Below are 114760 nucleotides of genomic sequence, written 5' to 3' on the forward strand. Positions count from 1 at the left end.
ACCGGCGAGGACGTGCTGAAAGTGATGCACGCCTACGGCACCAACGGCATCATCACCGAAGTCGAGATGCCGCTAACCGCCAGTTATGACTGGATCGACGTCATCGTCGGCTTCGACGATTTCATGGATGCGGCCGGCTTCGGCAACGATCTCGCCATCCAGGACGGCATCCTGGCGAAGCTGATCACGCCGATAGCAGCACCCATCCCCTACGATTACTTCAAGCGCCACCAGCGGTTTTTCCGGCGCGGCCAAAGCATCGTCGTCCTGATGATCGCGCCGCATGCGATGGATGCCTTCCTCGCCTTCACTGCGCGCAGTAAGGGCGAGATCGTCTTTCGCGCCGATAAGGAGGCCGATCTCAAGGGGCTGCCGCCGGCCTATGAGCTGACCTGGAACCACACCACGCTGCGCGCCATCCGGGTCGACCCGACGATCACCTATCTGCAGACCCGCTACCCGTCGCCGGACCACCTCGGCCACGTCAAGGCAATGGTCGAACGCTTCGGCGACGAGGTGCCGGCGCATCTCGAATTCATCCGCTTCGACGGCGCCATCGGCATCGCAGGGCTGCCGCTGGTGCGCTTCACCACGGCGGAGCGGCTGGACGAGATCATCCGCATCCACGAGGACAATGGCTGCTGGATCTTCAACCCGCACCGCTACACGCTGGAAGAAGGCGGCATGAAGCGGACGGATGAAGTGCAACTGGCTTTCAAGCGTGAGACCGACCCGCAAGGGCTACTCAATCCGGGCAAGATGATCGCCTGGGAAAACCCGGACTATGATTATCGCTCAGGCAAGTCGTTCCTGTTCAAGGGGCTGGAGAAGGCGGGTTGAACGTCCTCGTCCTCTACGCTCATCCGGTCGAGACCAGCTTCAATGCCGGCCTGCACCGGACCATCGTCGAGCGCCTGAAGGCCGCCGGCCATGTCGTGGACGACTGCGATCTCTATGCCGAGGGTTTCGATCCCAGGCTGACGCGGGCCGAACGGCTGTCCTATCACGACGAACGCAGCGACGGCGATCCGGCGTCGCCTTATGTCGAGCGCTTGCTGTGGGCCGAGGCGCTGGTGCTGTCATTTCCGGTGTGGAACTTCGGCTATCCGGCCATTCTGAAAGGCTTTTTCGATCGCGTCTTCCTGCCCGGCGTGTCGTTCAAATTGGTTGACGGCAAGGTGCAGCCGTCGCTGCACAACATTCGCAAGGTCGCCGCGGTCGCCACCTATGGCGGCAGTCGGTTCCGCGCCATGCTGATGGGCGACCCGCCGCGCAAGCTGGTCAAGCGGGTGCTGCGTGCGACCATCAAGCCTGGCGGCTCGGTTTCCTACCTCGCGCAGTACTCGATGAACCTATCGACCGACGAGAGGCGGACGAGGTTCGTGGCGAAGGTCGCGGCCGAGATGGATGCGTTCTGAGCTACATCCGCACTCGCTCGGCCTTCGGATCGTACATCGGCTTGAGCGAGGCCTCGGCGGCAAAGCGCTCGCCGGCGATCTCGATCTCGTAGGACGACGACAGCACATCCGCCTCGCTCTCACCCTTGCAAGGCACGTAGCCAAGCCCGATTGCGCCGCCGAGATGATGGCCGTAATTGCCCGAGGTGATCGGACCGACGATCTTGCCGTCGCGCAGGATCGCCTCGTTGTGGAAGAGCAGCGGCTCGGGGTCGTTCAGGCGGAACTGCACCAGCCGGCGTGACAGGCCGGTTTCTTTCTTCTTCAGCACCGCATCGCGGCCGAGGAAATAGCTCTTGGCCGTCTTCACGGCGAAGCCAAGGCCGGCCTCCAGCACATTGTCTTCGTCGGTGATGTCGTGGCCGAAATGCCGGAACGCCTTTTCGATGCGGCAGGAGTCCAGCGTGTGCAGGCCGCATAGCTTCAGACCGACATCGGCGCCGGCCTCTTCTATCGCCTCGAAGACGTGGGCGGCCTGATCGGTCGAGACATAAAGCTCCCAGCCGAGCTCGCCGACATAGGTGACGCGGTGGGCGCGGGCCAGGCCCATGCCGATCTCGATCTCCTGAAACGTTCCGAACGGATTGTTGTCATTGGAGAAATCATTCGGGCTGACCTTTTGGATCAGCTTCCTCGAATCCGGGCCCATCAGGCAAAGCACCGCTTCGGCAGCGGTCACCTCGGTAATGACGACGAACTCGTCGGCAAGATGTTTTTTCAGCCAGGCCAGATCGCGCTGCAGCGTGGCGCCCGGCACGACGAGGAAGAAGGCTGTTTCGGACAATCGCGAGACGGTCAGATCGCTCTCGATACCGCCGCGCTGGTTGAGCATCTGGGTGTAGACGATCTTGCCCGGCGCCACGTCCATGTCGTTGGCGCAGAGCCTTTGCAGGAAGGCGCAGGCGTCGCGGCCTTCGACGCGGATCTTGCCGAACGAGGTCATGTCGAACAGGCCGACGCCGTTCCGGACCGCCAGATGCTCCTCGCGCTGGTTGTCGAACCAGTTCTGCCGTTTCCACGAATAGCGGTATTCGCGCTCCTGGCCGGGCCTAGCGAACCAGTTGGCGCGCTCCCAGCCGGCGACCTCGCCGAACACCGCGCCGCGCGTCTTCAGGTGCTCGTGCAGCGGCGAACGCCTCACGTTCCGCGAGGTTGCCATCTGCCGGTAAGGAAAATGATCGGCGTAGAGCAGGCCGAGCGTTTCGGAGACGCGCTCCTTGAGATAGCGGCGGTTCTTCTGGAACGGCTGGGCGCGGCGGATGTCGACCTCCCAGAGATCGAACGGCGCCTCGCCGTCATTGATCCATTGCGCCAGCGCCATGCCGGCGCCGCCGGAGGAGACGATGCCGATCGAATTGTAGCCGGTCGCCATCCAGTAGCCGGAAAGCTCCGGCGCCTCGCCGAGATAATAACGGTCGTCGGGGGTAAAACTCTCTGGGCCGTTGAAGAAGGTGTGGATGCCGGCGGTGGCCAGCATCGGCATGCGGTTGACGCCCATTTCGAGGATCGGCTCGAAATGGTCCATGTCCTGCGGCAACTGGTCGAAGCAGAACTCCTCGCTTATGCCGTTCATGCCCCACGGCTTGGCCACCGGCTCGAAAGCGCCGAGCATCATCTTGCCGGCATCTTCCTTGTAGTAGGCGCATTCGTCCGGCACGCGCAGCACCGGCAGGCGGGAGAGCCCCGGGATCGGCTCGGTGACGAGATAGAAATGCTCGCAGGCGTGCAGCGGGATGGTGACGCCGTTCTGGGCGCCAAGTTCGCGTGCCCACATGCCGGCACAGTTGACGACGATATCGGCTTCGATCGTGCCTTGCTCGTCGCCTTGCGCCCAGGAGACGCCGGTGACGCGGCCGGCCCTGGTATGAACCTTGGTGACCTTCACGTTCTCCAGGATGGTCGCACCGCGCTGACGTGCGCCCTTGGCCAAGGCCATGGCGATGTTGGCCGGATCGCACTGGCCGTCGAGCGGCAGATGCACGGCGCCGACAACATCCGAAACATTGAGATGCGGGTACATCTCCTTGACTTCACCTGGCGAAATCTCGCGCACGTCGACATCGAAGGCGCGGGCGAGAGACGCCTGCCGATAGATCTCGTGCTTGCGCTCCTCGGTAAGCGCCACCGTGATCGAGCCAACCTGGCGCATGCCGGTGCCGACATCGGTCTCGGCCTCGAGCTTGACGTAGAGATCGGCCGAATACTTCGCCAGCCGGGTCATGTTCTGCGAGCCGCGCAGCTGGCCGATCAGGCCGGCAGCGTGCCATGTCGTGCCCGATGTCAGCTGCTTGCGCTCGAGCAGAACGATGTCGGTCCAGCCGAGCTTGGCCAGATGATAGGCGACCGAGCAGCCGGAGACGCCGCCACCGATGATGACCGCCCTTGCTTTGGGAGGAATGGCCTTGGTCGGTATGGTTTTGGCGGGCGGCGAGTTCATGCGGCTTCGCGGCGGTAGCTGGAGGCGAAGCGGCGCAGGCGCGTGGCAGCCTCCATCAGCACCGGCTCAGGCTGGCAGAGGCTGAAGCGGATGTGGCCGGCTGCAGCTTCGCCGAAGCTCGAGCCGGGCATGACGCCGACCTTCTCCTGGTCGAGGAACGCCCAGGCGAATTTCTCATCGTCCGGCTCGATCGCCGATATGTCGAGCATCACGTACATGCCGCCCTCGGAGCCGCGCACGGTGATGTTGTTCATGCCGCGCATGGCATCGAGAACGACGGCGCGCCTTGCGGCATAGCGCTCGGCGATCTCCTTGACGCCGTAGCCGTTTTCGAGCGCCTCGGCGCAGGCGAGGCTGATGAAGGCCGGCAGGCCGTAGGTCATCACCAGATTGAGGTCGGTCAGCAGCGAGACCATTGGTTCGGGCCCGGTCAGCCAGCCCATGCGCCAGCCGGTCATGCCGTGGCTCTTGGACATCGAATTGATGACCAGCGTACGTTCGGCCATGCCGGGCAGCGAGCGTGGTGAGACGTGCTCGCCGCCACCCAGCGTCCAGTAGACCTCGTCCGACAGCAGCCATAGGTCATGCTCGCGGCAGATCTGCGCCAGCTCTTCCAGGCGCTCGCGCAAATAGACGGCACCGGTCGGGTTGTTCGGCGTGTTGATCAGAATGGCGCGGGTGTTCGGCCGTAGGGCGGCGCGGATCTCGGCGGCGCGCGGCTGAAAGCCATCCTCGGCGGGTGTCTCGACGACGCTGAACGCGGCGCCCGCCGCGCTGAAGGTATTGGGATAGGTGGCGTAATAGGGCGCGACGACGATGGCATGGTCGCCCTGGTCGAGAACAGCTTGAATAGCTGCGTAAAGCGCGGCCTGCCCGCCCGGCGTGGCGATGACCTGGTCGGGGCTGGTCGCAACACCGGTGCAGAGCGTCGAGGCCGCCGCCATCGCCTTGCGCAGCCGCGGAACGCCGGCAAGTGGGGTGTAGTGGTGATTGCTGGCGCGGACCGCCGTCACGCAGGCTTCGATCGTCTCGCTCGGCGTGTCGAAATCATGGTCGCCGACCGACAGCATGATGATGTCCTCGCCGGCCTGCTTGCGCGCCCAGGCAGCGGAATGAACCTCCCAGCCATCCTTGCCCGAAGGCACGATGCCGGAAATGCGCGATGATGGCCTGGGCATTATGCTACTCCCGAAATTTCGTAGCCGGCCTGTTCGAGCCGGTCGCGCAAGGCGGCGATGTGGGCCGGTCCGACTTCGCAGCAGCCGCCGACGATGCCGGCGCCGGCCTCGACCCAGCCGATCGCCTGGCCGGCATAGGCGTCCGGATCGAGGTCGTGGCGGGCGTGCAGCACTTCGACGGTGCCGCCATGCTTGAGCGCCTCGACCGAGGTGAAGCCATTGGCATAGGCGCCGACCGCACCGCCGAGAGCCATCAGTCCGGGCAGCGCTGCAGCGATCGCTTCGGGCCGACAGCAATTGATCAGCCGGGCCGCGACGGGTAGGCCGTCAAGAGCGCCCGACGCCGCCGCAATGGCTTCGCCGCTGCGCAGGCGCGGCATGCCGTGATCCGCGAGCGTCCACGACACCCAGACAGGCTTGCCGCTTTCCGATGCCGCGGTGACGGCGGCGCGCGCCTCTTCGGCCGACGCCATGGTTTCGCACAGAAACAGATCGACGCCGTCCGCCTGCTCGGCAACTATACGGCGATAGATGTCGAGCGTATCCTGGAAGGATATCGTCAGCGCCGGCGCATAGCTGCCGAACAGCGGCGACAGGCAGCCGGCGATCGCCGCGTCGCCGGTCTGGTCGCGTGCTTGCCTTGCCAGTTCGATGCTGCGCTTCTGCAAAGGCTTGAACAGCTCTTCCGCGCCCTCGCGCGCCAGCCGCTCCGGCGTTGCGGAATAAGTGTTGATGGTGATGACTTGGGCTCCGGCGCGGATGAATTCCGCATGCAGGTCGCGCACCAGATCCGGTTCGTCGATCAGCACCCTGGCCGACCAGAGCGGCGTCGGCTCGGAGCTGCTGCGGCGGACCAGCTCCTGGCCCATGCCGCCATCGGTGAGGATGACTTTCTTCATGCTTTGAGCCTCTCGTTCTTCGGATCCCATAACGGCTCATCCTTCTGCACGATCGCCCGAAAACGTTCGCCGAAGATCTCGACCTCGACCGCGGTTCCCGGCTCGGTGAGGTCGGCGCGCAGCATGCCGAGCGCGATCGACTTGTCGATGCGATGACCCCAGCCGCCGGATGTCGTCTCGCCGACGATCCGGCCGTCATGCCAAAGCGTCGACATGTAAGGTGTGTCGCAGTCGCCGGGATTTTCGACGACCAGCGTGACGAAGCGTTTCTTGACGCCTTGCTGCTTTTCGCTCTGCAACGCCGCCTTACCGCGGAAGTCGGGCTTGTCCCATCTGACGAAGCGCTCCAGCCCGCCCTGCAGGATCGAGTAGTCGGTCGACAGATCGCCCTTCCACGTACGGTAGCCTTTTTCGAGCCGCAGCGAATCCAGCGCGTACATGCCGAATGGTTTCAGGCCGTGCCTCTGGCCGGCCGCCCAGACAGCGTCGAAGATGACTGCGGTATCGTCGACCTTGCTGTGGATTTCCCAGCCGAGCTCGCCAGCGAAGGATACGCGCACCAGCTTGGCCCAGCGCCCGGCGATCGATGTTTCCTGATGCGTCAGCCAGGGCAGGGTGAGGTCGGCCGCGCAGAGTTCGGCGAGGATGTTTCGCGAGTTGGGTCCGGCGAGGATCTGGGTCGAATACTCTTCTGTCCGGTCAGTCAACTTGAACGTCGCGTCCTTCGGCATGCGCGATTTCAGCCATTCGAAATCGTGCCACTGCGCCACCGCGGCGGTGATCAGCGTCATGTGATCTTCGTCGTGACGCACCACCGACATCTCGGTGACGACGCGGCCCTTGTCGTCGGCAAAGTAGACGAGGCCGATGCGGCCGGGTTTCGGCACCAGGCCTGTCACCTGGAGGCTCAGCCATTCGGCGGCACCCGGACCGTCTAGATTGAACCGGGAAAATCCCGGCAGGTCCAGAGTGCCGGCGGCATCGCGGACGGCGAGGCATTCCTCGCGCACACGATGCTGCCAGGGGCCGTCACGGCGGAAGGTCAGCGTGGATTGTTCGGAGATGTCGTCGCCTGGCTTCGCATACCAGGTGGCGCGTTCCCAGCCATTATAGGCGTCGAACTGGGCGCCGAGCGCCTTGATGCGGCCGTGGAGCGGCGACAGCTTGCGGTCGCGCCCAGCCGGCCAGGCGTGGCGCGGGAATTGGATGGCATACTCGTTGCCGTAGATCTCCATGCCCTTGGCGACGCAGTAATCCGGCGCCGACGCAAAGGCGGTGAAACGGCGTGGATCGCAGGACCACATGTCCCATTCGGTCTGGCCCTCGGTCACCCACTCGGCCAGCACTTTGCCGGCGCCGCCGCCCTGGGCGATGCCGAAGGTGAAGACGCAGGCCTCGAAGGCGTTGGGCACGCCAGGCATCGGGCCGATCAGCGGGTTGCCGTCCGGCGCATAGGGGATCGGCCCGTTGATGACCTTGGACAGCCCGGCGGTGCCGAGGATCGGCACGCGGGCGACGGCATCGGCCAGGTAATGTTCCAGCCGGTCGAGGTCGTCGGGAAACAGCTGGAACGAAAAGTCGTCCGGCATCGGGTCGTTGTGGCCGACCCAATGGGCGCGGCAATTGCGCTCATAGGGGCCGAGGTTCATGCCGTTCTTTTCCTGGCGCAGATAATAGGACGTATCGACGTCGCGCAGCAGCGGCAGCTTCTTGCCTTGTTCCTTCGACCACGCCGCCAGTTCGGGGATTTCCTCAAACAGGATGTATTGATGGCTCATCACCATCATCGGCACCTCGCGGCCGAACATCCTGCCGACTTCGGCGGCGCGGTAGCCGGCGGCGTTGACGACAATCTCGCAGCGAATCTCGCCTTGCGGCGTCTCGACCACCCACTCGTCGTTCTCGCGGCGCACGCCGGTGACCGGGCAGAAGCGGATGATCTTCGCACCCATGTCGCGCGCGCCCTTGGCCAGCGCCTGGGTCAATTGCGCCGGGTCGATGTCGCCGTCGCTCGGATCGTAGAGCGCGCCCTTCAGCTCATGCGTTTCGATGAAGGGGTAGCGGCGCTTGATCTCGTCGGGGCCGACGACATTGATGTCCATGCCCTGATAGCGGCCCATGCCCTTGGCGCGCTGGAATTCCTGCATACGCTCGATCGTATGGGCGAGCCTGAGCGAGCCGGTGACATGATAGTTCATGGGATAGCCGACCTCGTCGGCCAACCGGCGATAGAGCTCGGTCGAATAGCGCTGCATGTTCATCAGCGACCATGACGAGGAGAACGTCGGCACGTTGCCGGCGGCATGCCAGGTCGAGCCGGAAGTCAGCTCGTTCTTCTCCAGAAGCACGCAGTCGGTCCAGCCCGCCTTGGCGAGATGATAGAGCGAGGAGGCGCCGACGGCACCGCCTCCGATGATCACCACGCGTGCCGTGGTCGGCAAACTGGCCATGTTCTTCTCCAGATCAATAGACGGGCGGCGAAACCACCCAGATCACCACAGCCGGTTCCGCTCCAGGATTGCGCCAGCGGAACGGCTTGCCGTCAAAGCGGAAGGAGTCGCCTGCTCCAAGCCGGTGCCAGACGCCGGCAATTTCGATGTCGAAGCTGCCGGACGCGACGTAGCCGGCTTCCTCGGTCGGCCGGCGGGCCTCGGTCTTCAGCTCGGCACCGGGGGCGAAGACCGAACGCAGCATCTCGAAGCTACCGCCGAGATCCGGCGACAGAAGCTCCTCCACCAGGCCGGAATCGCTTGTGCCAAGGGTGCGCCGGTTGCCGGCGCGCACGACCACGCCGCGTTCGGTCTCGACAGGCACGTCATGGCTGAAGAACAGGCTGACCGGCACGCCGAACAATTCGGCGAAGGCCCTGAGATCGCCGAGCGACGGGATCGACAGGCCGCGCTCGACCTGACTGACCCAGCCGACGGAACGGCCGAGCTTCAGCCCGATTTCGGCAAGCGTCAGGCCGCGCGCCTTGCGCAACGCGCGAATGTCGCCGGCCAGCAGCCGTTCGCCGTTATCTTGTTCCGGTGTTGCGGCGGTTGAGGGCAAAGCCATCCCTGTCTCGATGAAAAATTCCCAGCAAATTTCATGTGACCGCAGGTCTGTGAAAAAATCAAGATGATTTTCATGAACCCACAAGATTTACTTGCGCCATTTTGACGGTTCAGGCAAAGGCTCGGCACACGAGCGGCGAGTGGGGCGTCCGGTCGAGGCGGATAGGGCGTCGAGCGTTCATAGAAACTCGCAAGGATGCTCCATCACTTCTAGTCGGCGCATGATCCTTTCCGGAAAAGCCGGGTTCCAGGATTATGCGCAAAGGGACGGCCCATGCTGGAAAACAACTCCCGGATTGCGGCGGCGATCGTCGATGACGCGATCACCTCGCGCCGGTCCGTACGCGCCTTCTTGCCTGACATGGTCGATGACGACACCATCCGCGATATTCTCGCCGTTGCCGCGCGCGCGCCTTCAGGCACCAACATGCAACCCTGGAAGGTCTATGTGACCAAGGGCGAGGTCAAGCAGCGCATCACCGACGCCATTCTCAGTTCGGGCATCCGCGCCGAAAAGGCGGAGTGGGACGAGTACCGCTACTATCCTGACCAGTTCTTCGAACCCTATCTGACGCGACGGCGGGCCAACGGCTTCGGCCTCTACGGCGTGCTCGGCATCGGCCGGCGCGAGGTCGACAGGATGCGCGCCCAGCACGACCGCAATTTCGTCTTCTTCGATGCGCCGGTCGGCATGATCTTCACCGTCGACCGGCGGCTGAACAAAGGGTCGTGGATCGATTACGGCATGTTCCTGCAGAACATCATGGTCGCGGCGCGGGGCAGGGGCCTACACACCTGCCCGCAGGCCGCCTTCGCGCCCTATCACCGGCAGATCAGGCCGGTGCTCGACATCCCCGACGAGGAGATCGTCGTCTGCGGCATGGCGCTCGGCCATGAGGATACGTCCAAGCCCGAAAATGCCTTCCGCACCGACCGCGCGCCGCTGGAAGAGTGGGTTACGTTCGCGGAGTAGGGTGACGACGCGCCGTCTAGCTACTGCACTTCGTAACCGACTTCCTCGCTGGCGTGGCAGAGCGCCTTCCAGAACGAGCGTGCGAACGAGCGGAACACATAAATGTCGAATTGATCGGCGCCGGTGCGCTGGATCTGCGCGAAGACGTCGTGATGCATGGTCGAGCGGCCGGCGCCGATCGGGAAGGCCGGCAGCGCGAAGTCGATGGCGAAGAATTTTGCCAGGACCCACTCGGCCTTCGGCCCGGCGATACGGATCGCGGTGCGGCCGTGCGAAAGGTCGGTCACCGTACCGATAGCCGGAGTGACGACGTCGGCAAAGGCCGACGCCAATCCCTCGGCCTCATCGACCATTGTGAACTTTCCCGGCGCAAAGCCGAACACCGATCTGACGCCGTCCGTGACGCCGCCGCCGGCGCCGTCGGGCAGAGCCAGGCCGGTGACCGCATGGATGCCGGCCATCAACGCCTTCTCCTGGCCGGGCCAGGCGGCGAGCTGCAGGATCGAACCCGGCCTGGTTTCGGAGAGGATGATTTCGACACCGTGCTCGAAATTGCCATGCGAGCCTGGATGCAGCACCGGCTCAAGCGGTGATTGGCGCTCAACCATGCATGCGGCTCCCGTCCGGATCGAAGAAATGGTTGGAGACGATCTCGACCGGCCCGAACCGGTTGCGCAACGGGTCGGAGACATAAGCGCGCGTGCCGCGCCGCGCCTTGCCGCCCTTGACCAAGGCAAGCGCTATATATTTGCCGAGCGCCGGCGAATAGCAGCAAGCGGTGATGTGACCGAGCGAGCCGTGCGGATTGGCTTCGTCAAGCTCCTCGACGATGTGTGCGCCGCCGTTTAGCGGCTGGTTGTCGAGCGAAACAATACCGACGAGTTCCAGGCGGTCGGGCGCGATCAGCCCCTCGCGATCCATCATCGCCGAACCGATAAACGGCTTCTTCTTCGACAGTATCCAGTCGAGATGCAGGTCGCGCCCCGTGGTACGACCGTCGATCTCGGCGCCGGTGACGTGGCCCTTCTCGATGCGCAGGGTGCCCAGCGCCTCCAGTCCGTAGGTCACCAGCCCGAACGGCTTGCCGGCTTCGATCAGCGCCTCCCAGACATGGGTGCCGTAACCGGTGCCGGAATAGACCTCGAAGGCCATTTCGCCGGAGAAGGACAGCCGGCAGATCATCACCGGCACGCCGGCGATTTCGCCGTGGACGATGCCCATGAAGGGCAGGGCGGCATTGTCGACAGCGGTGCCGCTGACGCAAGCAGCCAATATCTGCCTGGCGTTCGGCCCGCCGATGGCGGCACCGGCCCATTGGTCGGTGACCGAGGTGACGTGGACCTTCAGCTCCGGCCAGATCACGTCGAGAAAATACTCCAGATGCTGCATTACCTTGCCGGCATTGGCGGTGGTGGTGGTCATCAGGAAATCCTGCTCGCCAAGCCGCCAGGTGGTGCCGTCGTCGAAGGCGAGGCCGTCCTCGCGCAGCATTAGCCCATAACGCGCCTTGCCGACGGCCAGCGTCGAAAACATGTTGGTGTAGACGCGGTCGAGGAATTCCGCCGCGTCCGGGCCTTGCACCGCGATCTTGCCCAGTGTCGAGACGTCGACAATGCCGGCGCTCTCGCGCGTGGCTCTCGCCTCGCGCACATAGGCCTGCTCGATCGTTTCACCGGGATGGCCGTAGATCATCGGCCGGTACCAGAGGCCGGCCGAATACATGGTGGCGCCGTTGGCGACGTGCCAGTCATGCATCGGCGTCAGCCGCTCGGGCTTCAGATCGCCGAAGCGTTCGGCGGCAAGCGAGCCGATCGACACCGCCGAAAAAGGCGGACGAAAGCGCGTCGTGCCGACCTGCGGGATCGGCTTGCCCAGCGCCTCGGCCATGATGGCGAGGCCTGGTATGTTGGAGCTCTTGCCCTGGTCGGTCGCCATGCCGAGCGTGGTGTAGCGCTTCAGATGCTCGACCGAGACGAAGCCTTCGCGGTGTGCCAGACGCACGTCGTCGGCCGTCACGTCATGCTGGAAGTCGACGAAGCTTTTTCCTGCGGCCTTGATCTCGAACACCGGTGCCGGATCGGGATCGCCAGGTGCTGCCCCGACGGCAGGCAAGGCCGCCGGCGTGGCTGTTGCGCCCGCAGCGGAAAGGCCGGCGGCGCGACCTTCGGCGATCGCCTCGGCGGTGGAGAAACTGCCGGTGAAGGCGCCGGCGCCGATCCATTGCCGTGTTGTCGGTTTCGGCGGCAGGAACGCTTGTAACGCTTCGTTCCATTCCGCTTTGGCTCCGGCCTGGCTGGCCAGATGGATGGTCGGCGACCAGCCGCCCGACATCAGCAGGCAATCGGCGTGGATGCTGCGCGCATCGCCGGAAAGCGCACCACTGGCCATGTCGAAGCGCTGCACCTTGAAGCCGGAAAGCGCCTTGCCGCCCTCGGTGGCTATCACCGCGTGGCCAGAAAAGATCTCGGCTTCGGTCTCGCCGGCCAGCTTGCGCATTTCGCTCGAAAGCTCTGGGCGCGCGTCGACGATGGCGACGACCGCGGCACCGGCCTTCTTCAACGCCAGTGCTGCGCGATAGGCGCTGTCATTGTTGGTGAACAGCGCGACCCTGTGACCCGGCAGCACGCCATATTCATTGGCATAGCGCTCGGCCGCATGCGCCAGCATCACGCCTGGCCGATCATTGCCAGGAAAGACCAAGGGACGCTCCAGGGAGCCGGTGGCCAGCACCACCGATTTGGCGCGGATGGTCCAGTAGCGATGGCGCGGCTCGCCTTTGTCCGGCGTTTCCTTATGGTCGGTGACGCGTTCGATCGCGGCAAGCGTGTTGCCGTCGTAATAGCCCCAGACGGTGGTGCGCGGCAGCAGGCGAACATTGTCATGGCCTTCGAGCTGGCCGGCGGCGCGCGCCGCCCAGTCGGCGGCCGGCATGCCATCGATCGTCTCGCCCGACCAATTGGCCGAGCCGCCGAAATGCGGCTCGAGCTCGGCCAGGATGACGCGTGCACCCTGATCGGCGGCCGCCCTGGCGGCCATCAGCCCGGCCGGGCCGGAACCGACCACCAGCACGTCGCAAAACGCGTTCATGCGTTCGTAGCGCGCCGTATCGGGAGCCGTGCCTGCCTTGCCCAGGCCGGCGGCACGGCGGATGAAATGCTCGCAGAACATCCAGAAGCGCGTGCCCTTCAGCGGACCGACCACGGGTCCCATGAAGGTCTTGTAGTAGAAGCCGGCCGACAAAAGCTTGCCGCCGAGCTGGTTGATGGCATTGACGTCCCAGGCAAGCGAGGGGAAGCGGTTCTGGCTCATTGCGGCCAGCCCGTCATAGATCTCGACCATGGTGGCGGGAATGTTCGGCTCGCGAACCTCGCCCCTCAACACAGTCACGAGCGCGTTTGGCTCCTCGACGCCGGCAGTCAGCACGCCGCGCGGGCGGTGATATTTGAACGAACGCCCAAACAGGGTGACGCCGTTGGCCAGCAGCGCCGAAGCCAGCGTGTCGCCGGCATGGCCGGTATAAGGCGCGCCGTCGAAGGTGAAGCGGATGGTCCGCAGCCGGTCGATGCGGCCGCCGGTCTCGGTACGGCGCGGGCTCATGACTTGTCCTCGGCCCTGTGCCGCGCAACCGAGTTGTGGTCGCCGCGCGCGAAGGCAGTGCTGGAGATCTCGTGCGTCAGCGTGTTGCGCACCACCCTGAGATGGGCGCGGCAGCCGCCGGAATGCTGCCAGATCTCATTGTGGTCGCCGGCGGGGTTCAGCCGGTCGTAGACATAAGCGTTCCAGGCGTCGAGGTTTTGCGACGCGGGCTGTGGGCGCTGGCGATTGCCGTCGCCCTGATAGGTGAATTCGATAACGTCGCGCGGGCCGCAATAGGGGCAGGTGATGAGCATGGATCTCTTAAACTTCTCGTTTGACCATGATCTTGTCCGAAAACCGGTTTCCACTTTTCGCTGACGCGGACCTGCGGTTCGGGATCATGGCCTAATGCAGCCGGGGCGTGGCGCCCTGGCCCTTGTCGTCGATCACCATGCCACGGTAAAAGCGGTCGAGCGTGAAGGCCGCGTTGAGATCGTGCGGCTCGTCCTTGGCAATGGTCCAGGCAAAGCACCAGCCGGAAGCCGGCGTCGCCTTGAAGCCGCCATAGCACCAGCCGCAGTTGAGATACATGCCCGGCAGCGGACCGGTGGTGATGATTGGCGAGCCGTCCATCGACATGTCGCAGACGCCGCCCCATGAGCGCAGCATGCGGACGCGGGCGAGCCCCGGGAACAGCGCCAGCATCTCGCTCATCACCTCATCGACGATCGGCAGACTGCCGCGCTGGGCGTAGCTGTTGTAGCCGTCGAGGTCGCCGCCATAGACAAGGCCGCCCTTGTCCGATTGCGACATATAGAAATGGCCCATGCCGAAGGTCAGGACCGTATCGATAAACGGTTTCAGCGATTCCGTAACGAAGGCCTGCAGCACGTGGCTCTCGATCGGCATTGTCTCGATGCCGGCAAGCCGCATGACCCGCCCGGTGCTGCCGGCCACCGCGACCGCTACCTTTTTAGCGCGGATTTCGCCGCGGGTCGTCGTGACGCCGGTGATGCGGTCGCCGTCGCGCAGGAAGCCGGTGACCTCGCAGTTTTCGACGATGTCGACGCCGCGGCGATCTGCGCCACGCGCATATCCCCAGGCGACCGCATCGTGGCGGGCGGTGCCGGCGCGTCGCTGCATCAGGCCGCCGACGATCGGGAAACGCGCCGTGGCGGAGACGTCCAGCGCCGGCACCAGGCGGGCGATCTCCGCCGTGGTCATCAGTTCCGCGTGGACGCCGAGATGGCGCATGGCGTTGCCGCGCCGGGCATAGTCGTCGAGCTGAGCAGGTGTGTGGGCGAGGTTCAGGCAGCCGCGCTGCGAGAACATGACGTTATAGTTGAGGTCATGCGACAGGTTCTCCCACAGCTTCATCGAATGTTCGTAGAAGCGCGTGTTGGCGGGCAGCAGGTAGTTGGAGCGGACGGCCGTCGTGTTGCGGCCGACATTGCCGGAACCGAGCCAGCCCTTCTCCAGCACCGCGACATTGGTGATGCCGTGCTCCTTGGCGAGATAGTAAGCGGTCGACAGGCCATGGCCGCCGCCGCCGATGACGATGACATCGTAGGACGCCTTCGGGTCGGGCTTGCGCCAGGCCGGCCTCCAGTCCTTGTTTCCGGTCAGCGCGTTCTTGAGAAGCGAAAAGGCCGAATATTCCGCCATTCTTATTGTCATCCATTTCAGGCTTGGCGGCAGACTATAGAGCAGGCGGCCAACGCAAAGCCAAGATTGCGCCATCGCTTTTCGACTCCCCGACTTCGATTGGATATGGCCGACTTCGAAAGCTGGCCGTCAGGGACGGCTTGCCCCAAGATATGTCGGTCTTTATCAAGAGCGGGCCTTTAGAACGCCTTATCGCCCGTGAGTCGCCAGACAATCATGTTTTTCCGACTGCTCCGCTTCGTTCTGGTCCTGATGCTTGTCGCCTCGGCGCCGCTTTCGTTGCGAGCGGTGGCGCAAGGGCTTGGCCAGGCGCCCGCGGGACTGGTCAGTGATCAGCAGAAAATCCTCCAGGACCTGACGACGAAGACCGACAATCTCGAAACGAAGTTCCAGCAGGACGGCGACGATGACGCCAGCCTTGTCGATATTCGGCTGCAGCTGGAAGAAATGTCGCGTGCCTCGCTCAACAGCGCGCTCGCTTTCCGGCCGCGGCTGAGCGAGATCAACAGCCGGCTAGAGCAGCTAGGCCCGCCGCCGGCCGCGGGCCAGCCGGCCGAGCCCGATATCGTGACCGGCGAACGCCAGGCGCTGGCCTCCGAAAAAGCCGAGATCAATGCCGTCATCGCCACGGCGCAAAACCTGTCGATCCGCATCAGCGGGCTGATCGAGAAGATCGGCAATATGCGCAGCGAGCTTTTCCGCAACCAGCTCACCAAGCGCTACGTGCTGTCCGATGCATTGAGCCCGGAGGTCATTTCCGATGCCAACAACGAATTTACCAGTTTCTACAAGGCGGTGTCGTCCTGGCTGAGCTTTGCCTTCAAGTTCAAGTTCCAGGCCGTTCTTGCCGCGGCCTTGATGGCGCTTGCCTTGGCCGCCGTGCTTTTCGTCGGCGGGCGGCGCCTGTTCGGCCGTGTGTTCGAAGCGGACCCCTCGGTGGAGGATCCCTCCTATCTCAGCCGGCTGTCGGTGGCGTTCTGGTCGACATTGCTGCCGACGCTGGCAGTCGGCGTCTTCCTTGCCTCGACCATTTTCTTTTTCAATTATTACAACGTCTTGCGCGGCGATATCGGCATCTTCCTGAATGCGCTGGCTGCCGTTGTCGCGGGTGTGTTCTGCGTCAACCGGCTGACCAATGCGGCGCTTGAGCCGCGACTGCCGAACTGGCGTCTGATCCCTGTCGAAACCGGCCCGGCGCGCTGGCTGGTGCGGCTGACGACGGCCATGGCCGTCGCCATCGGCATCAATTATTTCCTGTCGGTCGTGAACGACAAGATGGGCTCGCCGCTGTCGCTGACCATCGCCAGAAGCTTTGTCGCCACCATCATCGTCGGCGTCATCCTGATCCTGATGGGCCTGCTGAAGCCGTTCAAGGCCGCCGACGGGATCTGGCGGCCGTGGCCGGCGTGGCTGCGTTACACCGCCGTGGCGCTGGGGCTGTTCACCATCGCGTCGGCGCTGTTCGGCTATATCGGCCTTGCCATGTTCGTCTCGGTGCAGGTCGTGATCACCGGCACCATCCTGGTCACCGCCTATATCGGCTTCCTGTCGGCGCGGGCGATCGGCGAGGAAGGCGGCTTCGCCAATAGCTCGATCGGCCGTTGGCTATCCGCCAATTCAAGCTATGAGCCGACCGCGCTCGACCAGCTCGGCCTGGTCGTCAGCGTCGCCATCAACGTGATGATCGTGCTGGTGTTCCTGCCGCTGATCCTGTTGACGTGGGGCTTCCAGCCCGGCGACATCCAGGCTTGGGCCTACAAGCTGGCAACGGGGCTGACCATCGGCTCGGTGACGATCTCGATCACCGGCATCCTCTCAGGCGTCGTTGTCTTCATCATCGGCTATTTCCTGACGCGCTGGTTCCAGGGATGGCTGGACGGCTCGGTGATGGCGCGCGGCCGCGTCGACACCGGCGTGCGCAATTCGATCCGGCTGGCGGTCGGCTATGCCGGCGTCGCCGTCGCGGCACTGGTCGGCATCTCGGCCGCCGGCATCGACCTCTCCAGCCTCGCGCTGGTCGCCGGTGCGCTGTCCCTCGGCATCGGCTTCGGCCTGCAGAATGTCGTCTCGAACTTCGTCTCGGGCCTGATCCTGTTGGCCGAGCGGCCGTTCAAGGTCGGCGACTGGATCGTCGCCGGCGACATCAGCGGCACTGTCAAGAAGATCAGCGTGCGCGCCACCGAGATCGAGACGTTCCAACGGCAATCGGTGATCCTGCCCAATTCAAACCTGATCAACAATGCGGTCGGCAACTGGACGCACCGCAACAAGCTCGGCCGCGTCGACATCAAGGTCGGCGTTGCCTATGGTAGCGACGTCAAGCACGTGCATGGCGTCCTTTTGGAGATCGCACGCAGCCATCCGCTGGTGCTGAAGAACCCGGAACCCTTTGTGCTGTTTTCCAATTTCGGCCCGGCCGCGCTCGAATTCGAGATTCGCGTGTTCCTGGCAGACGTTCTTAGTGGCAATATCGTCCAGAACGACATCCGCTTTGCAATCTTCGATGTGTTCGCCGACCAGCATATCGAAATTCCGTCGGCGCCGCGCGCCGTCGTCGAGACCAAAAAGCACGAGGCGTGGCCGATCGACGACGACAAGATCGAAGTCGAATTCGCCGAGCGAGAGCAAGCAAAAGCACTGGCAGTGGCGGAGGCGAAACGTCTCGCCAAGTCGGGACGCAAGGTGCGGAAGCCTGATCCTGACTAGCTGTTTGGAGCTTGCCTTCAAGCCTTCGGAAACCAATTGCGGCATGAATGCGGCATTCAGTTGCCGTTCAGCTTGCATTGCATATAAGCTCACCTGCAAACGGCGAGAATGCCTTGCAAAATGCAACAGAGGCGGTGGCAACACCGATACTGCAAAATGTGGAAGTCTCTCGTCGCCGCCATCGCTTTTCTGGCCGTGGGCGGTTCGGCCCATGCCGCCAGCGCGGTCAACAAGGACGCTGAGACCCGCACGCTGATCGTGACCGAAGGCGGCGGCAAGACCGAGCTGGCGCTGGCCGCCGGCGAAACCGTGGAATTTTGCCCGAGCGGCTGTTTTGTTACCTTGCCGAATGGCGACCTCGAGGCGCTGACCGGTTCGGAGACCATTGAGATCTCGGGCGGCGTCGCGCGCATCAAGTAAAGTCGACGCCATGATTTTTTGAAGGCCGGGCAAACGCCCGGCCTTTTATTTGCTTCCGGTAATCGGCGATGAAGGTATGCACTTTTCTTCGAAGCTGCGCAGGACGGGCTCTAGCAGCGCCTTCGTACTGAGCAGGGCGAAGGCGTAGGTCTAACTGCATTCGACGGGCTGGTGGCGCGGGCTTTTTTGGCGATGTCGCAAACAGGCTGCAAGCGCGGCGCGGCGCCGCCCTATAGTCTGGCGCAATAGCATCTTGGAGTCGCGGGCAATGGCAGGGTTTCCGGAAAAGGCGAAGGTCGTCATCGTCGGGCTTGGCGGCATCGTCGGCGCATCGGTCGCCCATCACCTGATCGGGCGCGGATGGGACGATATTGTCGGCATCGACAAATCAGGCATCCCGACGGATATCGGCTCGACGGCGCATGCCTCCGACTTCTGCTACACGACCAGCCACGATTTCCTGTCGTGCTGGACGACGCTCTATTCCATCGATTTCTACGAAAAGATGGGCCATTACGCGCGCATCGGCGGCCTCGAGGTCGCCCGCGTCGGCGACGACGCCCGCATGGCGGAGATCAAGCGCAAGATCGCCTCGGCGAAGGCCTTCGGCACACGCGCCCGCCTGATCGATCCCGCCGAGATCAAGGAAAAATTCCCGCTGATCGAAGAACAGATGGTACAGGGCGGCCTGTGGGATCCCGACGCCGGCCTCGTCATCCCGCGCTCGCAGACGGTCGCCGGCAAGCTGGTCGACCAGGCGGAAGCCTCCGGCAAAGTCAGGGCGTTTGCCAATACCTCCGCCAAGTCGCTCGTCATCGAGAACGGCCGCATCAAGGCCGTGGTGACCGACCGCGGCACTATCGAAGCCGACTATGTCGTGGTCTGCACCGGAATCTGGGGACGGCTTATTGCGGAAATGGCGGGCGAGGACCTGCCCGTGATGCCGATCGACCATCCGCTTACCTTCTTCGGGCCGTACACCGAGTTCGCCGGCACCGGCAAGGAGATCGGCTGGCCGCTGCTGCGCGACCAGGGCAACTCGGCTTACATGCGCGATACCGGCGATCCCAAGACGGCCGAAGGCGGGCAGATCGAGTGGGGCTACTACGAAGAGACCAATCCGCGCCTTTGCCATCCGCGCGACATTCTCGAGAAAAACGAGGCACGGCTTTCGCCGTCGCAGCGCGATCTCGACATGGAGCAGATCATGGCGCCGCTCGAGCGCGCCATGGAACTGACGCCGATCCTGGGCGAGTTGGGCTACAATGAGAGCCATTCCTTCAACGGCCTGCTGCAGGTGACGGCGGACGGCGGCCCGTCGATGGGCGAAAGCCAGAAGGTCAGGGGCCTCTGGTATGCCGTTGCCATCTGGGTCAAGGATGGCCCGGGCATGGGCAAGCTCATCGCCGACTGGATGACGGACGGCCGCACGGCGATCGACCACCACGCCATCGACTATTCGCGCTTCTATCCGCACCAGACGAAAGAGCAGTTCATCTGGGACCGCTGCACCGAAACGGCGATGAAGGTCTACAACCCGGCGGTGCATCCGCGCGAACCCTTCTCCAAGGCCCGCAATGTCCGCCGCTCGCCCTTCTGGGAGCGCGAGAAGGAACTCGGCGGCTATTTCATGGAGCTCGGCGGCTGGGAACGCGCCCATGGCTACGCCGCCAACGAGCATTTGCTCGAGAAATACGGCAACCGGGTGCCGATGCGTCAAAACGAGTGGGACAACCGCCATTTCTGGCGCGTCTCGAATGCCGAGCATCTCGCCATGAGCGAGGATTGCGGCATCGTCAACCTGTCGCATTTCGCCATGTACGACGTCGAAGGCCCCGATCACGTCGCGCTGATGGAATGGCTGTGCGCGGCAAAGATCGGCGGCGACGGCAATATCGGCAAGGGCATCTATACCCATTTCCTCGATGAGGAAGGCATGGTGCGCGCCGACCTGACCGTCATCCGCATGGCCGACCGCTGCCGCGTGATCGACGGCGCCGATGCCGGACCGCGCGACTTCCAGTACATGCGCCGGACGGCAGAAGACAAAGGCTTCGACGTTACCGTCACCGACGTGACCGAGAAGTACGTGACCGTCGGCATCTGGGGTCCGAATGCGCGGGCGGCATTGAGCAAGGTCGTGGAAAATCCCGACGGACTGACGCCGGAGAATTTTCCCTTTGCCGCCATCAAGCCTGTCAGGATCGCCGGCAAGGACGTGACCGCCTTCCGCATCTCCTATGTCGGCGAGCAAGGCTGGGAACTGCATATGCGCTACGAGGACGGCCTGGCCGTCTGGGACGCCCTGCGGTCGACCGGCGTAATGGCCTTTGGCGTCGAGACCTATGCCAACAGCCGCCGCATGGAGAAGAGCCTGCGCCTGCAGAACGCGGATCTCTTGACCGAGTACAATCTGCTGGAGGCTGATCTTGCCCGGCCGAAGGTCAAGGAGGCCGATTTCTGCGGCAAGGCAAAGCATCTGGAATATCGCGCCCGGGCGCATCAGCCGGCCATGCTTTGCACCCTTGTGATGACGGACAATACCGATTCCAACGGCGTTCCCCGCTATCCGGTCGGCACGATGCCGGTGATGGACCCGCAAACCGGTGAGACGCTGGTCGACGAGCTCGGCCGTCGGTCGTTCACGACCTCGGTGGCCTATGGTCCGACCCTCGGCAAGAATATCGCGCTCGCCTACCTGCCCTGGGCTTATTGCCAGGAGAGCCGCAAGTTGAGCGTCGAATATTTCGGCGAGAAATACCCGGTCGAAGTGGCCGCCGTCGGCTACAGGCCGCTCTACGACCCGGAGAACCTCAATCCGCGCAGCTGAACTTAGAGACGTGCTCGCAAAAACGTGACTGGAACAGCCGCGCTCTCGGCCGGGCTTTCCTCTTTGTCGGTCGTCGATTTTAGCTTACCGTGCGGCATGTCTGCTTTTGCCTGTGCAAGACATCTCGTCTCGGGTGCCGCCGCGCTGGCGTCGGTGCTATGGCCGGCGGCAATCTCCCGCGCCGCCGAGCCGGTTGACGTCGAACTGGTGCTGGCAGTCGACGTGTCCTTGTCCATGTCGCCCGACGAGCTCGAAATCCAGCGCCACGGCTATGCGGCGGCGCTGACGCACGACGACGTGCTGCAGGCAATCGGCGACGGCGCTCACGGCAAGATTGCCGTCACCTACGTCGAATGGGCAGGCGCGACCTGGCAGCAGGTCGTTGTGCCGTGGACGGTAATCGCCAACCGTGCCGACGCCGAGCGGCTGGCAGCGCAGCTTTCCGCTCATCCGCCGGCCAGTGCCAGGCGCACCTCCATCTCCGGCGCGCTGGAATTCGCCAGCGATCTGTTCGCCGAAAGCGGCTTCCAGGGCGTCAAGCGGGTGATCGACATTTCGGGCGACGGCCCCAACAACCAGGGCGCACCTGTCGACATCACCCGCGACGCCGTGATCAAGCAGGGCATCACTGTCAACGGCCTGCCGCTGATGACCAAGGGCGGCGGGTTCAGCAGCGCTTACGATGTCAACAATCTCGACCGTTACTACAGCGATTGCGTCATCGGTGGGCCGGGTTCCTTCATGATCCCGGTCAATGACTGGACGCAGTTTCCGGAGGCCATCCGCCGCAAGCTGGTGCTTGAGCTTGCCGGTCCGGCCTCGCCGCAGCGAGCGGCGGAAGAGGCGGCGCATCCGCCATTGGTCTTGGCACAGGACAGCCCCGTCACCGACTGCCTGGTCGGCGAAAAAATGTGGCGCGACCGCAGCTGGATGTACAACACGCGCTAATGGCGAAGTTTGCTGCCGGCGGTGAGATACCGCAGTGCAGCATCGGCTTCATTGACAAGCCTGCGGGCGTCTGTGACACAATTCCGATCCGAACAAAAAAGGGGAACCGACATGAACAGGATCGGAATTCTTGCCACAGGCTTGACGCTTGTCGCTGGGTTGTGCGCGCCGGCGATGGCCGCCACATCGGTCAGCATCGGCATCAGCGGATGGACGGGCTTTGCGCCGCTGACGCTCGCCAAGCAGGCCGGCATCTTCGAAAAGCATGGCCTCGACGTCACCTTGAAGAAGGTGCCGCAAGCCAGCCGGCCGCTCGCCATCGCCAGCGGCGACTTGCAATGCGCCGCCACCACGGTCGAGACCTGGCTGGTCTGGAACGCCAACGGCGTGACGACCAAGCAGATATTCCAGCTCGACAAATCCTACGGCGCCGACGGCATCGTCGCCCGCAACGACATCAAGACCGTTGCCGATCTCAAGGGTAAGTCGGTCGCGTCTTCGGCGCCGGGCACGTCACCCTATTTCATGCTGGCCTGGGTGCTCAACAAGAATGGCATGTCGACCAAGGACGTGACGGTCGTCAATCTGGAGCCGGATGCCGCGGCGCAGGCGTTTCTTGCCGGACAGAACGATGCGGCAGTCACCTATGAGCCGTTCATCTCGGCGGTGCGCGAAAAATCCGAGCAGGGGCATATCCTCGTGACCACTCTCGACTATCCGATGGTGCTCGACACCGTCGGCTGCACGCCGGAGTTCCTCAAGGCCAATCCGGATGCGGCCCAGGCGCTTGCCGACAGCTATTTCGAGGCGCTCGACCTGATCAAGAGCGATCCGGCGAAATCCTATGAGACGATGGGCGCCGACGTGAAGCAGTCGGCCAAGGAGTTCGAAGAGTCGGCCAAATACCTGAAATGGGCCGACAAGGCTGAAAACAAGCAGTTCTTCACCAAGGAGTTCCAGGACTTTTCCAAGACCGCCGGCGAGCTTCTGCTGCAGATGGGCCTGATCAAGGAAGCGCCCGACGTCTCGACATTGGCCGACACCAGCGCCGTCGCCGACTGACCGGCAGGATTGTCGCCCGGCGGCGGTGCCCTGCGCCGCCGCTTTTTCATTCAGATCAAAGGACGGTTGACGATGCCGCGCCCCTTGCATCCGGTCTCGCCCGGCATTCGAACCGTGCTCGGCATCTCGTTCTTCGTGCTGTTCGTGGCGTTCTGGGCGTGGATCACGCTTGGCGGCCACGTCAATCGCATCTTCCTTGCCGATCCGCTTTCGATGCTGAGAGACGGCTGGCGGCTGCTGGTCGAGGACCGCTTCTGGCTCGACATCCTCATCACCATCTGGCGCGTCTTCGGCGGGTTTCTGATGGCAGCCATCGTTGCCGTCCCGCTCGGCATCGTGATGGGCGCCTGGAAGCCCGTGGAGGCGTTCCTGGAGCCGTTCGTCTCCTTCGCCCGCTATCTGCCGGCATCGGCCTTCATCCCGCTGCTCATCCTGTGGGCGGGCGTCGGCGAACTCGAAAAACTGCTGGTGATCTTCGTCGGCTCGGTGTTCCAGATCATTCTGATCATCGCGGTCAAGGTCGGCGGCACACGGCGCGACCTGGTCGAGGCGGCCTACACGCTGGGCTCGTCCGACAACGGCATCGTGCGGCGCGTGATCATGCCGGCCAATGCGCCGGAGATTGCCGAGACCCTGCGCCTGGTGCTCGGCTGGGCCTGGACCTATGTCATCGTCGCCGAGCTGATCGGCTCGTCGTCGGGCATCGGTTACATGATCATCAACAGCCAATCGCGGCTGGCGACGGGGCAGATCATCTTCGGCATCATCGTCATCGGCCTGATTGGGCTGTTGTCCGATTTCGCCTTCAAGGCGCTCAACCGTTGGCTGTTTCCATGGAGCCTGGCGTGAGCAAGCTTCTTATTGAAGGCGTCTCGCGCACGTTTGCCGGTGTCGGCGGCGGGCAACCGGTCCAGGCGCTGATGCCGATCGATCTGGCGGTCGCCGCCAACGACTTCATCACCATCCTCGGGCCGTCCGGCTGTGGAAAATCGACGCTGCTCAGGATCGTCGCCGGCCTCGAAGCGCCGAGTGAGGGCCGCGTGTTGCTCGACGGCAAGGCGGTGGACCGGCCGGGTCCAGACCGTGGCATGGTTTTCCAGTCCTATACGCTGTTCCCGTGGCTGACGGTCGCCGAGAACATCGCCTTCGGCCTGCGCGAACGTGGAATGGCCGAGCGCGAGCGCAGCGACATCGTCGCGTCCTATGTCGATCTCGTCGGGCTGAGAGGTTTTGAGAACCATTGGCCGAAGCAGCTTTCCGGCGGCATGCAGCAACGCACGGCGATTGCCCGGGCACTGGCCAACGATCCGGAGATCCTGCTGCTCGACGAGCCGTTCGGCGCACTCGACAACCAGACCCGCGGGCTGATGCAGGAACTGCTTCTCGGCATCTGGGAGCGCCGGCAAAAGACGGTGCTGTTCGTCACCCACGACATCGAGGAGGCGATCTTCATGGCGTCGCGCGTGGTGGTGATGACGGCGCGGCCCGGCCGCATCAAGTCGGATGTTGCCGTCGACCTGCCGCATCCGCGCCACTATACGCTGAAGACCAGCCCGGAGTTTTCGGCACTGAAGGCGCGGCTGACGGAAGACATCCGCGTCGAGGCGATGCGCACGGCAGAAGCGCATTAACTCGGTGGACTTTCTTCAGCTGATGGCTCGGATCAAGCCGCCAGAAGCTGCTTGCGGTCGACGCGTTCTTGTTGCGGCGAGCGGGCATAGAGTTCGCGATAGCATTTGGAGAAATGCGAGGCGGAAACAAAGCCGCAGGCGACTGCCACTTCGACCACCGGCAACGACGACTGGATCAGCAGGTGCCGGGCGCGGTCGAGGCGGATTTCCAGATAGTAACGGGCAGGGGAGCGCCCCATCTCGGTGCGGAACAGGCGCTCGATCTGCCGACGCGACAGGTCGACATGGTCAGCGATCTCGATCAGCGAGAGCGGCTCGGAGAGATTGGCCTCCATCAGCTCGATAATGGTCAGAACCTTGGAATTCTGCACGCCGAGACGGGCGCGTAGCGGCAGGCGCTGGCGGTCGGTCGGGCTGCGCACGCGATCGGTCAGCACCTGCTCGCAGACGCGGTTGACGAGGCTCTCGTCGAAATCGTCGCCGATCAGCTTCAGCATCATGTCGAGCGCGGCGGTGCCGCCGGCGCAGGTGTAGATGTTCTGGTCGATCTCGAAGAGGTCGGCGAAGACATTGGCCTTGGGGAACGCCTCGGAAAAGCCCGGCAGGTTCTCCCAATGGATGGCGCAGCGCTTGTTGGACAGCAGGCCGGCGGCGGCCAGGATATGCGCGCCGGTGCACAGGCCACCGACGGCAACGCCGCGATTGTACTCCTCGCGCAGCCAGGCAAAGGCCGATTTGTTCTGGTAGCGCTCGACATTGATGCCGCTGCAGACGATGGCCATGTTCGGCCGGTCCGGTCCGGACATTTTCTTGCGCTCTTCCTCCAGCGAGGTGTTGACGGCGCATTCGACGCCATTCGAGGCGCGCACCGGCTTGCCGTCGATGCTGGCGAGCCGCCAGCGATAGGCTTCATAGCCGAGCATGCGGTTGGCCGAACGCAACGGATCAAGCGCCGTCGCGAAGGCGATCATGGTGAAATCGGGGATCAGGAAGAATACAAACGATCGCCGGATCGGGTGCTTTACGACGTTCACGGGTAGATCCTCACGCTGCAATGGCGCGAACAGGATGTCGCGATCAGCATAGCGACATCAGGAAAAACGTTTCCTGTCAATTGGCTAGATGGCAACGGAAAGACTTTATTTGCGACATGGGTCGCAAATGGGCAATCGCTATGCGGCGAAGGGCACAACGTGCCGCCGGATTGTCCAAACGAGCCGAACAGTCTGCGCACACGAAAACGCCGCCTCGGCAAAGCCGAAGCGGCGCTGGATCGACTTCGAAGCAGCGCTAGGCTGCTTCTGCCAAGATTTGCTGTTTCAGGCGACAAAGCCGAGGCGCGCGGCGGCCATGGCACCGGTCTGGCCAGGCATGGTGTTAGCCAGGCGCTGGCGCTCGAGCGCGGTCGTCAGGTTCATTTCGCGGCGGGCAAAGAGGCGGGCAAAAAGCTTCATGATCATCTCCATTCGGTTGCTCAGACGGGTCGCCTTCGCTTGATGGAGTGGGGCAGCTCGTGTGTTGATGATGATATAGGCTTAGGTGAGGGGAAACTAAATCGCAAAAGCGAAGCACTTGATATGAAAAGCGACACGGAATGCGACAAATTGGGGCATTCTGCCCAGGATTTACGATTATTTACAACGTGTTGATTGCCGGCGCGGGCTGCTATGCGACTTGCTCATATGCGTCATGCGGCGGCGACATGGCTCGGGGAAATCATTTGAATACAAACAAAAAGGCCTGCCGGGCTGATCTGCGCGGCAGGCCTTCAGCTGTTGATACACACGGTTACTTTGCTCCGGCCCAAGATCCCACACCATGGCGAGTGCCAGTCTTGGCATCGGCAGCTTCGGGCCAGCCGATATCCTTCTGCAGTTCAATCGGCAGCGCGCGGATGGCGCGTTCCGTCTGGTAGCGGGCACGGGCCTCGCTGAACTCGGTCGCGATCCGACCGATGGATGACAGGATAGACATCTCATTCTCCTTCGCGTTGGGCCGGGATTGTCCCGGCGCTTGCAGCGTCAGGCGGTACACCGGGTTTGTTTCAGCTTCATTTCGTGTCGATTGCAGGTCTGTGTCATGGTTGTTTCGGGACCACTTCTACGTGTCTTGCCTTCGATGGAGTTGACTATCCTCCCAAACTGATGTTCAATCAAACGAAATGGAATGATGGTTTGCATCAGAAAAATTGAAGGTCGCTTCCCATGAACGCCCCACTCAATCATCCACTGCCGCTGCTCGATCTCGATGTTCTGCGCACTTTCGTCGCAATCGCCGAGACCGGCAGTTTCACCACTGCGGCCAATGCGGTCTTCCGCACGCCGTCGGCCGTCTCCATGCAGATCAAGAAGCTGGAGGACATTCTCGGCCGCTCGGTGTTCGCGCGCGACGCCCGTTCGGTGACGCTGACCACCGATGGCGAGATGCTGCTCGGCTATGCGCGCCGGCTGCTGTCGATCAATCGCGAGGTGGTGTCGAAGTTCATCATTCCAGACATTGTCGGGGTGGTGCGGCTCGGCTCGCCGGACGATTACGGCGAACGTGTGCTGCCGCATGTGCTGAAGCGGTTCGCACAATCGCATCCATCGATCGCAGTCGACGTCACCATCGACCAGAGCGTCAATTTGCGCCGGCGCATGGACGACCGGGCGCTCGACATCACGCTGCTCACCAACTCCTACAAGACCAGCGCGATCGGCGCCGAAGTGCTGCTCACAGAGCCGATCGTCTGGGCCGGTGCCAAGGGCGGTTGCGCGCATCTGCGCGAGCCGCTGCCGGTCTCATTGTGGGAAGAGGGCTGTGCCTGGCGGGCAGGGGCATTGGAGGCGCTTGGCCGCGAGGGCCGCAACTACCGCATCGCCTATATGAGCGCACACACGGCCGGCCAGCGCGCCGCGATCATGGCGGATCTTGCAGTCGCGCCGCTGCCGAAATCGTTCCTCGGCAGTGACATGGTCGAGTTGTGCCCGAAGGACGGTATGCCTGACATCGGCACCTACAATCTCGCCATGGTGGTGACGCCAGACGCCAGCGCGCCGGTGAAGGCAGTCGCCGACCATATCCGCGCGACGTTTGAGATGTTCAGGGAAACTGGGAAGTTCTGACCCAAACTACGACCTGAGCGGCGCAACCAGATCGCGAGGGGTTCCGTCGCGGTCTGTCCTCTGCAGCGACAACACGCCTGCCGTGGCATGATAACTGTCAGTTTCGTTGGTCAAGAAGGCCACTATACTGTCCCGCGCGCGTCGCGCCTCCGGCATGTCGATCAACGGCCAGACATGGAACATGCCTTGCTCGTGGACGACCTCAATTTCGACGCCGGCCGCGCGTGCCTTTTCAGCGAAGATCAGATTGTCGGGGGTGAGCAGATCGCGTGAACCGGTCAGCAGCAACGTTTTGGGCAGCACCGACAGGTCGCCGTAAACCGGGCTGATGCGCCAGTCGGTGGGATCTATACCGGCGCTGTAAAGCCGGATCGCCTCGCGGCCGCCAGCAATGCCCAGCCACGGATCGTTGCGTTCAGCCTCATACATTTCTGGGTTGGCGAGCGACACGTCGAGGCCGGGCGAAATCAGCACGTGGCGTGATGGCAAGGGCAGGCCGTCTTGCGCAGCCATCATGGTCAGCACGACGGCCATGTTTCCGCCGGCGGAATCGCCCATGAAGATGATGTCATTCGCCCCGGTTTCGCCGAACATCTGGCGGTAGACGGCGCCGACCATGCCGAACATGGCGTGGAAATCGTGTTCGGGAGCAATGGGATAGATCGGCACAGTGATGCCGAACCCGAGACGGTCGGCCATGTCCGCGATCAGCCGCCAATGATAGGGTGTGATTTCAAAGACGTAAGCGCCGCCGTGCAGATAGAGAATCCGCCTCCGCTCGCCAGCCTTGGGCGCGATCTCGTAGACGGGGAAGCCGCTGATCGTGCGGGTTGTGATCTCCAGGCGCGACTGCAGCGACGCAGGCGGCTGATGGTTTTCAGTCTTGCGCGCATAGGCGATCCAGCGCTGCAGGTTCTCCGGGCTGGAAAACGCCTTCTTGCGGCTGTACCTGAGGACGAACGACACGACGTGGCTTTTGAGGCTGGGCATACAGATACACGGACTTCGGCTGAGCCGACTAAGAGAACCCCCGACTATTTCGAAGATTGTGTCGCCACCAAAAAAGTCAAGATTTATGCGATCTCAACACGGTGGTTTGATCCCGGCCGGCGACAAAGCGTCCGGCCTATGGAGTCCCTGGCCCAGCGGCGCAGCTCAACGCCGGGGCAGTAATGCGGCGCGCAGCCAATTGCTGGGTGCAGCCGGAGCCGCATTGCGGCCCCGGCGAATACCGAGCAGCTTGCATTTGTCGGTGAATTTCATCCGCGCTGCATGCCCCAGCCGACCGAAAGCTGCTTTTTGCTCGATCGCGGCGACACCGGCCAGCCAATGTCCTTCTGGATCTCAGGCGGCAGGCTGTTCAGGATGCGCAGTGACTTGCGCGCTTCGCGTGCTTTCTTGAAGGCCGCACCATAGCGGCCGAGGCTTTCGAACATCGACATCTTGATCTCCTTTGGAGCGTTGCGGTGGCCGGAAACTGGTTCTGCCTGCCGTTCGATGCCGGTTAAATGCACCGCCTATGTATCTGGCGGATTTCACGAAAACGCGATTTCGTTTCCAGATCGGCGCGATCTGGAAACATTTGCATACAAATGAAAATGGAAGGTATGACAGGCCTAGCGGGGGCGAGTCATCCCCGCCCGCGCCGCGCGGCGTGGCCTTCGCGCGAACGCCGCCGCGGGGCGGCGTCGCCGGCAATGCCGTCTTCGCTCACCGTCTTGCGCGGCGGCAGTTTGACCGCCGCCGAAAGCTTGGGGAACGGGTCGATCTTGTTCGGCAGCGCCATGGCGTAGACGAAATGCTCCTGGAATTTCGGCTCCAGGGCCGTCTCAATCTTCTCGATCCTGCTGACGGTTTCCTCGATCTCGCGGCGATAGCCGCGGTTCAACAGCGCCATGCGGGCACCGGCGCCGGCCGCATTGCCAACGGCCGAGACCTTGTCGAGGTCGCAATCCGGGATCAGGCCCAGCACCATTGCGTATTTCGGGTCGATGAACGAGCCGAATGCACCGGCGAAGTGGATGCGGTCGACATGATCAGTGTGCTGCTTTTCCATCAAAAGCTTGGTGCCGGCATAAAGGGCGGCCTTGGCAAGCTGGATAGCGCGCACGTCGGTCTGGGTGATGGTGATCTTGGGCCCGCCTTCCTTCAGCACATAGGAGAAGGTGCGGCCGTTGGCGACGACGCGCGGCGAGCGGGCGCTCAGCGATCCGTCGACGACACCGTCCTCGGAGATGACGCCGGCGAGATACATCTCGGCGACTACCTCGATGATGCCGGAGCCGCAGATGCCGGTGACGCCGGTCGCCTGCACGCTGTCGAGGAAGCCCGGCTCGTCGGACCAGAGTTCCGAGCCGATGACGCGATATTTGGGCTCCAGCGTTTCGGGATCGATACGGACGCGCTCGATGGCACCCGGTGCGGCGCGCTGGCCGCCGGAGATTTCCGCGCCCTCAAAGGCCGGGCCGGTCGGCGAGGATGCCGCCACGACCCGCTGGCGATTGCCGAGCACGATCTCGGCATTAGTGCCGACATCGACGATCAGCATCATTTCGTCCTGGCGGTGCGGCCCCTCCGACAGCGTCACCGCCGCCGCATCGGCGCCGACATGGCCGGCAATGCAAGGCAGCATATAAAGCCTGGCGCCCTGGTTGAGCTTCAGGCCGATATCCGATGCCTTGATGTGGACGGCGCCGGAGATCGCTAGCGCGAAGGGAGCGCCGCCGAGCTCGGTCGGATCGATGCCGAGGAACAGATGGTGCATGATCGGATTACCGACGAAAATGGAATCCAGTATGTCGTTGCGCTGGACGCTGCCTTCGGCGCAGACCTTGTCGACGAGGCCCGAAATGGCCTCGCGCACGGCGACTGTCATGCCTTCGCGGCCGTCCGGGTTCATCATCACGTAAGAGACGCGGCTCATCAGATCCTCGCCGAAGCGGATCTGCGGATTGGATGTACCCGACGAGGCGGCGACGCGGCCCGATAGCAACGACACCAGATGCATGGCGATCGTGGTCGAGCCGATATCGCAGGCAAGCCCGTACGCCTCGTTCTTGAGGCCTGGCCACAAGGCGATGACCCGTGCGGTCTCGCTGTCGGTGTCCTTGTGGATGGCGGCGGTCGCTGCCCAGTTGCCTTTGCGCAAAATGCCTTGCACCTGCGGCAACAGATGGAAATCGAAATCGAGGCTCTTGAGGCCCCAGTCCTTCATCAGCGCGATTTTCAGGCGGTCGAGGTCGCCGAGCGGCTTGTGCATGTCGGGTTCTTCGATCTCGACATAGCACATGCGGATTGCCGCATCGCGGGCGATGACCCTGGTGTCGGCGTCTTTGCGGATGGTTTGCGCGTTGATGACGGTGTCCTGCGGCACGTCGACGACGAGATCGCCGAGAATCTGCGCCGAGCAGGACAGGCGGCGGCGTTCGGGCAGCCCACGAACGCGCTCGTAGCGCTCTTCCTTTGCGCCCTTGGGCGAGATGTGGTCGTTGGAGGAAACGATCTTGTGCTTGGCGAAATTGCCTTCCTGCACCTCAATCTGGCAACGCCCACAAGTGGCACGCCCGCCGCACACGCTCTCGACATAGACACCGAGCTGGCGCGCGGCATCCAGCACCGGCGTGCCGACCGGAAACCGCCCCCGCTTGCCAGACGGCATGAACAGCACGAGCGGATCGGTGATGTTGACGGGAGAGTTCATACGTTCCAGACTTTACTTTCTACGCTGCTCAGGTCTTGGCCGCGGCAGCGATGCCGCAGTGTTTCGGTTCCTCCCCAGTCCTAAGCCCCATATCGTGTCGGCCAAGCCATGGCTCAACCCCGGGCCATCCGCGCTTCGCGGCCGCCGCGCCTGCGTCCGCCATTGCCATTGCCATCGCCCGGCGCGTTGACCTGCGTCCGGGCGGCAACGGCCTGGCCGCCTTCGGCAGGCTTGTAATCCTTGTAGGTCCTGATCCAGTTGGTGCAGTTCTCATCGGTGCCGTTCAGCACATTGGCGCCACGCACCGCTTCCATTTCCTGCGGCCGCACCGGGTTCATGATCGCCGAGGTCATGCCGGCGCCGATCACCATCGGAATGAAGGCGGCGTTGATGCCATGACGGTGCGGCAGGCCGAACGAGATGTTAGAGAGGCCGCAGGTGGTGTTGACCTTGAGCTCCTCGCGCAGGCGGCGTAGCAGTGCAAACACCTGGCGGCCGGCATCGCCCAACGCGCCGATCGGCATGACCAGCGGGTCGACGACCACGTCATGCGCCGGAATACCGAAGTCTGCGCAGCGCTGAACGATCTTCTTGGCGACGGCAAAGCGCACGTCGGGGTCCATCGAAATACCGGTCTCGTCGTTGGAAATGGCGACGACCGGAACGTTGTATTTCTTGACCAGAGGCAGGATGGCCTCGAGCTTTTCCTCCTCGCCAGTGACGGAGTTGACCAGCGGTCGGCCCTTGGCGACTTTCAGCGCCGCTTCGATCGCCGCGGTCACCGAGGAGTCGATCGACAGCGGCAGGTCGACCAGGCCCTGCACGATCTCCAGGGTCTGCACCAGCAGGCCGGGTTCGGTCTCGTTCGGGTTGACCGAGGTGACGCCGGCATTGACGTCGAGCATGGTTGCGCCGCAGGCGGCCTGTTCCAGCGCATCCCTGATGACGGTCTCAAAATTGCCCGCGATCATTTCGGCGGCCAGCTTTTTGCGGCCGGTCGGGTTGATGCGCTCGCCGATCACGCAGAAGGGCTGATCGAAGCCGATGATGATTTCTCGTGTCGCCGAGGCGACGATGGTCCGGGTCATGAAATCTCTCCATCGTGATATAAAGAGTTCTTTATATCGTTATCTGTTTCTGATCAAGCGAATGCTGACGATTCGCGCTGTCAATGCGCGGTCTTGACCATGTCGACCTGGGTTTCGGTGAGGTCGTCATGCAGTATGTGGTCGAGCCGGTCGGCAACGAGCTGGTCGTCGCGGCGGATTTCGCGCTTCCACGGCCGACGGCCCTTCAGCACGCCGGACTCGTCGACGATCTCGGCGACATACTCTTCCTGGCGATAGGCCATCACATGGACGCCGGACACACCTGGAATTTCCTTCACCTCATTGATGATGTCGATGCAGAGCTGCTTGCCTTCCTTCTTCTGATCCTGAGCGCCTTCCAGGCGCTTGACGATCTGATCGGGAATGTGAATGCCCGGCACGTTGGAGCGGACCCATCTGGCCGTCTTGGCCGAGGCCAGCGGCCCGACTCCGCACAGGATGAAGCATTTCTCGGTATAGCCGAGGTCGCGGACCTTCTTCATGTAGGTGCGGAACATCGGTACGTCGAAGCAGTACTGGCTCTGCACGAACTGCGCGCCGGCGGCGATCTTCTTGCCCAGCCGATACGGCCGGAAATCGATCGGCGGCGCGAACGGGTTGATGGCCGCGCCAAGGAAAAGCTGCGGCGGCGTGGTGAGTTTGCGGCCGGACAGGAATTTGCCGTTATCGCGCATGATGCGGCAGGTTTCGAGCAGCGACATGCAGTCGAGATCGAACACCGGCTTGGCGCCGGGCTGGTCGCCGGCCTGCACGCCGTCGCCAGTCAGGCACAGCATGTTGGCAACACCCATCGCGGCACCCCCCAGCACGTCGCCCTGGATGGCGATGCGGTTCCGGTCGCGGCAGGCGATTTGCATGATCGGGGCATAACCCATGCGGGTCAGCAGCGCGCAAATACCGACCGACGACATGTGGCAGTTGGCCCCGGAAGCGTCGACGGCATTGATGGCGTCGACCCAGCCGTCGAAAATCCTGGCGCGGTTGTAGACGTCTTCCGGATCGGCGCTGTCGGGCGGATTGAGCTCGGTCGTCACTGCGAACTCGCCGCGCCGCAGAACCCGCTCAAGCCGGCCGCGTGAGGTGTGGCCGGGTAGGGGATCGAGCGGCAAATGGATGCCGGCGGGATTCTCGTCTGGCTGGCGGCCGATCATGCCGACGCCCCGGTGTTGGTAGTATTCTGGACCCCATTGCGGGCGGCCGCGGCCTGCGCGGTCACCCGCAGCCAGGCGGAGGTTTCGCGCAAGGACTGATCCACCGGCTTCTGCACGTCCAAAATCTTGTCGCCATGCACCATGTTCTGCGAGCCTTCCCAGGCCTTGACCCAGACGCAAGGCATATCAGGCTCGACCTCGCAATTGCCGTTGGCGCGCACACCGCCGCAAGGGCCGTTGCGCAATTGCTTAGGGCAGTTCATCGGGCACGACATGCCGGTCGAGGAAAGAATGCACTGACCGCACATGCGGCAGTCGAACATGAAGCCCTTGACGCGCTTCTCGACGAATTTCACCGGCCCTTCGACACGGCTGTAGCCGATGCCCTTCCATAGCGGGTGGAGAGTCAGGAACATGTCGGCGAATTTGGCGTAGAACCATTCGAGCAGCCGCGAATGCCGCACCGACCAAAGCCGCACCGCAAACGAGCGCTGCACGCGCCGCTGCGGCGACACGTCAGCCGGCTTGTAGTCGGATTTCGGCGCCGCCTTCTTGACGATTGTCGCCTGGGTCACGCCGGCTTGAGCCGTCGTCGCCGGCATTGATTGGGGATCAGACATTTTCTTTGCCGCCCGCCTTGACCAGAGCGACCAGCCGCTCACGGTCGTATTTCGCATCGAGCTCCTGAAGAGCCTTCTCGGCCTCGACTTCAAGATCGTCACTGACTGGGACGGGCTCTGCCTTGCGCCATTCGGCAAGATAGTCGTCGGTGCCGCCGGCGCCGGTGCGCATGGCGCACATGTCGATCGCCTCGGTGAAGCGCAGCGGCAGTTCGCGCTTGGCGTTCTGCCGGCCCTTCTTGATGATGACCTGGGCGGGGATGTCGCGCCAGTAGACGACGATCAGATCGGCCATGAATTCCTGCTCCTGGAGAGCGCCGCGCGTCCAATCGAACGCACAAACGATGCTCTACCACCTAACTCCGTTGCATCGTGCCCTCCGAAGATCGATTCCGATCCTTTGGGCCGATGCAGTGGTTTCGAGCATTGCCGGAAGCGCTGTTGGGCTGCTTGTTATGGGACGACGCGGGGGCCTTCAAAAGCGACGCAATCGACGGCTGCGGCTGAAAGCGGAGTCTCTTCCAGCACTGGTCAGCCGGCGCGGCCATCGAAGCTGCCGACCAGTTTCCTGTGGAAGCGCACGTAACCTCGTTCGGTCGTGCGTAAATGCTCCGCGATGATCTCATGGAAGCGCGGCAGGCGATGGAAGGGAACGGCCGGATAGGAATGGTGCTCGGAATGGTACGGCATGTTCCAAGCCACGAAGCGCACCAGCCTTGTGGTGAAGGTGGTACGGGTGTTCTCGAGCATGTTGGCGACATGCGGGCACAATGCGTGCTCGGCCAGCAGGTAGGCCCGCAAAAACGGCTGTCCGACCAGCACCGGCACGATCCAGACCCACAACAGCAGCGCCGACTGTGCGGCGAGCGATCCGGCCAGCAACACCGCATAGCCGATCAGGAACAGCCGCGCTTCAATAACCACCTTGCCGCGGCCCTTTTCCGGCACAAAGCCGTCGCGGTTGCGGCCCCCCGCATTGGTTGCGAACACACGAGCCATGCCTATCCAATAGGGGCCGCCGGACAGATAGCGCAGATATTGGCCGATGGTCTCCGGCTTCGGGGCCATCAGTTCGGGGTCGTTGTCCGGGTCGTGGGTGTGGCGGTGATGGGCGAAATGGAAATAGCGGAACCATGCGGGCGGCAGCAGGATCAAGAAGCCGGCCACGGCGGCAACAGCGCGATTGAGCCACGCCGTTCTGAACGCCGTTTCATGGATGGTCTCGTGCAACAGCGTGAAGAAGAAGACGATCAGGATCCCCTGCGGCAAGACGAGAAGCGGCCAGAACGGGATGCGGGCGGCGATCAGTGCGCCCAGCACGACAACCAGCCCGCCATGGACGGCCAGCCGGACAATGCCTGGCCCGTCGACCCGGGCGGTGAGGTCGCGACGTTCCTCAACCGAAAGGCCGGCAATGATGGTGCGGTGGTCGATGTCGCTCATGATGCAATGTTAGCGGCGGGTGGCTGTCGGGTAAATCGGCGCGCGTGTCACCAGACGCCGTTTCTTATCCCGGTCCAGAGATAGAACCAGACCGTCGGATGATACCATTGTCTCGAAGGCAGACCGGGATCGACCGTGCCGAGCTTGCCGACCAGCGCATCCCTGACCGCCTCGACGCAGATGTCGCGCGAGAATGCCGCCTGCCGCAACGCGTAGCTTGAAATAGTGTCGCCAGGTTGGGGTTTGCCGCGTGCCTGCCGCAGCACCCCGCCAGTGTCGACGCGGGCGTCGACCAGATGCACGGTGGTGCCGAAGTTTTCCGCATCGCCTGAAGCCAGCGCCCAATAGCCGCCGTTCATGCCACGATATTTCGGGGCGATGCCGGCATGGTAGTTGAGGACCGGGCAAGGGATTTTCGCCAGCGTCTGCCGCGACAGCAAGCGGCAGCCGGCGAGCAGCACGACACCCGGCTGGATTTTCTCGATCGCCTGCAGGCACTCCGGCGCGTTGGCCGACGAGACCTGGACGATCTTTTGCCCAGGCTTCGGTTCGGTTTGCAGCTTTTGCTCGGCGGCGAGCCGTGCTGCGTGGCCGGCGAAGAAGCGCTTGCCGAGCCGGGTCAGCATCATCGTGCCGAGTTGACCGATGGCCGAGGTCCAGCCTTGCCGCCGCGCCCGCCCGAGAAGCAATTGTTTTTTGGATTCAGGGGTTTCGAGGATGACGCTGACAGGCGCGAGGTGGTCGGCGATGGCGTTGACGATCGCCCAGATATGCGGGCCGCCTTCGGTGACGACGACGATCGGCCGTTGGTTTGTTTTCGACCGTGCCATGCTTCGCGACCCCCGCAAAGAGCTGTTCTTTGTGCGCGAATGCTAGGTTGACCGGGTTAACCCTTGGTGATCGGGGGCGGGCTCAGCGCTTGAATTCGAGGATGTCGAGCTTCGATTCGTAGTGGGGCGCCGGGAACTCGATGCGCCATTCGCTGGCGCTGTGGCGGAAGGCATAGCCGACCTGATCGCTTTCCGGGCCGCTGCCGTAGGGCTTTGCCGGATCGTCGTTGACGTAGAAGGAACCTAGATAGATCGCGCGTTTCTCGCCATCGTCGAAGAAGCGGCCCTTGGTGCGCTGCGAACCGGTGATCTTTTCCAGTCTCCAGCCGGAACCGTCGTCGCTCACCTTGCATTTGAACCAGCCATAAATGACGAGCGGGCTCAATCCGCCGGCCTTGATGGTGCGGCATTGCCAATTGCCGGTCAGGTCCTCGTCGGAGAAGGAAACCAGCGGCTTTGCCAGCAAGGCGTCGAGCTGCTTGACCTCGGCGGGATCGCCGGCCTTCGCCTCGTCAAGCGCTGCCTTGCGCGTCTCGCCATATTTGTCGAGGCGCGCCTTGTCGGCAGCGGTGATCAGCTTCTGCACTTCGCCATCGGCGAACGCGGGCAACGTCAAGCAGAGGACAGCTGCTACGGCAAACATAAGGCGAGCGATCATTGGTGGCGTTTTCCCTTTTGATGACTGGAGCAGCCTGTTTTCTTGTCTGGCGCATACCTTAATGTTTCGCCGCGCTCTGTCATCCTTGCTTGAGCATCGACAGCAGAAACGAGGTGGAAAGAATGCGGATCTTGCTGACGGGATCGTCGGGTTGGCTGGGCAGGGCCTTGGCGCCACGCCTGCGGACTCTCGGCCATGACGTCACTGGCCTCGATCCCGTCCCATCCTCGGAAACGCGAATCGTCGGCTCAGTCGCCGATCGCGACCTGGTCATGAGGGCGGTCGAGGAGAACCGCATCGAGGCCATCATCCATAGTGGCGCGCTGCACAAGCCTGACATCGAACATCATCGCAACGAGAATTTCGTCGAGACGAATGTGCGCGGCACGCTCAACCTGCTCGATGCGGCGGCAACTTTCGGCGTTCAGCGCTTCATCTTCACGTCGACGACATCGCTGATGATTACCCAGGCCATCCGCGCCGGCTTGCCCGGCAGGGCGGCTTGGCTAACGGAAGACATGTCGCCTGAACCGCGCAACATCTACGGCGTGACAAAGCTTGCGGCGGAACATCTTTGTCGGCTCTACCATATCCAGTTCGGCCTGCCGGTGATCGTACTGCGCACCGCCCGCTTCTTTCCCGAAGCAGACGATATGGCGCATGTGATCGAACAGTCGGACGCCAACACCAAGGCCAATGAGCTGTTGTTTCGCCGGCTGACGGTGGAGGATGCTGCCGACGCCCACATCGCTGCCTTGGAGAAAGCGCCGCAATTGGGCTTCGACACCTTCATCATCTCGGCACCGACACCTTTCCAGCCCGACGATTGCGCGGCATTGATCGCCGACGCACCGTCGATCGTCGCGCGCTATTTTCCGGATTATCCGGCACTCTACTTGAAGAAAGGCTGGACGATGTTTTCGTCGATCAACCGGGTCTACGATGCGTCCCGGGCGAGGGACCGGCTGGATTTCGTCTGCAAGACGAGCTTTGCCGATGTGCTCGCTGGGCTCGAAGCTGAAGAAAACGGTGCCTAAAGTGTCAGGCCAGGGCTGAGGCCCCAGCCAGTTCCTTCGTCAGGTCGCCGTAGCCGGTCGAGCGGCGCTCATAGGCGAGGCCGAGCATTTTCGCCGCCTTTTCGGCGACCTTGTCGAGTTCCGGATCGTCGGTCTGGGCGATGTAGATCAGCTTCTCGTAATTGCCGAAATAGTCCTTGATCAGCTCCGGGTGCTTGTCGAGGCCGAGCGGCTTCATGAAGAAGGCATCGAATTGCCGGCAGAGGAAATCGGTCATGTAGAACGACATCATGTCGTCATCGGCAACCTTCGCATAGGCATCCATGCCTTGGTAGAAGGCAAAGCAATGCGGCCCGGCCATGCGCTCGACGCCATGCTTCTCGCAGATCCGGTCGAGCAGGCCACCCGTGCCGCAATCGGCATAGCCGACGAAGATGTGTTTGTAGCCGTCAGCCCTGGCCTTGGCGATTGCCTTGTCCATGGCCGGCGCAATGCGGTCCGGATAGAAATGGAACTCCGCCGGGAGGCAGGTCAGGTCGAGATGGTCGAGCCCGAGCTGCTCCTTGACCGCCAGAACTTCGCGCGCAATCATCCCGCAGGCGATGACGAGCAGCCTGTCGCCTTGATCGGATTGTTGTTTTCGCGCGGTAGTCATGGAACCAGTCTAATCCATCTTCGTTGCTGTCCAGCGAATTTATATTCTGAGGGAGACACCAATCATGAAATTGTTCCGCGTTGCGCCAATCGCTATTCTCGCCTGCGCCCTGGCTGTTTCGGCCTGCGCCAACACGGTGCGCGGCGTCGGTAAGGATATCAAATCCACTGCGAAGGCGGTTGACGATACCGTCAAGAAACCCTGATCTGCACGATTTCAAACATTTGGGAATAAAAAAGCCGCACTGCAAGGCGCGGCTTTTCTCGTCGGTGCCGAATTTATTGACTCAGGCCGAAGCGCGGACGTTGTGCTTGCGCTTCATGAAGTCCTTGGCGGTCTCGACCGCCACCGCGGCGTCGCGGCAATAGGCGTCGGCGCCGACGGCTTTGCCGAATTCCTCGTTGAGCGGCGCGCCGCCGACCAGCACGACATAATCATCGCGAATGCCTTTTTCCTTCATCGTATCGATGACGACCTTCATGTAAGGCATGGTCGTCGTCAGCAGGGCCGACATGCCGATGATGTCGGGCTGATGCTTTTCGATGGCATCGAGATATTTTTCGACCGCATTGTTGATGCCGAGGTCGATGACATCGAAGCCGGCGCCTTCCATCATCATGCCGACGAGGTTCTTGCCGATGTCGTGGATGTCGCCCTTAACGGTGCCGATCACCATCTTGCCCTGCTTCGGCGCGCCGGTGGCGACAAGCAACGGACGCAGGATGAACATGCCGGCCTTCATCGCGTTGGCCGACAGCAGCACTTCCGGAACGAACAGAATGCCGTCGCGAAAATCCTCGCCGACGATGCGCATGCCTTCGACCAGAGCCTCGGTCAGCACCTTGTAAGGCGCCCAGCCGCGCTCGAGAAGGATGTTGGTGCCTTCCTCGATTTCTTCCTTCAACCCATCATAAAGGTCGTCGTGCATCTGCTGCACCAACTCGTCGTCGGAGAGTTCCGAAAGGATGATCTCGTCGTCGGCCATTTTTTCTCAGGCTCCTTGCCGGCTACAACTATCGCGGCAGCTTAAAAATATCGCGCCATTACCTAACCCGCGCGGGCCGGTTGTCCATAGCTGATTTGCGACTTCCCGCAAAACGAAAGCGACCGTAAATCTCCTGGAATTCTTGTCGATTTTGCGACAGGCGTTGGCGCTGGCGGGCCGTTTCGAATAAGGTGCATGGCTACGATCCGGCCAGAGACCGCAATATGCGGCTGCAAATGGATTTCAGGCCGGAACAAGAGCCCGGCCAAAGCAAATCAGGCCAGAACGAAAGCCAGGGAAGAACGATTATGAGTGAGAACGCGCCGGTCGATCAGGAAGCGTCAAACGCACGGCGCGGGCGCGCTGCCAGCGGTGGCGCCGCAGCGCGCCGGGCTGCACGTTCGGGCGGCGGCCCCGGTACACAGCTCACCTATATCAAGCGCAAGATCAACGTCTATGAAGTGCTGGACGAGGAAGGCCTGGCGCTGATCGAAAAGAACACCGACACGGTGCTGGAAGAGATCGGCATCATCTTCCGCGACGACGCCGAGGCACTGCAGCTTTGGAAAGAGGCGGGCGCCGACGTCAAGGGCGAGCGGGTGCATTTCCCCAAGGGCCTCTGCCGCTCGCTGTTGAAGACCGCTCCGTCCGTCTATACCCAGCACGCCCGCAACGGCGAGCGCTCGGTGCAGATCGGCGGCAACGCGACCGTGTTCGCGCCGGTCTATGGACCGCCCTTCGTGCGCGATCTCGACGGCGTCAGGCGCTACGCGACGATCGAGGATTTCCGGAATTTCGTAAAACTTGCCTATATGGCGCCATCGATCCACCATTCGGGCGGCACGGTTTGCGAGCCGGTCGACGTGCCGGTCAACAAGCGCCATCTCGACATGGTCTACAGCCATATCAAATATTCGGACAAGCCGTTCATGGGCTCGGTGACCGCGCCCGAGCGCGCCGAAGATACGGTGGCGATGGCCAAGATCGTGTTTGGTGACGATTTCGTCGAGAACAACACGGTGTTGACCAGCCTGATCAACGCCAACTCGCCGATGGTCTTCGACGAGACCATGCTGGGAGCGCTGAAAGTTTACTCGCGCCATAACCAGGCGTGCATCGTCACGCCGTTCATCCTTGCCGGGGCGATGAGCCCGGTGACGGTCGCCGGCACACTGACCCAGGTTTTGGCCGAGGTTCTGGCCGGGGCGTCGTTCACACAGCTGATCCGGCCGGGTGCGCCGGTACTGTTCGGCACCTTCGCCTCGTCGATCTCAATGCAGTCGGGCGCGCCGACCTTCGGCACGCCGGAGCCGTCGCTGGTCTCCTATGGCGCCGCCCAGCTTGCTCGCAGGCTCGGGCTGCCGTTCCGCACCGGCGGCTCGCTTTGTGCTTCGAAAATCCCCGATGCGCAGGCGGCCTATGAGAGCGCCAACACGCTGAATTCGACGATCCTCGCCGGCACCAATTTCGTGCTGCATTCGGCCGGCTGGCTCGAGGGCGGGCTCGCCTCCTGCTACGAAAAGTTCATGATGGATATCGACCAACTCGGCATGACGCAGAAGTTCTCCGAGGGTGTCGACCTGTCGGAAAACGGTCAGGCGATGGATGCCATCCGCCAGGTGGGTCCGGGCAGCCATTACCTCGGCTGCGATCACACCCAGGCCAATTTCCAGACCGCGTTCTACCGCTCCAACATCGCCGATAACAATTCCTACGAGCAGTGGCTGGCCGAAGGCGAAAAAACCGCGCCGCAGCGCGCCAACGAGCTCGCCCGCCGCTGGCTGGAGAGCTACGAGGCGCCTTATCTCGACCAGGGCATCGACGACGGGCTGAAGGACTTCATCGCCAGGAAGAAGGCGTCGATGGCCGACGCCTTCACCTGAAAGGAGCCCGAATCAGGCGGGGCTAAAGTCGCCAACATCATCCACAAGGAAGTCTGGCGGAGCGCCTTCTCCGACCCGGACAAGAAGGGATGATTCTCGAGCGCGGCATGGTCGAAACCATCGCGGCCGCGCTTTCCGCCCACGGCCTCATCCTGCGCGGCGGCTTCAATTTTGCGGGCGGTGAGGGGACACCTTCCGGTCTCTCCGGCGCCGCCGCCAGATCCGTCCTGCTGGTGGGGCAGGCAGGCGCCGCACCTTGGCCGCACTTCCTGCGCTGGTTGGAGAAACAGTCACAGCCGATCGACGATTCGCTCGACAGATGGTCGCGCGGAGTGATCGGCGCTGTGGCCGAAAAATTCGGGGCACGCGCGGTGTCACCGTCCGACAGGCCTTATCTGCCGTTCCAGCAATGGGCGATGCAGGCGGAGGGGCTGAAGCCGTCGCCGCTCGGCATCCTCATGCATCCGCAATACGGGCTCTGGCATGCCTATCGCGGCGCGCTGTTGTTCGAGAACGAGATTGCGCTCCACGAACGTCGCGACGTGATTCACCTTTGCGACACATGTTTGGAAAAACCTTGCCTGAAATCCTGTCCGGTCGCGGCTTATTCTGCGGATGGTTTTGTGCATGAAACCTGTCTGGCGCATGTGCGTGGGCAAAACGGCGGACCTTGCCGGACCGGCGGCTGCCTTGATCGCAACGCCTGTCCTTACGGCATCGATTATCGCTATCCGGCCGAGGTTCAGGCCTTTCACATGGCAGCATTCGCGCGCTAGCCAGACAAGACCCCGCTGCACGCAAAGACGTCGACCGTTCCGATCTCAGGATTTTTGGCCGAAAGCCAGCCCCGCCGCGTGAAAGAGACCCATCAGCAGCACCCCGATGGCACCAGAGACCAACGAGACGATGGGATACTGTGCGAAGTTGGCCCCGTACGCGAAGAGGGCCACCACGAAGCTCGCCCAGCCGGCTATCAGATTGGGCACGGCGGAGTTACCGAAGACGCACGGGTAGGAACCCTTGGTTATCCCACTCACGAAATGTGGGACGCCATTGGCGCCAAAAACACCCGCGAAAAAAGCAAGGAATGCCGTCAGCCACATATGAGCTCCGTCCCTTGGCAAATTGAAGCGCGCCGTTCACTTCAGGCCGCCATAGCATGGCAGGCAGTCGGCGAAATTGTGCACAAAGCCAGCGTAAAGCAACCCCGATACGCATTTGTGAACGTGGCGGCTCCACATAGTGCCTTCGATGCAGCCGGCGCCGAACGCCACTGGGAGCGGCTGACGATGCTGTTTGCGGAGACGCTCGGCCAAGGCGCGCCAACCATTACGACGTGACTGCCCGCCAAAAAATTCTTCCCATCACCCAAGGAATCGCCATTAGCCTTCGTCCAACAGGCAAATGATGGCGATGATGCTGGACGAAAGCGAAGCCTCCGACGCCGAACTGATCGGGCGGGCGAAGGGCGGAGACAGGGGTGCTTTCGGCAAGTTGCTCGAAAGGCACTACGGTTTCGTCTATCGCGCCGCCTATCGGTGGTGTGGAAAAAAGGCCGACGCCGAGGATATCGCCCAGGAAGTGTGCGTCCGGCTCGGCCGGGCGATCCGCGACTATCACGGCAGCGGTGCCTTCACGACGTGGCTCTACACCATGACGCTGAATGCGGCGCGCGACATGATGCGCAAGACCGCCCGCGATACGGCCAAGACCGAGGCCTATGGCGCCTATGCGCTGATTTCGGGGGAAACCTCGTCCGAGGCGGAAGACCCGGTCGAGGCGCTCTGGGCAGCGGTGCGCAAGCTGCCGGACAAGCAGCGCGACGCTGTGCTGCTGGTCTATGGCGAAGGGCTGAGCCACGCAGCCGCCGCCGAGGCGATGGCGATCTCGGAGACGACGGTTTCCTGGCACATCCATGAGGCGAAGAAACGGTTGAAGACGCTGATGCGTTCAGCCGGGGAAGTGTGACCATGGTCGACGACAAGCAACTGAACAGGCTGCGCGATATCGCAGCACCGGCGCCTGACGCGGATGCAAAGGCGCGTGCCCTCCAGGCCGCGCTGCGCGCCTATGACATGGAAGAAAAAACTTTACCGGCCGCCCAAGGATCGGCAGGCGGGCTTCGTCTCACAGAGCGAGCACAAAGGCTCTGGAGCGAAATCATGCAAAAGAAACTCTTCGCCACGCCGGCCATTGCCGGGCTCGTTGCCCTGCCGATCGCCGGATACGCCACCATCTATATGCTTGGGGAATCCAAATTCGGCGGGCCCGAATTCGGCGGCGACGATAAGATCACCGAAACGCTGGCTGACAAGCCGGCGACCGTCAAACCGCCGGTTGTTGCCGAAGCAGATAAGCAGAAGAAGGCGGACGCCGACAGCGAAAGCCGCGACGCCGGCGAGGCGCTTGTGGCGCCGACATCGCCGCCGAAAGCGGAATCGACCGCGGTCGGCGGGTTGACGCAGCAGGATGTGCTCACCCGCAATGCACCCGAACCGGCGAAGAGCGGCGAGTTTGCGCTGGATGGCGGTGCAAACTCCGTGGCTCCGGCAGTCGATGGTGGCGCGCGGGTCGGACGCATGCCTGGCACGGTTGCCGAGTCCAAGCTGATGGCACAGCAGCCTGCCGCTGCGCCGGCCGACCAGATGCTGCCGCGAGAGGAAAACCGTGACCGGGTCGAGGATTTCAAGACCAATCCGGTGCATGCCGCACTCGAAGACCCGGTCTCGACGTTCTCTATCGATGTCGACACCGCTTCCTATTCCTTCGTCCGGCGCTCGCTGAAGGAAGGTTTTATCCCGCAGGCCGATACGGTGCGCGTCGAGGAGATGGTCAACTACTTCCCCTATGACTGGAAAGGCCCGGACTCCGCCTCGACGCCGTTCAACTCGACCGTCAGCGTCATGCCGACTCCGTGGAACGAGCACACCAGGCTGATGCATGTCGCCATCAAGGGTTTCGACGTGAAGCCGGCCGAGCAGCCCAAGGCCAATCTGGTCTTTCTGATCGATGTGTCGGGCTCGATGAACGAGCAGGACAAGCTGCCGCTCCTGCAGTCGGCCTTTCGGCTGCTGGTCAACAAGCTGAGACCCGACGATACCGTCTCGATCGTCACCTATGCGGGCGATGCCGGTACCGTGCTGGAGCCCACCAAGGCTTCGGAAAAGGACAAGATCCTCGCTGCCATCGACAACCTGACATCCGGCGGCTCGACGGCAGGCGAGGCGGGCATCAAGGAAGCCTACAGGCTGGCGCAGAAATCCTTCGTCAAGGACGGTATCAACCGGGTGATGCTCGCCACCGATGGTGATTTCAATGTCGGCCAGACCGACGACGACGACCTGAAGCGGCTGATCGAAAAGGAGCGCAAGACAGGCGTGTTACTGTCGGTGTTCGGCTTCGGCCGCGGCAACCTGAACGACCAGATGATGCAGACCATCGCCCAGAACGGCAACGGCACCGCCGCCTATATCGACACTTTGGCGGAGGCCGAGAAGGTGCTGGTCGAGGATGCCTCCTCGACACTGTTCACCATTGCCAAGGACGTGAAGATCCAGGTCGAGTTCAACCCGAACAAGGTCTCGGAATACCGGCTGATCGGCTACGAGACCCGCGCCTTGAACCGCGAGGATTTCAACAACGACCGCGTCGACGCCGGCGAGATCGGCTCAGGCCATTCGGTCACCGCGATCTACGAGATCACGCCTAAGGGCAGCGGCGGCGAACAGATCGATCAGCTGCGCTATGGCCAGGCCTCGGTGAACAATGGCGGTGTCGCCAATGCCGACGAATATGCCTTCGTCAAAATCCGCTACAAGCTGCCGAACGAGGACACTTCGAAGCTGATCACCACGCCGGTGACGTCAGCCAACGAGGTGGCGTCGTTCGACCAGGCCAGCACCGACCAGCGTTTCTCCGTTGCCGTCGCTGCCTTCGGCCAGAAGCTGCGCGACGAGGATGCGACCGCGAAGTTCGGCTACGACAAGATCATGGAGATTGCCACCGCCGCCAGAGGAGCCGACCCGTTTGGGTACCGGTCCGAGTTCCTCTCGCTTGTGCGCCTTGCCTCGGCGCTCGGCGGTAACCGGTAGTGGCAATGATGGCCGGTTTCTTTCAGATGGGATCGTTCTGACAGGGGGAACCGGCCTACGGGCGGGTGAGGCAGGCCGGCGAGGGAAACCTTGCCGGCCTTTTTTCGTGGCTGCACCGCTTCGCGGACCGCGTCGCAGCCGAAAGCGTCAGGCGCGTCCGCGGCGCCGTTCGCGGCGGGCTTCGCTGGTCTCGGCGACGTTGACCGTCGCCTGCTTGTTGCGCATCGGGCCGATGCGTTCGACGATCTGCTCGACGGTCGGGCGATCCGACCTGGTGTGCGCATCGAGCGCCTTGCGCATGGCGGCAAGGTGCTGGAACGAGGTACCGCAGCAGCCGCCGACGATCTTGGCGCCGGCATCGACGGCCAGGCGCACATAATCGGCCATCAGCTCGGGCGTGCCCGAATAGTAGATCTCGGCACCGCGAAATTCGGGGATGCCGCAATTGCCCTTGACGATCACCGTTGCCTCGGGCTTCGCCTCGGTCATGTCGAGCAGCGAAGCGAGAATATCGGAGGCGCCGACACCGCAATTTGCGCCGACACCGAGCGGCGTCTGCGACAGGCCGTCGACGACACCGTGGATGTCCTTCGGCAGCAGCCCCATCATGGTGCGGCCGGCGGTGTCGAAGGAGCCGGTATAGGTATAGGGCAAGCCGACGCGGATGGCGGCTTCGGCGGCGGCACGGATCTCGTCCGGCGCCGACATGGTTTCGATCCAGGCGACTTCGGCGCCGCCGGCCTTCAGGCCCTCGATCTGCTCGGCAAAGGCCTCGACCGCCTCGTCATAGGTCATGGCGCCGAGCGGCACCAGCAATTCGCCGGTCGGGCCGACTGAGCCGGCCACGATCACCTTGCGGCCGGCCTTGCCGGCGACGGCGCTTGCGATCTCGGCGGCGCGCTTGTTCAGTGCGTGGACGCGGTCCTGCGCATGGTGCAGCTTGAGCCGATGGCGGGTCCCGCCAAAAGAGTTGGTCAGGATGATGTCGGCGCCGGCATCGACAAAGTTCTGGTGCAGGCTGGTGATGGTGTCGGGCGCGGTCTCGTTCAAGAGCTCAGGAGCCTCTCCGGCCTCAAGGCCCATCGCGAACAGATTGGTGCCGGTGGCGCCATCGGCGAGCAGGACGCCCTTTTCGGCAAGCAGAGCGTCGATCGGATTGGTCATGTGAAATACGCCTTCCCGGAAGAATAACTGAGATAAGGATATAAAGAATTCTTTATGTGCCGTCAATGTCGACACGGAGAGCAACCGGTCAAAATCGCATCTCCGCCAGCTTTCGTGTGAAGCTGGCCGCTTCATGCGCGTTGACGTCCGCGGCACGGATCAGATTGTCGAAATGGCTGGTCAGGATGCGGATCGGCTGCGTGGCGTTCAGCACCAGATACATGTCGCCGACGTAAATGGCTGCGCGATAGGGCCCGAAGATGGTGTACGGGATCGAATAGCGCATCCGCCCGTCATAGAGAAACAGGCGGAAGGTGGGATAGAGGTCGTCGAGTAGCGTCGCCATGTGCAGGAGCTGCTGGTGGCGGTCGGCCTCCGGAAAGCGGTCCCACACGCCCAGCCCGCGCGCGAAGATCTCCAGCGTGTGGCGCGGCATACAGACTTCCATGTCGGTTTCGGGCCGTCGGTTGTAGTCGATGCGGTACTGCGTTTCGCCGGCCTGTGCCTCGCGGCTCTTGTTGGCGATGACGGCTTCATAGTCGACAAGCGCCTCGGTGCGCAGAAGATCGGGAATGCCGGCCGGGACGTAGCGGATTTTCGTTCCCGCCGCCTCGGCATGCCAGCGAGCCAGCAGCGTGCGGTCGAAGCCGTCCGGCGCCTCCTCGATCTCAAGGCTCTCGCGGATTTCACCGGTGACGCCCTCGTCCTGGCTGAGGCCGAGCAGCCAGTCGAGCGAGACTTTGAATTCGGCGGCGATGTTGAGCAGCGTTTCGGCGCGGGGAAGGCGGGTCGAGGCGCCGGAGAGCAGCTGCGACAGCGCCGAACGGTCGATGCCAACCGCGGCGGCGAAGGCCGACTGGTTCAGATCGGACCTTGTCAAGAGCATTTTCAGGCGCTCGCGAAAGATCGTCGACAGGTCGCGCTTGTCCAAATCGCCACCCCACCCGATAGGAGGAAAAATTTGCGCTGAAGCCGCGAACGCGGAGCTTCAGGCGTAAATGAATCCGGTGCGTTGTTTACAATGCATAACATATGCAGCTGAAAATGCGCAATCGCAACAGTTTGTGCGCTTTATCGCGTTGCAGCAATGCAACGCTCCTGACACAATGCTGTCAGGAATCAAACGGGTTCCGGCGACTGGAAGGCAGTGGTCGATAGCATGACGAGCATGGGCAACAGGCGACATGGCGCGGCGACCATCGAATGGCCGACGGTGTTTCTCGCACTTTTCTGCTACGGCGGCTGGCTCGCTACCGGCTTTCTGCTCTGGCCATCCTACCCGCTGTTGGCGCTCGCCCTTCTGGCCCTGATTGCGGCGCTGCAATCCTCGCTGATGCACGAGGCCCTGCACGGCCATCCAACCCGGAACGCGCGGCTCAACGAAGCCGTTGTGTTCCTGCCGATTGGCCTTGTCTGGCCGTTTCGCCGGTTCAAGACCATTCATCTGCGCCACCATGCAGACGAGCGCCTGACCGATCCGCTCGACGATCCCGAAAGCTATTACAAGGCGCTCTGGCAGCACGAAGAGCTGCCGTCGGCTATGAAGTTCCTGCTGAAGGTCAACAACACGATGCTCGGGCGTTTGGTGCTCGGTCCGTGGCTCTCCTGCATCGGCTTCTTCATCGACGACGCCAGGCAGGTTGCCGCGGGCGACAATTCCATCCGCAAGGCATGGCTGCTGCATGCGATCGGCCTCGCCGTAGTGTTGCCTGTCGTGCAGTTCGGCTTCGGCATGCCGTTGTGGCTCTACATACTGGTGCCGGTGTGGCTTGGGCAGTCGCTGATTTCGATCCGCACCTACGCCGAGCATCAATGGTCTGAACATCCGGAAGGCCGCACGATCATCGTCGAGCGCTCGCCGCTGTCCTTCCTGTTCCTCAACAACAATCTGCATTTCGTCCATCACAAGAGCCCGACGGTGGCCTGGTACAGGCTGCCGAAGCTGTTTCGCGACCGCCGCGACGAGTGGCTGCGGATGAACAATGGCTACGCCTATCCGAACTATTTCGCGCTGCTCAAGGCCTATGCCTTCAAGGCGAAGGAACCGATCGTCCATCCCGTGCTGCGGCGCATGCCGGAACCAGGACGCGCGTTCAAGCCGCGCGTCAGGGCACGCAGCCTCAATGGGCTTGGCAGCGCACCGGTACCCGCCGAGCCGCCGAAGGAATGATCCTCGCGGCATTGCAGGCGCTGCCGCGCGGGCAACGCTTTCCTGACCTTGTCAATTTCCCTGCATAACGGTCAAATCCCGGCATGAGCGAATTCATTGCGGCTTTGCCGATGTACGACTGGCCGGAAGCGCGGGACGAGGTCGACGCAGAATGGGCGCGGCTGCGCGATGCTTTCAGACAAAAAGGCATCGATGCGCCGGAGACGATTATCCGCCGCAATGGCGATTTGCCCCCGGTGCCTGGCGGTATTCGCGACGATAAGGGAAAACTCATCGCGCCCGATCCGGCGACATTGCCGCCGGACGAACTGGATTTTCACCGGCTCTGGCTGCACCCGGCGCTGCTCTTTGCGCAAACCTGCTGGGGACCGATGGAACTCGGCCTGTCGCAGCGTGTCCACCTCGTCGGCCAGCCGCGCTACGACGCCTTTGAGGGCGGACAGGGCGAACTCTATTCGAGCGCCATCGTCATGAGGGCGGGCGAGGCACCGCCGGCAAGGTCGCCGGCCGACGGCGGCGCCGTCATTCCGCTCGATCAGCTTCGCGGCAAACGTTTCACCTTCAACAGCCTCGATTCCATGTCGGGCATCATCGCGCCGACACGCGACCTGCAAGCACTGGGCGAGAGTTTGGATATCTTTTCCGCGCTGAGCGAAAGCTGGGGGCACCGCGCTTCGATTGTTGCTGTTGCCGAGGGCAGGGCCGACGTCGCGGCGATCGACTGCGAGAGCTGGGCGCTGGCGCAGCGTTTCGAGCCTGCGGCGCAGGAGATGACGGTCGTCGGCTGGACAAGGCGGCGCAAAGGCTTGCCTTTCATCACGGCCAGGACGACGCCGGAAACGATCGTCGCCGCGATGCGCAAGGCGATCGAGGCGCTCACATAAAGCGCGTCGCGTTCGGTCGGCCTCAGGCGACGCGCTTAAAATTCTTGTTTATGCATGTCGTTATCGCAAAACCGCTGCACAGTTTTGCGCGACATGCATTAGGTTCGCTCAGCCGCCAAGCAGCCGATTGTCGAGCGGGTAGGTCGAAAGCTTCTCGTTGCCGGTGTCGGTGATCAGGATCTGTTCCTCGATCTTGACGCCTTCGTAGCCGCCAAGCCGGCCGATATAGCTCTCGACGCACAGCACCATGCCAGGTTCGAGCACTCCGTCGGGTGTGTCCTCGGTCCAGTCGCCAGCATGCGGCAAAGTCGGGTATTCGTCGGCAAGGCCGACGCCGTGATAGAGCACCCCGTAACGGGCCGGGAAGCAGTCTCCCGGCGGCACTGACGAGCCCTCGACGAGGTCGCGGAACGATATGCCCGGCCGCATCAGCTCGGTGTTGTGGGCGATCTGGTCGGCTGCGATCCGGAACAGGCCGCGCTGCTCCTGCGACGGCGGCGCGTCACCGCAAAGCCAGGTTCGCGAAAGGTCGGCGCAGAAGCCGTAGGGACCGATCAGGTCGGTGTCGAAGGCGACGAGATCGCCGGCTTCGATCGTCCGCGACGAACACTCCTGGAACCACGGATTGGTGCGCGGACCCGACGACAGGAGCCGGGTTTCGATCCATTCGCCGCCGCGCGCGATGTTGCCGCGATGGAGTTCGGCCCACAATTCGTTCTCGGAGATGCCAGGCCTCAGCGCCTGCTCCATCTCGCCCATCGCCGCCTCGCAAGCGACGATCGCCCGGCGCATGGCAAGGATCTCGTCGGGCGATTTGATCAGCCGCGCATTTTCCATCACCGCCTCGCCATTGCCGGTCGAAATGCCGAGACGGGCGAGTTCCTCGATGCCCTCGGGATTGATGTGATCGACCGCGATACGGCGATTGCCGCCGCCATGTTCCAGTACCAGCTCGGCGATGCCGGCTGCCCAGCGGCGGACTTTTTGCCCGGTCAACTCGCCGCTGTAGAGATACGCCCACGACACCGCCGGCCGCACCTCGTCGACGACGCCGGAATGGTCGGAAAGGTGCTCACAGGAAAAATAGTCGAACAGTACCACCGGCCCATCGGTGGCGACGAAACAATGCCTGGTCGGATTGTGCGCGACCCAGAGCTGCATGTTGGTCGCATCGGTCGCGTAGCGGATGTTGACCGGATCGTAGAGCAGGGCTCCCGCATAGTCGCGGCGCTTCAGCTCGGCGCGGATGCGCTCGAGCCGGTATCGGCGCATGGCAGGCAAGTCAGGAGCGTCAATACCCGCCGCCTGCCACTCGGCTTCCGCCAGCGCACCATAGCCCAGCAGATGCTGGTTGAGTTCAGCGGCCTTCAGGCGCGATTTTTTGCGCAGCGCATCGATCGAGTCCTCCGGCTCGAACGGCATGATCTTGCGATGATGACGGGGCCGGTCAGTCGGATTCCTGTCCACCCTCGACTCCTTCGCCAGCGCCTTCCTTGGGCGCCATGGCTCCTTCCATTCTCTTCAGTCGGACGAATGCGCCGGGCCGGGCGGACTTGTCGGTGCCACGCAACAGCGGAACCATGATTTGCCGCGGTTGGCCGTCCGGCTCATAGCCGGCCGCTTTGAGCTGGTCCAAAATGACCGGCCGCGGATCGTCGTGATCAAGCCAGACGAGTACGGCCGGCCCCCGCATCAGCGTTTCGAAATTAGGCACTTCCTGGTCAAGTGCGACCAGTTTTTCGTCGACCAGCCGCAGGTTGCCGACCCATGCACCGTCGGATATTGCAGTTTTCACCGGTCCGTCCGCGGTCAGTTGGCGATAGAGGGCCGGGTAATCCAAGCGGATCATGCGGGAGAGGCCACTGGTCCCGTTTATCTGGACGTACCAAGTGGCGGGCGCGAGCAACACGGCGATGATCGCTCCAGCCGCGATCACCAGGAGCTGCGCATTCCTGCCGCGCGGCGCCAGCCGTTCCATAGTGGCGACGATGGCCAGCGGCAACATGAACAGGACCGGCAGCAGCCAGCGGTCCTTGACAACCGTCACGCCGGTAGCCAGCACAAGTATTGCCAGCATAGCCAAGCCGAGCGCCAAGCTACGCCACAACAGAATTTCCCTGGCCGGACGTTTCGGGTGCCGCTCGGAGAAACGGAACTTCGCCACCCCGAAGGCCAGCGCGGAAACGAGCACCGGCAAGACCGCGAAATTGAAGGTCCCCATGACAAACTTGCCGGCGCCGACAAAGGCCGCCGCGATGCGCCCTTGTTGCGGGTCTATTCCGAACTTCTCGCCTCTCGACAATAAATCGGCGGGATGCATGAGGCTCCAATAGGTGGTTGGTGCCAGCACCAATATCGCGACCGCTATGCTGATTGCGAACTTTGGATCAAGGATGGCGCTGCGCAATTCGCGCAGCGACAGCGCTGCCGCAACAAGGGCCACCACGAGGAAGACATCGTTATACTTGGCAAGAATTGCCGCCGCCGTGGCCAGGCCAAACGCCGCATAGGCAATCATGCTACGCCGCTCGAGAAGATAGGCCATGGTGAGCAGGAGCAGCGAGCAGAAGCCGACGACGGCGACGGAATGCGACAAAGCGCGCTGCGATTCCCAGACGACCTGCGGGATCGTAAACAGGCCGAACATGGCCGCCGCCGCTGTCGCCTTGGTGTAGCCGAACCGCCGCATGGCGGCGAACACGCTGCAGGCGGCGAGGAACAGCACTGAGTATTTGACGAGCTTCAGCGTGAAGATACTGGTGCCGAAAACATGCGCGGCCAGCCAATTGATCCAGGTGTAGAGAGGTGGTTGCGAGCCGCCATATCCAGCCCAGAGATACGGTACATAGATCAGCTGCTCCGCATCGTCGATGCCGACGCCGGTTCCCGCCCAAGAGCTCAACAGGGACAGTATGATGGTCTGCAAGGCAAAATAAGCCGCGACCATGACGATCGCCGCCGGGAAGGGGCCGATCCGTCCCTCGGCCAGCCACTCGGCCCATTTCATGTCGTACTTCAAGGAAGTCTCATCGCCCCTGCCGGCACAGTTGCCGGCTGGGCTAGCATGAAGAGCGTGCTCCGCACAATGCGACCGGCTGGCTGCACCTACGTTCGCATCTTTTCGCCACTCGGATCGAAGGGCGGCTCGACGTTGATGCGCGCCGACCGCCGGTGTCCAAGGATCTCGATCTCGAACAGCCCGGCGCTCTCGTTTTCGGCAAGCACTGCCGGTACGTAGCCTTGCGCCATCGACTTCTCGACATAATGCGCATAGCCGCCGGAGGTGACCCAGCCGACCACGCGCCAGTTGCCGTCGACAATACCGCGCACGGCAGACGCGCCTTCAGCGGCGTTCGAGCCGCGCACTTCCTTGCCGCCCGCGTCGAAGCGCGGCGCGCCATAGCCATGCGGCTTTTCTACCGTGCCGAAATCCTTGTCGCCGACCTTGGCCCAGATCGGCTCGTCGCCCATGACGTCGGCATCCGCAGCATCGACGATAAAGGAAACGCGGCGCAGCTTCGGCCCTGCCGCCTGTTCCTTGGCCGCTGCCTCGCGGCCGATGAAATCGTTCTTCTCCAGCTTGATAAAGCGGTCCATCGAACCTTCGAACGGTCCGTAGATCGGACGTAGCTCGCGGAACCAGGTCGGAAAGTTCTTTTCAAGCCGCATCGAGAGCAGGGCGCGCATGCCGAAATCAACAAGTCCGAACTCTTCGCCGGCCTCCTTGATCGCCTTGTAGGCCAGACGCTGATAGGCCGGCGCCATCCAGATCTCATAGCCGAGATCGCCGGTGTAGGTGATGCGGTTGACCATGCAGGGCGCGCCGCCGACCGCCATCTCGCGGAAATCCATGAAGCGGAAGGCCTTGGTCGAGATGTCGACGTCGACCAGTTTCTGCAGCAGGTCGCGCGATTTCGGCCCGGCGATGGAGAGGCCAACCAGCGTCTGGTCGAAGCGGTGGATGCGCACCTCCGACGCCCTTGGACCGTCCTTCGGCAGATGCTTCTCGAACCAGCGCATGTGATATTTTTGCGCGGCCGAAGAACCCCAGATCATGAAGCGTTCTTCGCCCGCCTTGGCGATGGTGAAGTCGCCGATCAGTCTGCCGAACTCGTTCAGCATCGGCGTCAGCACGATGCGGCCGGTCTTCGGCATGCGGTTGGTCATCAGCCGGTTGAGGAAATCCTCGGCCCCAGGTCCGGAGACTTCGTATTTGGCGAAGTTGGCGATCTCGGTGACGCCGACCCTCTCGCGGGTGGCGCACACTTCCTCGCCGATCGCGCCGAAATCATTCGAGCGGTGGAAGGACACGATGTCCTTCGGCTCCGAGCCTTTCGGCGCGAACCAGAGCGGGGTTTCGAGACCCCAGCTGTCGCCCATGACGGCGTTGTTGGCGAGCATGGTGTCGTAAAGCGGGGTCGTCTGCGCCGGTCTTGCCGCCGGCAATTCCTCGTTGGGAAAGCGGATGGAGAAACGGCGCGAATAATTTTCGCGCACCTTTGCGTTGGTATAGCGCAGCGTTGCCCATTCGCCGAAGCGCGCAACGTCCATGCCCCAGACGTCGAAGCCGGGGTCGCCATGGACCATCCAGTTCGACAGCGCCAAGCCGACGCCGCCGCCTTGGCTGAAGCCGGCCATGACGGCGCAGGCGCACCAGAAATTGGTCAGGCCCTGCACAGGGCCAACGAGCGGGTTGCCGTCGAGCGCGAAGGTGAAGGGGCCGTTGATGATCTGCTTGATGCCGGCTTTCTCGATGCCGGGAAAATGCTTGAAGCCGATCTCGAGCGACGGCGCGATGCGGTCGATGTCGGGCTGCAGCAGCTCGTGGCCGAAATCCCATGGCGTGTTGACCGGCGACCACGGCTTGCAGGCTTTTTCATAGGTGCCGAGCAGGATGCCGTTGCGTTCCTGGCGGGTGTAGATCTCGCCCTTGAAATCCAGCACGCCGATCATCTCGCGCCCAGTCGACTTGTTGAATTCCTCGACTTCCGGCATCGGCTCGGTCAGGAGATACATGTGCTCCATCGCCAGCACCGGCAGCTCGACGCCGACCATGCGACCGATCTCGCGCGCCCACAGGCCGCCGCAGTTGACGACATGCTCGGCTTTGATCGTGCCTTGCTCGGTGACGACGTTCCAGGTGCCGTCGACCTCCTGCGTCAGTTCGACGACGCGGTTGCGCAGCACGATCTCGGCGCCGAGCTTCCGGGCGGCTTTGGCATAGGCGTGGGTGGTGCCGGAAGGGTCGAGGTGGCCCTCGACTGGGTCCCACATAGCGCCGACGAAATTCGTCTCGTCCATCAGCGGGAACATCGCCTTGGCTTCGGACGGCGTGATCAGTTCGGTGTCCATGCCGAGATAGCGGCCCTTGGCATGGGCGAGGCGAAGGAAGTCCATGCGCTCGGGCGTGTCGGCCATCATGACGCCGCCGGTCAGGTGCAGCGAGCAGGATTGGCCGGAAATCTCCTCGATCTCCTTGTAAAGCTGCACCGTATAGGCCTGCAGCTTGGCGACATTGGGATCGCCGTTCAGCGTATGAAAGCCGCCCGCCGCATGCCAGGACGAGCCGGAGGTGAGCTCCGAACGCTCGATCAGCATGATGTCGGTCCAGCCGGCCTTGGCCAGATGATAGAGCACCGAGCAGCCAACGACGCCGCCGCCGATAACAACCGCTTTTGCATGAGATTTCATGAAGATAGTTCCGTTTTTGAAGAGATTGAATCGAGTGAGCGGGGCGCGAAAACAAAGCGGAGATCGAATACAGCGATGTTTTCGGCCAGCCTGCCATCAAGCGCGGCAAGAATGGTTTCACAGACGGAAGTACGATGTTTCAGGACGTCATGGCTCCAAAGACGCAGGATCGAGTAGTCTTGGGCGCGCATGAAATCATCGCGGCGGCGGTCATATGAACTGCCGGCGTGCTGTTGTCCGTCGACTTCAACAACAAGCCATTTTTCGCGGCAGACAAAGTCTGCAAAAAAGGCGCCGATGGAGAACTGACGCGTAAAGCGATAGCCGCCAAGCTTGCGCGCCTTTAGTTCAGGCCAAAGCAGTGCTTCGGCCTGATTGCCTGCTTGCCGCAGGCTACGCGCTCGCTGGGTTGTGCCTGTTTTGCGGCGGCTGCGCGTTTCATGAACGGCTTCCCCCACTCCGTCGCCGCTTCGCGGCGCCACCTCTCCCCCCTCCGGGGGGAAAGGAAGGGCGCCAACTGGAATCGTTTCGCGCCCTTCCTCTACCCCGTCGATCGGGGGAGAGGTGTCGAGCGAAGCTCGACGGAGTGGGGGTCGACTACTCATCAGATGATCAGAAATCGGTCGGGGCGCCGCCTTCGGCCCGGCGCTTGTCGACGAAAGCATTGAGCTCCTCGCGGATCGCCGGGTCCATATAAGGCTCTTCATAGGAGGCCAGCCGCTCCTTCCAGACGCGATTGGCTTTTTCGAGCGCGGTCGGTGACCCAGCCTCCGCCCAACTCTCGAAATTGCGCCAGTCCGAAATGATCGGCGCATAGAAGGCGGTCTTGTAGCGGTCCTGCGTGTGCTGGGTGCCGAAGAAATGGCCGCCGGGGCCGACCGACTGGATGGCGTCGAAACCGAGCGCCTCGTCGGAAAGATCGAGCGGCGTCAGGAACTCGGCGACCATCTGCAACAGGTCTATGTCGAGGATGGTCTTCTCATAGGAGCAGCGCAGGCCGCCTTCGAGCCAGCCGGCGGCATGCATCATCAGATTACCGCCGCCCTGGATGGCACCCCACAGCGAGAACACGCTTTCATAGGCGGCTTGCGCGTCGACGGTGTTGGCGGCGCAGGTGTTGGAGGTGCGGTAGGGGATGTTGTAGCGGCGGGCGAGCTGGCCGCCGACCAGCTGCGCCTTCATATATTCCGGCGTGCCGAAGGCCGGCGCGCCGGACTTCATGTCGACATTCGAGGTGAAGCCGCCGTAGCCGACAGGCGCGCCCTTGCGCACCATCTGTGCGAAGGCGATGCCGGACAGCGCCTCGGCATTCTGTTGCACCAGCGCGCCGGCAATCGTCACCGGCGCCATGGCGCCCGACAGGGTGAACGGCGTCACGATGACCACCTGGCCCTTGCTCGACATCTGGATGATGCCTTCCATCATCGGCACGTCGAGCTTGAGCGGCGAATTGGTGTTGATGATGGTGAACACCGACGGCTCCGCAAGCAACTGCTCGTGGCTGATGCCACGTGCGATTCTGGTGATCTCGATGCCGTCGACGTTGCGCTCTTTGCCGAGCGAATAGATGTGGAACATCTTGTCGGTCAGCGTGGCGAGGTCACGGATGCATTCGAGGTGGCGCACGGACGGATGGATGTCGATCGGCTCCACCGGATAACCGCCCGTGCAATTCAATATGTTGTGCATCTGCGCAAGCTTGAGAAAGTTGCGATAGTCCTGCTGGTTGCCCGGCCGGCGGCCGCGGTCGACGTCGGAGCAATTGGGTGCCGACGCCATCATCGAGATGATCAGATTATCGCCACCGAAGCGCACATTGTGCGCCGGGTTGCGGGCGTGGATGGTGAATTCCGGCGGGCAGTGCGCAACCAGTTCCAGGATCATGTCGCTGTCGAAGCGCACCCGCTCGCTGCCTTCGCGGACATCGGCGCCATGCGCCTTCATGATGCGCCGCGCTTCGTCATGCAGCACGTCGACGCCGATTTCCCGCAGCACGCGCAGAGAGGCGAGGTGGATGGATTCCAGCTCGTCCTCGGAAACCAGCCGGGTCGGCGTCAGCGGGTTCTTCAACTGGCGAAACGGCGGCTGGTCGAACGCCGCCGATCCGCCGGCACGCTTCCCCGCGCGGCCGCCGCGACGGGCGCGGTCGTTTGCCAGTGCCGGTTCGGCGGGCTGAAGGGCGGCGGTCATGATAGTCCTCGTACGCTGCGGCAATGCGGCGGCATAATGGACTGCCGGCCCTCCGGCCATTGCGGAGGCGGCGACCACTAGGACGAGGGAAGCGACATGCCCTGGGGGCAGCCGGCGGGATCGTCAGCCTCTTGATCGCGTTCCGGCTGGCGCAAGCGGTTTTCGTTGCCGGTGCTTACTGCGACGGAACCGAAACGCTAATCCTGCATCATGGACCGGGCGGAACAGAACAGCGGCGAGACAGTGCAATGGGCGGCCATCACCGGCGTGATCGCAACCGTCTCGGTGTTCGCCATTGCGCAAGGGCTGAGCTATCCGCTGTTGAGCTTCATCCTGCAGCGCCAGGGCGTCTCGCCGGCCATGATAGGCCTGTCGGCGGCAATGACGCCGATCGGCTTCATCGTCTCCTCGCCGCTGGTCCCGGCTCTGTCGCGCCGTTTCGGGGCCGGGCGCACCGCGCTTACTTGCGCGGCACTTTCCGCGCTGGTGCTGGCGCTGATCGGCTGGACGCAAAATGTCTATCTGTGGTTTCCGCTGCGCTTTTTGATCGGTGGGGTCACCAACCCGCTCTACGTGCTGAGCGAAGTCTGGGTGATCGCACTGGCGCCGCCAGCACGCCGCGGCCGCGTCATGGGCATCTATTCGACGATCATTTCGGCGGGCTTTGCGGCGGGGCCGCTGTGCCTGCTTGCGGTCGGCACCGTGGGATGGCCGCCGTTTCTGGTCGGCATCGGCGCATTCCTGTTTTGCGGCGCCTGCCTTGCCTCGGTGCTGGCACGGCTGCCGAGGGTCGACGAGAGCGGGCACCGGGTTTCGGTGCTGGGATTCGTGCCGCAGGCGTGGCTGCTGTTGTCGGCGGTCGTGGTGGCCGCTGGTTTCGAACAGGCAGTGCTCGCCTTGCTGCCGGTCTACGGAACGCATTACGGCATCGCCGAAGCGCGCATGTCGGCGCTGCTGTCGGTGATGATCGCCGGCAACATCGCTATGCAGGTGCCGCTCGGCCTGTTGGCGGAACGACTGACGGCGCGGCTGGTGCGGTTCATCTGTGTGGCGGTGACGGTGCTCGGATGCGTGCTGTTGCCGGTTCTCATCGAGACGCCGCTCATATGGCCATGCGTCTTCATCTGGGGTGCGGTTTCCTACGGCATCTACACGATGTCGATCATCGAGCTCGGCGAGCGGTTCACCGGCTCGGCGCTGGTCGCCGGCAACGCCGCCTTTTCGCTGATGTGGGGCGTCGGCGGCATCGCCGTGCCGCCGCTGGCGGGCGGCGCCATGGATGTTGTTGGCGCAGGCGGCCTGCCGCTCACGCTTGGCGCCATTTGCCTGGCGCTGGCGCTTGTAACGGTCATTCGAAGGCGGATGGTGTGAATGCCTGAAGTCGCCGTTCTGACGCAATGACTTGAATATTAGCGGCCCCGTGTCGATCTTGGCGATGCCGACGCCCGACTCAACCGGAGACCTCATGACCAAATTGAACAGCCAGGCCCAACCGGATCCGGCGGCCGAAGATCCCTTCCTCTGGCTGGAGGGCAGGACTGACCAGCGAGCGCTCGACTGGGTTCATCGCCAGAATGAAATCACTGTCGCCGAATTGCAGGGTGACCCGTCCTACCAGGCAACGTTCCAGACCGCGCTCGACCTGATGACGGCCGAGGATAACATCGCCGTCGGGGCCGCTATCAACGGCCATGTCTATAATTTCTGGCAGGACCGCACGAACGTACTCGGCCTCTGGCGGCGCACCACCGTCGCGTCCTACAAGACCGACAAGCCGGATTGGCAGACGATCATTGACTTCGACAGTCTGGCGGCGGAAGAGGGGGTGAAATGGGTGTTCAGCGGCGCCAGCCGGCTTTACCCCGATTTCAGCCGCTGCCTGCTCAGCCTGTCGCCGGATGGCGGCGATGCCAGCGAGATGCGCGAATTCGATATCGAAAGCAGGTCCTTCGTCGAGGGTGGCTTTCGTGCTCCCGCCTCGAAATCGAACTTCAGCTGGCTGGACGAGGACACGGTCATCGTTTCCGCCGCCTTCGAGGAGGACGACAAGACCCAGTCCGGCTATCCGCGCGTGGTCAAGCTCTGGCGGCGCGGCACGCCACTGGAAGCGGCGATGCCGATCTTCGAGGCGCTGAAGCAGGATCTCGCCGCCGGCGGATCCGTCGAATTCGACGGTGACAGGCGCCACGTCTTCCTGGCCCGGACGCTCGACTTCTTCGCCTCGCACAGTTTCCTGCGGCTGCCTTCTGGCGAGAACCGGCGCATCCCGTTGCCGGACGACGTCACCGATACGGCGCTGTTCAAGGGCCAGCTTGTCTTCGGCGTGCGTACCCCGTGGACGGCGCCGGACGGCACGCTGTGCAAGCCCGACGGGCTCTATTCACTCGATTTCGAGCGCTGGATCGAAACCGGTCTGTTCGGATCCATCGATATCGTGCTCGAGCCGGCGCACCGTGTCTCGATCGCCGGCATCGCCCGCACGCAGGCCCGGCTGTTCATCAATTTGATGGACAATGTGCGCGGCAAGGTCATCGCCGGCGAGCGCAGCGACAGCGGCTGGGAGTTCAAGCCCGTTGCATTGCCCGAAAACGGCAATGTCGGCATCAGCCATGCCGAGCATTTCGGCTCCAGCGTCTCCTTCTCCTTCACCGATTTCCTGACGCCGAGCTCGATCATCTGGTCGGACGATAATGCCGCGGCGCTGGCAACGGTGAAGTCGCAGCCGGCGCGCTTCGATGCGTCGTCCCTGGTCTCCGAACAGTTCGAGGCGCGCTCGAAGGACGGCACGATGATCCCGTACTTCGTCGTCAGGCGGCGCGACCAGGACGGGCCGGTGCCGACATTGCTTTACGGCTATGGCGGCTTCGAAGTGCCGCTGCTGCCCGGCTATGCCGGCGTGCGCGGCAGGCTGTGGCTGGAGAAGGGCAATGCCTATGTGCAGGCCAACATCCGCGGCGGCGGCGAGTTCGGCCCGAACTGGCACCAGGCGGCGCTCAAGGCCAATCGCCAGAATGCATTCGACGATTTCGCAGCGGTGGCGCAAGATCTGGTCAAACGCGGCATCGCCACACCGGCCACGCTGGGCATCCAGGGCGGTTCGAACGGGGGCTTGCTGACTGGCGTCTCGCTGACGCAACGCCCGGAATTGTTCGGCGCGGTGATCATCGACGTGCCGCTGCTCGACATGCTGCGTTACACCGAGCTGCCGCCCGGCGCGTCATGGATGGCCGAGTATGGCGATCCGGCGAAGCCGGAAGAGGCAGCTTGGCTCGCCTCCTATTCGCCCTACCAGCATGTAGACACGGATGCAGCCTATCCGCCGGTACTGCTGACGACCTCGACTGCCGACGACCGCGTCCATCCCGGCCATGCCCGCAAGATGGCGGCGCGGCTGCAGGCGGCGGGCCATGGCAAGACGCTGTTCTTCGAAGAGACCGAGGGCGGGCATGGCGGGCGCGGCGATCGGCGGCCGCAGGCCGCACAGGCGGCGATGAAGTACGTCTTCCTGCAGCGGGCCCTGACTGGCACCAATTGACCGACATCGCTTGACCGGTACGGCTTGAACTGAGGGCTGGAGGCAGCCTAAGGTACATGCATGGCTCGGCTGGCGAAATCGGGGTGCGCATTTGGGGTGGCGGTGACGCCGTCGCCGCGCACGCTTCGCGCCGAGCTGTTGCGGCTGTGCGCCCGTATCGGCTATTCGCCGCCCGCTGTCCTCTAACGAATCCGCCCCGGCGCGAAAGCTGCCGGATTGGTTCAAGAGGAAAGACCAGACATGACCTACCAGAATTATTCGCTGAAGCAGCTTCAGCAGATCGATGCCGCGCATCACCTTCATCCGTTCACCGACCACAAGGAGATGCGCGAGACCGGCTCGCGCATCATCACTCACGCCAACGGTCCGTTCATCTACGATGCCGAAGGGACGGAAATCCTCGACGGCATGGCCGGGCTATGGTGCGTCAATGTCGGCTACGGCCGCGACGAGCTTGCCGACGCCGCCTACGCCCAGATGAAGGAATTGCCCTACTACAACTCCTTCTTCAAATGCTCGACGCCGACGCCGGTTCTGCTGTCGAAAAAGCTGGCGGAGATCGCGCCAAGGCACATCAACCAGGTGTTCTACGGCTCATCCGGTTCGGAGGCCAACGACACGGCGCTGCGCCTCGTCCGCCACTATTGGGTGCTGGAAGGCAGCCCCGAGAAGAACCGCATCATCTCGCGCAAGATGGGCTACCACGGCTCGACCATAGCCGGTGCCTCGCTCGGCGGCATGGATTTGATGCACAACCAGCTCGGCGGCGCCGTGCCCAACATCGTCCACGTGATGATGCCCTATGCGTACGAGCTCGCACTGCCCGGCGAAAGCGACCATGATTTCGGCCTGCGCGCGGCAAAAGCGGTCGAGGACGCGATCCTCGAAGCTGGCGCCGATAAGGTCGCCGCCTTCATCGGCGAGCCGGTGATGGGGGCAGGCGGGGTGAAGATCCCGCCGATGAGCTACTGGCCGGAGGTGCAGCGCATTTGCCGCAAATACGATGTCCTGCTGATGCTGGACGAGGTTATCACCGGCTATGGCCGCACCGGCGAGTGGTTCGCCGCACAAGCCTTCGATGTCGAGCCCGACACCATCACCACGGCCAAGGCGCTGACCTCCGGCTATCAGCCGCTGTCGGCGCTGCTTGTCGGCGACCGCATCGCGGCGACGCTGGTCGAAAAGGGCGGCGAATTCTATCACGGCTACACCTATGCCGGGCATCCGGTGGCCTGCGCGGTGGCACTGAAGAACCTCGAGATCATCGAGCGCGAGGGCCTGGTCGAGCGCGTCAGGAACGACACCGGGCCTTACTTCGCCAGGGCGCTGCAGGAACGTTTCGGTGGGCATGATCTGGTTGGCGAGGTGCGCTCGTTCGGGCTGATGGGGGCGATCGAGATCGTCAAGGACAAGGTGACCAAGGAGCGCTTCCTGCCGGCCGGCAGCGCGGCGGTGATGGTTCGCGACCACGCCCTTGCCCAAGGCATGATGCTGCGCGCCACCGGCGACACGATGATCCTGTCGCCGCCGCTGATCTGGACGCGCGAGACGATCGACATGGCCTGCGACCGCATCGCCAGGGCGCTCGACCTGGCCGAAGCAGATTTGCGCAAGCGGTAAGATGGAACGATCGCCGGGCGTCCGGTAATCGGGCGCCCGGAGTTTGAATGCCGCTTTATGGCGAAGAGTTCGCCAGGCGAGGCTGTTGGCAGTATCGACGACCACGCGTGATCACTGGCCCGCCTTGACACCGATGACGTGCCCCTTCGCGTCAGTGACCAACATCCCTTTCGATTGGTCCAAGATCACAACAATGTTGCCGAAAGGATCGCGGACACGGGCGCACCGCCCGACCGCGATCTCGAATGGCGGTTGCACAGCCTCACCGCCGGCGGCCAAGAATTCCTCAAACGCGTCGTCCACGTTATCGACCAGGATGTCGGTCTCGGGACCGATATGAAGATGGACAACCAGCTCCGCATCGGTTTCAGGCAACGCAAAGCCGGCGGCTTCATCGTCCCGCCAAACGAGCGCATGACCGAGACGATCCCCATAGAACGATACGGCTGCATCGAGGTCGCTCACGCGCAATAGATGATTATCGAGCTTGCGGAATAATGGTCTTTTTCGAGGCTCGTGCGCCATTGCGGGACCTCAATATGTGAAGAGATTCGTGCGGCCGTATAGCCTCTAATGAAATAGTCTTCGCGACTATGTCTGCAACTGGGTTGCCTTCAAGCTTTCGAGCCCGCTCGGTGGAAATGGTAGCGAGCCGAAATTCATGTGGGGGTCGTGAGCGGAAATTCAAACTGAGACAGCACCGAAGGGCCGCATCAGCGACGCGGCAATCGGAATATAGCTCCGACGACATGGCGAAAACGCAAAAACCGCGCTCCATCGGAACGCGGCTTTGCCAGATACGCATGGTGCTTCGCCAACAATACACTTGCGAAACTTACGGCGAAACTTACGGGCTCCGGTACGCGAGACCTGATCCGGAGCGCCGGGCGGATGTCCGCCTCGCAATCCGTTTTAAACGCACATCGTTACTGCAGGGTTAGCAAGAGCTTAAGCAAACCTAAATTTGCCGACTTTCCGCTTTGGGCAGATCGAAAACTATGAAATTTGACCTTACGCAGGGTCACCGCGCAGGAAATTGATGATGCCGGAAAAATCCGCGCCGGCATTGCCTTGTGCGTTGAACAGCGCATAAAGCTGGGCTGCCTCGGCGCCGAGCGGCGTTGCCGCACCGACGCTCTGTGCGGCCTCCTGCGACAGTTTCAGGTCCTTCAGCATCAGTGCCGCTGCAAACCCGGGCTTATAGCCATTGTTGGCGGGCGATGTCGGCACAGGGCCGGGCACCGGGCAGTAAGTGGTCAGCGACCAGCACTGGCCGGACGAGGTCGAGGCGACGTCGAACAGCGCCTGGTGCGACAGGCCGAGCTTTTCCGCCAGCACGAAGGCCTCGGCAACGCCGATCATCGAAATGCCCAAAATCATGTTGTTGCAGATCTTCGCCGCCTGCCCGGCGCCGTCGTCGCCGCAATGAACGATGCGGCCGGCCATTGGCTTGAGGATCGGTTCGGCCTTGGCGAAGGCGTCCTTCGAACCGCCGGCCATGAAGGTCAGCGTGCCGGCCGCCGCACCGCCCGTCCCGCCGGAGACCGGCGCGTCGATCGTCAGCAATCCGTGCTTGGCCGCGGTGGCATGGGCCTTTCGCGCCGACTCGACGTCGATGGTCGAGGAATCGATGAACAACGCGCCTTTTTTCGCCTTGGCCGCGATGTCTGCGTAAACCGACAGCACATGCTTGCCGGCCGGCAGCATGGTGATGACCGCATCGGCATCCTTTACCGCCGCAACGGCATTGGCCATGATGACGACGCCGTGCTCCCTGGCGATGACGAGGTTTTCCGGCACCAGGTCGAAGCCGTGCACGGCATACCCGGCCTTGACCAGGTTGGCGGCCATCGGATTTCCCATATTGCCGAGGCCGATGAAGGCGATGGTGGTCATAATGGCACTCCGCGGTTTGGGTAAGGCAGGCAGTAGGCAGTAGGCAGTAGGCGACCTATTCGGGCGCAAGTTTGCTAATAAGTTGGCGAAGCATTTTTCCGATGCCCTCGGTCGCTAACAGTACGTGATAAGCTTGGTCATGCGTGGCAAGGCCAATGCGTTCAGCGATCTCAAGGTGTGTCTCGAACTCCTTCAACGATCCTTGGGCTATCCTGAGAAATTGCTGATAGGAGCCTCTGTTGTCTCGACCATGACCTTCCGCGATGTTTGCAGGAATAGAGGTTGCTGAGCGGCGAATTTGGCTGGTCAACCCATACAATTCTTCTTTTGGCCATGCCTTGGTCAAGGAGTAGGTGGTGACGGCCAGATCCATCGCCTGCTGCCATACGATAAGATCCTTGTACGAATTGATCTTGCCGGTCATCTTCCTGCCTACTGCCTACTGCCTACTGCCTACTGCCTACTGCCTACTGCCTACTGCCTACTGCCTACTGCCTACTGCCTTACCGTACGATCAGCGCGCGAGCGATGATGACGCGCATGATCTCGTTGGTGCCTTCGAGGATCTGGTGGACGCGCAGATCCCGTACCAGCTTCTCGATGCCGTAATCGTGCAGATAGCCATAGCCGCCATGCAACTGCAGGGCGTCATTGGCGACGTTGAAGCCGGTGTCGGTGACGAAGCGCTTGGCCATTGCCGACCATTTTCCGGCATCCGGCGCCTTGCGGTCGAGCTTCGAGGCGGCGGTGTAGAGGAAGATGCGCGCTGCCTGCAGTTCGGTCTCCATGTCGGCGAGTTTGAACTGCAGCGCCTGGAATTGGTTGATCTTCGAGCCGAAGGCCTTGCGCTCGGCGGTGTAGGCGAGAGCCTTGTCGAGTGCCGATTGCGCGCCGCCGAGCGAACAGGCGGCGATGTTCAAGCGGCCGCCGTCGAGCCCGGCCATGGCGATGCCGAAGCCGGCGCCTTCTGCCGACAAAAGGTTTTCCGCCGGCACCTTGCAGTCCTCGAAGACGACCTGGCGGGTCGACTGCATGTGCCAGCCCATCTTGTGTTCGTTGGCGCCGAAGGAAAGGCCGGGCGCATCGTTCGACACGACGAAGGTGGAAATGCCTTTCGGCCCGTCGGCGCCGGTGCGCGCCATGACGACATAGAGGTCGCTGTCGCCGGCACCGGAGATGAACTGCTTGGCGCCGTTCAGCACATAGTCACTGCCGCTTTTGACCGCGCGCGTCTTCAGCGCCGCCGCATCCGAGCCCGAGCCCGGCTCGGTCAGGCAGTAGCTTGCCAGCCATTCCATCGAGGTCAGTTTGGGCAGGAAGCGCCGGCGCTGCTCGTCGCTGCCGAAGCGGTCGATCATCGATGCTGCCATGTTGTGGATCGAGATGAAGGCGGAAAACGCCGGATCGGCACGCGAAAGCGCCTCGAAGATCAGCACGGCGTCGAGCCGGCCGAGCCCCGAGCCGCCGACATCGTCGCGGACATAGATGCCGCCAAGGCCGAGCGGGCCGGTCTCGCGGATCACGTCGGCGGGGAAATATTTGTTGCGATCCCAGTCGAGTGCGTTCGGCGCCACACGATCGGCGGCGAAGGCCTCGGCCATCTCTTGGATGGCGCGCTGGTCCTCGTTGAGTTCGAACTGGCTGGTGCCCGCATCGACAGCGGCGTCCATGGCGTGCTCCCTGATGTTTCCGGCCTGCTGGCCTGTCGTTTTTGGCTTTGCGCGCCGTCCAATCTAGACCAATGATGCCGCCGCGCAACCCGACCGTCTGCGCAGCCGCTGTGTGCGAATGCGCTTTGGAGCAAAGTGTGACGACAAATTTCGACGAACTGCTTGGACGCTTCCATGCCTATCTCCAGACGTTCGATGATGCGCTGGTGCGCGACGCCGTGGCCCGAATCGGCTGGGACATGCCAAGCCGGCCGCTCGAACCGCATGCACTGCCTTGTCTCGTCCTGCTCGACCGTATCGTCGAACTCGCTCCCGCTGCGGCCAAGCCGCTGGCGCGGCTGGTTGCGCAGCGTCGCGGCGATCTGCGCTGGGGCCAGACCTATGGCGAAGCGGATTTCGGCAAGATTTTCATCGACAATTACGGCTGGCTGGAGGTATTCGGCACGCGCGGTCATTTCGTCAATGAAGAGGTCGCGGCCGGCCTGCTGATCCTTGGGCCCGACATCGTCTACCCCGATCACCACCATGTCGCGGAGGAGATCTACGTCCCGCTTACCGGCGGCACCGAATGGCGCATGGGCGATGGCGGTTTTCGCCTTCGAGCGGCGGGCGAGGTGATCCACCATGCCTCTGACGTCAGCCACGCCATGCGCACCGGCAAGGAGCCACTGATGGCGCTCTATCTCTGGCGCGGCGGCCCGCTGGCAGCCAAGTCGACGATCACCGGAACCGTTGCGCAGGGCAGGGGCTGATATGGCCAAGGCAATCATGCTGCAGGGCACGGGTTCGGATGTCGGCAAGACGGTGCTCGTCGCCGGTCTTTGCCGCGCGGCGAAGAACCGCGGCTTGAAAGTGCGGCCGTTCAAGCCGCAGAACATGTCGAACAATGCCGCCGTCGCCGATATTCCCGGCGATTCAAGCGGCGGTGAGATCGGCCGCGCGCAATGGCTGCAGGCGATCGCCTGCGGCGTGCCGCCGACCATCCACATGAATCCGGTGCTGCTCAAGCCGCAGACCGATGTCGGCGCTCAAGTTGTCGTGCAGGGCAAGGTGTTCGGCGAGGCGCGGGCGCGCGACTACCAGGCGCTGAAGGGCCGGTTGATGGATGCGGTGCTGGACTCCTGGGCGAAGGTCGGCGAGGGCGCCGATCTGGTCATTGTCGAGGGCGCCGGCTCGCCGGCCGAGATCAATCTCAGGAGCCGAGACATTGCCAATATGGGCTTTGCGACGCGCGCCGGCGTGCCGGTGATCCTGGTCGGCGATATCGATCGCGGCGGTGTCATCGCCTCGGTCGCTGGCACCCATCTGATCCTGCCGGAGGAGGACCGGCGTATGATCGTCGGCTACCTCATCAACAAGTTCCGTGGCGATGTCTCGCTGTTCGATGACGGCATCGAGGCGATCGAAAAATTCACTGGCTGGCGCTGTTTTGGCATCGTGCCGTGGCTGAAGGCGGCGGCGCGGCTGCCGTCGGAGGATTCCGTCGTGCTCGAACGGCTGGCGTCCGGCCAGAGGCGCGCGCTGAAGATCGCCGTGCCGGTGCTCTCGCGCATCGCCAATTTCGACGACCTCGACCCGCTCAAGGCCGAACCGCAGGTCGAGGTGGTGTTCGTGCCGCCTGGCCAACGCCTGCCGCAGGATGCAGGGCTGGTGGTCATTCCCGGCTCAAAGTCGACGATCGGCGATCTCGTGAAATTCCGCGAGAATGGCTGGGACCGCGACCTTGCCGCGCACAGGAAACGCGGTGGCCATATCGTCGGTATTTGCGGCGGCTTCCAGATGCTCGGCCATAGCGTGCGCGATCCCGACGGCATCGAGGGCAGCGTTACCGAGACGCAAGGCCTCGGCCTGCTCGACGTCGAAACGGTTATGGAGCCGGAAAAGACGGTGCGCAATGTCAGCGCGCGCTCGGTGCCGTTCGATCTGCCGCTCGAGGGCTACGAAATCCATCTCGGCCGCACCACCGGTCCCGACACGCTGCGGCCATCCGCCGTTATCAACGGCGTCGATGACGGCGCCATCTCCGCCGACGGCAAGGTGTCAGGCACCTACATGCACGGGCTGTTTTCCGCCGACGCCTTCCGGGCGAAATTCCTCGAAAGCCTCGGCGTCAAGGGCGGCGGCATCGACTACCGCGCCGAGGTCGAACGGGCACTGGACGAGATCGCAGCCGAACTGGAAACCCACCTCGACTGCAACGCGATTTTCGGGCTGGCGCGTTAGCTGGCGGCTTCGTCAGCCTTCGGCCAGTAGGTGCCGAACGACCAGACATTGCCTTCCGGATCGCGGCAGATGAATTCGCGGCTGCCATAGTCGCGGTCGGTGAGCTCTTCCAGAATCTCGGCGCCGGCGGTTTTTGCCCGAGCGTATGCCGCGTCGGCGTCAGCGACCGCGACATAGATCGACTTGCCGCCGCCCGAGCCGGGCGCGCCGACCATCTTTCCATAGGCATCGTCGCGGGCCGTGCCGAGCATGATGATCGAGGAGCCGAATGCGAGTTCGGCATGGTGCACCACGTCGCCTTCGCCATAGCGGGTGCGGACGCTGAAGCCGAAGGCCTCGCACAACCAGTCGATCATTTTGCCGGCATTTCTGTAGCGCAGCGCCGGGTAAAGCCGCGGTGCTTCGGTGGTGTTCGGCATGGCTGATCTCCTTCGCTGTGTTGGTCGATCAACCCAGTCTGGGCGAAGGCCGGTCGCGCGTCTTGAAGAAATGTTACCTCACGGCGACAGTCGTCGGCGTGACGCCTGCGAGGTCGCGAAACTCGCGCACCAGATGCGCCTGGTCGGCATAGCCGCAGTCGGCGGCGATGTCGGCCCAATCGCTGTTGGCCTTTCTCGACAGGCAAAGCGCGTGGTTGAAGCGGACGATGCGCGAGAGCGTCTTGGGTCCAACGCCGACCGCGTCCGAAAATTTTCCGGCGAGATGCTTGCGGCTCCAGCCAAGCTTTTCGGCCAGCGTCGAGATGCGGGTCCGACCACTCGTCGAGACGATCGTCTCATAGGCCCAGACAATTTCGGCTTGAGTGCCGTCTGTGGTTGCCAACCGGTCGGCGACGAAGGCCTCGGCGATGGCAAAGCGTGAGCTCCAATCCGGCGCATTGCCAAGCCTTTCGCGAAGCGCGACGCCTCCAACGCCGAGCACGTCATCCAGGCCGACCATGCGATCGGTCAGTTCGCTCATCGGCCGGCCGAAGAAGCGACGAGCGCCGAGCGGGGTGAAATTGATCTGCACACAACAGGCGCCGCCGAAGGATTCGATCACCACCGGCCCGGCGTAGAGGCCGGCGGCAAAACTGGCGAAGCGGTCATTGTCGCCGGGGTCCCTGCCGAGCCCGATGGCAAAGGGTTCGGCAAAGCTGATGACCAGCGGCACGGTCAGCGAGGCATATTCGATGACGCGGAAATGGCCTGGCATGGTTTCGCGAAAGCCGCACATGTCGGTGACGGCGCCTTGAAGCCGATGACTGGGCGCGCGCCGCACCATCTCGAACCGATCGAGCCCTGGGCCGTCGTGGCGGCTGCCGTCTTCGCTGGCGGGCATGTGCTTCCCTCGTCCAGGAATTCTAACAGACCATCCTGCAGAATCAAAAGCGCCCCGCTTTTGGGCGGGCGCTCCGAGTTGCCTGAGATTCTGAATTGTCTGGACGTGTTTAAGCGCCGCGCATCAGGCAGCCGGCGGCCAGCACGATGTAGGCGATGACGACAATCCACGCGGCATTCAAAGGGATAAACGCAAGAACGCCAAGCGCGGCGAGAACGCCGATGATGGCGATGACAAGGGATATGATGAAAATAAGCTGGGTAGGCGCACTGAGATTCATGTCCGGTCCCTCCTCAACATGATTCGTACAGCCGCATAGTATCAGTCGCGCGGTCACACACCAATGAGCGCAGCGGGCTTGCCGGATTGGCCGGCAGTTTTATGGGAGTGGCCAGAACGGTGCCGCGAGTTCGATCACGAAGGGCAATCGCTTCAGACGAATGACAGTTTCCAAATTGTGGCGGAGACCACCAATTGTCGATGTCGCCGCCGCCCCTCATTGCCCTGCCGGGCATTTCTCCCCGTATAGTGACGGGGAGAAAGGGTTGGTCGCAACGTCGGCGCCTTTTCTTGCAGCGTCTGCGATTGGCGAAACCGGTGACGAGAGCGCCCTCTCCCCGTCACTAAACGGGGAGAGGATGCCGGCAGGCAGGTGAGGGGCAGCGCCAACGCCCTAAAGGGGTGAGGAGACGAATTCAAAACCTGAAGCGATTGCCCAGTTCCACCCTTCGCACCCCGTTTGCGCAAAGCCGATTCCGCGCTACCTTCCCGACGAATCGGAAGGGGCTCATGGCGATGGGATTGCTGGACCAGATACGCTCGATCTTCGACGGCGATCCCGGCGTGCGCAAGGTCGCAGACGATCCGGTGCTGTCGGCGGAACTGCTGATGCTGTTCCGCATGATCCTGGCCGACGGATCGGTCAGCGAAAGCGAAATGACAGCCTTCAGGCGTATCTGCCGGGAAGCCTTCGGCATTCCCGAAACCAGCATCGATAGCGTTATCGAATATCTCAACGAGTTCGGCTACGAGACCAACAGCTCGCAGGCCATCGCTCAGTTTCGCGACCTCGACATCGAACGGCGCAAGCTGCTCGCCCGCCATATGGCCGAGATCGCCAAGGCCGATTCGCAACTTGCCGGGAGCGAGATGCAGCTGTTACGCCGCACCCTCGACCTGCTCGAAATCAGCCCTGCCGATGTGGTAAAGCCGCAAGGCTGAGGCATCGGCTGACTACGATTGCCGACGTTCTGAACGTCATTTTGTCTGAGCCGATGGTTGCATCCTGCTGCCCACTCGCAGCATCGACGCCTATCTCCGTTTCAAGATTACCGGAAGGGACTGTCAGGAGTCTGTGCGCGGGGCCGGTTTCATCATTGGTTGACGAACCCTTCGCCGAAGAGGACAGTGAACAGGATAAAAGTGCACTGTCACTGCTATTCCGCTACTCCGTCATAGATATAGGACGAGGTGCCGAGGTCAGGATCGGGGGCCGACAGCCGGTATGCGCCCGCAATCTTTTGTTTTAAATTAAACTATCCACTATTCTGACACCGTCGGCGCCAATTAGTTAATCACCTTCTTCTATAGCATTGTCTACTATGATTATGTTGTCCGCGCCATCATAGACAAAGCTGTCCGGAGAAGGGCCGTGCTCAACTACTCTTGATATGCGAATCTCAGATCTGTCAGAGAATATAATGGAAACCCACTGGGAGTCGGTGACAACGTCAATAATATTGATAGACTCCATGTATGCTCGGATAGAGCATGAAATTTTGCTGTTTACTGCGATGGAACCTCTCTCAAATGCGATCATGATACTGCCGTTTTGGTACTTAATGGATCGAAATTCTTTTCCAATGAGATTTTCCTTTAGGTAGTCCATATGACGTTTATCCTATCGCGTTCAGTTTGGAATATGTGCGAATTGATGTTCCCTTGAACTCGCCCCCCGGGAGGTACCAAAAGTAGGCCCCGGTGTAAGGGTTCGAGATTGTCTGGCAGGACTTGAATTGCCCCATTCGGGTTTGTCGCGTTCATCATTCTCAGATTCGTCGTTTCCTTGGTCCGGCAGCTTTGCTCCGCGTTGCGTCAAGCGCTTCACTTCGTGCGGCATTCATGCAAGCCCGAATGCCAGGACAAGGAAGCCCATCGCTCCGAACCCGGCGTGGATGACGATCCCGGCCCATGTGCTGCGACGCCGCTGGACGATGTAGGGCAGCAGCAACGTGATCGGCACAAGGGTCAACAGGACTTGCCAGGGGAAGGCAGCGTGGAACAGCAACCACAGGATCCCGTTGACCAGCCAGGCCCGCCTGCCGAAAGCAATCTCTTGCCGCGGCAGCGCGAAACCCCGCCAGACAAACTCTTCCCCAACGATGTTCAGCACAAAGAACGGAAGCCACGCGCCGAGGATCCAGTAGCGGCCGGGACCGAGCGGCTCGAAAGCCATGAACGAGGGATTGAAGTTCGTCCCGCCTCGCAGCATCCGGAGCGCGCCGCCGATGCCGCCGGTCAGCACGCCGACGGCCGCCAGCCCTCCAACCGCCCAGAGCCAGTCGCCGCCATTCATCGGGCGAAGCCATAGCCGCGCGCCCAACGAACCCGGCAGACGCCGTTCCCGATACAACAGCAGGGCGGCCACGAGAAGCAGGGGGCCAAAAAGGATGATGCTTGCCGCCAAGAACCACATCACCACAGTCTCAGCCCCGCTAGCGGAGACAAACGCTGGGACGGCTACCCGCGTTACCAGGAACAGCAGCAGAGCACCCGCCCCGAACAGCGCAGCAGAGCCGCCCAGCCCCAGTGAAGGAGGCTCAGGCCCTTCGCGCGTTTCAGAACTGTTGGCTATCAATAGCCGTTCTCCCGCCCGTGCGCCCAACAAATTAGCCGTGCCACGAAGCTGCTCACCCCTGTTCCTGCAGCCTTTTCGCAATTGCCCGATGCAAATCGGGAGCGGCGGCGACCAGCGCCTTGGCGGCTTCGGATTGCGGGTGGTCGAGCACTTCGCTCGTCCTGCCGCGCTCGACGATCTTGCCGTCATGCATGACCATCACTTCGTCGGTGATGGCGCGGGCGACGGTCAGATCATGGGTGATGAACAGATAGGCGATGCCGAGTTTCTGGTTGAGTTCGGCGAACAAATCGAGGATCTGCGCGCGGATCGAGACGTCGAGCGCCGAGACCGGCTCGTCGGCGACGATCAGCTTCGGCCGGGTGATGATGGCGCGGGCGATCGACAGGCGCTGGCGCTGGCCGCCCGAAAACTCGTGCGGATATTTGTCCATGTCTTTAGGCGACAGGCCGACCTCGTGCAGCGCATGCGCCACCATCTCGCGCCGCGCGGCGGGCGCCGGCTTCTTCTCCAGCACATGCAGCGGCTCGGCCACCAATCTCTCGACCTTCTGGCGTGGGTCGAACGAACCATACGGGTCCTGGAACACGACCTGCATGTCGCGCCGCGCCGGCTTCAGCTCCGCCTCGCTCTTGCCGGTGAGGGTTTTGCCACGGAAGCGGATCGTACCGGCCGTCGGCTTGTCCAGCGCCAGGACCATGCGGGCGAGCGTCGACTTGCCGCAGCCGGAGCGCCCCACGAGCGCCACCGACTGGCCGGGCGCCATCGAGAAGGAGACATCGTCGACGGCGCGGATGGGAGCTGCCGGTTTCAACAGCGATATGCGCCGTCCGGGATAGTCCCGCGTTACGTTCGCTACCTGAAGCAGCGGTTTGGCTGATCCGCTGTCATGCGTGCGGGCTCGCGCCGGCAAATGCATCGAGGCCTGCGCCAGTTGGCGCGTGTAGGGGTGAAGCTGTTCGGATAGCGTGCGGGCCGTGTCGCCGGCCTCCATCACCTCGCCATGGCGCAGGATGGTGATGCGGTCCGCCATCTCCGTCACCACGGCGAGGTCGTGCGAGATGAGCAGAAGACCCATGCGGTTTTCCGCTACGAGGTCGCGCAGAAGGTCGAGGATCTGCGCCTGCAGCACCACGTCGAGCGCGGTCGTCGGCTCGTCGGCAATCAGCAGCTTGGGTTTCAGCGCACAGGCAATGGCAATGACGACGCGTTGGCGCTGGCCGCCGGAGAGTTCGTGCGGATAACGCGACAGCGGGAATTGTGCTGCCGGCAGGCCGACCCGGTCGAGCATTTTTCGCGCCCGTTCCTCGGCGTCGGCGCGGCTTGCCCTGGTGTGCCAGCGAATACCCTCGGCGACCTGCTCGCCGATGGTCTTGACCGGATTGAGCGCCGTCATCGGCTCCTGGAACACCATGCCGATATCGTCGCCGCGCAGCGCGCACATCTGGTCCTCGCTGGCGGCAAGGATGTCGATGCCGTCGAAGGTGATGCGTCCGCTGGTGTGCGCCGCCCAGGGCAGAAGCTGCATGACGGTGAGCGCCGTCATCGACTTGCCGGAGCCGGATTCGCCAACGAGCCCCATCACTTCGCCCGGCGCGACGGAAAGTTCGATGTCTCTGAGGATACGGGTGCTGCCGATGGTCAGCGACAGCTTGTGGATTTCGAGCAGGCTCATCGCTGCCGCCGCGATTTCGGATCGAGAATGTCGGCAATGCCGTCGCCAAGCAGGTTCAGGCCAAGCACGGTGACGACGATCGCCATGCCCGGAAAGATCGCCATCCAGGGCGCCACCACCATGCGGGTCTGGGCGTCGAACAGCATGCGGCCCCAGCTCGGCATCGGCGGCTGGGTGCCCAGCCCGACATAGGAAAGCCCGGCTTCGGCCAATATGCCCAGCGCGAACTGGATGGTGCCTTGCACCAGCAGCAGCGTGGCGATGTTGGGTAGCACATGTTCGATGCTGATCAGCGCCCTGCTTTTGCCGGCGGCGCGGGCGGCGAGGATGAATTCGCGCGGCCAGATCGCCAGGGCGCCGGCCCGGGCGACGCGCGCGAATACCGGGATGTTGAAGATGCCGATGGCAATGATGGCGTTGAACGCGCCCGGCCCGAAGATGGCGGTGATCATGATTGCCGAAAGCAGCGCCGGAAAGGCGAAGACCAGGTCGTTCAGCCGCATCAGCACGTCGTCGACGAAGCCGCCGCGCGCCGCGGCAAAGGCGCCGAGCGGCACGCCGACGCCCATGCCGATGCCGACCGCCACCAGCGCCACGGCAATCGAATTGCGGGCGCCGACCATGATCATCGACAGGATGTCGCGACCGAAATGGTCGGTGCCGAACCAGTGCGCCAGCGACGGCGCCTGGGTCTTGTCGGATATGACCAGCTTGGTGACATCGTAAGGCGTCCACAAGAAGGAGAGGATCGCGACCGCAGCCACCAGTGCGGTGATGACGAAGCCGGCAAGGAACGAACGGTTTCGAAACGCCTTGGCCAGGATGCCGGCAAGGTTCTCGTCGGGGATGTCGATGTGCAGCGTCATTGCCGGCCTCTCAGGCGCGGATCGACCACCGCATAGGAGAGATCGACAACGAAATTGACGACGATGACGGCGGCGACCAGCAGCATGACGACGCTCTCGACCACGATCAAGTCACGCTGGTTGATCGCCTGGAACACCAGCCGGCCGAGGCCGGGTAAGTAGAAGACGTTCTCGATGATGATGGTGCCAGCGAGCAGGAAGGCGAATTGCAGGCCTAGAATGGTGACCACCGGGAGCATGGCGTTGCGTAGCGCATGCCGCCACAAGACAAGACGATAGGGCAGGCCCTTGGCGCGGGCGGTGCGGATGTAGTCCTCGTTCAGCACTTCGATCAGCGCCGAGCGGGTGACCCGGGCGAGGATCGCCGCCTGCGGCAGAGCAAGGGCGACAGCCGGCAGGAGCAGCGATTTCAGCGCCGGCCAGACGCCGGCGCTCCAGCCGGGAAAGCCGCCGCCAGGCACCAGCCGCAGCCAGACGGCGAAAAGATAGATCAGCATCAGCGCAAACCAGAAATTGGGCACGGCAACGCCAAGCTGGGCGGCGCCCATAGCGATCGTGTCGCCGGCCCGGCCGCTACGGCTGGCGGAAAACAGCCCGACCGGGATGGCAATGACGGTGGACAGCGCCAGCGCCATCAACGCTAGCGGCAGCGACACGACGAGGCGCTCGCGGACCAGATCGATGACCGGCACCGAATAGGTATAGGAACGGCCGAAATCGAGGCTCAGCAGCCCGCCGGCCCAATGCAGATAGCGCAGCACGACGGGAGCGTTGAGGCCCATCTGGTTGCGCAGCAATTCGATCTGGTCGGCGCTGGCGTTCAGGCCAAGCATCAGCCGTGCCGGGTCGCCGGGAATGATCTCCAGCACGGCAAAGACCACCATCGAGGCCAGAACCAGCGTGACGACGGCGATGGCGAGGCGCTTGAGGAGGTAGGCGGTCATGGACGTTGAGGAACCGCTGTGTTGCCGGACGCAAAAACCGGGCGAAGCTTGCGTTCCCGCCCACCCCCCTCTGTCCTGCCGGACATCTCCCCCTCAAGGGGGGAGATTGGCAGTTTCCACGCTGACACTGTCCTTGCAACCCTAGTGGTTAGCGAAAGCGGCGATGAGGGCTCGATCTCCCCCCTTGAGGGGGAGATGTCCGGCAGGACAGAGGGGGGTGTGACGGAGTGCAACTTTCGCCCTTCTGTCAGCGGCTCAATCCGTCCACTTCACCTTGGTCAGGTCGTTGGCCTGGATGGGGGCGTTTTCCCATAGGCCCTGCAGTTTGGCGTCCCAGACGCCGACCTTCGGCAATTCGTAGAGGAAGCCGACCACGGCGTCATCGGCCAGAACCTTCTGCGCCTCGCCGAGCAGCGTCATGCGCTTGGCCTCGTCGGAGGTAAGGTTCAGCTCGTCGATGATCTTGTCGAAGGCCGGATTGTCGTAGTTGAAGTAATAGTCCTTGCGCGAATAGATATCGATGTCGTTGGGCTCGGTGTGGGAAACGATGGTCAGGTCGTAATCCTTCTTGGTGAAGACCTGATCAAGCCACTGCGCCCATTCGACAGGGATGATCTCGAGGTCGATGCCGATTTCGCGAAGCTCGGAGGCGATGATCTCGCCACCAAGCCGCGCATAGGAGGGCGGCGGCAGCTTCAGCGTCGCCTTGAAGCCATTCTCCAGGCCGGCTTCCTTCAGCAACTCCTTGGCCTTGTCCACATTGTGCGGATAGAGGCCGGTGAGGTCGACATAGGCCTTGCTGGCGGGCGACATGTGCGAGCCGATCGGCACGCCGAGGCCGGCCGAGGCGCCGTCGATGATCGCCTTGCGATCGAGCGCAAAGGAAATCGCCTGCCTGACCTGCAGCTTGTCGAAGGGCGGCTTCTTGTTGTTGATCGACAGGATGGTTTCGCCCTCGGTCGAGCCGATCACCACCTTGAAGCGCGGGTCGTCCTTGACCTGGGCGACACTGTCAGGATCGAAGAACGGAAAGGCCTGGATGTCGCCGGAAAGCAGCGCCGGCACGGCGGCGGCGGCGTCCGGAACGATGCGGAACTCGGCCTTGTCGAGGAACACCGGGGCGCCCCAGTAATTGTCCGACTTGACCAGCGTGATCGATGAGCCCTTGGCCCAGTTCTGGAACTTGAACGGGCCGGTGCCGATCGGTTTTTCCTTGTTGGTGTCGGCTGTCTCAGGCGCGACGATCACCGCGTCGCCCCAGCCCATATTGTAGAGGAACGAGCCTTGCGGGTTCTTCAGCGTGACCTTCACCGTCGCGGGATCGACGACCTCGACCTTGCCGATGGCGGCGAACAGGCCCTTTTGCGCGTTGACGGAATTGTCGGCGCGGGCACGATCGAGCGAGAATTTCACGTCGTCGGCGTTGAAGTCGCTGCCGTCATGGAATTTCACGCCGGTATGCAGCTTGAAGGTGTAGACCTTGCCGTCGTCGGAAATGCTCCAGCCTTCAGCGAGATCGGGCAGCACTTCGCCGTTCGGTCCGATGCGGGTCAGGCCCTCGAAGACATTGGCATAGAGCACCTCGTCGATCGCAGCCGCGGCACCCGCGGTCGGATCGAGATGCGGGGGTTCGAGCGGAATGCCGATGACCAGGTCGGTTCGCGCGGCCATCGCCGAGGTTCCGGCGGCCAACGCCAGCGCCGCTGCGGCCAGAATGGTTTTCCACAATTTCATCGTGCAACTCCCCATATGCAAAAACACGTGCTCAAACCCGGCGGATAGAAGCGTGAATTCGCCGCCGAGTAAATTGCGTTTCGTACCGTCCGCCGCCGCCGGGAGGAATGTTTTTCCGCCCATAGCCCGATCATCGCGGGCCGGCGCCCCTCAGCAGAACGCCGAGGCCGATCGCCATCACCTTTGCCGAGTCCAGCATGTCGGCAATGCCGACCCATTCGTCGGGTCGGTGGGCAAGGTCGAGAATGCCCGGCCCATAAGCGATGCAGTCATAGATGTGGCCGATGCGGGCGATGTGCTTCTGGTCGTAGGTGCCGGGCGAAATCACGTAATCCGGCTCGCGGTCGAATATCTCCATGATGCCTTGCGCGACAGCCTTCACCACCGGCGCATCGCGCTCGGTCATCAGCGGCAGCACCTCCATCAGATCGCGGATCTCGTAATCGAACTTTTTGCGCTCGCGCTTAAGCCGCTCGAGGATATCGATCACTTCGCTCTTGACCGTGCCGAGGTCCTCTTCGAGCAGGAAACGGCGGTCGATGGTCAGCCGGCAGGAATCAGGCACGTTGGGCGAGGGCAGGCCGGGCCGGAAATCCTCCGTCTGGCCGCCGTGGATCGAGTTGATGTTCATGGTCGAGCGTTTTGCCCCTTCGGGCACGACCGGCATGCGCGTCATCTTGCGGTCGAGCGCCGGAAACAGGTCATCCTCGAAGGCCCGCAGCACGGCGCCCATATGGCGCACCGCGTTGTCGCCGAGGAACGGCATCGAGCCGTGCGCGATCTCGCCTTTGGTCTCGATCTCCGCCCACCAGACGCCGCGATGGCCGAGGCAGATGCGGTCCTTGTTGAGCGGCTCGGGAATGATGACGTGGTCGACCTTCGGCCTGGAGAAATAGCCGAGCTTGGCCAGATGGGCGACACCGCCAAAGCCGCCGGACTCCTCGTCGACCGTGCCCGAAATCTCGATAGAGCCGGGAAAATCGGGAAAGACCTCCATGAAGGCTTCAGCGGCGATGATCGAGGCGGCAAGCCCACCTTTCATGTCGCAGGCACCGCGGCCATAGACCTTGCCATCCCTGACGATGCCGGCGAACGGATCGAGGCTCCAGCCGTCGCCGGGCTCGACCACGTCGATATGCGAATTGAAGTGCACGCAAGCACCCGGCGCGCGGCCATCGAAGCGGGCGACGACGTTGACGCGCGGATAACGGTCAGTGTCGCCGGGCGTGCCTTCGGCACGGATGAATTCGATCTCAAAACCGCGCTTCTTCAGCCGCGCGCCGATAAATTCGGCACACGGCTGATAGGCTTCGCCGGGCGGGTTGATGGTCGGAAAGCGGATCAGATCCGCGGCCAGCGCAACCAGATCATCGGCTCGGTCATCGATCGCCTTGAGGAGCCGTTCGTTCGGTTCGTTCATTCGGCGAATTGAGCAGCGGATGAGGCGGTTTTGCAAGCCCGATGGCGAATTGCGAGGCGATTGCGTGTCGTTACGGCAACTATTGCGGGAAATCGTTCAAATTCGCTGCTTTGGATTGGTGAAATCGTCAGGGAGTAGGTGTTAGCTCGCTGGCTTGCCATCAAAATGCTGGAGAACAGCGTGAGGGCAGGCAGGCAAGGGGCATCAAAGGGGTTTGATCGCATGAAAAACACTGTTCTCATGGCAGCAGCATTGGTAGCGATGCTGTTCGGTTCGTCGTTCGAGGGCCGGGCGGCCAGCCTGGTCGCGAACATTGATATTTCCTCACAGACGATGACGGTAAGATACGGGCTTTCGTATTACCGGTGGAGCGTTTCCACCGCCCGCAAAGGCTACATCACGCCGCGCGGCAGCTATCGTCCGCAGCGGACGGCCAGGATGTGGTATTCGCGCAAATACGATATGTCGCCGATGCCCTATTCGGTGTTCTTCCGCGGCGGCTATGCCATCCACGGCACCGGTGCCGTCCGGCAATTGGGGCGCCCGGCATCGCATGGCTGTGTGCGCCTCCACCCCAGCAACGCCGCGGCCTTCTATTCGATGGTGCGCAAAGCCGGCTTCGGCAACACGCGGATCCTGGTGACGAATTAGGCCTGTCACTGGGCCCGAAAATAAAAAACCCGCCGGAGCGGCAGGTTCGTCGGCGCCAAGTAGCACCATACCGAAGTTAGTAGCATAGCTGCCGGCACAAAGCAAGAACAAAATACGTCAGTAGCGGAAAATGTTTGCTATGATTTCCGCTCAGGCGGCTTTGTCGCGCAATTTCAACGGCCGCCGCTTTCTGCGCTTGCTGATCTCCCAGCGCTTGTGGAACCACATCCACTGGCCAGGGTCTTCGCGCACCCAGCGCTCGACCACATCGTTGAGAAGCTGAGTGGTGGCGGGGACGTCGACATTGCCGCCTGCGGTGCGCGGCAAGGTGAGCTTGTCCTCGATTTCGAGCCGGAAACGATTGTTCGGCAAGCGCACGCAGCGCGCCGGGTAGACATCGCAATCGTAATGCCGGGCTAGCGTGCCTAGTACGCGGTTGCTCTCGCAGGGGCGGCCGAAGAATGTCGTCTCGAGCCCGCCCGTGAATTTCTGGTCGACCAGCACGCCGATATTGCCGCCGTTCTCCAGGATAGCCGCAAGCGCGAACGAGGCGCCGGTCGAAGACGGCAGCAGCGATCCCATGCTCGAGCGGCGGGTCGAGAGGATGTAGTCGGCGAGGTAAGGGTTGTTGGGCGGGCGAAACAGCGCCGTGATGTTCATGCCGAAGGTGGCAGCAGCCACCGGCAGCAGCTCGAAATTGCCGAGATGCCCGGTGAAGACGATATGCGGCTTGTCCTCGCCGGCGATGCGCACGAAATGCTCCACGCCCTTGACCTCGACACGGCCCGGCTTCGTCGCAGCAGGATCGTAGTCGAACAAAGCATCGAGGAAGATATATTCGGCGGCGAGGCGAGCCATGTTGCCCCACATGTCGGAGGCGATCGCCTCGATCTCTGTATCGCTCTTTTCCGGATAGGCCTTGCGCAGATTGTCGATCGCAACCTTGTGGCGCTGCACCCAAGGGCCGATGCGGCGGGCGGCGCGGTCGGCGAAATTGAGCGCCCGGTCGGGCGGCAGCAGCCGCAGCGCGGAGATGATGATCATCGCAACCCGCGCGACCAGCCAGTAGTTGAACTGGCGAAGCCGCCTGCCATAGCGGAATCCCAGGTCCCTGCGGATCTTCCTGAAAGCGTTGCCGATCATTCTCAGCCGACGCGCAGGATGATCTTGCCGAACACGTCGCGGCCCTCCATGCGCTTCAGCGCGGCATCGATGCCGTCGAAACCGACCTCGGTGTCGATCACCGGCGCCACCAGACCTGCCGCCATCTTCTGCATGGCGTCGGCCATGTTTTCCATGCGGCAGCCGAACGAGCCGAGCAGCTTCAGCTGCTGCTGGAACAATTGCATCAAATTGATCTGCGTCGACACGCCGGAGGTCGAGCCGCAGGTGACCAGCCGTCCGCCGCGTTTCAGGCACAGCATCGAAGCGGCAAAGGTGTCGGCGCCGACATGCTCGAACACCACGTCAACGCCCCTCTTCTTCGTCAGCTTGCGCACGACGCCTTCGAAGCGGTCGTCGCGGTAATTGATGACGTGGTCGGCGCCGAGCGCCTTGGCCTTGTCGATCTTTTCGTTCGAGCCGACGGTGGTGATGACCGTGCAGCCCATCTTCTTGGCCAGCTGAATGGCGGCTGAGCCGATGCCGGAGCCGCCGGCATGGACCAGTATCGTCTCGCCGGGCTGCAGCCGGGCATTGTCGAACAGCATATGCTCGACCGTGCCGAAGGTAACCGGCGCCACCGCCGCGCCGATCTCGCTCACGCCGGGCGGCGCGGGGACCAGAAGGCGCGCCGGCAGATTGATCTTTTCCTGCGCAAAGCCGTCGAGATGGAAGCCGTGCACGCCCGAAACATGCTCGCAGAGATTGTCGCGGCCTTCGCGGCAGGCGCGGCAAAGACCGCAGGTGCGGGCACCGTAGATCGACACCAATTGCCCGGGCACAAGGCTGGAAACGCCGGGGCCGACCGCCTCGACCTCGCCGGAAGCCTCGGCGCCGACGACCAGCGGCAGCTTGCGCTTGGCAAAAGCCATGCCGCGCCAGCCCCAGACGTCGATGTGGTTCAGCGCCACGGCCTTGATGCGCAGCGTCACCTCGCCGAGCGAAGGCGGCGGCGGTGGTGGCAGGTCCACCGTTTCAAGCCGGCGATCCTCGATAAGTTGCAATGCGCGCATGCCAGATCCCAGGTTGCGCATGACCCGAGAACCGTTTCGGAAAGGACCATGCGCACGACAACAGTGCTAGAGCGGAACGGTCGCTTAGACCGGTTCCCGCGCCATGACAAGGCAGGTGTTCTGGCCGCCGAAGCCGAAGGAGTTCGACAGGACCGTGCCGACCTCGGCGTTGCGCTTGGTGTTCGGCACCACGTCGAGCACGATCGCCGGGTCGGGATTGTCGTAGTTGATGGTCGGCGGAATGACGCTTTCGCGCATCGTCATCAGCGAAAATGCAGCCTCGACGGCACCGGCTGCCGATAGGGTATGGCCGATCATCGACTTGTTCGACGAGACCGGCATTGACGAGATACGCTCGCCGAACACCGTCGACAGCGACAAATGCTCCATCTTGTCGTTTTCGGGCGTCGAGGTGCCATGGGCGTTGACATAATCGATCCCGTCCTCGCTCAGGCCGGCATCGGCAAGGGCGGCGCGCACCGCCGCGATCGCCGGCGAACCGTCCGGCTTGGAGCGGGTGCGATGGAAGTCGTCGGCCTTTTCGCCGCAGCCGCGCAATATGCCGAGAATGGTGGCGCCGCGGGCAAGTGCTGCCTCCAGCGATTCCAGCACAAGGGCGCCCGAGCCTTCGGCCAGCACGAAGCCGTCGCGATCCTTGGAGAACGGCTTGGATGCCTTTTCGGGGATGTCGTTATGGGTGGAGAGCGCCGACAGAAGCGAGAAGCGGATCAGCGCCTCCGCGGTTGCCGATCCGTCGGCGCCGATCGACAGCGCCCGGTCGCATTCGCCGCGGCGGATCGCCTCGACGCCGAGCTGGATCGCCGTGGCGCCCGAGGCGCAGGCGGTCGACAGCGTGATCGGCAGGCCGCGCGTGCCGAAACGATCGGCAAGCCGGTCGGCGATCGAACCGAACTGGGTGGTCTCGAAAATGTCGAGTTCCCTCAGGCCGCGCGCCACCCGCAGGAGCCTCTCTGCACCGGTATCGTGCGTGTCGGAATTGTAGAGCGAAAAGCGCTCGCTCCAGTCGAGTTCGACCGGCGGCGAAGCGAGGAAAAGCGGTCCGCCGAAATCGCCGGCATCGAGGCCTGCCTCAGACATCGCTTCCTGGGCCGCGGTTTCGGCAAGCTCATAGGTGAGGAGACTGGCGCCCTTGGAACTCGACGGCAGGAAATCGACCATGCCGGAGATGCGGGTGTTGAGATGATCGACCGGGAAGCGGGTGATCGGATGGATGCCGGACTTGCCGGATGTCAGCGCCGCCCAATTATCGGCCTTGCCGACACCGAGCGAGGTCACCACGCCGATGCCGGTGACGGCGACGATCGGCCTGCCCATGTGGTCGTTCAGATTGGCCATTTGTTGTCCAAAAACCTGTTTCTCTTGGAGCATCGGATCGCCCGAAAACCGCGTCACGTTTTCGGTCCGATGCTCTAGGCGGCTTTGATCAGCGCCATGCCCTCGAATTGGTGATAGCCGATCGCCGTTGCAAGGGCGGTCTTCGGGACGCCGGCAAACGGTTTTTCGACTGTGGCGTCGAAGACAGGGTAGGCGGCCTCGCGGTCGACAGCCAGGGCCGCCAGCGCGACGGCGAAGGGGAACTGCGCTTCCTTCATGTGGCCGGTGAGCGTCGAAAAGCCGCGTGCGGCGATCGCCGGATTGGCCTCGAGCGCCGATTTCTCGGCGGCGGTCGCGGCATGGGCGCCCGAAGCGCCGGAGATCGCCAGCAACTCGCCGTCCGGCAATGCGGCTTGCTTCAGCAGCATGGCGATCTCTCCATCGAGTTCGCCCCGCCGGCGCCTGGCGCGACCGGACAGGACCGGGCCAAGTTCCGCATAGATCTTCCGGCCACGGCTTGTCGCGTGCTCGCGCTGCTCCAGGACGAGAAACGCGCCGCCGGATCCGGTCACCACGCCGCCGCCCTCGGCACCTTGCCTCTGCCAGACCGGCCGCCACGGACCGCGATGCAGGTAGCCGGCCAGTTCATAGCCGAGCAGCATGTCGGAATGTTCGGTCTGGAAAGCGCCGCCGACCAGTATATGCGTCGACTGACCGGAACGGATGCGCGCGGCCGCGGTCTCGACGGCGGCGACGCCCGCACCTTCCTCGCCCATGAAGGTGCGCGACGACCCCGTCACCTTGTGGACAATCGAGATGTTGCCGGCGAGCAGGTTGGAAAGCTGTGCCAGAAACAGCGTCGGGCGCAATTCCGTGGTCAGCTTCTCGTTGAGCAGCACGTCGCGGTCATTGCGGCTTTCCGATGCCGCGAGAATGGCCGCGTCGACCGCTTCGTCGCGCTCGCCGCCGCCGGCGGCCACCACCATGTCCATGGTCGCGCAGAGTTCGTCATTGCCCTTGATGCCGGCATCATCGAGCGCAAGGCCGGCCGCATAGGTGCCGAGCCTCTGCCAGGTCTCCATCTGCCGCTGGTCGCCACGCTTGGAGATCTGCAGGTTCCAGTCGACCTCCGGCAGCGGGTGGACTGTATAGGGCGAGAAGCGCGAGGCCTCCAGAACCGGCTCAAGGCGCGGCTGGACGAGCTTTTGCCAATGCGCATCCGGACCCTCGCCCAGCGACGAGACTAGGCCGATGCCTGATATGACGACGTCGTGGGGGTTCATGGGCGGCTGTTCGGGTGAAGGCGCGTCAAGCGCTGTGCTTACGTGGCGTTCTTGGCGGCGACGAGCGCGTCGATCTTGGCGCACAGGTTCTTCATGACGAAATAGTCGTCGGTCGACGCCTTGCCGTCATTGACCTCCTGCGTCCACTTTTCCAGCGGCACCTTGATGCCGAATTCCTTGTCTATGGCAAAGACGATGTCGAGGAAGTCGAGGCTGTCGATGCCGAGATCGTCGATGGTGTGGCTTTCGGGCGTGATCGTCTCGATGTCGATCTCGCTGGTGTCGGCGATAATCTTGGCGACTTTGTCGAACGTGGTGGACAAGGGCTTTTCCTTCGATTGCGGGCGGAATCTGTCCGCATGTGTTTTGGGCTGTCTAATCGGTTTTTCCGGGCAGGAAAAGGCCTGATGCGCCGGCGGCAACTGGGATTGCTGTTCTGGCAGAGCAATAGGGGTCGCTGGCAACTCCTCCCGGCGATATGCCGAAACCGTCCCATCTCTGGTCATTGCGTGTACCAATGTACCACGAAGATCTATGACCATAGAACGCGTGCAGACCGGGTGCGCCTGGAAAAACGATTGGTGAAGGTGCTCAAGGCCTTGGCTAAGCATGGCGACATGAGCATGGGTGGGCGGCTGGCGCACCGCATCCGCTATGTTCGCGTTACGCCGGATTCGCGTGTCGGATTGTCGAGGTGGCCTGCCGACCGACCACTAACGGAGGCACGGAGGCGTGGATTACCTATGCGTTCACTGCCTGAGCCCGGCAGGAGCATCGTATCTGTCCGAACTGACGGAGGACGCGTTCGCGGACATGATCGAGGGATGGAAGCTCCATGTCGACGCTTGGCTGGTAGCGGTGAAAATCTGACGCCGGGTAACTTGAACGAATTGCCACCAACGGTGGAATGTTACCTTCGTCTCGTAGATGGGAACGAGCAAGTAGCGGACAAAGCGGTCGCTCAGTGAGTTTTCCTTCGTTCTGTGCCTTGATGGGACAATTCTTCGCCGCTGATCGGAGCAACACCCGTGGTCATGCATTCCTTCCACATCCACATCCCGGATGAACAGATCGAGTACCTCCAGCGTCGTATCCAAGCGACAAGATGGCCGTCGTCGATCTTCGCATACGGATGGGAGGACGGTACTGACGTTGATTTCCTCAGAAAGCTTTCACGTTACTGGGAATACGATTTCAGGTGGCGCGATCACGAAAAACGTCTGAACCTGTTGCCTCAGTTTAGGGTCACGATAGACGGGTGCGACATCCATTTCGTTCACCAGAAAGGAAAGGGGTCATCGCCCTTGCCGTTGATCCTCACTCATGGCTGGCCCGGCTCCTTCGCCGAGTTCGAGCATGTCATTCCGCTGCTCACGGAACCTGCCAAATACGGCGGGGATGCCGATGACGCCTTCGATGTCGTCGCACCGTCGCTTCCGGGTTTCGGCTTCTCGTCCCCGCCGCGTCAAGCCGGCGTTAGCTCAAAGCATGTCGCGAAGCTGTGGCGGGGGCTGATGCGCGAACTGGGATATGATCGCTTCGCCGCACAAGGTGGCGACATCGGCGCCGGCGTCTCGACCTGGCTCGCTCAGCTTTACCCGGAGGACCTTATCGGATTGCACCTGAATTACATTCCGGGCAGTTTCCGCCCGACCCTCGGTCGCGGCGACCCACCTGTCACGCCGGAGGAGAAGGCATTCCTCGACAGTGCGGCGAATTTCGTCGCGACGGAGGGGGCCTACGCTTTTCTGCAGGGGACCAAGCCCCAGACGCTAGCCTTTGCACTGACAGATTCCCCAATCGGGCTAGCCGCATGGATTGCCGAGAAGTTCCGCAGTTGGAGCGACTGCGAAGGCGAACTCGAACGCGCCATCCCTCTAGACACGCTGCTTACCGACATCTCGCTCTACTGGTTCGGTAACACGATCGAGGCCTCGCTCCGGATTTACAAAGAGAACCGGCTCTGCCCCCTGATCTTCGGGCCAAGGGAGCGAATAACACCGCCCCTCGGCGTTGCAGTCTTCCCTCGAGAGCTCCCTATGCCACCTCGCTCCTGGGTCGAACGAGTCTTCCGTGTCGAGCGCTGGACCGACATGCCGAAAGGAGGACATTTCGCGGCGATTGAGCAACCCGAACTCCTGGTCGAGGACATCCGGGCCTTTTTTCGGCCGCTGAGGCTCCGGCCGGCAAAGTAGAGGACGAAAACCTCGCCCGTTGTCACGGCTCGGAAGGCCTAATGAGACGTACCATCGCATTCGCTTTCGTTGAAAGCGCTCGTTGGTCCTGACTAAGGGTCAATGTCGACCTTGGACTCGATCAAGACCTCATCGCGGGTCGGAACCGGTATTCCGCTTAAGGTACCAAACGCTAGATTTCACTACTAGCGAACGCTTCAACCGGCTCCGGCGCAGTCAGAAAGTGACGCGGCCGAGTACTCGCAGGCCGTCGCCCTGCGGCTCGACGACCACCGCCTCGCCTTCACGCGGCGAGATCCCGGTCAATTCCTGGATGTTTTCGAGATGCGTGACCATGACCAGATTGTCGGAGCCGGAATAGCCGCGGATCTCGGCAAGGATCGCGGCAATTTGGTCGGCCTTTTCCTTTTCGTCGGTCTTCAGCAGGTCAAGCGGTGCGAACGGCTCCGGCTCGCTTTCGAAAGCGATGCGGGCGGTCTCGAGGCAGCGGCAATAGCGGCTGGACAGCACGCGCTCGACCGGTGCGGCGCGGGCGCCAAACAGCGCGCCGATCTTGCGCGCCTGTTGCTTGCCGCGCTCAGAGAGATTGACCTGGGTCGCGCATTTGCCGAGGTCGAAATTGGCCGCATCGGTGGTGCCGGTGACCATGGCATGGCGAAGCAGGACCACATGCCCGCCGTCGCGGAGCAGCGCCCAGCCGGCTTCCGTCGCATGGGCTGTGGCGGAAACGGCAAGCAACAGCAGCGCCAGCACAAATCGAAGCATCAGACATCCTTTCGGGTGACCGGCAGGCAGGTCCCCGGTGACCGGCATATAGGGACGGCAAAGCCGGCTGAAAGACAAGCCGAGTGCAACCTGCGGCCGAGACGCCTATTTCTTCGCTATCTGCTTCTTCACCAGATCGATCTTGCGGTCGGTCAGCGGGATGGGGAGTGTGTAGCCGGCTTCGGTAAAGCCTTGCTTGGCGTTCTCGAAGAATTCGATCGCCTTTTGGTATTCGGCATTGCCGCCGCCATAGCTGCCGCGGTTCCAGTGGACGTCGCCGAGATTGTTCTGCTCGAAGGCCCATTGCATCGGCTGGCCTTCGCGGGTGAAGACCTTGAGCGTCGCCTCGAAGGCGGCTTCGGCGTCGTCCAGATATCTGCCGGTCCGTTCGAGATTGCCGAGATTGATCAGGCTCATGCCGATGCCGTTCTGCGCGTTTGCCCAATCGACGGGGGAGGTCTCGAAGGTCAGCACCTGTAGCGCCGCCCGGCGCGCGGCGATAGAAGCGGCCAGTTTGCCGGGATCGGCCTCGCTCATGCTCAGCCATTGCAGCGCCGAGCCGAGGCCGGCCTGCGCCAGCGCCCATTGCCGCGGCGTCGTCTCGCGCTTGTATTCGCGCAGTGCATCGCGATAGGCCTCGATCGCGTCTTCGTAGTGCACCGGCTTGTCGGTCACGCCGCCGAGCAGTTGCAGCGTGTTGCCGAGATTATAGTGGGTCATCGCCCAGTCGAGCGGAAAGCCCTTCTTGGTATAGACGCGCCGTGCCGCCCGGTATGCGGCGGCCGATTGCTCAAGCCTGGCAGCATCGCGGGTGCGCTGGCCGAGCGTCTGGTAGATCGAGCCGAGATTGTTCTCAGCGGAAGCCCAATCCATCGGAAAGCGCTGGCGGGTGAAGATGGTCAGCGCATCGCCGTAGGCGGCAGCCGCCTCTTCGAGCAGGCCGGTGCCGAGATCGAAACGAGCAGCACTGCTCAGCGCGTTGCCGAGATTAAGGCGGCTGGTCGCCCAGGAGACCGGAAAGGTGGCGCGGGTGCGGATCTTGAGCGCAGCGCGAAAGGCATCGGCCGCTTCGTCGATTTTCGCCTTGTCGTTGCGTTGCGTGCCGAGAGACACCAGCGTGTTGCCCAGATTGTTCTGAAGCATCGCCCACTGAACGGGTGCTTTTTCGCGCGTGTACTCTTCAAGCGCCAGCCGGTAGGCAGTCTCGGCCTCGGTCAGGCGCTCGCCATTCGGTTCCCGTTCCGAAAGCGCATAAAGCGCAAGGCCGAGATTGTTTTGCGAGGCGGCCCAGTCCAGCGGGACTTTGTCCCGCGGACGCTTCTCCAGCGTGGCGCGCATCGCCACCACCGCCTCGTTCAGGCGTTTCGGGTCGCTCTCGCGCTCGCCGATCTTAAGCAGCACATTGGCCAGGTTGTTCTGGGCGGCGGCCCAGTTGAGGTCGTCCTTCTCGCGCTCGAACACGACAAGCGAATCGCGAAAGATCTTCGCTGCCTCTTCCAGCCGGTCGGTTTCGCGCTCGCGCTCGCCGATCGTCTGCAGCACCACCGCCATGTTGTTGCGGGTGATCGCCCAGTCGCGGTTCTGCTCGCCATTGGGGATGAAATTCAGGATGACGCGGTAGGCGTCGATGGCGCGCTGCAGCGCTTGCCTGTCGCCGGTGGCATTGCCATGGGCATTCAGCGCTTCCGCCTCCTGGTTCTTGTAGTTCCAGCGCAGTCTGTCGTCCCATTTCTCGACCAGCGAGAAGGCCTTGCCGTAATCGTTGGCGGCCGACAGATAGTCGAAGACCAGCGCCGAAGCGTCGGCGCGCCTGGTATAAATCGCCGCGTCGGCAAGACGTTTTTGCCTGACCAATTCCTCCGCCTGGTCGACGGCGCCGCTGGCCTGCTCGACCCGGCCCACCGCTTGGTCGAGGAAGTTGCGCGCGGTGACGATGGCGCCCTGGCCTATGGCCTTGTCGGCCGAGGCGACGAGGCGGCTTATCTCGGGGTCGTCGGTGCGCAGCGCGTCGCGCTCGGAAATCATCTTCTTCAGGCGCTCGGCCTGGGCGTCGAGCAGCTTTTGCAGGTCGGTGGGGTCTTCCGGCATCTTTTCGGTGCCGAGCGCCTTCAGCACGCCATAAAGCGCGTCGAGCGGCACGCCGTCCTGCAGCGAGGCCAGTTCCACCTGTGCCCGCTTGGGGTCCGGCAACTCGGCAATCGTCAGCAGCAATTGCCGCCGCTCGCCGGTGATCAGCCCGTCGTCGCCGGTCGGTTCCTGCGGTGCTACGCCGAAATAGAGCAGCCGGCGCAGGCTTTCATTGACCCATGGCCGCTGCTTTGCCTTGGTGTCGAGATAGACCTCCTCGGTCACCATGCGCATGACCGAGCCGAACTCCGTGCCCTTCATCGCCGCGAGATGGCGCAGAAGTGCCGCTGCGTAGGGGCTGTTTTCGCCGACGATACCGTCGAGTGCCGGCCGCCCCGGCTCGGCGGCAAAGCCGATCACCGTTCCCAGATTTTCCGTCGCGGTCGCGTCCGCCAGTGCCTTGGCGCCGCGCACCGGCTCCAGTCCGCCGGCGCCGATCGGCGAGGCCGAGGCCGTGGGCGTCCGGCGCAGCACCGCGTCCGCCGGAAACGGGTTGGTGCGGCAGGCATCGAGCAGCATGATCGTTACCGGCACGGTCGTCTTCAATTCGTCCATGACGGCGGAGATCGGCACCAGGGCCTGATCGGCGTCCTTCAATGAAGAAACGTCGGCGTCGACCGGCACCAGATAGTTTTCGCCGCCGGCCTCGATGCCGTGGCCGGAATAGTAGATCAAGGCGACGTCGGCGTCCTCGGCATCCTCGGCGAAACGCTCGAGATCACGCTTCAGCTTTGCCGCGTCGCGGTCGGTGACGCTGCGCGCGTCGAAGCCGAGATCGGTCAGCAACTTGGCGATGTCGCGGGCGTCGTTGGCGGGGTTGGGAAGAGCCGTTATGTGCCGGTATTTCGACTGGCCGACGATCAGCGCCACGCCCTTGAGGCTTGCTGGCTCCGCGGCATGAGTCGAGGTCACCACGAGACAGAGCAGGGCGGCGACGAAAGCCGTCAGCCACGCCTGCTTGAAGAAGTGCTGATTTCCGACAAGGCCCATTCGCCGCGTGTCCCCCGACAACCCTGTATAGCGCTGCCATCCAACCATGAGCAAATTCGGGCAAGATCCGAGCGGCCGGATTGTTGGCTGGTACATTCGCGAGGGAAGGGCGATTGCGCCGCGATCAGGGCTCGCCTATCACGGCAAAAATGTCTCCGCTTACCGAAACCGTCCTCTTCGTCTTCAGTCTCGTCGGGCTCGGCTATCTTGCCGGGTTGACCGGCTATTTGAAGCCGGCGAGCGGCGAGGGCGTATCCGAATTCGCCATCAACGTGGCAATGCCGCTTTTGCTGTTCCAGACCATGATAAAGGCGGATTTCCACGGCGTGGCGCCGTGGTCGCTGTGGGGCGCCTATTTCGCAGCGGTGGCGCTTACCTGGGCTGCCGGCCATCTGGTCATTACGCGCATCTTCGGACGAGACGCACGCGCCGGCGTCGTCGGCGGCGTGTCGTCGTCCTATTCCAATGTCGTCCTGCTCGGTGCTCCCTTCATCATCGGCGTGTTCGGCCCGGCCGGGTTCGAAGTGCTGTCGCTGCTGGTTTCCATTCACCTGCCGGTGATGATGATGGCCTCGATCATCCTGTTCGAAATGTTCGGCCGCGGCGGCAGCGAGCCTGTGCATCCGCTCCGCGTCATCACGAGCTTTCTCAGGAGGGTATTCATCAACCCGCTGATCATCGGCATACTGGCCGGGCTCGCGTGGCGCTTCACCGGTACGCCGCTGCCAGCGCTTGCGACGCGGTTGAGCGACGCGCTGGCCGGCACGGCCGCCCCGGTGGCGCTGTTTGCCATGGGGCTAAGCCTGCGCCGTTTCGGTATTTCCGGCAATGTCCGCCCGGCGCTGGCGCTGTCGGCGCTGAAACTGTTCCTGATGCCAGCACTGGTTCTTTGCCTGGTCTGGCTGATCGGCCTGCCGCCATTGACCGCCAAAGTGGCGGTCATGGTTGCGGCGTTGCCGTCCGGCATCAATTCCTATCTCATTGCCGTGCAGTTCAACACCGGCCAGGCGCTGGCATCGAACCAGATGACCATCGCCACCGCCAGTGCGGTCGTGACCACTGCGTTTTGGCTGACAGTGGTCGTCCATATTTTTGGATAGGAGCCCGGCGGGATCGCTCTCGCTTTGGCTGGCCTAAACCCTATATGCCATCTTGTGATTGCTTGCGGGGCTTGCCCTGGGCTAAGAGCAGTGGCTCTAGCGATGCTATCGCGCACGTCCATTCACGAAATCAGCGACCGGCCCGCCAGGTGCCGAACGGAGGCGAGATCATGCTTCAGAAAACCAGCCATTTCATGCGGCAGGCCAATCTCATCAATGGCGAATGGGTGCAGGCCGATTCAGGCCAGACGGTCGACGTCAACAACCCTGCCACCGGCCTCAAGATCGGCACCGTGCCGAAGTCGGGCAAGGCCGAGACCCGCCGCGCCATCGAGGCCGCCGACGCTGCCTTCAAGACATGGCGCAAGACCACCGCGCTCGAACGCTCGAAGCTGTTGCGCAAGCTGCACGACGCGATGATGGACAATCAGGACGTGCTGGCCGAACTGCTGACCATCGAGCAGGGCAAGTCGCTGTTCGAATCGAAGGGCGAGATCGGCTCGGCCGCGTCCTACATATTGTGGTTCGCCGAAGAGGGCCGCCGCACCTATGGCGACGTCGTTCCGTCACCCTGGGCGGACCGCCGCATCCTGGTGACCAAGGAGTCGGTCGGCGTCATCGCCGCCATCACGCCATGGAATTTTCCATCCTCGATGCTGGCCCGCAAGCTCGGCCCGGCGCTTGCCGCCGGCTGCACGGCCGTGGTCAAGCCGGCGTCGCAGACGCCTTATTCCGGGCTTGCCTGGGGCGCGCTTGCCGAAGAAGTCGGCTTCCCCAAAGGCGTGATCAACATCCTGACCGGCGCCGCCGGCGAGATCGGCGACGAGATCTGTGCCAATCCGCTGGTCAAGAAGATCACCTTCACCGGCTCGACCGAGGTCGGCAAGATCCTGATCCAGAAGTCGTCGGTGACCGTCAAGAAAGTGTCGATGGAGCTCGGCGGCAATGCGCCGTTCATCGTTTTCGACGACGCCGATCTCGATCGGGCCGTCGCTGGCGCCATCACCGCCAAATACCGCAATTCCGGCCAGACCTGCGTCTGCACCAACCGCTTCCTGGTGCAGGCCGGCATCTATGACCGGTTCGTCGAAAAGCTGGCTACTGCGAGCAACGGGCTGAAGGTCGGTTCCGGCCTCGAAGACGGTGTCCAGCAGGGACCGCTGATCGATGAGAAGGCGGTGGAGAAGGTCGAGGAGCTGATTGCCGACGCTACTGCCAAAGGCGGCAAGATCGTCGCCGGCGGCAAGCGCCACGCGCTCGGCGGCTCGTTCTTCCAGCCGACGGTGATCGCCAATGCCACGCCGAAGATGCGCTTCATGAAGGAAGAAATCTTTGGCCCGGTGGCGCCGGTGTTCAAGTTCGAGACCGAGGAAGAGGCCGTAGGACTCGCCAACGATACCGAGTTCGGGCTGGCCGCCTATTTCTACACCGGCGATCTCGGCCGCGCCTTCCGGGTCATGGAAGGGTTGAAATACGGCATGGTCGGGGTCAATGAAGGGCTCATCACCACGCCTGAGGCGCCGTTCGGCGGCGTCAAGGAATCGGGCCTCGGCAAGGAAGGCGGCCATCAGGGCATCGAGGATTATCTCGACACCAAATATGTCTGCATCGGCGGACTTGGTCTCTAGAAGCCTCATACGGTAATACCGAAAACGATCCTGGGCCGCTTCGGAAAGGCCAGGCTGGCGTCGATCGAGCAACGAACTTGCGAGCATGGCGATGAAGGACGGCGAGGTTTTCGGCACGACGCAGGCGGGCGAGGAAGTCCGCCGTTTCACCATCCGTGGCGGCGGCCTTACCGCCAACATTATCGGCCTGGGCGCGATCATCCAGGATCTGCACCTGGCCGGGCACGAGGCGCCATTGGTGCTCGGGTATGATCGTTTCCAGTACTATGAGACGGATAAGGCCTTCTTCGGCACTGTCGTCGGGCGCTACGCCAACCGTATCCGCGACGGCCGCTTTACGCTTGCCGGCAAACGCTACCAGACCGAGCGCAATTTCCTCGAAAAGCATACGCTGCATGGCGGTTCGCAAGGTTTTTCGCGACGAGCCTGGGCGGTTTCGCTGCATGGCAGGGATTTTGTCACGCTGACCCTGCATGACCCCGACGGCACGATGGGCTTTCCCGGCGCGCTCGACGTGACCTGCACCTACCGGCTGAAGATCCCCGGCACGCTCAGCATCGAACTGACCGCCACCTGCGAGGAGCCGACGCTCTGCAACCTCACCCAGCATTCCTATTTCAACCTGGATGACGGCGGCGCCGGCGACATTCTCGACCACCGGCTGATACTGAATGCCGGCGCCTATATTCCTGTCGACGCCGATTTGATTCCGACAGGCACGGTCAAGCCGGTCGACGGCACACCTTTCGACTTTCGCCAGGCGCGGCCGCTGCGCATGGAGACCGAGGGCGAACAGCTCCCCTACGACCAGAATTTCTGCCTTGCCTCGACGCGCGGGCCGCTGAAGCAGGCATCATGGGCGCAAGGCGCGAATTCCGGCGTCGAGATGGAGCTCTGGACCACCGAGCCGGGCGTCCAGCTCTATACCGGCCAGTATCTGGCGCCGTCTTCGCCTGGTTTGGGCGGCCGCCAGTACAAGCCTTTTTCAGGCTTCTGCCTGGAACCGCAAATCTGGCCGGATGCGCCCAACCGGCCGTATTTCCCGCAAGCCACGCTGTGGCCGGGCCAGATCTACCATCACGTGACGGAATACCGGTTTAGGCTGCCTTAGGGCATGACCCCCGGAAACCGGCATGGTTTTGCTGCGCTGACCTCCGGTTCGGAAAGGATCATGCAAATTCAAAGTGTTATAGCGTCCTTTGCGCGTCCAATGACGCGCGGCGCTCTGGAGTCAAAACGCAATCACTCTGAACGACCGACTTCGAACCCTCTCGGACCTTTGACGCCGAGAGCCCTGACGACGCAAGTTGACCCTGAGCTGCCCTTCGTCAGCCCATTTCACTGCGCGATAGCCGACATTCGCGGCACTCGGCACTGACCCCTTGCTGACCTTCTCCAAGACGAGCCCCAAGCGCAAGTCGTGGCCCCAGTGGGGACAATCGACAGGCGCGATCACCCTATGTAGCTGCTTGGCGATCGAGCCTCGAAGTCAACCTGATAGACTTTTGAAATGGGCGGCATAAAATTCGCTTTTCTGCTTTCAATGAAAGCAACGCGAAATGGCCGAAGAACGCGCCCAACGCCGCCTTGCCGCCATATTGGCTGCCGGTGGGCTACAGTCGACTTCTGGACCTGGACGAGCAAGGAACGTTGGCCGCTTTAAGGAGGACGAGGAAGGAAATCCTCGAACCACTCGTCCGCGACCGTCATGGCCGTATTGTGAAAGTGATGGGTGATGGCGTTCTGGTCGAGTTCGGAAGCGCGGTGAACGCCGTGTCATGCGCCGTGGACCTTCAGAAGCGGATGGCGGCCGCAAACGAGGGTGTGACCGCCGACCGGAGAATCTACCTGCATATCGGCATCAATCTGGGCGATGTCGTTGTCGAGGACGGCGATCTGTTCGGCGACGGCGTCATTGTCGCAGTGCGGCTCCAGGCAATGGCCGGGGCAGGAGATGTCTGTGTGTCCGGCAGCGTCTACGACCAAGTCAAGCGGAAGCTCGATTGCGGCTTCGACGAACTTGGTCCGCAAGCGATCAAGAACGTCACCGAACCAGTGTCTGTCTACCGGATCCGGCTGTCGACCGCATCGGACGATGGCGGGCTCGCGGAGAAAGCGCCTCTGCAGCTCCCCGCCAAGCCCTCCATTGCCGTCCTGCCCTTTACGAACATGAGCAATGATCCGGAGCAGGAGGCATTTGTCGATGGCCTCACCGAAGACTTGATCACGGATCTGTCGAGGACAAGCGAGTTGTTCGTCATCGCCAGCAACTCGGCATTTGCATACAAAGGCAGGCACGTGGATGTGCGTCGCATCGCGCGAGAACTGGGAGTTCGCCATCTTCTTGAAGGTAGTGCACGGCGGGCCGCTGGACGGGTGCGTATCAACGCCCAACTGATCGACGCGATCGCGGGTGACCACCTTTGGGCCGAAAGATTCGACCGGAGCCTAGAAGATATCTTCGCCGTTCAGGACGAGGTGACCGGCAAGATTGTCGAGGCTCTGGTTGGCCGCCTGACCACCGCGCCGGCGCGCAACAGACCGAGCAACCTGGAGGCCTATGATCTCTGTGTGCGTGCCCGGGCCCTTGGCCTGCAAACGGCGCTCACCGCGAAAGAGGCCATTTTGCTGCTGAACCGGGCAATCGCGCTCGACCCGGAATACGCGGAGGCGCACCGTTGGCTGGCACTCAACCTCTGGCTGGGCTGGGAGTTCTGGGACGAACCGATGGACCCCAACCGCGCAAGAGCGCTCGCCGAAGCACAGCTGGCGGTCGAACTCGACCCGAACGACGCCGGGAACAGATGGGTATTGGGCGTCATACTGGGACATGAGAGTCGCTGGGTGGAATCGGATGCCGAATTCGATGCTGCCCACGAGCTGGACCCCAACCACGCCGACGCTTGGGCGATGCGGGCCGAGTTGACGACTGAAAAGGGGCGACCTGCCGAAGCCATAGAGCAGGTCCGCAGGGCACTGCGACTCAACCCTCACCCGCCCGGTTGGTATTACTGGATGTTGGGCCAGGCCCAATATGCCATGGGCGACTACGAATCCGCGATCCAAACGCTGCGCAGGCCCGAAACCTATCGCACGACTTCACGACGCCTGCTTGCAGCAAGCCTTGCGCAACTTGGCCGTTTGGAGGAAGCGCGCTGGGAGGCGAAAATGTTCATGATAAGCAATCCGCACTTCACTATCCGGCACTGGTCGGATTCGCAGCCATTCCCAGCCGAAGACGTGCGCCGGCATATCGTGGAAGGTTATCGCATGGCGGGGCTGCCAGAATGACTGTCATTGGTTATACCTTCGGCCTGCTGTCGACAGGCGTCCCAAGGCTGCCGCAGCAGCGAACATTTTGGTCTTCTGACGGAACGAAATTCGCCATATCGTGCGTTTGTTTCGCCTCATGGTGTGCTTGAACATGGCCAGTGAAGACTTTCGGCACCGGATAGCGCGACGCGAGGACCTCGCCTCCATGATTGCGCTCATGGATGCAGCGATCTCCGAACTCCAGAAACCGTTTCTCGACGATGACCAGATCCGATCCAGCCGCGCAATCATGGGGCTGGACACGCAGCTTGTCGATGATGGCACCTATTTCGTCGTGGAGCACGCCGGCGTCCTGGCAGGCTGCGGTGGCTGGAGCCGGCGCACGACCATGTATGGTGGTGATCAGTCACCGGGACGCAACGCGGCACTGCTTGATCCAGCCACGGACGCGGCGCGTATCAGAGCCATGTATACGCATCCGGACTTTGTCCGGCGAGGCGTCGGCCGCCTTATCCTTTCGCTGTGTGAACGTGCCGCTAAGGCTGAGGGCTTCCGCCGTGCCGATCTGGCAGCCACGATGGCAGGAGAGCCGCTCTATCGAGCCTGCGGCTACCAACCCGCCGAGAAATTCGTCGATGACCGTGGCGGCGCTCCGGTTCCGATCCTGATGATGAGCAAGACGCTCTGAGCTACGCTCAAAGGCCACTCGCTCGCGGCCGGCACTCGCTCCGGCCAGTATGGCAGGAGGAGGATGCTGGAGATTGAACCAGGCCATCTCGAACGAAACAGTACTTCGCCTGTACTTCCGCTCCATGGTCGAGTCGCGACCGACGTGGGGGTTTTCGGGAACGTCTCGAGATGGCGCATGTGGTCGGGTGGCGCGTTGAGTTTAACCGGATCAAACGACCATCCGCTTCGGGTCCGCATCAGGTCGTAGCGAGAACGAGCGCAATGCTGAAGCGCCATGATTGTCAGCAAATGGCGCTCTGTGCTCATTCCCGCCGACTAATTCAAACGGCAAGTTCCGCCCATCTGGGCCATTGGCGGCAGCCAGTCTGATTGAGTTTTGACCCTAATCCTCAAACGCCGCCCTCAGCGTTTCGAACGTCGCAAACACGCCCAATGCAGCGCCCTCGGGATTCTTGGTCGGTGGCAGAGCTTCAGCTATCCGGCGCACCAAGGTCGTCTCAGAACCGGCTGGAGCGTTCTTTCGGCTGAGGCGACTTCAAGCCGTGACAGGAGCATTCCGGATCAGCGGGAAGTCGCGCGGCGGTCTCCAGCGCGACCCGCGAGGCTGTCATGGAGAGACTGGGCAGCACGTCCTCCTGCAGCAATTTCTGGCGATTGCGATCCATATAGTCGTTGAAGCCCGCCGTCACGAATGCGCAAGGCACGAAACACGCGCCGATCTCGCGCGACAAGGTCGCCTCAGGGGCGATGGAATGGTTGAGGACATCCGCACCCATGCCCCGATACGCCAAGGCTTCGGCTGGCGTTGTCAGTCGGGGCCCATAACAATGGGCAGCCACCAACTGCTGTTCGATGCCGTAAACGCGGCATTCGGCTGGCCAATGACGGCGGGCCGTTTCGACCAGAACCGCCGCACATCTTGGACACACGATTTGCTTGCCCGAACAGTCAAAGCTCTGGCGGTCAGGAAGCAGTGAAAACGGGGTCTGCGTCAGTTCAATGATGTCGGCGGTCACCACCATGTCGCCCGGCTGGATCGCCTTGTTGACGGCGCCTACAGTCGAGCAGGCGAGAACTTGCCGTACACCCGCCCGCATCAATACCCAGAACGCGCGGCGATGGCAGGAATGGTCGATACGGTCGCGGGGATTGCCGTGCGAATACATGCACAACGCACGTTTTGCTCTCCCTTCGGCTGTGATGGACGCATCGAACTCGAGCAGCTTCCAGTTGTCGGTACGACCGAAAGGCGTTTCAAAACTCATGTCGCGCCGCAACGTGCGCACACCATCGAATTCGACATCTTCCGGGAAGGCAAGCCCCCAGTTTGCCGACCCGGTGATGATGGCCAACCCTACCTGAGGGATGTCCGTCGAATGATCCGTCAGATCGTCGGCTGCATGGTGATTGGTGGGCATGTTTCCAGTCTCGGTCAGGATTTTTGGCGAAGGGTCACAATCAGGACCACGGCCACGACGATGACGGTCCACAATGTCGAGATCGCCGCAATGGTCGGATCGATCTGATCGCGCAGCGACAGGAACATAAGCTTCGGCATCGTGCTGTTGCGACCGCTTGCGATGAAGATCGAAATCACAGACTCGTCGAGCGAAGTCAGGAACGCCATCAATGTCGCCGACAGCAAGCTGATCCGAAGTTGCGGAACGATTATTCCGCCAATGGCTCTGGCCCAGTTTGCACCGAGGCTGCGCGCCGCCTGGACCTGGTTCCAGTCAAAACGGGCGAGAGCCGGCAGCAACACAATGCAGGCGACCGGAACGGCCAGCACCACATGTCCGACCAGCACACCGAATAGCGTTCCGATCAGATGTTGTGCAGCCAAGACAAAGAAGAGACCGATCGCAAGCAGGATACCCGGGGTGATCGAGGGGGTTAGCAGGACGCTCTGGATGATCGCAGCGGTTTTTCCGCCCAGCCGATTCATTGAAATGCAGGCGAGCAGCGCAAACGGCACCGCGATCAACGCCGTCAATGTCCCAAGGATCAAACTCGTTCTGAGCGCAGCCATCCACGTTGCCGAGCCGAAGAAGTTCTCATACCAACGCAACGAGTAGGCGTGCGGCGGAAACTCGAGGAGATTCGACGCCGAAAAGGAAAGCGGCACCACCACGAGCGTTGGCAGCATCAGAAATGCCATGACAAGAGCGGCAAAGCTCCAGAGCAAAATGCGGGCGAGCCTGTTTTGCGGATAGGCTTCAAGCATGGGGGGCTTCCACTGTGTTCTGGGCCACCAGGCGGCGTGCCGCCAGCAACATCACACCGATCAGCGCCATAAGAACGAGGAGCAGAATGCCCAGGACGCTCGCCGACCCCCAGTCCTGAAAGGTCGAGAGTGTACGCTCGATCCGGGTAGAGAGAGGATTTACCTTGCCGCCGCCAAGCACCGCCGGCGTGATGAAAAAACCTATGGCGTAGATGAGGACGATGATCGAACCCGAGAAGATGCCGCCCGCCGATAGCGGCAAAATGACCGTGCGGATGACCTGCCTGAGAGTGGCTCCCATGCTCGCCGCCGCGCGAATGAGATTTGGGTCGATATCGCGCATCGCAGCATAAACCGGCAGCAGAAAGAGCGGCAGCATGTAGTGCACCATGCCGATGAGCGTTCCGGTGAAGTTGTAGACCAGCGGCAATGGCTCCGCCGTCAGGCCTGAACCGGTCAAAGCCGCGTTGATCAGGCCATCGCGCCGCAAGAGCACGAGCCAACCATAGGTACGCACCAGAATGGAGGTCCACAGCGGCAGCATGACGAACGCCATCAGCACGTTGGCCACCCTTGGTCTGACGCTGGCCAGAGCCAGCGCCAGGGGGGTGCCGAGAAGAATGCAGGCCGCCAGCGTACCCAGGGACAGTTCGAGGGTCGTGACGAGCGCCGACCATGTCAGTCCGCTTGAAAGGACCTTCTGGTAATTGCCCACGGTGTACTCACCCGCGGTGGTCAGGAAGGACTGCCGGATGATCCAAAGGATGGGCAGTATCGCCGCCAGCCCAACGATGAACAGCGCCGGGAGCGAAAGTGAAAGAAAAAACCGCCGCTCGCGCCGTGCATCCGCAGCGAGCGCCGGATCCCGGACGACGGTCACGCCGTCGCTCCCGGTATGGCGTGAACCTTCGCTGCTGGTGCATATGCGGTCATCCGCTGACCGGCGGCAAGCTCGGCGCAGCCGCCGGCCAGCGCTGCCGGAATGCAGACAAGAACCTCTTGCCCACCGTCAAGCGCCAGCGTCAAAAGCCAGTTTTCGCCGCGGAACGCTTTGGCGCGCAGTATTCCTTCGAGAGCCACTCCGTTTCCCCCGACGAGCTTCGCATCAAGATGGAAGCTTTCGGCGCGGATCATCAGAGTTTCGCGTGATGGTTCGGCGCCGTCGATTCTGCGTGCTGAGCCTGGCGCCACAATGTTAGCCTCGCCCATGAACTCCGCGACGAAGCGGGTCGATGGACGATCATAAATTCGCTGCGGCGTATCTATCTGCTGGATGCGGCCAGAGTTCATCACCGCAATCCGGTCAGACATAATCAGCGCTTCGCGCTGGTCATGGGTCACATAGATTGTGGTGATCCTTAGATGATCATGCAGGCGCCGGATCTCATACTGCATGGTCTCGCGCAGATTCTTGTCGAGCGCCGACAGCGGCTCGTCCATCAACATCACGCGCGGTTCGAAGACGATAGCCCGCGCCAATGCCACCCGTTGACGTTGGCCGCCGGATAGTGCGGCAACATTGCGCTCCGCCAGGCCATCCAGCTTCACGCGGGCCAAGGTATCAAGCGCCCGCTGACGCGCCTCCGCTCTCGGTATCTTGCGCAGCACCAGCGGATACGCGACGTTCGCCAGGACATTCATGTGGGGAAACAGGGCGTAATTCTGGAATACTATGCCAATGTCTCGTTTGTTGGGCGGCAGGCGGGTGATGTCTCGATCGCCCAAGAGAAGTTTACCGGAATCCGGCCGGACAAAACCGGCCAGAGCCATGAGTAACGTGGTCTTGCCCGATCCCGATGGCCCTAGCAGCGTGAGGAATTCGCCAGCCTGAATGTCGAGCGAAACATCATCCAGTGCGACGTAGGATCCATAAGCCTTGTGCACGCTTTCGATGGTGATCGCGAGCGACTTCATCATGTGCTCCAGCCTTAAGGCGCGTCGCCTTCGACCGGCCTCACGCGACACGCTTTAGGTTCTTGTTTTCATGCATGTTGTTGTCGCAAAACCGCTGCACACTTTTGCGCGATATGCATTAGAGCTGAGAGTCAGCGGGCCATCATTTCATCGAAGGCTCTTTGGGCAGCCTCGCCATTCTTGACCCACCATTCTGAATTCGAAAACACCGACGTGCCAGCATTTTCAGGCGCGGTCGCAAGGGTCTTCAGACGGTCCTCGGGAATAAGGCCACCCTCATATGCCGCAGGATTGACTGGGCCATAGGCAATGAAATCGGTCAGCTTCGCAACTCGCGCAGGCTGCGTCATCGCTGCGATGAGCTTCATCGCGGCTTCCTTGTTCGGCGCTCCCTTCGGCACCCCAAGGCAGTCCGTGCCGATGACCGAACCCTTGAACGTGTAGTCAGCCGCGCCGCCATCTGCTTTCACGGTTTGAGCCCGTCCGTTCCAGGTAATGACCAAATCCGCCTCACCATCTTTCAGCAACTGCGCCGACTGAGCTCCCGAGGTCCACCACACGGCGACATTTGGTTTGATCGCTTCAAGCCGGTTGATGGCGCGCTCTAGCCCTTCCGGCGTGCTGAGCACGGAATAGACGTCCGCGGGTGCCACGCCATCGGAGAGAAGCGCGATCTCGATCGAGTCTTGCGCATTGGCGCGCAACGCGCGCCGGCCAGAAAATTTGGCAACATCCCAGAATTCCGCCCACGTCTTCGGCGGGTTCTGGCCATAGGTCTTGGTGTTCCACGACATGACGGTGCCGTAGGAGTCGAACGGATAGCAGTAGTCGGACTTCGCACCCTCCGGCACGGATTTCGGATCGATGATCTTGTAGTCGAGTGGCTCAAGCAGCGATTGTGCGGCCGCCTGGGCACCTTCCGGTGAGCCCAGGTGAATGACGTCGGTCGTGACCGCACCCGATGTGACCTGCATCTTCAAGGCGGCTAGGCCGTCGCTTAGGGTCTCCTCGCGGACATCATAGCCGAGCTCTTTTGCAGCAGGCCCCCACATGGCTTCCTTCATGGCGTTGCCATAATCGCCACCTGCGGTCGTGATGGTGACTGTTTGCGCATGGACGGGCAAGGCAGCCGAGATTGCGAATGCTGTTAAGGAAATGCGTAGCCAGGACATAGGTTCTCCTCCCCAACTTTATCCAAATGTCGCTCAAAAGTGCCATTATTTTGTAATCGTAACGTTACGATTGCATCTGAATGCGCTGGAGTCAAGCTGCTTCCTGCGGGAGTTTGGATTGACCGGGATGTCGAATCCGGTAACGTTGGCGGTCAGCAAAATCAGCCGGCGCTTTCGCAAACGAAGTCGGGCGAACAATGGCCAATCTAAAGCAGATCGCGGCGGAACTTTCCCTCTCGGTGACCACGGTATCCCGCGCTCTGAAGGATGGGCCGGAAGTGCAGCCCTCGACCATAGCCCGCGTCAAGGAGGCGGCTAAGCGGGTCGGCTATTTACCAAATCATCATGGTCGCGCGCTCAAAACCGGTCGAACGCAGACGCTGACGGCAGTACTCCCGATGGAGACACGAGATCATCTGTCCGATCTGTTGAAGCTTCCTTTAATCGAAGGCATGACGTTGGCGGCGCGGCAAGCCGGTTATAGTCTGTCCATCTATTCCACCACTCCCGACGACGATCCCGTCGAGAGTGTGGAGCGGCAACTCCAGGCGCGCAGCGCAGACGGCCTGATCATCACACGCCTGGTGTCGGCTGATCCGCGCGTCAAGCTGCTGCTGGATAAACGCATGCCATTCGTCGCGTTTGGAAGAACCGACCTGGATATCGCGTATCCTTATGTCGATGTCGACAATGAACAGATTGCCTACGAGGCGACCCGGCGGCTCATGGATAAGGGCTGTCGACGCATTGCGCTGCAACTTCTCGTTCCGGAGGACCAAGCGAGTGCCATGCGTCTTTCCGGGTATGGAAGGGCAATGGCCGAGGCCGGTATTCCGATCGACCAATCGCTGATCGGTCATGGCATGTTCACCATGGAATCGAGCGCAGGCTGGTTCGATCGCTTGCTGGCGTCATCAGATCCGCCGACGGGCTTGGCGTGCGCCAACGAACTGGGCCTTCTGGGAGCGTTGCACGCCCTCGGCAAGCGGGGTCTTACACCAGGCCGCGACGTCCACATCGTCACCCGTGACAGCACGCGGCTGGCACGTTTCCTGCCGGCAAAGATCGGAGTTCATTCCGTGGATATGGCGAGTGTTGGACGCAAACTTATCGAAGTCCTGGAGAGCCGGATCATCAATCCGCTTGGACCGGTGGAGACTGTCTTGGTGCAAGGCAGATTCGAGCCGGCCGAATAGTCCGGGCTGCCCTCAGGGGGCCACCTCGTCTTGAACCGGCCGGATCAGCGCCTTTGCCGCAGCTGATCCCGCCGCAAGGATGCGATCCGACAATTCCGTCCCTTCCAGGGCGCGGGCCAGTTGAAGCGCGCCGATGAGCGTTGCAAACACACCCAACGCAACGCCCTCTGGATCGTTGGTCGGCGGCAGAGCGTCGGCTATCTGACGCACCAGGGATTGGGCGCGTTCGGCATAGAGGACCCGCGTTTCAGGCGGCTGCCGCGCTATTTCCGGCAGTAGCGCGGCCGAAGCGCAGCCCTTTCCAGGATTGTCCCGGTGCTCGGCCGATAGATATGCCTCTATGGCCATTTCCGGACCGCCGGCGGCCAACGCTTCCTGCACTTGCTGCGACTGCGCGTCCAGGGCCGCCGCCACGCTTTCACGGACGAGCTCCGCCTTGGACTGAAAGTGCGGATAGAAGGCCCCGTTCGTCAGCCCGGCGTCGCTCATGATGGTCGCCAGCCCGGACGCCGCGATGCCGTCAGATCGAAAACGTTCGGCGGCGACCTCCATGATCCGGCTGCGTGACGCGTCTTTTCGGCCCTTTTCGTAGCGCATGTCTTTCTTTCCTGTCCTGCTATTGCATTATGCTCATAATCTGATATTACGACCATAATTCAATTCGTGGAAATAAGCTAGACCTCTCGAACCTGGAACATCAAAAATGAATGGGAATTCTGAAAAAACCGCAATCGTGACCGGAGCCTCCTCGGGCATCGGCCGCGCCAGCGCCGAGGCCTTGGCGCGGGCGGGGTTCACTGTCTTTGGCACAAGTCGCCGCAAGTCCAGTAGTGGCCCGGAAGGGGTGACCATGCTGGCATGCGACGTGACCGATGATGCGGCCGTCACTGCGCTCGTTGCCACTGTGCTCGCGCAGACCGGCCGGATCGATCTCCTGGTCAACAATGCCGGTGTCGGCCTGCTAGGGGGTGCCGAGGAATCCTCGGTCGCACAGGTACAAGCCCTGTTCGACGTCAATCTGTTCGGCGTCATGCGGATGACCAACGCAGTATTGCCGTCGATGCGGCGGCGCGGCCAAGGGCGCATCATCAATATCGGCTCCATTCTGGGATTGGTACCCGCGCCATACTCAGCGCATTACTCGGCAGTCAAGCACGCGCTCGAAGGCTATTCGGAATCGCTCGACCACGAGGTGCGCGCCTTCAACGTCCGCGTTTCCGTCATCGAGCCGGCATTCGTCCGCACCGTCTTCGACCAGAACGGCATCGAGCCGGATTCGCTGTTGAAGGAATACGATCGGGCTCGAGCCGGGCTCAAGGCGTTGCTGGGCGATGTGATGCCGATAGCCGATCGGCCGGAAGTGGTGGCGAATGTGGTCGTCAAGGCGGCGACCGATGCCCGTCCGCGACGGCGTTACACCGCTGGCAAGGCAGCGCGCCAGGTCAGCCTGCTGCGCCGCTTTGCCCCCGCGGGGATGTTCGACAAGAGCCTGCGCAAGCAGTTCCGCTTGCCGGTCTGAACAACAAAGCCAGGGGATTTCGCGCATATGCGACTAGCAACCACAACACATTTGGTCAGGCCCTTGTGCGCAAACTCATCCTGGCTGGCACGGGGCCGGCCGGTGGCGAAGGCATCGACAAAGTGACGCCGCTGACGATCGTGGACATGATCAAGGGCGCGCTGACTTTGCGGGATCCGAAATACTATCTCTTCTTCACAACGACGCCGAATGGGCGCCGCGCCGCAAACGCATTTCTGCAACGGCTGAAAGAGCGCCGGTCCAACCGGGACAAGGCGGTATCGCTGAGCGCCTTCGGCGCGCAACTCAAGGCGATCAAGGCCTACGGACTCCAGGCGCCGCAAGACCTGAGCGCTATCCGCATTCCCACTTTGGTTGCGAATGGCGACCAGGACAGGATGGTGCCGAGCAGCAATACCTACGATCTCGCCGGGCGTATCCCAGGGGCGCATCTGGTTATCTATCCGGATGCCGGGCATGGCGGGGTAGTTCAGAACTACGCCGATTTCGTCCCGAAAGCCCTGTCCTTCATCGAGGCTGAGGTCTTGCCGCAGGGCGGCCATGCAACTGAAAACGTTCGGCTTGTTTTGTCGCGGAACACCAACAGACATTCTTAGAAAGTAACTGCCATGAAGGCATTCGTTGTCGATAAATATAATAAAAAGGGCCTTCTGCGGCTGGCCGAAATGCCGGAGCCGCAGCTCCAGGACAGCGATGTCCTGGTCGAGGTTCATGCCGCAGGGGTGAACCTGCTCGATTCCAAGGTCAGAACCGGAGAATTCAAGCTCATCCTGCCCTATCGCCGGCCCTTCATCCTGGGCCACGACGTGGCTGGGAAGGTTATCCGCGTGGGATCGAAAGTCCGCAAGTTCAAGGCCGGCGACGATGTCTATGCGCGGCCGCGCGATGGCCGGATTGGGACATTCGCCGAGTTCATCGCCATGGATGAAGCCGATGTGGCCTTGAAGCCTGAGAATCTCAGCATGGAAGAGGCGGCCTCGATTCCCCTGGTCGGTCTCACCGCCTGGCAGACGCTTATCGACAGGGCAAACCTGAAGAAGGGACAGAAGGTCTTCATCCAGGCTGGTTCCGGGGCGTGGGAACATTCGCTATTCAGTTGGCCAAGCACCTCGGCGCGACCGTTGCGACAACCGCGAGCGCGTCGAGTGCCGATCTGGTGAAAAGTCTCGGCGCCGATGTTGTCGTCGACTACAGGCAAGAAGACTTCGAGAAGGTTCTGTCGGGCTACGATGTCGTCTTGAACAGCCAGGACGCCAAGACGCTCGAAAAATCCCTGAGCGTGCTGAAACCGGGTGGGAAGCTCATCTCCATCTCGGGTCCACCGGATCCCGAGTTTGCCAGGGAAAAGGGACTGAATTTGATGCTGAGGCTGGTGCTGCGCCTCCTGAGCCGCGGAATTCGGGCCAAAGCCAAGCGCCGTGCCGTGCAGTTTTCGTTCCTTTTCATGTGGGCGCAGGGCGATCAGCTGAGCAAAATCGCCGCTCTAATCGAATCCGGCGCGATCCGCCCGGTTCTGGATCGGGTCTTTCCATTCGAAGCGACCAATGAGGCTCTGGCCTATGTCGAAACAGGACGCGCCAAGGGCAAGGTCGTCATCAAGGTCAGATAGCAGTTGCCTCGAACGCAGCCCTGAGCGTCTCGAACGGCGCCAGGGCGCCGCGCACCTGTACGACGGCGGCGGCGACGCGATGGGCGCGCTGCACCGCCTCAGTCGGCGCATGGCCGGCAAGGCGGGCGGCGAGATAGGCGCCATTGAAGGAGTCGCCGGCGCCGGTGGTGTCGACCGGGGTGGCGACGTGTACCGCCGGCACGGTTTGCAAGGTTCCGTTTTGCGCGATCAGCGCCGGTTCCTCGCCGTTCTTGACGACGACCTCGCCGACCAGCTTTCGCAGCCGTTCGGCTGTTTCCTGCGGTGTCGTATCACCAAACAGCATCTGCTCGTCGGGAAAGGTGGGTAGCGCGATGTCGGCGACGGCGAGCGCCTCGAGGATCGCGGCCTGCGCTTCCTCGCTTTGGCGCCACAGCCGCGGCCGGTAATTGGGATCGAAGGCGATCAGCGAGCCGGCCGCGCGCGCCTTGGCCACGGCCGTCAGCAGTACCTTGCGCGCACCCTCGTCGAGGATTGCCAAAGTGATTCCGGAAAAATAGACCAGCGCCTGGTTTTCAAGGCTTTTCTGTAAAGCGGCTGGGTCCGAAGCCAACTGCCTCGCGGCCGCATCGGCCCGCCAATAGGTGAACGAACGTTCGGCGCCGGTCAGCGTGATCGCATAGAGGCCGGGGCGGGCGCCCGCTATCACCGGGCTGGCGCCGACGCCGATGCCGTTTTCGGCGAGGAATTTGATCTGGTCGCCCGAGAACGGGTCGTCGCCGAAGGCCGAGACATAGGTCGCCGGCCGCTCGCCGCTCAAGGCATGCAGCGCCCATAAAGTGTTGAACGTGTCGCCGGCAAAGCCCATGCGCCAGTTCGGCCCGGCCTGGCCCGAAAGCTCGAGCATGCACTCGCCGATCGAGGCGACGCCGTTTCCTGCCATGAAGTACTCCTCCATCCGTGCAATTGCGGTGCTGTAGCTTTTTGCGGCCGGCAGCGCCATGCTTGGCGACGGCGGATTCTTGCGCTGGGCGCGATTTCCCACAGGGGCGTGGGACGCGATCTGCCCAGCGAATCGTTATCCGCAGAACAGGAATGGGTTTGGCATCGTTATGGCGTTATCTTCTTGGAGGCTTCGGCCTGGCTGCCTTGCTCGCCGGTGTGCTGGCCGTCGTCTATCTGACGGCGCCGCATGCGCCGCAACCAAGCTCGGACGTCGGCCGTTCAAGGACGACGGCGAACAAGCTGTTCGTGGCGACTTTCGAGCCCGAGAAAGGCGTCATCCGGCAGGGCGAACTGGAGTCCTGGCTGCTCACATTGAAAACCGTCGAGGGTGCGCCGGTGGAAGGTGCTGCGATAACGATTTCCGGCGGCATGCCGCAGCACAAGCACGGTCTGCCGACCAGCCCGCAGGCGACCGATTACCTCGGCGAGGGACGCTATCGCATCGACGGCGTGAAATTCACGATGAGCGGGTGGTGGCAGTTGCATTTTGCCATTTCCGCCGCGGCCGGTTCGGACACTGTCGTCTTCAACGTGGTGCTGTGAGCCATAGATGAGCCGGTTTTCCAGTCTTCTCGCGTTGGTGATGGTGGCCGTGCTCGCCGGCTGCGGCAGGCCGGAGTTTTCCGACGCCGAGAAGCAAACCGTCGCCTCATTGGCGCTGTCCAAGCTGCCGCCGCTGAAGCCCGACACGACCAATCGCTTTGCCGAGGTGCCGGCCGCCGCGGCACTCGGTTCGACGCTGTTCTTCGACACCGGGATGAGCGGCGGCGGCACCGTATCCTGCTCGACCTGCCACAAGATCGACCGCCAGTTCCAGGACGACCTGCCGCAAGCGGTCGGCGTCGGCCGCACCAACCGGCGTACCATGCCGCTGGCCGGCGTCGCGCATGATCCCTGGTTCTTCTGGGACGGGCGGCGCGACAGCCTGTGGGCGCAAGCACTGACGCCGCTCGAAAATCCGCTGGAGCAGGCCGGCAACCGCGCCGCCTTCGCGCATTACATCAAGGCCCGTTTCGGCGAGCGCTACGAGCGCATCTTCGGGCCGCTGCCGGACCTTTCGGGTGTGCCGGCCAATGCCAGCCCGCTCGGCGCCGATGCCGAGAGGGCGGCCTGGAACGCCATGCCGGAGGCGCAAGCCGAGGAGGTCAATCGCGTCTTTGCCAATATCGGCAAGGCGATCGCCGCCTTCGAGCGCTCGATCGCGCCGCCGCAGACACGCTTCGACCGTTTTGCTACCGATCTTGCGGTGGGCGCCGAGCCGCAAGGCGACGCCGTCTTTTCGCCGGAGGAAATCCTCGGCCTGAAGCTGTTCATCGGCAAGGCCAATTGCGTGACCTGCCACAACGGCCCGCGTTTTACCGACGGCAGTTTTCACAACACCGGCGTGCCGCCTGTCGCGGGCCTGCCGCCGGATCGCGGCCGCGTCGACGCGGTGGCGCAGGTCGAGGCCGATCCGTTCAACTGTTTCGGCACCTTTCGCGACGGTGATGCCAGCGCCTGCCGCGAGTTGCGCTTCATGGTCAAGGCCGGGCCGGAACTCATTCGTGGGTATAAGACGCCGTCGCTGCGCGGTGCCGCCACCCGGCCGCCCTACATGCATGCCGGGCAGTTTTCCTCGCTGGACGAAGTGGTGGCGCATTATTCCAAGGCGCCGGCCAGTGTCGAAGGCGTATCCGAGATCCACCCGCTGCAGCTTTCGGACCGCGAACGCGCGGCTCTGGTGGCGTTTTTGAAGACGCTGGCGGAGTGAGACCGGGTTTGTCTGCGACAAGAGCGGACCACCGTCTTGGGCCGCCAAATAACGTTGACACGATGCAGGGTCGCTGCTCATGATAACCAAGGCGCAAAGTGCGATACCTCAGGCTGTGGGAGGATAAAATGCAGCCACTTGAAATCGACGCCAAGCCTCAACCTGTTTCAATTGACCCCGCCAAGACCGCAGTTCTCGTCGTGGACATGCAGAATGACTTCGGCTCGAAAGGCGGGATGTTCGACAGAGCCGGCATCGATATCTCCGGGATTCAGCGGGCTGTCCGCCCTACCGCAAGTGTTATAGCGGCCGCCCGCAAATCGAGACTGCCCGTCATCTATCTGAAGATGGGATATCATCCCGACCTTTCGGATCTTGGGACGTCGGACGCCCCCAATCGTCTCCGACATCTCCAGATCTTTGGGGTCGGTGAGAACATGACAGCGCCGGATGGCAGTGAGAGCCGGATTCTGATCCGCGACACCTGGGGAACAGATATCGTCAACGACCTAAGGCCGGAGGCGGGGGATGTTGTCCTCTACAAAACCCGGTTCAGCGGTTTCTACGAGACCGAACTCGATGCGGTTCTGAAGACCGCAGGCGTCAAACACCTGATCGTGACAGGGTGCACGACCAGCGTGTGTGTGGAGTCGACAATTCGGGATGCCTTCTTCAGGGACTATCACTGTATCCTGCTGACGGATTGCACGAGCGAACCGATCGCGTTGGAGGCCCCACGGAGCAATCATGACGCCTCGATTACGCTCGTGCATACTCTTTGGATGGACATCGACGTCCGACCATTTCCTGAGGGCGATCGAGGAGCAATGTCAGGAGCGTCTTGAACGAGCCGGATGAGCTGACGAGATATCAGTGAGCGCCTACCGATCCTTCACCGTCTCCATCGCCACGAAGGTCGAGGTCTGCGCGACGTGCGGCAGGGCCGAGATGCGCTCGCCGAGCACGCGGCGGTAGGCGGCGATATCGGTGGTGCGGACCTTCAAGAGATAGTCGAAGCTCGATGCCATCATGTGGCACTGCTCGATCTCCGGCACCGTCTGCACGGCGCGGTTGAAGGCGTCGAGCGCGGCCGAGCGGGTGTCGGACAGTTTCACCTGGACGAAGGCAACATGGCCTTCGCCCATGCGCTCACGGTCGATGATCGCCTGGTAGCCCCTGATGAACCCGTCCTTCTCCAGCCGCTTCACCCGCGCCTGAACCGGCGTCTTCGACAGGCCGACTTTTGCCGCCAGTTCCGACATGGAAAGCCGGCCGTTGCTGCCCAGGGCCGACAGGATGTTCCTGTCGATGCGGTCCAATTGGTCTTCTCCCATCGGATTCCTGGTCGAATTGGAGGCGATCAGCCATAATGATAGATCAATCGATCTGTTCTGTCGATTTCTTTGGACCGACTGGAGTCGCTACTTATGTTAGCTTGCGCCATTCGGTCCGGTGACCGCCGGCCCGCTCCCTTGTGCTCGTTCTACAGGTCCGCCATGCCAGCGCTCGACACCATCCGCCAGCAGATCCGTGCCAATTATTTGCCCGACGAAGACCAGGCGGTGAAGCGGCTGGCCGAGGCGGCCGGGCTGTCCGTGCAAGACCGCAAGGCGATTTCGGCCCGTGCCGCCGATCTGGTGCGGGCGGTGCGCGGCTCGTCCGATCCCCGGCTGATGGAAGTGTTCCTGTCCGCCTACGGCCTCTCGACCAAGGAGGGCGTGGCGCTGATGTGCCTGGCCGAGGCGCTGCTGCGGGTGCCCGACACCGAGACGATGGACGACCTCATCGCCGACAAGATTGCGCCGCACGACTGGTCGGCGCATTCGGGCGGTTCGAGTTCGATCTTCATCAATGCATCGACCTGGGCGCTGATGCTGACCGGCCGCGTGCTCGACGAAGGCGAGGGCGGCATCGAAGGCACGCTGCGCGCGATGGTGCGCCGGCTGGGCGAGCCGGTCATCCGCAAGGCAGTCGCCGCCGCCATGCGCGAGATGGGCGAGCAGTTCGTGCTCGGCCGCACCATCGCCGAGGCCGTCAGGCGCGGCCGGCCGATGACCCAGAAGGGCTATCTCTATTCCTTCGACATGCTGGGCGAAGCGGCCCGCACCGAGGCCGACGCGTTGCGCTATCTCAAGGCCTATGCCGACGCCATCTCTTCGCTCGATGCCGGCGCCAACGGCCCCGACATCCGCCAGAACCACGGCATTTCGGTAAAACTGTCGGCGCTTCATCCGCGCTATGAGGTGACACAGAAGGAGAAGATGCTGCCGGTGATGGCCGAGCGGCTTTTGTCGCTGGCACTGGCGGCGCGCCATTCGCGCATGGGACTCAACATCGACGCCGAGGAAGCCGACCGCCTCGATTTGTCGCTCGACGTCATCGAGCGGGTGTTGGCCGAGCCGGAGCTTGCCGGCTGGAACGGTTTTGGCGTCGTCGTCCAGGCCTATGGACCGCGCGCCGCCTTCGTCATCGACTGGCTCTACGCTCTGGCCAGGAAATACGACCGCAGCATCATGGTGCGGCTGGTCAAGGGCGCCTATTGGGACACCGAGATCAAGCGGGCGCAGACGCTCGGGCTCGACGGCTATCCGGTCTTTACCCGCAAGGCCAACACCGACGTCTCCTACTTGGCCTGCGCGAAGAAGCTGTTGTCGATGACCGACCGTATCTATCCGCAATTCGCCACTCACAATGCCCACACCGTCGCCGCCATCCTGTCGATGACGACGGAGCGCGATACATTCGAGTTCCAGCGCCTGCACGGCATGGGCGAAGCGCTGCATGAGACGGTGCGGCGGGCCGAAGGCACGCGCTGCCGCATCTATGCGCCGGTCGGCGCGCATTCCGACCTGCTCGCCTACCTGGTCCGCCGGCTGCTGGAGAACGGCGCCAATTCCTCCTTTGTCCACCAGCTCACCGACGAGGAGGTCGAGCCCGAGGACATTGCCCGCGACCCGCTCGAAACGGTGGAGAAACAAGGCCCCGCCGCCAATCCGGCGATCGTGCCGCCGTCGGCGATCTTTGGCCCCGGCCGGCGCAACTCCAAGGGTTTCGATATCACTGACACGCTGACGCTGGCGGCGATCCACAAGGCCAGGGCCGAGTTCGCCGGGCCGGAGCGCTGGCACGCCAAGCCGGTCAGCCGCGCCGCCGGCTACGGCAAGCAGCGTCCGGTGGTCAATCCGGCAAAACCTTCGGAAGTGGTCGGCACGGTCAGCGAGGCCGGCGCCAAGCAGGTCGAGACCGCCGTGCGCATCGCCGTCGAGGCACAACCGGCATGGGCAAGACACCCCGTCGCCGAGCGCGCCGCCATCCTCAACCGGGCGGCCGATCTCTATGAGGCGAACGCTGTCGAGTTCTTTGCGCTCGCCGCCCGCGAGGCCGGCAAGTCGCTGGCCGACGGCGTTGCCGAGGTGCGCGAGGCGGTCGATTTCCTGCGCTACTATGCGGCCGAGGCCGCCAATGCCGAGGCGGGCACCGAGGCGCGCGGCGCCATCGCCTGCATCTCGCCGTGGAATTTTCCGCTCGCCATCTTCACCGGGCAGATCGCGGCGGCACTCGTCACCGGCAATTCCGTGATCGCCAAGCCGGCCGAGCAGACGCCGCTGATCGCTTTCCGCGCTGTCCAACTGCTGCGCGAGGCCGGCGTACCGGAAGACGTCATCCAGCTTCTGCCCGGCGACGGTCCCTCGGTCGGCGGCCCGCTGACCGCCGATCCGCGCATTGCCGGCGTCTGCTTCACCGGCTCGACCGATGTCGCCAAACTGATCGAAAAGCAGCTAGCCGAGACCGCCGCGCCCGACGCCATGCTGATCGCCGAAACCGGCGGCCTGAACGCCATGATCGTCGATTCCACGGCGCTGCCTGAACAGGCGGTGCGCGATATCCTGGCCTCCGCCTTCCAGAGTGCCGGCCAGCGCTGCTCGGCACTGCGCATTCTCTACGTGCAGAAGGACGTCGAGAAGAAGATGCTGGAGATGCTGAAAGGCGCTATGGAAGCGCTCAGCCTCGGCGACCCCTGGCGGATCTCGACCGATGTCGGCCCGGTCATCGACGACGAGGCACAAGCGTCGATCCGCGACTATTGCACGAAAATGGGCCTGCAGGGCCGGCTGATCGCCAAGCTCGAAGCGCCGAAGGACGGCCGCTTCGTCGCGCCGCACGTCTTTCGGGTCAAGAGCATCGAGGAGTTGGAACGCGAGGTGTTCGGCCCGGTGC

Annotated in this window: 98 protein-coding genes and 2 pseudogenes (2 of these 100 cut by a window edge); 40 read left to right on the forward strand and 60 right to left on the reverse strand. The window is 62.6% G+C overall.

Annotated features, from left to right (window positions below; genetic code table 11):
- Together NKH63_RS02865 and NKH63_RS02870 are read left to right on the forward strand one after the other, a co-directional pair.
- Positions 1-840: the 3' portion of an FAD-binding oxidoreductase gene (locus NKH63_RS02865; protein WP_352484539.1), read on the forward strand. 558 nt of this gene lie to the left of the window's left edge; the window shows 840 of its 1398 coding nt (coding positions 559-1398); the start codon falls outside the window, past its left edge; its stop codon occupies positions 838-840.
- A complete protein-coding gene (locus tag NKH63_RS02870; RefSeq protein WP_352484508.1) occupies positions 837-1418 on the forward strand; it encodes an NAD(P)H-dependent oxidoreductase in 582 nt (193 codons plus the stop codon). Before NKH63_RS02865 ends, NKH63_RS02870 begins: the two co-directional genes overlap by 4 nt.
- Position 1419: 1 nt before the next feature.
- Here the strand turns inward: NKH63_RS02870 and NKH63_RS02875 are convergent, their stop codons facing one another.
- From NKH63_RS02875 to NKH63_RS02895, 5 genes are read right to left on the reverse strand one after another with little or no spacing between them, the layout of a single operon-like run.
- Complete coding sequence (locus NKH63_RS02875) at positions 1420-3894, reverse strand: GcvT family protein (protein ID WP_352484509.1); 2475 nt, start codon at positions 3892-3894, stop codon at positions 1420-1422.
- Positions 3891-5072, reverse strand: a complete 1182-nt coding sequence (locus NKH63_RS02880; RefSeq protein WP_023719911.1) for a pyridoxal phosphate-dependent aminotransferase — start codon at positions 5070-5072, stop codon at positions 3891-3893. The genes NKH63_RS02875 and NKH63_RS02880 overlap by 4 nt, the downstream gene beginning before the upstream one ends.
- Positions 5072-5971 (reverse strand): homocysteine S-methyltransferase family protein, encoded by a 900-nt coding sequence (locus NKH63_RS02885; protein ID WP_352917630.1) that lies wholly within the window; start codon positions 5969-5971, stop codon positions 5072-5074. The genes NKH63_RS02880 and NKH63_RS02885 overlap by 1 nt, the downstream gene beginning before the upstream one ends.
- Positions 5968-8421 carry a GcvT family protein gene (locus tag NKH63_RS02890; protein WP_352484511.1) on the reverse strand — a complete coding sequence of 818 codons (2454 nt, stop codon included), beginning with the start codon at positions 8419-8421 and terminating at the stop codon, positions 5968-5970. Before NKH63_RS02890 ends, NKH63_RS02885 begins: the two co-directional genes overlap by 4 nt.
- Positions 8422-8434: 13 nt before the next feature.
- Complete coding sequence (locus NKH63_RS02895; protein ID WP_352484512.1) at positions 8435-9028, reverse strand: helix-turn-helix domain-containing protein; 594 nt, start codon at positions 9026-9028, stop codon at positions 8435-8437.
- 273 nt (positions 9029-9301) lie between these two features.
- Between NKH63_RS02895 and NKH63_RS02900 the strand changes: the two genes are divergently transcribed.
- Positions 9302-10000: a nitroreductase gene (locus NKH63_RS02900; protein ID WP_352484513.1), complete on the forward strand. Its 699-nt coding sequence runs from the start codon at positions 9302-9304 to the stop codon at positions 9998-10000.
- A 20-nt stretch (positions 10001-10020) separates the two neighbouring features.
- On the opposite strand, the gene NKH63_RS02905 is transcribed toward NKH63_RS02900, so the two are convergent.
- The 4 genes from NKH63_RS02905 to NKH63_RS02920 form a co-directional block, all read right to left on the reverse strand.
- On the reverse strand, positions 10021-10608 hold the full coding sequence (locus NKH63_RS02905) for a sarcosine oxidase subunit gamma (RefSeq protein ID WP_352484514.1): 588 nt from the start codon (positions 10606-10608) through the stop codon (positions 10021-10023).
- A complete protein-coding gene (locus NKH63_RS02910) occupies positions 10601-13597 on the reverse strand; it encodes a sarcosine oxidase subunit alpha (RefSeq protein WP_352814626.1) in 2997 nt (998 codons plus the stop codon). Before NKH63_RS02910 ends, NKH63_RS02905 begins: the two co-directional genes overlap by 8 nt.
- Positions 13594-13890 (reverse strand): sarcosine oxidase subunit delta, encoded by a 297-nt coding sequence (locus NKH63_RS02915; protein ID WP_023719917.1) that lies wholly within the window; start codon positions 13888-13890, stop codon positions 13594-13596. The genes NKH63_RS02910 and NKH63_RS02915 overlap by 4 nt, the downstream gene beginning before the upstream one ends.
- A 91-nt stretch (positions 13891-13981) precedes the next feature.
- Complete coding sequence (locus NKH63_RS02920; protein WP_352484516.1) at positions 13982-15241, reverse strand: sarcosine oxidase subunit beta; 1260 nt, start codon at positions 15239-15241, stop codon at positions 13982-13984.
- 216 nt (positions 15242-15457) lie between these two features.
- Between NKH63_RS02920 and NKH63_RS02925 the strand changes: the two genes are divergently transcribed.
- From NKH63_RS02925 to NKH63_RS02955, 7 genes are all read left to right on the forward strand, one after another.
- The gene (locus NKH63_RS02925; protein WP_352484517.1) at positions 15458-17947 is read left to right on the forward strand and encodes a mechanosensitive ion channel family protein; all 2490 of its coding nucleotides are present in this window, start codon (positions 15458-15460) and stop codon (positions 17945-17947) included.
- A 156-nt stretch (positions 17948-18103) separates the two neighbouring features.
- Positions 18104-18367: a hypothetical protein gene (locus tag NKH63_RS02930; RefSeq protein WP_023676533.1), complete on the forward strand. Its 264-nt coding sequence runs from the start codon at positions 18104-18106 to the stop codon at positions 18365-18367.
- Between the two features lie 268 nt (positions 18368-18635).
- Positions 18636-21197, forward strand: coding sequence for a GcvT family protein (locus NKH63_RS02935; protein WP_352484518.1), 2562 nt, complete (start codon positions 18636-18638; stop codon positions 21195-21197).
- Positions 21198-21293: 96 nt separating this feature from the next.
- Positions 21294-22145: a DUF1194 domain-containing protein gene (locus tag NKH63_RS02940; RefSeq protein ID WP_023719921.1), complete on the forward strand. Its 852-nt coding sequence runs from the start codon at positions 21294-21296 to the stop codon at positions 22143-22145.
- Between the two features lie 111 nt (positions 22146-22256).
- Entirely contained in the window at positions 22257-23207 is a 951-nt protein-coding gene (locus NKH63_RS02945; RefSeq protein ID WP_352484519.1) for an ABC transporter substrate-binding protein, read from the forward strand.
- Positions 23208-23279: 72 nt separating this feature from the next.
- Positions 23280-24056: an ABC transporter permease gene (locus NKH63_RS02950; protein ID WP_352484520.1), complete on the forward strand. Its 777-nt coding sequence runs from the start codon at positions 23280-23282 to the stop codon at positions 24054-24056.
- Complete coding sequence (locus NKH63_RS02955; protein ID WP_352484521.1) at positions 24053-24838, forward strand: ABC transporter ATP-binding protein; 786 nt, start codon at positions 24053-24055, stop codon at positions 24836-24838. The genes NKH63_RS02950 and NKH63_RS02955 overlap by 4 nt, the downstream gene beginning before the upstream one ends.
- Before the next feature lie 32 nt (positions 24839-24870).
- Here the strand turns inward: NKH63_RS02955 and NKH63_RS02960 are convergent, their stop codons facing one another.
- The 3 genes from NKH63_RS02960 to NKH63_RS02970 all read right to left on the reverse strand — a co-directional run bounded on the left by NKH63_RS02960 (position 24871) and on the right by NKH63_RS02970 (position 26812).
- Entirely contained in the window at positions 24871-25809 is a 939-nt protein-coding gene (locus tag NKH63_RS02960; protein WP_302895626.1) for a GlxA family transcriptional regulator, read from the reverse strand.
- A 348-nt stretch (positions 25810-26157) separates the two neighbouring features.
- Complete coding sequence (locus NKH63_RS02965; RefSeq protein WP_013894968.1) at positions 26158-26292, reverse strand: hypothetical protein; 135 nt, start codon at positions 26290-26292, stop codon at positions 26158-26160.
- Positions 26293-26626: 334 nt separating this feature from the next.
- Positions 26627-26812, reverse strand: a complete 186-nt coding sequence (locus NKH63_RS02970; RefSeq protein ID WP_023719925.1) for a hypothetical protein — start codon at positions 26810-26812, stop codon at positions 26627-26629.
- Between the two features lie 230 nt (positions 26813-27042).
- Between NKH63_RS02970 and NKH63_RS02975 the strand changes: the two genes are divergently transcribed.
- Entirely contained in the window at positions 27043-27942 is a 900-nt protein-coding gene (locus NKH63_RS02975; RefSeq protein ID WP_023676521.1) for a LysR substrate-binding domain-containing protein, read from the forward strand.
- A gap of 6 nt (positions 27943-27948) precedes the next feature.
- Here the strand turns inward: NKH63_RS02975 and NKH63_RS02980 are convergent, their stop codons facing one another.
- The 10 genes from NKH63_RS02980 to NKH63_RS03025 form a co-directional block, all read right to left on the reverse strand.
- A complete protein-coding gene (locus tag NKH63_RS02980) occupies positions 27949-28932 on the reverse strand; it encodes an alpha/beta hydrolase (protein ID WP_023719926.1) in 984 nt (327 codons plus the stop codon).
- 269 nt (positions 28933-29201) lie between these two features.
- Positions 29202-29384, reverse strand: a complete 183-nt coding sequence (locus NKH63_RS02985; protein WP_023719927.1) for a hypothetical protein — start codon at positions 29382-29384, stop codon at positions 29202-29204.
- Between the two features lie 188 nt (positions 29385-29572).
- A complete protein-coding gene (locus tag NKH63_RS02990) occupies positions 29573-31642 on the reverse strand; it encodes an ASKHA domain-containing protein (RefSeq protein ID WP_023719928.1) in 2070 nt (689 codons plus the stop codon).
- 113 nt (positions 31643-31755) lie between these two features.
- Entirely contained in the window at positions 31756-32730 is a 975-nt protein-coding gene (locus tag NKH63_RS02995) for a methyltetrahydrofolate cobalamin methyltransferase (RefSeq protein ID WP_023719929.1), read from the reverse strand.
- Between the two features lie 80 nt (positions 32731-32810).
- Positions 32811-33902 (reverse strand): methylenetetrahydrofolate reductase, encoded by a 1092-nt coding sequence (locus NKH63_RS03000; protein ID WP_352484522.1) that lies wholly within the window; start codon positions 33900-33902, stop codon positions 32811-32813.
- Complete coding sequence (locus NKH63_RS03005) at positions 33899-34522, reverse strand: methylenetetrahydrofolate reductase C-terminal domain-containing protein (protein WP_352484523.1); 624 nt, start codon at positions 34520-34522, stop codon at positions 33899-33901. The genes NKH63_RS03000 and NKH63_RS03005 overlap by 4 nt, the downstream gene beginning before the upstream one ends.
- Entirely contained in the window at positions 34515-34817 is a 303-nt protein-coding gene (locus NKH63_RS03010) for a virulence factor (protein WP_023719932.1), read from the reverse strand. Before NKH63_RS03010 ends, NKH63_RS03005 begins: the two co-directional genes overlap by 8 nt.
- A 236-nt stretch (positions 34818-35053) precedes the next feature.
- On the reverse strand, positions 35054-35965 hold the full coding sequence (locus NKH63_RS03015; RefSeq protein ID WP_352484524.1) for a fatty acid desaturase family protein: 912 nt from the start codon (positions 35963-35965) through the stop codon (positions 35054-35056).
- A gap of 47 nt (positions 35966-36012) precedes the next feature.
- Positions 36013-36795: a formyl transferase gene (locus NKH63_RS03020; RefSeq protein ID WP_352484525.1), complete on the reverse strand. Its 783-nt coding sequence runs from the start codon at positions 36793-36795 to the stop codon at positions 36013-36015.
- A gap of 82 nt (positions 36796-36877) precedes the next feature.
- Positions 36878-37453 carry a DUF4893 domain-containing protein gene (locus NKH63_RS03025; RefSeq protein WP_352484526.1) on the reverse strand — a complete coding sequence of 192 codons (576 nt, stop codon included), beginning with the start codon at positions 37451-37453 and terminating at the stop codon, positions 36878-36880.
- A 122-nt stretch (positions 37454-37575) separates the two neighbouring features.
- Between NKH63_RS03025 and NKH63_RS03030 the strand changes: the two genes are divergently transcribed.
- Complete coding sequence (locus tag NKH63_RS03030) at positions 37576-38490, forward strand: NAD-dependent epimerase/dehydratase family protein (protein ID WP_023719936.1); 915 nt, start codon at positions 37576-37578, stop codon at positions 38488-38490.
- Between the two features lie 4 nt (positions 38491-38494).
- On the opposite strand, the gene NKH63_RS03035 is transcribed toward NKH63_RS03030, so the two are convergent.
- Positions 38495-39124, reverse strand: a complete 630-nt coding sequence (locus NKH63_RS03035) for a DUF1638 domain-containing protein (protein ID WP_023719937.1) — start codon at positions 39122-39124, stop codon at positions 38495-38497.
- 64 nt (positions 39125-39188) lie between these two features.
- Here NKH63_RS03035 and NKH63_RS03040 point away from each other — a divergent pair, with 64 nt between their 5' ends.
- Positions 39189-39329, forward strand: a complete 141-nt coding sequence (locus NKH63_RS03040; RefSeq protein WP_023676507.1) for an entericidin A/B family lipoprotein — start codon at positions 39189-39191, stop codon at positions 39327-39329.
- Positions 39330-39410: 81 nt separating this feature from the next.
- On the opposite strand, the gene NKH63_RS03045 is transcribed toward NKH63_RS03040, so the two are convergent.
- Positions 39411-40109, reverse strand: a complete 699-nt coding sequence (locus tag NKH63_RS03045) for a cobalamin B12-binding domain-containing protein (protein ID WP_023676506.1) — start codon at positions 40107-40109, stop codon at positions 39411-39413.
- Between the two features lie 308 nt (positions 40110-40417).
- On the opposite strand from NKH63_RS03045, the gene NKH63_RS03050 reads away from it, so the two are divergent.
- Together NKH63_RS03050 and NKH63_RS03055 are read left to right on the forward strand one after the other, a co-directional pair.
- On the forward strand, positions 40418-41992 hold the full coding sequence (locus tag NKH63_RS03050; RefSeq protein ID WP_023719938.1) for a trimethylamine methyltransferase family protein: 1575 nt from the start codon (positions 40418-40420) through the stop codon (positions 41990-41992).
- Between the two features lie 89 nt (positions 41993-42081).
- Positions 42082-42768: a hypothetical protein gene (locus NKH63_RS03055; RefSeq protein ID WP_031194270.1), complete on the forward strand. Its 687-nt coding sequence runs from the start codon at positions 42082-42084 to the stop codon at positions 42766-42768.
- Positions 42769-42813: 45 nt separating this feature from the next.
- On the opposite strand, the gene NKH63_RS03060 is transcribed toward NKH63_RS03055, so the two are convergent.
- Positions 42814-43095 (reverse strand): hypothetical protein, encoded by a 282-nt coding sequence (locus NKH63_RS03060; RefSeq protein WP_031194271.1) that lies wholly within the window; start codon positions 43093-43095, stop codon positions 42814-42816.
- A 304-nt stretch (positions 43096-43399) separates the two neighbouring features.
- Here NKH63_RS03060 and NKH63_RS03065 point away from each other — a divergent pair, with 304 nt between their 5' ends.
- Both NKH63_RS03065 and NKH63_RS03070 read left to right on the forward strand, forming a co-directional pair.
- On the forward strand, positions 43400-43960 hold the full coding sequence (locus tag NKH63_RS03065; protein ID WP_023719942.1) for an RNA polymerase sigma factor: 561 nt from the start codon (positions 43400-43402) through the stop codon (positions 43958-43960).
- Positions 43961-43962: 2 nt separating this feature from the next.
- Positions 43963-46083, forward strand: a complete 2121-nt coding sequence (locus NKH63_RS03070; RefSeq protein WP_352484527.1) for a vWA domain-containing protein — start codon at positions 43963-43965, stop codon at positions 46081-46083.
- 147 nt (positions 46084-46230) lie between these two features.
- Here the strand turns inward: NKH63_RS03070 and bmt are convergent, their stop codons facing one another.
- Positions 46231-47247: a betaine--homocysteine S-methyltransferase gene (gene bmt / locus NKH63_RS03075; RefSeq protein ID WP_023719944.1), complete on the reverse strand. Its 1017-nt coding sequence runs from the start codon at positions 47245-47247 to the stop codon at positions 46231-46233.
- Between the two features lie 88 nt (positions 47248-47335).
- Positions 47336-48178, reverse strand: coding sequence for a helix-turn-helix domain-containing protein (locus tag NKH63_RS03080; RefSeq protein ID WP_023719945.1), 843 nt, complete (start codon positions 48176-48178; stop codon positions 47336-47338).
- Positions 48179-48406: 228 nt separating this feature from the next.
- Here NKH63_RS03080 and NKH63_RS03085 point away from each other — a divergent pair, with 228 nt between their 5' ends.
- Together NKH63_RS03085 and NKH63_RS03090 are read left to right on the forward strand one after the other, a co-directional pair.
- Positions 48407-49417, forward strand: coding sequence for a fatty acid desaturase (locus NKH63_RS03085; RefSeq protein WP_352484528.1), 1011 nt, complete (start codon positions 48407-48409; stop codon positions 49415-49417).
- Positions 49418-49500: 83 nt separating this feature from the next.
- Positions 49501-50301 carry a phosphate/phosphite/phosphonate ABC transporter substrate-binding protein gene (locus NKH63_RS03090; protein WP_352484529.1) on the forward strand — a complete coding sequence of 267 codons (801 nt, stop codon included), beginning with the start codon at positions 49501-49503 and terminating at the stop codon, positions 50299-50301.
- Between the two features lie 108 nt (positions 50302-50409).
- Here NKH63_RS03090 and NKH63_RS03095 read toward each other — a convergent pair whose 3' ends face one another.
- From NKH63_RS03095 to NKH63_RS03115, 5 genes are all read right to left on the reverse strand, one after another.
- Positions 50410-51723 (reverse strand): M24 family metallopeptidase, encoded by a 1314-nt coding sequence (locus NKH63_RS03095; RefSeq protein WP_352484540.1) that lies wholly within the window; start codon positions 51721-51723, stop codon positions 50410-50412.
- Between the two features lie 25 nt (positions 51724-51748).
- Positions 51749-53320 (reverse strand): glycosyltransferase family 39 protein, encoded by a 1572-nt coding sequence (locus tag NKH63_RS03100; protein WP_352495951.1) that lies wholly within the window; start codon positions 53318-53320, stop codon positions 51749-51751.
- Positions 53321-53406: 86 nt separating this feature from the next.
- Positions 53407-55992, reverse strand: coding sequence for a GcvT family protein (locus NKH63_RS03105; protein WP_352484531.1), 2586 nt, complete (start codon positions 55990-55992; stop codon positions 53407-53409).
- The gene (locus NKH63_RS03110) at positions 55989-56450 is read right to left on the reverse strand and encodes an endonuclease domain-containing protein (protein ID WP_051409687.1); all 462 of its coding nucleotides are present in this window, start codon (positions 56448-56450) and stop codon (positions 55989-55991) included. The genes NKH63_RS03105 and NKH63_RS03110 overlap by 4 nt, the downstream gene beginning before the upstream one ends.
- A 154-nt stretch (positions 56451-56604) precedes the next feature.
- Positions 56605-58182 carry a trimethylamine methyltransferase family protein gene (locus tag NKH63_RS03115; protein ID WP_352484532.1) on the reverse strand — a complete coding sequence of 526 codons (1578 nt, stop codon included), beginning with the start codon at positions 58180-58182 and terminating at the stop codon, positions 56605-56607.
- 210 nt (positions 58183-58392) lie between these two features.
- On the opposite strand from NKH63_RS03115, the gene NKH63_RS03120 reads away from it, so the two are divergent.
- From NKH63_RS03120 to NKH63_RS03130, 3 genes are all read left to right on the forward strand, one after another.
- The gene (locus NKH63_RS03120; protein ID WP_352484533.1) at positions 58393-59553 is read left to right on the forward strand and encodes an MFS transporter; all 1161 of its coding nucleotides are present in this window, start codon (positions 58393-58395) and stop codon (positions 59551-59553) included.
- A gap of 94 nt (positions 59554-59647) precedes the next feature.
- Positions 59648-61717 carry a prolyl oligopeptidase family serine peptidase gene (locus NKH63_RS03125; RefSeq protein ID WP_352484534.1) on the forward strand — a complete coding sequence of 690 codons (2070 nt, stop codon included), beginning with the start codon at positions 59648-59650 and terminating at the stop codon, positions 61715-61717.
- A 240-nt stretch (positions 61718-61957) separates the two neighbouring features.
- Positions 61958-63337: an aspartate aminotransferase family protein gene (locus NKH63_RS03130; RefSeq protein ID WP_352484535.1), complete on the forward strand. Its 1380-nt coding sequence runs from the start codon at positions 61958-61960 to the stop codon at positions 63335-63337.
- A gap of 111 nt (positions 63338-63448) precedes the next feature.
- Here the strand turns inward: NKH63_RS03130 and NKH63_RS03135 are convergent, their stop codons facing one another.
- From NKH63_RS03135 to NKH63_RS03150, 4 genes are all read right to left on the reverse strand, one after another.
- Complete coding sequence (locus NKH63_RS03135; protein ID WP_156948098.1) at positions 63449-63862, reverse strand: VOC family protein; 414 nt, start codon at positions 63860-63862, stop codon at positions 63449-63451.
- A gap of 486 nt (positions 63863-64348) precedes the next feature.
- Positions 64349-65233, reverse strand: coding sequence for a 3-hydroxyisobutyrate dehydrogenase (gene mmsB, locus NKH63_RS03140; RefSeq protein ID WP_352484536.1), 885 nt, complete (start codon positions 65231-65233; stop codon positions 64349-64351).
- 55 nt (positions 65234-65288) lie between these two features.
- Positions 65289-65657 (reverse strand): four helix bundle protein, encoded by a 369-nt coding sequence (locus tag NKH63_RS03145; protein WP_352484537.1) that lies wholly within the window; start codon positions 65655-65657, stop codon positions 65289-65291.
- A gap of 79 nt (positions 65658-65736) precedes the next feature.
- On the reverse strand, positions 65737-66903 hold the full coding sequence (locus tag NKH63_RS03150; RefSeq protein WP_352484186.1) for an isobutyryl-CoA dehydrogenase: 1167 nt from the start codon (positions 66901-66903) through the stop codon (positions 65737-65739).
- A gap of 137 nt (positions 66904-67040) precedes the next feature.
- Here NKH63_RS03150 and NKH63_RS03155 point away from each other — a divergent pair, with 137 nt between their 5' ends.
- A complete protein-coding gene (locus NKH63_RS03155; RefSeq protein ID WP_352484187.1) occupies positions 67041-67655 on the forward strand; it encodes a dimethylsulfonioproprionate lyase family protein in 615 nt (204 codons plus the stop codon).
- A 1-nt stretch (position 67656) separates the two neighbouring features.
- The gene (locus tag NKH63_RS03160) at positions 67657-69126 is read left to right on the forward strand and encodes a cobyric acid synthase (protein ID WP_352484188.1); all 1470 of its coding nucleotides are present in this window, start codon (positions 67657-67659) and stop codon (positions 69124-69126) included.
- Here NKH63_RS03160 and NKH63_RS03165 read toward each other — a convergent pair.
- The 3 genes from NKH63_RS03165 to NKH63_RS03175 form a co-directional block, all read right to left on the reverse strand.
- Entirely contained in the window at positions 69123-69545 is a 423-nt protein-coding gene (locus NKH63_RS03165; RefSeq protein ID WP_023719962.1) for a VOC family protein, read from the reverse strand. The genes NKH63_RS03160 and NKH63_RS03165 overlap by 4 nt on opposite strands.
- Positions 69546-69618: 73 nt before the next feature.
- Positions 69619-70446: a helix-turn-helix domain-containing protein gene (locus NKH63_RS03170; RefSeq protein WP_031194284.1), complete on the reverse strand. Its 828-nt coding sequence runs from the start codon at positions 70444-70446 to the stop codon at positions 69619-69621.
- 109 nt (positions 70447-70555) lie between these two features.
- On the reverse strand, positions 70556-70726 hold the full coding sequence (locus NKH63_RS03175; RefSeq protein ID WP_023676480.1) for a hypothetical protein: 171 nt from the start codon (positions 70724-70726) through the stop codon (positions 70556-70558).
- A gap of 509 nt (positions 70727-71235) precedes the next feature.
- Between NKH63_RS03175 and NKH63_RS03180 the strand changes: the two genes are divergently transcribed.
- Positions 71236-71667 carry a tellurite resistance TerB family protein gene (locus tag NKH63_RS03180; protein WP_023719964.1) on the forward strand — a complete coding sequence of 144 codons (432 nt, stop codon included), beginning with the start codon at positions 71236-71238 and terminating at the stop codon, positions 71665-71667.
- 898 nt (positions 71668-72565) lie between these two features.
- On the opposite strand, the gene NKH63_RS03185 is transcribed toward NKH63_RS03180, so the two are convergent.
- The 6 genes from NKH63_RS03185 to NKH63_RS03210 form a co-directional block, all read right to left on the reverse strand.
- Positions 72566-73132, reverse strand: coding sequence for a CPBP family intramembrane glutamic endopeptidase (locus NKH63_RS03185; protein ID WP_352484189.1), 567 nt, complete (start codon positions 73130-73132; stop codon positions 72566-72568).
- A 223-nt stretch (positions 73133-73355) separates the two neighbouring features.
- Complete coding sequence (locus tag NKH63_RS03190; RefSeq protein WP_352484190.1) at positions 73356-74978, reverse strand: ABC transporter ATP-binding protein; 1623 nt, start codon at positions 74976-74978, stop codon at positions 73356-73358.
- Positions 74975-75844, reverse strand: a complete 870-nt coding sequence (locus tag NKH63_RS03195; protein ID WP_352484191.1) for an ABC transporter permease — start codon at positions 75842-75844, stop codon at positions 74975-74977. The genes NKH63_RS03190 and NKH63_RS03195 overlap by 4 nt, the downstream gene beginning before the upstream one ends.
- Complete coding sequence (locus NKH63_RS03200; RefSeq protein ID WP_352484192.1) at positions 75841-76788, reverse strand: ABC transporter permease; 948 nt, start codon at positions 76786-76788, stop codon at positions 75841-75843. The genes NKH63_RS03195 and NKH63_RS03200 overlap by 4 nt, the downstream gene beginning before the upstream one ends.
- Positions 76789-77043: 255 nt before the next feature.
- Positions 77044-78522, reverse strand: a complete 1479-nt coding sequence (locus NKH63_RS03205; protein WP_352484193.1) for an ABC transporter substrate-binding protein — start codon at positions 78520-78522, stop codon at positions 77044-77046.
- 130 nt (positions 78523-78652) lie between these two features.
- Complete coding sequence (locus NKH63_RS03210) at positions 78653-79942, reverse strand: acetylornithine deacetylase/succinyl-diaminopimelate desuccinylase family protein (RefSeq protein ID WP_352484194.1); 1290 nt, start codon at positions 79940-79942, stop codon at positions 78653-78655.
- Between the two features lie 222 nt (positions 79943-80164).
- Here NKH63_RS03210 and NKH63_RS03215 point away from each other — a divergent pair, with 222 nt between their 5' ends.
- Positions 80165-80593 carry a L,D-transpeptidase gene (locus NKH63_RS03215; protein WP_023719972.1) on the forward strand — a complete coding sequence of 143 codons (429 nt, stop codon included), beginning with the start codon at positions 80165-80167 and terminating at the stop codon, positions 80591-80593.
- A gap of 150 nt (positions 80594-80743) precedes the next feature.
- Here the strand turns inward: NKH63_RS03215 and NKH63_RS03220 are convergent, their stop codons facing one another.
- From NKH63_RS03220 to NKH63_RS03240, 5 genes are all read right to left on the reverse strand, one after another.
- A complete protein-coding gene (locus tag NKH63_RS03220; protein ID WP_352917631.1) occupies positions 80744-81736 on the reverse strand; it encodes a lipid A biosynthesis lauroyl acyltransferase in 993 nt (330 codons plus the stop codon).
- Positions 81737-81738: 2 nt separating this feature from the next.
- Positions 81739-82767, reverse strand: a complete 1029-nt coding sequence (locus NKH63_RS03225; RefSeq protein WP_352640462.1) for a zinc-binding dehydrogenase — start codon at positions 82765-82767, stop codon at positions 81739-81741.
- Between the two features lie 84 nt (positions 82768-82851).
- Positions 82852-84123 carry a beta-ketoacyl-ACP synthase gene (locus tag NKH63_RS03230; RefSeq protein WP_023719975.1) on the reverse strand — a complete coding sequence of 424 codons (1272 nt, stop codon included), beginning with the start codon at positions 84121-84123 and terminating at the stop codon, positions 82852-82854.
- 74 nt (positions 84124-84197) lie between these two features.
- Positions 84198-85385, reverse strand: a complete 1188-nt coding sequence (locus NKH63_RS03235) for a beta-ketoacyl-ACP synthase (protein WP_352917632.1) — start codon at positions 85383-85385, stop codon at positions 84198-84200.
- A 38-nt stretch (positions 85386-85423) separates the two neighbouring features.
- On the reverse strand, positions 85424-85708 hold the full coding sequence (locus NKH63_RS03240) for an acyl carrier protein (protein ID WP_023719977.1): 285 nt from the start codon (positions 85706-85708) through the stop codon (positions 85424-85426).
- A 711-nt stretch (positions 85709-86419) separates the two neighbouring features.
- Here NKH63_RS03240 and NKH63_RS03245 point away from each other — a divergent pair.
- Positions 86420-87580 carry an alpha/beta fold hydrolase gene (locus tag NKH63_RS03245; protein WP_036245003.1) on the forward strand — a complete coding sequence of 387 codons (1161 nt, stop codon included), beginning with the start codon at positions 86420-86422 and terminating at the stop codon, positions 87578-87580.
- Positions 87581-87796: 216 nt separating this feature from the next.
- Here the strand turns inward: NKH63_RS03245 and NKH63_RS03250 are convergent, their stop codons facing one another.
- A complete protein-coding gene (locus NKH63_RS03250; RefSeq protein ID WP_352495969.1) occupies positions 87797-88345 on the reverse strand; it encodes a histidine phosphatase family protein in 549 nt (182 codons plus the stop codon).
- A gap of 105 nt (positions 88346-88450) precedes the next feature.
- A complete protein-coding gene (locus tag NKH63_RS03255; protein ID WP_023719980.1) occupies positions 88451-91462 on the reverse strand; it encodes a caspase family protein in 3012 nt (1003 codons plus the stop codon).
- Positions 91463-91611: 149 nt separating this feature from the next.
- On the opposite strand from NKH63_RS03255, the gene NKH63_RS03260 reads away from it, so the two are divergent.
- The 5 genes from NKH63_RS03260 to NKH63_RS03280 all read left to right on the forward strand — a co-directional run bounded on the left by NKH63_RS03260 (position 91612) and on the right by NKH63_RS03280 (position 98151).
- Entirely contained in the window at positions 91612-92562 is a 951-nt protein-coding gene (locus NKH63_RS03260; protein WP_352495988.1) for an AEC family transporter, read from the forward strand.
- A gap of 170 nt (positions 92563-92732) precedes the next feature.
- Positions 92733-94190, forward strand: coding sequence for an NAD-dependent succinate-semialdehyde dehydrogenase (locus NKH63_RS03265; RefSeq protein WP_352640456.1), 1458 nt, complete (start codon positions 92733-92735; stop codon positions 94188-94190).
- Between the two features lie 85 nt (positions 94191-94275).
- On the forward strand, positions 94276-95301 hold the full coding sequence (locus NKH63_RS03270) for an aldose epimerase family protein (protein WP_352917633.1): 1026 nt from the start codon (positions 94276-94278) through the stop codon (positions 95299-95301).
- Positions 95302-95840: 539 nt separating this feature from the next.
- Positions 95841-97481 (forward strand): adenylate/guanylate cyclase domain-containing protein, encoded by a 1641-nt coding sequence (locus NKH63_RS03275; RefSeq protein WP_352917634.1) that lies wholly within the window; start codon positions 95841-95843, stop codon positions 97479-97481.
- Between the two features lie 199 nt (positions 97482-97680).
- Positions 97681-98151 carry a GNAT family N-acetyltransferase gene (locus NKH63_RS03280; protein ID WP_352894252.1) on the forward strand — a complete coding sequence of 157 codons (471 nt, stop codon included), beginning with the start codon at positions 97681-97683 and terminating at the stop codon, positions 98149-98151.
- A gap of 499 nt (positions 98152-98650) precedes the next feature.
- Here the strand turns inward: NKH63_RS03280 and NKH63_RS03285 are convergent, their stop codons facing one another.
- The 5 genes from NKH63_RS03285 to NKH63_RS03305 all read right to left on the reverse strand — a co-directional run bounded on the left by NKH63_RS03285 (position 98651) and on the right by NKH63_RS03305 (position 103463).
- Entirely contained in the window at positions 98651-99571 is a 921-nt protein-coding gene (locus NKH63_RS03285; RefSeq protein ID WP_023719986.1) for a phosphorylase family protein, read from the reverse strand.
- 14 nt (positions 99572-99585) lie between these two features.
- Positions 99586-100377, reverse strand: a complete 792-nt coding sequence (locus NKH63_RS03290) for an ABC transporter permease (protein ID WP_023719987.1) — start codon at positions 100375-100377, stop codon at positions 99586-99588.
- Positions 100370-101257: an ABC transporter permease gene (locus tag NKH63_RS03295; RefSeq protein WP_023719988.1), complete on the reverse strand. Its 888-nt coding sequence runs from the start codon at positions 101255-101257 to the stop codon at positions 100370-100372. Before NKH63_RS03295 ends, NKH63_RS03290 begins: the two co-directional genes overlap by 8 nt.
- On the reverse strand, positions 101254-102291 hold the full coding sequence (locus tag NKH63_RS03300) for an ABC transporter ATP-binding protein (RefSeq protein WP_023719989.1): 1038 nt from the start codon (positions 102289-102291) through the stop codon (positions 101254-101256). The genes NKH63_RS03295 and NKH63_RS03300 overlap by 4 nt, the downstream gene beginning before the upstream one ends.
- A gap of 131 nt (positions 102292-102422) precedes the next feature.
- Positions 102423-103463, reverse strand: a complete 1041-nt coding sequence (locus NKH63_RS03305; RefSeq protein WP_023719990.1) for an ABC transporter substrate-binding protein — start codon at positions 103461-103463, stop codon at positions 102423-102425.
- Positions 103464-103660: 197 nt separating this feature from the next.
- Between NKH63_RS03305 and NKH63_RS03310 the strand changes: the two genes are divergently transcribed.
- On the forward strand, positions 103661-104659 hold the full coding sequence (locus NKH63_RS03310) for a LacI family DNA-binding transcriptional regulator (RefSeq protein WP_352484204.1): 999 nt from the start codon (positions 103661-103663) through the stop codon (positions 104657-104659).
- A 12-nt stretch (positions 104660-104671) separates the two neighbouring features.
- On the opposite strand, the gene NKH63_RS03315 is transcribed toward NKH63_RS03310, so the two are convergent.
- Positions 104672-105256 carry a TetR/AcrR family transcriptional regulator gene (locus NKH63_RS03315; protein WP_352484205.1) on the reverse strand — a complete coding sequence of 195 codons (585 nt, stop codon included), beginning with the start codon at positions 105254-105256 and terminating at the stop codon, positions 104672-104674.
- Between the two features lie 106 nt (positions 105257-105362).
- Here NKH63_RS03315 and NKH63_RS03320 point away from each other — a divergent pair, with 106 nt between their 5' ends.
- From NKH63_RS03320 to NKH63_RS03330, 3 genes and pseudogenes are all read left to right on the forward strand, one after another.
- On the forward strand, positions 105363-106178 hold the full coding sequence (locus NKH63_RS03320) for an oxidoreductase (protein ID WP_352484206.1): 816 nt from the start codon (positions 105363-105365) through the stop codon (positions 106176-106178).
- Between the two features lie 62 nt (positions 106179-106240).
- Positions 106241-106717, forward strand: a pseudogene (locus NKH63_RS03325) (alpha/beta fold hydrolase); the annotation flags it as partial.
- A 90-nt stretch (positions 106718-106807) separates the two neighbouring features.
- A pseudogene (locus NKH63_RS03330) lies at positions 106808-107808 on the forward strand (NADP-dependent oxidoreductase).
- On the opposite strand, the gene NKH63_RS03335 reads toward NKH63_RS03330, so the two are convergent.
- Entirely contained in the window at positions 107801-108730 is a 930-nt protein-coding gene (locus NKH63_RS03335) for a sugar kinase (protein WP_023719996.1), read from the reverse strand. The pseudogene NKH63_RS03330 and the gene NKH63_RS03335 sit on opposite strands and share 8 nt — an antisense overlap.
- Before the next feature lie 158 nt (positions 108731-108888).
- On the opposite strand from NKH63_RS03335, the gene NKH63_RS03340 reads away from it, so the two are divergent.
- The 3 genes from NKH63_RS03340 (at position 108889) to NKH63_RS03350 (ending at position 111387) form a co-directional block, all read left to right on the forward strand.
- Positions 108889-109335, forward strand: coding sequence for a FixH family protein (locus NKH63_RS03340; RefSeq protein WP_023719997.1), 447 nt, complete (start codon positions 108889-108891; stop codon positions 109333-109335).
- A gap of 7 nt (positions 109336-109342) precedes the next feature.
- Positions 109343-110542, forward strand: coding sequence for a cytochrome-c peroxidase (locus NKH63_RS03345; RefSeq protein ID WP_352917635.1), 1200 nt, complete (start codon positions 109343-109345; stop codon positions 110540-110542).
- 128 nt (positions 110543-110670) lie between these two features.
- Complete coding sequence (locus NKH63_RS03350) at positions 110671-111387, forward strand: cysteine hydrolase family protein (protein WP_352484208.1); 717 nt, start codon at positions 110671-110673, stop codon at positions 111385-111387.
- 36 nt (positions 111388-111423) lie between these two features.
- Here the strand turns inward: NKH63_RS03350 and NKH63_RS03355 are convergent, their stop codons facing one another.
- Complete coding sequence (locus NKH63_RS03355; RefSeq protein ID WP_352484209.1) at positions 111424-111876, reverse strand: Lrp/AsnC family transcriptional regulator; 453 nt, start codon at positions 111874-111876, stop codon at positions 111424-111426.
- Between the two features lie 162 nt (positions 111877-112038).
- Between NKH63_RS03355 and putA the strand changes: the two genes are divergently transcribed.
- Positions 112039-114760: the 5' portion of a bifunctional proline dehydrogenase/L-glutamate gamma-semialdehyde dehydrogenase PutA gene (gene putA / locus NKH63_RS03360; RefSeq protein ID WP_352917636.1), read on the forward strand. 890 nt of this gene lie beyond the right edge of the window; only the first 2722 of its 3612 coding nucleotides appear in the window; the start codon lies at positions 112039-112041; the stop codon falls past the right edge of the window.

The sequence above is a fragment of the Mesorhizobium sp. M0960 genome, assembly GCF_040319055.1.
Lineage (GTDB): Bacteria > Pseudomonadota > Alphaproteobacteria > Rhizobiales > Rhizobiaceae > Mesorhizobium.

What these genes read in the sequence shown, in the direction of transcription:
- NKH63_RS03060 (WP_031194271.1), bottom strand. Translation starts at nt 43,095, where the DNA reads ATGTGGCTGACGGCATTCCTTGCTTTTTTCGCGGGTGTTTTTGGCGCC.
- NKH63_RS03345 (WP_352917635.1), top strand. Translation starts at nt 109,343, where the DNA reads ATGAGCCGGTTTTCCAGTCTTCTCGCGTTGGTGATGGTGGCCGTGCTC.
- NKH63_RS02905 (WP_352484514.1), bottom strand. Translation starts at nt 10,608, where the DNA reads ATGGTTGAGCGCCAATCACCGCTTGAGCCGGTGCTGCATCCAGGCTCG.
- NKH63_RS02945 (WP_352484519.1), top strand. Translation starts at nt 22,257, where the DNA reads ATGAACAGGATCGGAATTCTTGCCACAGGCTTGACGCTTGTCGCTGGG.
- NKH63_RS03070 (WP_352484527.1), top strand. Translation starts at nt 43,963, where the DNA reads ATGGTCGACGACAAGCAACTGAACAGGCTGCGCGATATCGCAGCACCG.
- NKH63_RS03215 (WP_023719972.1), top strand. Translation starts at nt 80,165, where the DNA reads ATGAAAAACACTGTTCTCATGGCAGCAGCATTGGTAGCGATGCTGTTC.
- NKH63_RS02930 (WP_023676533.1), top strand. Translation starts at nt 18,104, where the DNA reads ATGTGGAAGTCTCTCGTCGCCGCCATCGCTTTTCTGGCCGTGGGCGGT.
- NKH63_RS03115 (WP_352484532.1), bottom strand. Translation starts at nt 58,182, where the DNA reads ATGACCGCCGCCCTTCAGCCCGCCGAACCGGCACTGGCAAACGACCGC.
- NKH63_RS03250 (WP_352495969.1), bottom strand. Translation starts at nt 88,345, where the DNA reads ATGCTTCGATTTGTGCTGGCGCTGCTGTTGCTTGCCGTTTCCGCCACA.
- NKH63_RS03315 (WP_352484205.1), bottom strand. Translation starts at nt 105,256, where the DNA reads ATGCGCTACGAAAAGGGCCGAAAAGACGCGTCACGCAGCCGGATCATG.
- NKH63_RS02925 (WP_352484517.1), top strand. Translation starts at nt 15,458, where the DNA reads ATGTTTTTCCGACTGCTCCGCTTCGTTCTGGTCCTGATGCTTGTCGCC.
- NKH63_RS03220 (WP_352917631.1), bottom strand. Translation starts at nt 81,736, where the DNA reads ATGATCGGCAACGCTTTCAGGAAGATCCGCAGGGACCTGGGATTCCGC.
- NKH63_RS02970 (WP_023719925.1), bottom strand. Translation starts at nt 26,812, where the DNA reads ATGTCTATCCTGTCATCCATCGGTCGGATCGCGACCGAGTTCAGCGAG.
- NKH63_RS02885 (WP_352917630.1), bottom strand. Translation starts at nt 5,971, where the DNA reads ATGAAGAAAGTCATCCTCACCGATGGCGGCATGGGCCAGGAGCTGGTC.
- NKH63_RS02995 (WP_023719929.1), bottom strand. Translation starts at nt 32,730, where the DNA reads ATGACCCGGACCATCGTCGCCTCGGCGACACGAGAAATCATCATCGGC.
- NKH63_RS03095 (WP_352484540.1), bottom strand. Translation starts at nt 51,723, where the DNA reads ATGCCGTTCGAGCCGGAGGACTCGATCGATGCGCTGCGCAAAAAATCG.
- NKH63_RS03015 (WP_352484524.1), bottom strand. Translation starts at nt 35,965, where the DNA reads ATGAGCGACATCGACCACCGCACCATCATTGCCGGCCTTTCGGTTGAG.
- NKH63_RS03175 (WP_023676480.1), bottom strand. Translation starts at nt 70,726, where the DNA reads ATGAATCTCAGTGCGCCTACCCAGCTTATTTTCATCATATCCCTTGTC.
- NKH63_RS03135 (WP_156948098.1), bottom strand. Translation starts at nt 63,862, where the DNA reads ATGGCGCACGAGCCTCGAAAAAGACCATTATTCCGCAAGCTCGATAAT.
- NKH63_RS03270 (WP_352917633.1), top strand. Translation starts at nt 94,276, where the DNA reads ATGGCGATGAAGGACGGCGAGGTTTTCGGCACGACGCAGGCGGGCGAG.
- NKH63_RS03055 (WP_031194270.1), top strand. Translation starts at nt 42,082, where the DNA reads ATGATTCTCGAGCGCGGCATGGTCGAAACCATCGCGGCCGCGCTTTCC.
- NKH63_RS03225 (WP_352640462.1), bottom strand. Translation starts at nt 82,767, where the DNA reads ATGCGCGCATTGCAACTTATCGAGGATCGCCGGCTTGAAACGGTGGAC.
- NKH63_RS03180 (WP_023719964.1), top strand. Translation starts at nt 71,236, where the DNA reads ATGGCGATGGGATTGCTGGACCAGATACGCTCGATCTTCGACGGCGAT.
- NKH63_RS03025 (WP_352484526.1), bottom strand. Translation starts at nt 37,453, where the DNA reads ATGATCGCTCGCCTTATGTTTGCCGTAGCAGCTGTCCTCTGCTTGACG.
- NKH63_RS03120 (WP_352484533.1), top strand. Translation starts at nt 58,393, where the DNA reads ATGGACCGGGCGGAACAGAACAGCGGCGAGACAGTGCAATGGGCGGCC.
- NKH63_RS02960 (WP_302895626.1), bottom strand. Translation starts at nt 25,809, where the DNA reads ATGATCGCCTTCGCGACGGCGCTTGATCCGTTGCGTTCGGCCAACCGC.
- NKH63_RS03030 (WP_023719936.1), top strand. Translation starts at nt 37,576, where the DNA reads ATGCGGATCTTGCTGACGGGATCGTCGGGTTGGCTGGGCAGGGCCTTG.
- NKH63_RS03235 (WP_352917632.1), bottom strand. Translation starts at nt 85,385, where the DNA reads ATGAACCCCCACGACGTCGTCATATCAGGCATCGGCCTAGTCTCGTCG.
- NKH63_RS02985 (WP_023719927.1), bottom strand. Translation starts at nt 29,384, where the DNA reads ATGTCGATGTTCGAAAGCCTCGGCCGCTATGGTGCGGCCTTCAAGAAA.
- NKH63_RS03125 (WP_352484534.1), top strand. Translation starts at nt 59,648, where the DNA reads ATGACCAAATTGAACAGCCAGGCCCAACCGGATCCGGCGGCCGAAGAT.
- NKH63_RS02890 (WP_352484511.1), bottom strand. Translation starts at nt 8,421, where the DNA reads ATGGCCAGTTTGCCGACCACGGCACGCGTGGTGATCATCGGAGGCGGT.
- NKH63_RS03190 (WP_352484190.1), bottom strand. Translation starts at nt 74,978, where the DNA reads ATGAGCCTGCTCGAAATCCACAAGCTGTCGCTGACCATCGGCAGCACC.
- NKH63_RS03170 (WP_031194284.1), bottom strand. Translation starts at nt 70,446, where the DNA reads ATGCCCGCCAGCGAAGACGGCAGCCGCCACGACGGCCCAGGGCTCGAT.
- NKH63_RS03300 (WP_023719989.1), bottom strand. Translation starts at nt 102,291, where the DNA reads ATGAAGTCGCTCGCGATCACCATCGAAAGCGTGCACAAGGCTTATGGA.
- NKH63_RS02950 (WP_352484520.1), top strand. Translation starts at nt 23,280, where the DNA reads ATGCCGCGCCCCTTGCATCCGGTCTCGCCCGGCATTCGAACCGTGCTC.
- NKH63_RS03085 (WP_352484528.1), top strand. Translation starts at nt 48,407, where the DNA reads ATGACGAGCATGGGCAACAGGCGACATGGCGCGGCGACCATCGAATGG.
- NKH63_RS03230 (WP_023719975.1), bottom strand. Translation starts at nt 84,123, where the DNA reads ATGGCCAATCTGAACGACCACATGGGCAGGCCGATCGTCGCCGTCACC.
- NKH63_RS03210 (WP_352484194.1), bottom strand. Translation starts at nt 79,942, where the DNA reads ATGAACGAACCGAACGAACGGCTCCTCAAGGCGATCGATGACCGAGCC.
- NKH63_RS03035 (WP_023719937.1), bottom strand. Translation starts at nt 39,124, where the DNA reads ATGACTACCGCGCGAAAACAACAATCCGATCAAGGCGACAGGCTGCTC.
- NKH63_RS02990 (WP_023719928.1), bottom strand. Translation starts at nt 31,642, where the DNA reads ATGAACTCTCCCGTCAACATCACCGATCCGCTCGTGCTGTTCATGCCG.
- NKH63_RS03165 (WP_023719962.1), bottom strand. Translation starts at nt 69,545, where the DNA reads ATGCCGAACACCACCGAAGCACCGCGGCTTTACCCGGCGCTGCGCTAC.
- NKH63_RS02980 (WP_023719926.1), bottom strand. Translation starts at nt 28,932, where the DNA reads ATGCCCAGCCTCAAAAGCCACGTCGTGTCGTTCGTCCTCAGGTACAGC.
- NKH63_RS03350 (WP_352484208.1), top strand. Translation starts at nt 110,671, where the DNA reads ATGCAGCCACTTGAAATCGACGCCAAGCCTCAACCTGTTTCAATTGAC.
- NKH63_RS03065 (WP_023719942.1), top strand. Translation starts at nt 43,400, where the DNA reads ATGGCGATGATGCTGGACGAAAGCGAAGCCTCCGACGCCGAACTGATC.
- NKH63_RS03160 (WP_352484188.1), top strand. Translation starts at nt 67,657, where the DNA reads ATGGCCAAGGCAATCATGCTGCAGGGCACGGGTTCGGATGTCGGCAAG.
- NKH63_RS03000 (WP_352484522.1), bottom strand. Translation starts at nt 33,902, where the DNA reads ATGATCGGCCGCCAGCCAGACGAGAATCCCGCCGGCATCCATTTGCCG.
- NKH63_RS03195 (WP_352484191.1), bottom strand. Translation starts at nt 75,844, where the DNA reads ATGACGCTGCACATCGACATCCCCGACGAGAACCTTGCCGGCATCCTG.
- NKH63_RS03310 (WP_352484204.1), top strand. Translation starts at nt 103,661, where the DNA reads ATGGCCAATCTAAAGCAGATCGCGGCGGAACTTTCCCTCTCGGTGACC.
- NKH63_RS03255 (WP_023719980.1), bottom strand. Translation starts at nt 91,462, where the DNA reads ATGGGCCTTGTCGGAAATCAGCACTTCTTCAAGCAGGCGTGGCTGACG.
- NKH63_RS03290 (WP_023719987.1), bottom strand. Translation starts at nt 100,377, where the DNA reads ATGCTTGAAGCCTATCCGCAAAACAGGCTCGCCCGCATTTTGCTCTGG.
- NKH63_RS03010 (WP_023719932.1), bottom strand. Translation starts at nt 34,817, where the DNA reads ATGGCCGATCTGATCGTCGTCTACTGGCGCGACATCCCCGCCCAGGTC.
- NKH63_RS03320 (WP_352484206.1), top strand. Translation starts at nt 105,363, where the DNA reads ATGAATGGGAATTCTGAAAAAACCGCAATCGTGACCGGAGCCTCCTCG.
- NKH63_RS03355 (WP_352484209.1), bottom strand. Translation starts at nt 111,876, where the DNA reads ATGGGAGAAGACCAATTGGACCGCATCGACAGGAACATCCTGTCGGCC.
- NKH63_RS03280 (WP_352894252.1), top strand. Translation starts at nt 97,681, where the DNA reads ATGGATGCAGCGATCTCCGAACTCCAGAAACCGTTTCTCGACGATGAC.
- NKH63_RS03130 (WP_352484535.1), top strand. Translation starts at nt 61,958, where the DNA reads ATGACCTACCAGAATTATTCGCTGAAGCAGCTTCAGCAGATCGATGCC.
- NKH63_RS02875 (WP_352484509.1), bottom strand. Translation starts at nt 3,894, where the DNA reads ATGAACTCGCCGCCCGCCAAAACCATACCGACCAAGGCCATTCCTCCC.
- NKH63_RS03260 (WP_352495988.1), top strand. Translation starts at nt 91,612, where the DNA reads ATGTCTCCGCTTACCGAAACCGTCCTCTTCGTCTTCAGTCTCGTCGGG.
- NKH63_RS02900 (WP_352484513.1), top strand. Translation starts at nt 9,302, where the DNA reads ATGCTGGAAAACAACTCCCGGATTGCGGCGGCGATCGTCGATGACGCG.
- NKH63_RS02920 (WP_352484516.1), bottom strand. Translation starts at nt 15,241, where the DNA reads ATGGCGGAATATTCGGCCTTTTCGCTTCTCAAGAACGCGCTGACCGGA.
- NKH63_RS03050 (WP_023719938.1), top strand. Translation starts at nt 40,418, where the DNA reads ATGAGTGAGAACGCGCCGGTCGATCAGGAAGCGTCAAACGCACGGCGC.
- NKH63_RS03265 (WP_352640456.1), top strand. Translation starts at nt 92,733, where the DNA reads ATGCTTCAGAAAACCAGCCATTTCATGCGGCAGGCCAATCTCATCAAT.
- NKH63_RS03090 (WP_352484529.1), top strand. Translation starts at nt 49,501, where the DNA reads ATGAGCGAATTCATTGCGGCTTTGCCGATGTACGACTGGCCGGAAGCG.
- NKH63_RS03040 (WP_023676507.1), top strand. Translation starts at nt 39,189, where the DNA reads ATGAAATTGTTCCGCGTTGCGCCAATCGCTATTCTCGCCTGCGCCCTG.
- mmsB (WP_352484536.1), bottom strand. Translation starts at nt 65,233, where the DNA reads ATGACCACCATCGCCTTCATCGGCCTCGGCAATATGGGAAATCCGATG.
- NKH63_RS03200 (WP_352484192.1), bottom strand. Translation starts at nt 76,788, where the DNA reads ATGACCGCCTACCTCCTCAAGCGCCTCGCCATCGCCGTCGTCACGCTG.
- NKH63_RS03045 (WP_023676506.1), bottom strand. Translation starts at nt 40,109, where the DNA reads ATGGCCGACGACGAGATCATCCTTTCGGAACTCTCCGACGACGAGTTG.
- NKH63_RS03105 (WP_352484531.1), bottom strand. Translation starts at nt 55,992, where the DNA reads ATGAAATCTCATGCAAAAGCGGTTGTTATCGGCGGCGGCGTCGTTGGC.
- NKH63_RS03245 (WP_036245003.1), top strand. Translation starts at nt 86,420, where the DNA reads ATGCATTCCTTCCACATCCACATCCCGGATGAACAGATCGAGTACCTC.
- NKH63_RS02910 (WP_352814626.1), bottom strand. Translation starts at nt 13,597, where the DNA reads ATGAGCCCGCGCCGTACCGAGACCGGCGGCCGCATCGACCGGCTGCGG.
- bmt (WP_023719944.1), bottom strand. Translation starts at nt 47,247, where the DNA reads ATGACCAATCCGATCGACGCTCTGCTTGCCGAAAAGGGCGTCCTGCTC.
- NKH63_RS03305 (WP_023719990.1), bottom strand. Translation starts at nt 103,463, where the DNA reads ATGTCCTGGCTACGCATTTCCTTAACAGCATTCGCAATCTCGGCTGCC.
- NKH63_RS03285 (WP_023719986.1), bottom strand. Translation starts at nt 99,571, where the DNA reads ATGCCCACCAATCACCATGCAGCCGACGATCTGACGGATCATTCGACG.
- NKH63_RS03335 (WP_023719996.1), bottom strand. Translation starts at nt 108,730, where the DNA reads ATGGCAGGAAACGGCGTCGCCTCGATCGGCGAGTGCATGCTCGAGCTT.
- NKH63_RS02935 (WP_352484518.1), top strand. Translation starts at nt 18,636, where the DNA reads ATGGCAGGGTTTCCGGAAAAGGCGAAGGTCGTCATCGTCGGGCTTGGC.
- NKH63_RS03205 (WP_352484193.1), bottom strand. Translation starts at nt 78,522, where the DNA reads ATGAAATTGTGGAAAACCATTCTGGCCGCAGCGGCGCTGGCGTTGGCC.
- NKH63_RS03145 (WP_352484537.1), bottom strand. Translation starts at nt 65,657, where the DNA reads ATGACCGGCAAGATCAATTCGTACAAGGATCTTATCGTATGGCAGCAG.
- NKH63_RS02915 (WP_023719917.1), bottom strand. Translation starts at nt 13,890, where the DNA reads ATGCTCATCACCTGCCCCTATTGCGGCCCGCGCGACGTTATCGAATTC.
- NKH63_RS02940 (WP_023719921.1), top strand. Translation starts at nt 21,294, where the DNA reads ATGTCTGCTTTTGCCTGTGCAAGACATCTCGTCTCGGGTGCCGCCGCG.
- NKH63_RS03020 (WP_352484525.1), bottom strand. Translation starts at nt 36,795, where the DNA reads ATGGCACGGTCGAAAACAAACCAACGGCCGATCGTCGTCGTCACCGAA.
- NKH63_RS02880 (WP_023719911.1), bottom strand. Translation starts at nt 5,072, where the DNA reads ATGCCCAGGCCATCATCGCGCATTTCCGGCATCGTGCCTTCGGGCAAG.
- NKH63_RS02975 (WP_023676521.1), top strand. Translation starts at nt 27,043, where the DNA reads ATGAACGCCCCACTCAATCATCCACTGCCGCTGCTCGATCTCGATGTT.
- NKH63_RS02895 (WP_352484512.1), bottom strand. Translation starts at nt 9,028, where the DNA reads ATGGCTTTGCCCTCAACCGCCGCAACACCGGAACAAGATAACGGCGAA.
- NKH63_RS03150 (WP_352484186.1), bottom strand. Translation starts at nt 66,903, where the DNA reads ATGGACGCCGCTGTCGATGCGGGCACCAGCCAGTTCGAACTCAACGAG.
- NKH63_RS02965 (WP_013894968.1), bottom strand. Translation starts at nt 26,292, where the DNA reads ATGAAGCTTTTTGCCCGCCTCTTTGCCCGCCGCGAAATGAACCTGACG.
- NKH63_RS03005 (WP_352484523.1), bottom strand. Translation starts at nt 34,522, where the DNA reads ATGTCTGATCCCCAATCAATGCCGGCGACGACGGCTCAAGCCGGCGTG.